General features: G+C 77.1%; 105 protein-coding genes and 1 pseudogene (1 of these 106 cut by a window edge). 57 read left to right on the forward strand and 49 right to left on the reverse strand.

Going from position 1 to position 113,050, the window contains the following annotated elements:
* Positions 1 to 132: 132 nt before the first annotated feature.
* Complete coding sequence (locus ACI8AA_RS02755) at positions 133 to 432, reverse strand: hypothetical protein (protein WP_457042987.1); 300 nt, start codon at positions 430 to 432, stop codon at positions 133 to 135.
* 211 nt (positions 433 to 643) lie between these two features.
* Entirely contained in the window at positions 644 to 1,624 is a 981-nt protein-coding gene (locus ACI8AA_RS02760) for a universal stress protein (RefSeq protein ID WP_457042988.1), read from the reverse strand.
* Positions 1,625 to 1,877: 253 nt separating this feature from the next.
* Between ACI8AA_RS02760 and ACI8AA_RS02765 the strand changes: the two genes are divergently transcribed.
* Positions 1,878 to 2,480, forward strand: a complete 603-nt coding sequence (locus ACI8AA_RS02765; RefSeq protein WP_457042989.1) for a hypothetical protein — start codon at positions 1,878 to 1,880, stop codon at positions 2,478 to 2,480.
* Between the two features lie 29 nt (positions 2,481 to 2,509).
* On the opposite strand, the gene ACI8AA_RS02770 is transcribed toward ACI8AA_RS02765, so the two are convergent.
* The 3 genes from ACI8AA_RS02770 to ACI8AA_RS02780 are packed head-to-tail and all read right to left on the reverse strand — an operon-like array spanning position 2,510 to position 4,891.
* The gene (locus tag ACI8AA_RS02770; protein WP_457042990.1) at positions 2,510 to 3,169 is read right to left on the reverse strand and encodes a hypothetical protein; all 660 of its coding nucleotides are present in this window, start codon (positions 3,167 to 3,169) and stop codon (positions 2,510 to 2,512) included.
* 5 nt (positions 3,170 to 3,174) lie between these two features.
* The gene (locus ACI8AA_RS02775) at positions 3,175 to 3,993 is read right to left on the reverse strand and encodes a DUF6544 family protein (protein ID WP_457042991.1); all 819 of its coding nucleotides are present in this window, start codon (positions 3,991 to 3,993) and stop codon (positions 3,175 to 3,177) included.
* Positions 3,974 to 4,891 (reverse strand): hypothetical protein, encoded by a 918-nt coding sequence (locus tag ACI8AA_RS02780; protein ID WP_457042992.1) that lies wholly within the window; start codon positions 4,889 to 4,891, stop codon positions 3,974 to 3,976. The genes ACI8AA_RS02775 and ACI8AA_RS02780 overlap by 20 nt, the downstream gene beginning before the upstream one ends.
* A gap of 171 nt (positions 4,892 to 5,062) precedes the next feature.
* On the opposite strand from ACI8AA_RS02780, the gene ACI8AA_RS02785 reads away from it, so the two are divergent.
* Both ACI8AA_RS02785 and ACI8AA_RS02790 read left to right on the forward strand, forming a co-directional pair.
* A complete protein-coding gene (locus tag ACI8AA_RS02785; RefSeq protein ID WP_457042993.1) occupies positions 5,063 to 7,474 on the forward strand; it encodes a phosphoketolase family protein in 2,412 nt (803 codons plus the stop codon).
* 114 nt (positions 7,475 to 7,588) lie between these two features.
* A complete protein-coding gene (locus tag ACI8AA_RS02790; RefSeq protein ID WP_457042994.1) occupies positions 7,589 to 8,557 on the forward strand; it encodes a universal stress protein in 969 nt (322 codons plus the stop codon).
* A gap of 11 nt (positions 8,558 to 8,568) precedes the next feature.
* Here the strand turns inward: ACI8AA_RS02790 and ACI8AA_RS02795 are convergent, their stop codons facing one another.
* The 7 genes from ACI8AA_RS02795 to ACI8AA_RS02825 all read right to left on the reverse strand — a co-directional run bounded on the left by ACI8AA_RS02795 (position 8,569) and on the right by ACI8AA_RS02825 (position 14,917).
* The gene (locus ACI8AA_RS02795; RefSeq protein WP_457042995.1) at positions 8,569 to 9,291 is read right to left on the reverse strand and encodes an ANTAR domain-containing protein; all 723 of its coding nucleotides are present in this window, start codon (positions 9,289 to 9,291) and stop codon (positions 8,569 to 8,571) included.
* Positions 9,292 to 9,455: 164 nt separating this feature from the next.
* Complete coding sequence (locus ACI8AA_RS02800) at positions 9,456 to 10,739, reverse strand: wax ester/triacylglycerol synthase domain-containing protein (RefSeq protein ID WP_457042996.1); 1,284 nt, start codon at positions 10,737 to 10,739, stop codon at positions 9,456 to 9,458.
* 38 nt (positions 10,740 to 10,777) lie between these two features.
* Positions 10,778 to 11,968 carry a hypothetical protein gene (locus tag ACI8AA_RS02805; protein WP_457042997.1) on the reverse strand — a complete coding sequence of 397 codons (1,191 nt, stop codon included), beginning with the start codon at positions 11,966 to 11,968 and terminating at the stop codon, positions 10,778 to 10,780.
* Positions 11,969 to 11,991: 23 nt separating this feature from the next.
* The gene (locus tag ACI8AA_RS02810; protein WP_457042998.1) at positions 11,992 to 12,426 is read right to left on the reverse strand and encodes a nitroreductase/quinone reductase family protein; all 435 of its coding nucleotides are present in this window, start codon (positions 12,424 to 12,426) and stop codon (positions 11,992 to 11,994) included.
* Between the two features lie 5 nt (positions 12,427 to 12,431).
* A complete protein-coding gene (locus tag ACI8AA_RS02815; protein WP_457042999.1) occupies positions 12,432 to 12,908 on the reverse strand; it encodes a hypothetical protein in 477 nt (158 codons plus the stop codon).
* A gap of 34 nt (positions 12,909 to 12,942) precedes the next feature.
* On the reverse strand, positions 12,943 to 14,451 hold the full coding sequence (locus ACI8AA_RS02820) for a pyridoxal phosphate-dependent decarboxylase family protein (RefSeq protein WP_457043000.1): 1,509 nt from the start codon (positions 14,449 to 14,451) through the stop codon (positions 12,943 to 12,945).
* Between the two features lie 37 nt (positions 14,452 to 14,488).
* Positions 14,489 to 14,917, reverse strand: coding sequence for a hypothetical protein (locus ACI8AA_RS02825; RefSeq protein WP_457043001.1), 429 nt, complete (start codon positions 14,915 to 14,917; stop codon positions 14,489 to 14,491).
* Between the two features lie 200 nt (positions 14,918 to 15,117).
* Between ACI8AA_RS02825 and ACI8AA_RS02830 the strand changes: the two genes are divergently transcribed.
* From ACI8AA_RS02830 to ACI8AA_RS02840, 3 genes are all read left to right on the forward strand, one after another.
* Positions 15,118 to 15,387, forward strand: coding sequence for a DUF1876 domain-containing protein (locus ACI8AA_RS02830; protein WP_457043002.1), 270 nt, complete (start codon positions 15,118 to 15,120; stop codon positions 15,385 to 15,387).
* A 180-nt stretch (positions 15,388 to 15,567) separates the two neighbouring features.
* Positions 15,568 to 15,762 (forward strand): hypothetical protein, encoded by a 195-nt coding sequence (locus ACI8AA_RS02835; RefSeq protein WP_457043003.1) that lies wholly within the window; start codon positions 15,568 to 15,570, stop codon positions 15,760 to 15,762.
* 126 nt (positions 15,763 to 15,888) lie between these two features.
* Positions 15,889 to 16,863, forward strand: coding sequence for a zinc-binding dehydrogenase (locus ACI8AA_RS02840; protein WP_457043004.1), 975 nt, complete (start codon positions 15,889 to 15,891; stop codon positions 16,861 to 16,863).
* A 2,771-nt stretch (positions 16,864 to 19,634) separates the two neighbouring features.
* On the opposite strand, the gene ACI8AA_RS02845 is transcribed toward ACI8AA_RS02840, so the two are convergent.
* Complete coding sequence (locus ACI8AA_RS02845) at positions 19,635 to 19,874, reverse strand: hypothetical protein (protein ID WP_457043005.1); 240 nt, start codon at positions 19,872 to 19,874, stop codon at positions 19,635 to 19,637.
* 221 nt (positions 19,875 to 20,095) lie between these two features.
* On the opposite strand from ACI8AA_RS02845, the gene ACI8AA_RS02850 reads away from it, so the two are divergent.
* From ACI8AA_RS02850 to ACI8AA_RS02875, 6 genes are all read left to right on the forward strand, one after another.
* Positions 20,096 to 21,040 carry a hypothetical protein gene (locus ACI8AA_RS02850; RefSeq protein WP_457043006.1) on the forward strand — a complete coding sequence of 315 codons (945 nt, stop codon included), beginning with the start codon at positions 20,096 to 20,098 and terminating at the stop codon, positions 21,038 to 21,040.
* A gap of 96 nt (positions 21,041 to 21,136) precedes the next feature.
* The gene (locus ACI8AA_RS02855) at positions 21,137 to 21,388 is read left to right on the forward strand and encodes a hypothetical protein (RefSeq protein ID WP_457043007.1); all 252 of its coding nucleotides are present in this window, start codon (positions 21,137 to 21,139) and stop codon (positions 21,386 to 21,388) included.
* Complete coding sequence (locus ACI8AA_RS02860) at positions 21,385 to 22,215, forward strand: hypothetical protein (protein WP_457043008.1); 831 nt, start codon at positions 21,385 to 21,387, stop codon at positions 22,213 to 22,215. The genes ACI8AA_RS02855 and ACI8AA_RS02860 overlap by 4 nt, the downstream gene beginning before the upstream one ends.
* Positions 22,215 to 24,011, forward strand: a complete 1,797-nt coding sequence (locus ACI8AA_RS02865; protein WP_457043009.1) for a fumarate reductase/succinate dehydrogenase flavoprotein subunit — start codon at positions 22,215 to 22,217, stop codon at positions 24,009 to 24,011. Before ACI8AA_RS02860 ends, ACI8AA_RS02865 begins: the two co-directional genes overlap by 1 nt.
* A complete protein-coding gene (locus tag ACI8AA_RS02870; RefSeq protein ID WP_457043010.1) occupies positions 24,008 to 24,820 on the forward strand; it encodes a succinate dehydrogenase/fumarate reductase iron-sulfur subunit in 813 nt (270 codons plus the stop codon). Before ACI8AA_RS02865 ends, ACI8AA_RS02870 begins: the two co-directional genes overlap by 4 nt.
* A gap of 108 nt (positions 24,821 to 24,928) precedes the next feature.
* Positions 24,929 to 25,549: a hypothetical protein gene (locus ACI8AA_RS02875; protein ID WP_457043011.1), complete on the forward strand. Its 621-nt coding sequence runs from the start codon at positions 24,929 to 24,931 to the stop codon at positions 25,547 to 25,549.
* A 6-nt stretch (positions 25,550 to 25,555) separates the two neighbouring features.
* On the opposite strand, the gene ACI8AA_RS02880 is transcribed toward ACI8AA_RS02875, so the two are convergent.
* The 5 genes from ACI8AA_RS02880 to ACI8AA_RS02900 form a co-directional block, all read right to left on the reverse strand.
* Complete coding sequence (locus ACI8AA_RS02880; RefSeq protein ID WP_457043012.1) at positions 25,556 to 27,025, reverse strand: peptide ligase PGM1-related protein; 1,470 nt, start codon at positions 27,023 to 27,025, stop codon at positions 25,556 to 25,558.
* Between the two features lie 86 nt (positions 27,026 to 27,111).
* Positions 27,112 to 27,579 carry a hypothetical protein gene (locus ACI8AA_RS02885; protein WP_457043013.1) on the reverse strand — a complete coding sequence of 156 codons (468 nt, stop codon included), beginning with the start codon at positions 27,577 to 27,579 and terminating at the stop codon, positions 27,112 to 27,114.
* A gap of 111 nt (positions 27,580 to 27,690) precedes the next feature.
* Complete coding sequence (locus ACI8AA_RS02890) at positions 27,691 to 28,959, reverse strand: epoxide hydrolase family protein (RefSeq protein WP_457043014.1); 1,269 nt, start codon at positions 28,957 to 28,959, stop codon at positions 27,691 to 27,693.
* Positions 28,960 to 28,988: 29 nt separating this feature from the next.
* A complete protein-coding gene (locus tag ACI8AA_RS02895; protein WP_457043015.1) occupies positions 28,989 to 29,975 on the reverse strand; it encodes a thioredoxin in 987 nt (328 codons plus the stop codon).
* Between the two features lie 38 nt (positions 29,976 to 30,013).
* The gene (locus ACI8AA_RS02900; protein WP_457043016.1) at positions 30,014 to 30,436 is read right to left on the reverse strand and encodes a DUF6510 family protein; all 423 of its coding nucleotides are present in this window, start codon (positions 30,434 to 30,436) and stop codon (positions 30,014 to 30,016) included.
* Positions 30,437 to 30,566: 130 nt separating this feature from the next.
* Here ACI8AA_RS02900 and ACI8AA_RS02905 point away from each other — a divergent pair.
* From ACI8AA_RS02905 to ACI8AA_RS02920, 4 genes and pseudogenes are all read left to right on the forward strand, one after another.
* A pseudogene (locus ACI8AA_RS02905) lies at positions 30,567 to 30,974 on the forward strand (AAA family ATPase); the annotation flags it as partial.
* A 181-nt stretch (positions 30,975 to 31,155) separates the two neighbouring features.
* Positions 31,156 to 33,477 (forward strand): LuxR C-terminal-related transcriptional regulator, encoded by a 2,322-nt coding sequence (locus ACI8AA_RS02910; RefSeq protein WP_457043017.1) that lies wholly within the window; start codon positions 31,156 to 31,158, stop codon positions 33,475 to 33,477.
* A 71-nt stretch (positions 33,478 to 33,548) separates the two neighbouring features.
* Positions 33,549 to 34,157, forward strand: coding sequence for a molybdopterin-dependent oxidoreductase (locus ACI8AA_RS02915; RefSeq protein WP_457043018.1), 609 nt, complete (start codon positions 33,549 to 33,551; stop codon positions 34,155 to 34,157).
* Positions 34,127 to 34,864, forward strand: coding sequence for a ferredoxin reductase (locus tag ACI8AA_RS02920; RefSeq protein ID WP_457043019.1), 738 nt, complete (start codon positions 34,127 to 34,129; stop codon positions 34,862 to 34,864). Before ACI8AA_RS02915 ends, ACI8AA_RS02920 begins: the two co-directional genes overlap by 31 nt.
* A gap of 162 nt (positions 34,865 to 35,026) precedes the next feature.
* Here the strand turns inward: ACI8AA_RS02920 and ACI8AA_RS02925 are convergent, their stop codons facing one another.
* From ACI8AA_RS02925 to ACI8AA_RS02935, 3 genes are read right to left on the reverse strand one after another with little or no spacing between them, the layout of a single operon-like run.
* Positions 35,027 to 36,055 (reverse strand): lysophospholipid acyltransferase family protein, encoded by a 1,029-nt coding sequence (locus tag ACI8AA_RS02925; protein ID WP_457043020.1) that lies wholly within the window; start codon positions 36,053 to 36,055, stop codon positions 35,027 to 35,029.
* 1 nt (position 36,056) lies between these two features.
* On the reverse strand, positions 36,057 to 36,908 hold the full coding sequence (locus tag ACI8AA_RS02930) for a patatin-like phospholipase family protein (RefSeq protein ID WP_457043021.1): 852 nt from the start codon (positions 36,906 to 36,908) through the stop codon (positions 36,057 to 36,059).
* 36 nt (positions 36,909 to 36,944) lie between these two features.
* Complete coding sequence (locus ACI8AA_RS02935; RefSeq protein ID WP_457043022.1) at positions 36,945 to 37,967, reverse strand: LLM class F420-dependent oxidoreductase; 1,023 nt, start codon at positions 37,965 to 37,967, stop codon at positions 36,945 to 36,947.
* A gap of 103 nt (positions 37,968 to 38,070) precedes the next feature.
* On the opposite strand from ACI8AA_RS02935, the gene ACI8AA_RS02940 reads away from it, so the two are divergent.
* From ACI8AA_RS02940 to ACI8AA_RS02970, 7 genes are read left to right on the forward strand one after another with little or no spacing between them, the layout of a single operon-like run.
* Complete coding sequence (locus ACI8AA_RS02940) at positions 38,071 to 39,216, forward strand: acyl-CoA dehydrogenase family protein (protein ID WP_457043023.1); 1,146 nt, start codon at positions 38,071 to 38,073, stop codon at positions 39,214 to 39,216.
* Positions 39,213 to 40,007 carry a TIGR03084 family metal-binding protein gene (locus tag ACI8AA_RS02945; RefSeq protein ID WP_457043024.1) on the forward strand — a complete coding sequence of 265 codons (795 nt, stop codon included), beginning with the start codon at positions 39,213 to 39,215 and terminating at the stop codon, positions 40,005 to 40,007. Before ACI8AA_RS02940 ends, ACI8AA_RS02945 begins: the two co-directional genes overlap by 4 nt.
* Complete coding sequence (locus ACI8AA_RS02950; RefSeq protein ID WP_457043025.1) at positions 40,004 to 41,788, forward strand: acyclic terpene utilization AtuA family protein; 1,785 nt, start codon at positions 40,004 to 40,006, stop codon at positions 41,786 to 41,788. Before ACI8AA_RS02945 ends, ACI8AA_RS02950 begins: the two co-directional genes overlap by 4 nt.
* Entirely contained in the window at positions 41,785 to 43,365 is a 1,581-nt protein-coding gene (locus ACI8AA_RS02955; RefSeq protein ID WP_457043026.1) for an acyl-CoA carboxylase subunit beta, read from the forward strand. The genes ACI8AA_RS02950 and ACI8AA_RS02955 overlap by 4 nt, the downstream gene beginning before the upstream one ends.
* Positions 43,366 to 43,415: 50 nt before the next feature.
* Positions 43,416 to 45,461, forward strand: a complete 2,046-nt coding sequence (locus ACI8AA_RS02960) for an acetyl/propionyl/methylcrotonyl-CoA carboxylase subunit alpha (protein ID WP_457043027.1) — start codon at positions 43,416 to 43,418, stop codon at positions 45,459 to 45,461.
* On the forward strand, positions 45,451 to 47,049 hold the full coding sequence (locus ACI8AA_RS02965; RefSeq protein ID WP_457043028.1) for a class I adenylate-forming enzyme family protein: 1,599 nt from the start codon (positions 45,451 to 45,453) through the stop codon (positions 47,047 to 47,049). The genes ACI8AA_RS02960 and ACI8AA_RS02965 overlap by 11 nt, the downstream gene beginning before the upstream one ends.
* Positions 47,042 to 47,812 (forward strand): enoyl-CoA hydratase-related protein, encoded by a 771-nt coding sequence (locus tag ACI8AA_RS02970; protein ID WP_457043029.1) that lies wholly within the window; start codon positions 47,042 to 47,044, stop codon positions 47,810 to 47,812. Before ACI8AA_RS02965 ends, ACI8AA_RS02970 begins: the two co-directional genes overlap by 8 nt.
* A gap of 3 nt (positions 47,813 to 47,815) precedes the next feature.
* Here the strand turns inward: ACI8AA_RS02970 and ACI8AA_RS02975 are convergent, their stop codons facing one another.
* Positions 47,816 to 48,463 carry a TetR/AcrR family transcriptional regulator gene (locus ACI8AA_RS02975; RefSeq protein WP_457043030.1) on the reverse strand — a complete coding sequence of 216 codons (648 nt, stop codon included), beginning with the start codon at positions 48,461 to 48,463 and terminating at the stop codon, positions 47,816 to 47,818.
* Positions 48,464 to 48,584: 121 nt separating this feature from the next.
* Between ACI8AA_RS02975 and ACI8AA_RS02980 the strand changes: the two genes are divergently transcribed.
* Both ACI8AA_RS02980 and ACI8AA_RS02985 read left to right on the forward strand, forming a co-directional pair.
* Positions 48,585 to 50,132 carry an acyl-CoA synthetase gene (locus tag ACI8AA_RS02980; RefSeq protein ID WP_457043031.1) on the forward strand — a complete coding sequence of 516 codons (1,548 nt, stop codon included), beginning with the start codon at positions 48,585 to 48,587 and terminating at the stop codon, positions 50,130 to 50,132.
* The gene (locus ACI8AA_RS02985) at positions 50,129 to 51,289 is read left to right on the forward strand and encodes an acyl-CoA dehydrogenase family protein (protein WP_457043032.1); all 1,161 of its coding nucleotides are present in this window, start codon (positions 50,129 to 50,131) and stop codon (positions 51,287 to 51,289) included. The genes ACI8AA_RS02980 and ACI8AA_RS02985 overlap by 4 nt, the downstream gene beginning before the upstream one ends.
* 57 nt (positions 51,290 to 51,346) lie before the next feature.
* On the opposite strand, the gene ACI8AA_RS02990 is transcribed toward ACI8AA_RS02985, so the two are convergent.
* The 6 genes from ACI8AA_RS02990 to ACI8AA_RS03015 all read right to left on the reverse strand — a co-directional run bounded on the left by ACI8AA_RS02990 (position 51,347) and on the right by ACI8AA_RS03015 (position 57,743).
* Positions 51,347 to 52,594: an ABC transporter substrate-binding protein gene (locus ACI8AA_RS02990; protein WP_457043033.1), complete on the reverse strand. Its 1,248-nt coding sequence runs from the start codon at positions 52,592 to 52,594 to the stop codon at positions 51,347 to 51,349.
* Complete coding sequence (locus ACI8AA_RS02995) at positions 52,591 to 53,829, reverse strand: branched-chain amino acid ABC transporter permease (protein ID WP_457043034.1); 1,239 nt, start codon at positions 53,827 to 53,829, stop codon at positions 52,591 to 52,593. Before ACI8AA_RS02995 ends, ACI8AA_RS02990 begins: the two co-directional genes overlap by 4 nt.
* Positions 53,822 to 54,712 carry a branched-chain amino acid ABC transporter permease gene (locus ACI8AA_RS03000; RefSeq protein WP_457043035.1) on the reverse strand — a complete coding sequence of 297 codons (891 nt, stop codon included), beginning with the start codon at positions 54,710 to 54,712 and terminating at the stop codon, positions 53,822 to 53,824. The genes ACI8AA_RS02995 and ACI8AA_RS03000 overlap by 8 nt, the downstream gene beginning before the upstream one ends.
* Complete coding sequence (locus tag ACI8AA_RS03005; RefSeq protein WP_457043036.1) at positions 54,709 to 55,647, reverse strand: ABC transporter ATP-binding protein; 939 nt, start codon at positions 55,645 to 55,647, stop codon at positions 54,709 to 54,711. The genes ACI8AA_RS03000 and ACI8AA_RS03005 overlap by 4 nt, the downstream gene beginning before the upstream one ends.
* On the reverse strand, positions 55,635 to 56,426 hold the full coding sequence (locus tag ACI8AA_RS03010) for an ABC transporter ATP-binding protein (protein ID WP_457043037.1): 792 nt from the start codon (positions 56,424 to 56,426) through the stop codon (positions 55,635 to 55,637). The genes ACI8AA_RS03005 and ACI8AA_RS03010 overlap by 13 nt, the downstream gene beginning before the upstream one ends.
* 159 nt (positions 56,427 to 56,585) lie before the next feature.
* Positions 56,586 to 57,743: a YVTN family beta-propeller repeat protein gene (locus ACI8AA_RS03015; protein WP_457043038.1), complete on the reverse strand. Its 1,158-nt coding sequence runs from the start codon at positions 57,741 to 57,743 to the stop codon at positions 56,586 to 56,588.
* A gap of 148 nt (positions 57,744 to 57,891) precedes the next feature.
* Here ACI8AA_RS03015 and ACI8AA_RS03020 point away from each other — a divergent pair, with 148 nt between their 5' ends.
* Positions 57,892 to 59,295: an MFS transporter gene (locus ACI8AA_RS03020; RefSeq protein ID WP_457043039.1), complete on the forward strand. Its 1,404-nt coding sequence runs from the start codon at positions 57,892 to 57,894 to the stop codon at positions 59,293 to 59,295.
* Between the two features lies 1 nt (position 59,296).
* Here ACI8AA_RS03020 and ACI8AA_RS03025 read toward each other — a convergent pair whose 3' ends face one another.
* Positions 59,297 to 60,241 (reverse strand): sugar phosphate isomerase/epimerase family protein, encoded by a 945-nt coding sequence (locus ACI8AA_RS03025; protein WP_457043040.1) that lies wholly within the window; start codon positions 60,239 to 60,241, stop codon positions 59,297 to 59,299.
* 356 nt (positions 60,242 to 60,597) lie between these two features.
* On the opposite strand from ACI8AA_RS03025, the gene ACI8AA_RS03030 reads away from it, so the two are divergent.
* Entirely contained in the window at positions 60,598 to 62,874 is a 2,277-nt protein-coding gene (locus ACI8AA_RS03030) for an immune inhibitor A domain-containing protein (protein ID WP_457043041.1), read from the forward strand.
* Positions 62,875 to 62,940: 66 nt separating this feature from the next.
* On the opposite strand, the gene serA is transcribed toward ACI8AA_RS03030, so the two are convergent.
* Both serA and ACI8AA_RS03040 read right to left on the reverse strand, forming a co-directional pair.
* Positions 62,941 to 64,149 carry a phosphoglycerate dehydrogenase gene (gene serA, locus ACI8AA_RS03035; protein WP_457043042.1) on the reverse strand — a complete coding sequence of 403 codons (1,209 nt, stop codon included), beginning with the start codon at positions 64,147 to 64,149 and terminating at the stop codon, positions 62,941 to 62,943.
* 78 nt (positions 64,150 to 64,227) lie between these two features.
* Positions 64,228 to 64,968, reverse strand: a complete 741-nt coding sequence (locus ACI8AA_RS03040; protein WP_457043043.1) for an HpcH/HpaI aldolase family protein — start codon at positions 64,966 to 64,968, stop codon at positions 64,228 to 64,230.
* A 253-nt stretch (positions 64,969 to 65,221) separates the two neighbouring features.
* Between ACI8AA_RS03040 and ACI8AA_RS03045 the strand changes: the two genes are divergently transcribed.
* Positions 65,222 to 66,601 carry a diacylglycerol/lipid kinase family protein gene (locus ACI8AA_RS03045; RefSeq protein ID WP_457043044.1) on the forward strand — a complete coding sequence of 460 codons (1,380 nt, stop codon included), beginning with the start codon at positions 65,222 to 65,224 and terminating at the stop codon, positions 66,599 to 66,601.
* Here the strand turns inward: ACI8AA_RS03045 and ACI8AA_RS03050 are convergent.
* The 4 genes from ACI8AA_RS03050 to ACI8AA_RS03065 all read right to left on the reverse strand — a co-directional run bounded on the left by ACI8AA_RS03050 (position 66,577) and on the right by ACI8AA_RS03065 (position 71,178).
* On the reverse strand, positions 66,577 to 68,442 hold the full coding sequence (locus tag ACI8AA_RS03050) for a SulP family inorganic anion transporter (RefSeq protein WP_457043045.1): 1,866 nt from the start codon (positions 68,440 to 68,442) through the stop codon (positions 66,577 to 66,579). The genes ACI8AA_RS03045 and ACI8AA_RS03050 overlap by 25 nt on opposite strands.
* Positions 68,408 to 68,647: a three-helix bundle dimerization domain-containing protein gene (locus ACI8AA_RS03055; RefSeq protein ID WP_457043046.1), complete on the reverse strand. Its 240-nt coding sequence runs from the start codon at positions 68,645 to 68,647 to the stop codon at positions 68,408 to 68,410. Before ACI8AA_RS03055 ends, ACI8AA_RS03050 begins: the two co-directional genes overlap by 35 nt.
* Before the next feature lie 72 nt (positions 68,648 to 68,719).
* Entirely contained in the window at positions 68,720 to 69,430 is a 711-nt protein-coding gene (locus ACI8AA_RS03060; protein WP_457043047.1) for a CPBP family intramembrane glutamic endopeptidase, read from the reverse strand.
* 17 nt (positions 69,431 to 69,447) lie between these two features.
* A complete protein-coding gene (locus ACI8AA_RS03065; protein WP_457043048.1) occupies positions 69,448 to 71,178 on the reverse strand; it encodes an alpha/beta hydrolase in 1,731 nt (576 codons plus the stop codon).
* Positions 71,179 to 71,289: 111 nt separating this feature from the next.
* Between ACI8AA_RS03065 and ACI8AA_RS03070 the strand changes: the two genes are divergently transcribed.
* Positions 71,290 to 71,781, forward strand: a complete 492-nt coding sequence (locus tag ACI8AA_RS03070; RefSeq protein ID WP_457043049.1) for a hypothetical protein — start codon at positions 71,290 to 71,292, stop codon at positions 71,779 to 71,781.
* A gap of 148 nt (positions 71,782 to 71,929) precedes the next feature.
* Here ACI8AA_RS03070 and ACI8AA_RS03075 read toward each other — a convergent pair whose 3' ends face one another.
* From ACI8AA_RS03075 to ACI8AA_RS03085, 3 genes are all read right to left on the reverse strand, one after another.
* On the reverse strand, positions 71,930 to 72,445 hold the full coding sequence (locus ACI8AA_RS03075; protein ID WP_457043050.1) for a DUF1269 domain-containing protein: 516 nt from the start codon (positions 72,443 to 72,445) through the stop codon (positions 71,930 to 71,932).
* Positions 72,446 to 72,491: 46 nt separating this feature from the next.
* Positions 72,492 to 72,764 carry an SHOCT domain-containing protein gene (locus ACI8AA_RS03080; RefSeq protein ID WP_457043051.1) on the reverse strand — a complete coding sequence of 91 codons (273 nt, stop codon included), beginning with the start codon at positions 72,762 to 72,764 and terminating at the stop codon, positions 72,492 to 72,494.
* An 82-nt stretch (positions 72,765 to 72,846) separates the two neighbouring features.
* Positions 72,847 to 73,419 carry an HdeD family acid-resistance protein gene (locus ACI8AA_RS03085; protein WP_457043052.1) on the reverse strand — a complete coding sequence of 191 codons (573 nt, stop codon included), beginning with the start codon at positions 73,417 to 73,419 and terminating at the stop codon, positions 72,847 to 72,849.
* Positions 73,420 to 73,531: 112 nt separating this feature from the next.
* On the opposite strand from ACI8AA_RS03085, the gene ACI8AA_RS03090 reads away from it, so the two are divergent.
* Together ACI8AA_RS03090 and ACI8AA_RS03095 are read left to right on the forward strand one after the other, a co-directional pair.
* Entirely contained in the window at positions 73,532 to 75,079 is a 1,548-nt protein-coding gene (locus ACI8AA_RS03090) for a DUF2252 domain-containing protein (protein WP_457043053.1), read from the forward strand.
* 58 nt (positions 75,080 to 75,137) lie between these two features.
* Positions 75,138 to 75,734: a potassium channel family protein gene (locus ACI8AA_RS03095; protein ID WP_457043054.1), complete on the forward strand. Its 597-nt coding sequence runs from the start codon at positions 75,138 to 75,140 to the stop codon at positions 75,732 to 75,734.
* A 10-nt stretch (positions 75,735 to 75,744) separates the two neighbouring features.
* Here the strand turns inward: ACI8AA_RS03095 and ACI8AA_RS03100 are convergent, their stop codons facing one another.
* Positions 75,745 to 77,346, reverse strand: coding sequence for a hypothetical protein (locus ACI8AA_RS03100; protein ID WP_457043055.1), 1,602 nt, complete (start codon positions 77,344 to 77,346; stop codon positions 75,745 to 75,747).
* Positions 77,347 to 77,478: 132 nt separating this feature from the next.
* Between ACI8AA_RS03100 and ACI8AA_RS03105 the strand changes: the two genes are divergently transcribed.
* The 4 genes from ACI8AA_RS03105 (at position 77,479) to ACI8AA_RS03120 (ending at position 81,907) form a co-directional block, all read left to right on the forward strand.
* Positions 77,479 to 79,356 carry a glycoside hydrolase family 15 protein gene (locus ACI8AA_RS03105; RefSeq protein ID WP_457043056.1) on the forward strand — a complete coding sequence of 626 codons (1,878 nt, stop codon included), beginning with the start codon at positions 77,479 to 77,481 and terminating at the stop codon, positions 79,354 to 79,356.
* Positions 79,357 to 79,473: 117 nt separating this feature from the next.
* The gene (locus ACI8AA_RS03110; protein WP_457043057.1) at positions 79,474 to 79,836 is read left to right on the forward strand and encodes a carboxymuconolactone decarboxylase family protein; all 363 of its coding nucleotides are present in this window, start codon (positions 79,474 to 79,476) and stop codon (positions 79,834 to 79,836) included.
* A 43-nt stretch (positions 79,837 to 79,879) separates the two neighbouring features.
* Positions 79,880 to 81,298 carry an MFS transporter gene (locus ACI8AA_RS03115; RefSeq protein WP_457043058.1) on the forward strand — a complete coding sequence of 473 codons (1,419 nt, stop codon included), beginning with the start codon at positions 79,880 to 79,882 and terminating at the stop codon, positions 81,296 to 81,298.
* Between the two features lie 15 nt (positions 81,299 to 81,313).
* Positions 81,314 to 81,907 carry an Rv1733c family protein gene (locus ACI8AA_RS03120; protein ID WP_457043059.1) on the forward strand — a complete coding sequence of 198 codons (594 nt, stop codon included), beginning with the start codon at positions 81,314 to 81,316 and terminating at the stop codon, positions 81,905 to 81,907.
* A 31-nt stretch (positions 81,908 to 81,938) separates the two neighbouring features.
* Here the strand turns inward: ACI8AA_RS03120 and ACI8AA_RS03125 are convergent, their stop codons facing one another.
* The 3 genes from ACI8AA_RS03125 to ACI8AA_RS03135 form a co-directional block, all read right to left on the reverse strand.
* Positions 81,939 to 82,427, reverse strand: a complete 489-nt coding sequence (locus ACI8AA_RS03125; RefSeq protein WP_457043060.1) for a DUF6325 family protein — start codon at positions 82,425 to 82,427, stop codon at positions 81,939 to 81,941.
* A 141-nt stretch (positions 82,428 to 82,568) separates the two neighbouring features.
* Positions 82,569 to 83,045, reverse strand: a complete 477-nt coding sequence (locus ACI8AA_RS03130) for a DUF7144 family membrane protein (protein WP_457043061.1) — start codon at positions 83,043 to 83,045, stop codon at positions 82,569 to 82,571.
* Positions 83,046 to 83,190: 145 nt separating this feature from the next.
* Positions 83,191 to 85,830 carry a LuxR C-terminal-related transcriptional regulator gene (locus ACI8AA_RS03135; protein ID WP_457043062.1) on the reverse strand — a complete coding sequence of 880 codons (2,640 nt, stop codon included), beginning with the start codon at positions 85,828 to 85,830 and terminating at the stop codon, positions 83,191 to 83,193.
* A gap of 392 nt (positions 85,831 to 86,222) precedes the next feature.
* Between ACI8AA_RS03135 and ACI8AA_RS03140 the strand changes: the two genes are divergently transcribed.
* The 7 genes from ACI8AA_RS03140 to ACI8AA_RS03170 all read left to right on the forward strand — a co-directional run bounded on the left by ACI8AA_RS03140 (position 86,223) and on the right by ACI8AA_RS03170 (position 92,447).
* On the forward strand, positions 86,223 to 87,296 hold the full coding sequence (locus ACI8AA_RS03140) for a hypothetical protein (protein WP_457043063.1): 1,074 nt from the start codon (positions 86,223 to 86,225) through the stop codon (positions 87,294 to 87,296).
* Positions 87,293 to 87,856, forward strand: coding sequence for an RDD family protein (locus ACI8AA_RS03145; protein WP_457043064.1), 564 nt, complete (start codon positions 87,293 to 87,295; stop codon positions 87,854 to 87,856). Before ACI8AA_RS03140 ends, ACI8AA_RS03145 begins: the two co-directional genes overlap by 4 nt.
* Before the next feature lie 103 nt (positions 87,857 to 87,959).
* Entirely contained in the window at positions 87,960 to 88,154 is a 195-nt protein-coding gene (locus tag ACI8AA_RS03150; RefSeq protein WP_457043065.1) for a hypothetical protein, read from the forward strand.
* Between the two features lie 83 nt (positions 88,155 to 88,237).
* The gene (locus ACI8AA_RS03155) at positions 88,238 to 88,957 is read left to right on the forward strand and encodes an HD domain-containing protein (RefSeq protein WP_457043066.1); all 720 of its coding nucleotides are present in this window, start codon (positions 88,238 to 88,240) and stop codon (positions 88,955 to 88,957) included.
* Positions 88,954 to 89,550, forward strand: coding sequence for a hypothetical protein (locus ACI8AA_RS03160; protein WP_457043067.1), 597 nt, complete (start codon positions 88,954 to 88,956; stop codon positions 89,548 to 89,550). Before ACI8AA_RS03155 ends, ACI8AA_RS03160 begins: the two co-directional genes overlap by 4 nt.
* Positions 89,551 to 89,635: 85 nt before the next feature.
* Positions 89,636 to 90,949 carry an alpha-amylase family glycosyl hydrolase gene (locus tag ACI8AA_RS03165; protein ID WP_457043068.1) on the forward strand — a complete coding sequence of 438 codons (1,314 nt, stop codon included), beginning with the start codon at positions 89,636 to 89,638 and terminating at the stop codon, positions 90,947 to 90,949.
* A gap of 91 nt (positions 90,950 to 91,040) precedes the next feature.
* On the forward strand, positions 91,041 to 92,447 hold the full coding sequence (locus tag ACI8AA_RS03170) for an ATP-binding protein (protein ID WP_457043069.1): 1,407 nt from the start codon (positions 91,041 to 91,043) through the stop codon (positions 92,445 to 92,447).
* A 23-nt stretch (positions 92,448 to 92,470) separates the two neighbouring features.
* Here ACI8AA_RS03170 and ACI8AA_RS03175 read toward each other — a convergent pair whose 3' ends face one another.
* A complete protein-coding gene (locus ACI8AA_RS03175) occupies positions 92,471 to 93,673 on the reverse strand; it encodes a cation:proton antiporter (protein ID WP_457043070.1) in 1,203 nt (400 codons plus the stop codon).
* 221 nt (positions 93,674 to 93,894) lie between these two features.
* Here ACI8AA_RS03175 and ACI8AA_RS03180 point away from each other — a divergent pair, with 221 nt between their 5' ends.
* The 5 genes from ACI8AA_RS03180 to ACI8AA_RS03200 all read left to right on the forward strand — a co-directional run bounded on the left by ACI8AA_RS03180 (position 93,895) and on the right by ACI8AA_RS03200 (position 98,288).
* Positions 93,895 to 94,404 (forward strand): sigma-70 family RNA polymerase sigma factor, encoded by a 510-nt coding sequence (locus tag ACI8AA_RS03180; protein ID WP_457043071.1) that lies wholly within the window; start codon positions 93,895 to 93,897, stop codon positions 94,402 to 94,404.
* Positions 94,388 to 95,470 carry a hypothetical protein gene (locus ACI8AA_RS03185; RefSeq protein ID WP_457043072.1) on the forward strand — a complete coding sequence of 361 codons (1,083 nt, stop codon included), beginning with the start codon at positions 94,388 to 94,390 and terminating at the stop codon, positions 95,468 to 95,470. Before ACI8AA_RS03180 ends, ACI8AA_RS03185 begins: the two co-directional genes overlap by 17 nt.
* Positions 95,467 to 96,429, forward strand: coding sequence for an ABC transporter ATP-binding protein (locus ACI8AA_RS03190; protein ID WP_457043073.1), 963 nt, complete (start codon positions 95,467 to 95,469; stop codon positions 96,427 to 96,429). Before ACI8AA_RS03185 ends, ACI8AA_RS03190 begins: the two co-directional genes overlap by 4 nt.
* Complete coding sequence (locus tag ACI8AA_RS03195; protein ID WP_457043074.1) at positions 96,426 to 97,274, forward strand: ABC transporter permease; 849 nt, start codon at positions 96,426 to 96,428, stop codon at positions 97,272 to 97,274. Before ACI8AA_RS03190 ends, ACI8AA_RS03195 begins: the two co-directional genes overlap by 4 nt.
* Positions 97,275 to 97,352: 78 nt before the next feature.
* On the forward strand, positions 97,353 to 98,288 hold the full coding sequence (locus ACI8AA_RS03200; protein ID WP_457043075.1) for an alpha/beta hydrolase: 936 nt from the start codon (positions 97,353 to 97,355) through the stop codon (positions 98,286 to 98,288).
* 36 nt (positions 98,289 to 98,324) lie between these two features.
* On the opposite strand, the gene ACI8AA_RS03205 is transcribed toward ACI8AA_RS03200, so the two are convergent.
* Complete coding sequence (locus ACI8AA_RS03205) at positions 98,325 to 98,810, reverse strand: cupin domain-containing protein (protein ID WP_457043076.1); 486 nt, start codon at positions 98,808 to 98,810, stop codon at positions 98,325 to 98,327.
* A 61-nt stretch (positions 98,811 to 98,871) separates the two neighbouring features.
* On the opposite strand from ACI8AA_RS03205, the gene ACI8AA_RS03210 reads away from it, so the two are divergent.
* Positions 98,872 to 100,044 (forward strand): MFS transporter, encoded by a 1,173-nt coding sequence (locus tag ACI8AA_RS03210; protein ID WP_457043077.1) that lies wholly within the window; start codon positions 98,872 to 98,874, stop codon positions 100,042 to 100,044.
* A gap of 4 nt (positions 100,045 to 100,048) precedes the next feature.
* Here the strand turns inward: ACI8AA_RS03210 and ACI8AA_RS03215 are convergent, their stop codons facing one another.
* Positions 100,049 to 100,336, reverse strand: a complete 288-nt coding sequence (locus tag ACI8AA_RS03215; RefSeq protein WP_457043078.1) for an SUMF1/EgtB/PvdO family nonheme iron enzyme — start codon at positions 100,334 to 100,336, stop codon at positions 100,049 to 100,051.
* 173 nt (positions 100,337 to 100,509) lie between these two features.
* On the opposite strand from ACI8AA_RS03215, the gene ACI8AA_RS03220 reads away from it, so the two are divergent.
* Entirely contained in the window at positions 100,510 to 101,685 is a 1,176-nt protein-coding gene (locus ACI8AA_RS03220) for a DUF222 domain-containing protein (RefSeq protein WP_457043079.1), read from the forward strand.
* 18 nt (positions 101,686 to 101,703) lie between these two features.
* Here ACI8AA_RS03220 and ACI8AA_RS03225 read toward each other — a convergent pair whose 3' ends face one another.
* Together ACI8AA_RS03225 and ACI8AA_RS03230 are read right to left on the reverse strand one after the other, a co-directional pair.
* Positions 101,704 to 102,729 (reverse strand): aldo/keto reductase, encoded by a 1,026-nt coding sequence (locus ACI8AA_RS03225; RefSeq protein WP_457043080.1) that lies wholly within the window; start codon positions 102,727 to 102,729, stop codon positions 101,704 to 101,706.
* 37 nt (positions 102,730 to 102,766) lie between these two features.
* Positions 102,767 to 103,156, reverse strand: a complete 390-nt coding sequence (locus ACI8AA_RS03230) for a DUF4326 domain-containing protein (protein ID WP_457043081.1) — start codon at positions 103,154 to 103,156, stop codon at positions 102,767 to 102,769.
* A gap of 205 nt (positions 103,157 to 103,361) precedes the next feature.
* Between ACI8AA_RS03230 and ACI8AA_RS03235 the strand changes: the two genes are divergently transcribed.
* Positions 103,362 to 104,690, forward strand: coding sequence for a cytochrome P450 (locus ACI8AA_RS03235; protein ID WP_457043082.1), 1,329 nt, complete (start codon positions 103,362 to 103,364; stop codon positions 104,688 to 104,690).
* 1 nt (position 104,691) lies between these two features.
* On the opposite strand, the gene ACI8AA_RS03240 is transcribed toward ACI8AA_RS03235, so the two are convergent.
* Entirely contained in the window at positions 104,692 to 105,303 is a 612-nt protein-coding gene (locus ACI8AA_RS03240) for a TetR/AcrR family transcriptional regulator (protein ID WP_457043083.1), read from the reverse strand.
* A gap of 64 nt (positions 105,304 to 105,367) precedes the next feature.
* Between ACI8AA_RS03240 and ACI8AA_RS03245 the strand changes: the two genes are divergently transcribed.
* A complete protein-coding gene (locus ACI8AA_RS03245) occupies positions 105,368 to 107,581 on the forward strand; it encodes an MFS transporter (protein WP_457043084.1) in 2,214 nt (737 codons plus the stop codon).
* A 78-nt stretch (positions 107,582 to 107,659) separates the two neighbouring features.
* Positions 107,660 to 107,863 (forward strand): hypothetical protein, encoded by a 204-nt coding sequence (locus ACI8AA_RS03250; protein WP_457043085.1) that lies wholly within the window; start codon positions 107,660 to 107,662, stop codon positions 107,861 to 107,863.
* A 1-nt stretch (position 107,864) separates the two neighbouring features.
* Here the strand turns inward: ACI8AA_RS03250 and ACI8AA_RS03255 are convergent, their stop codons facing one another.
* On the reverse strand, positions 107,865 to 108,689 hold the full coding sequence (locus ACI8AA_RS03255; protein WP_457043086.1) for an alpha/beta hydrolase: 825 nt from the start codon (positions 108,687 to 108,689) through the stop codon (positions 107,865 to 107,867).
* 544 nt (positions 108,690 to 109,233) lie between these two features.
* Between ACI8AA_RS03255 and ACI8AA_RS03260 the strand changes: the two genes are divergently transcribed.
* The 5 genes from ACI8AA_RS03260 to ACI8AA_RS03280 all read left to right on the forward strand — a co-directional run.
* The gene (locus ACI8AA_RS03260) at positions 109,234 to 109,437 is read left to right on the forward strand and encodes a cold-shock protein (RefSeq protein ID WP_012948522.1); all 204 of its coding nucleotides are present in this window, start codon (positions 109,234 to 109,236) and stop codon (positions 109,435 to 109,437) included.
* Positions 109,438 to 109,591: 154 nt separating this feature from the next.
* The gene (locus tag ACI8AA_RS03265) at positions 109,592 to 109,873 is read left to right on the forward strand and encodes a YciI-like protein (RefSeq protein WP_457043087.1); all 282 of its coding nucleotides are present in this window, start codon (positions 109,592 to 109,594) and stop codon (positions 109,871 to 109,873) included.
* A complete protein-coding gene (locus ACI8AA_RS03270; protein ID WP_457043088.1) occupies positions 109,870 to 110,337 on the forward strand; it encodes a heme-degrading domain-containing protein in 468 nt (155 codons plus the stop codon). The genes ACI8AA_RS03265 and ACI8AA_RS03270 overlap by 4 nt, the downstream gene beginning before the upstream one ends.
* Before the next feature lie 101 nt (positions 110,338 to 110,438).
* Complete coding sequence (locus ACI8AA_RS03275) at positions 110,439 to 111,779, forward strand: cytochrome P450 (protein ID WP_457043089.1); 1,341 nt, start codon at positions 110,439 to 110,441, stop codon at positions 111,777 to 111,779.
* Positions 111,780 to 111,802: 23 nt separating this feature from the next.
* Positions 111,803 to 113,050: the 5' portion of a D-arabinono-1,4-lactone oxidase gene (locus ACI8AA_RS03280; RefSeq protein ID WP_457043090.1), read on the forward strand. The gene runs 15 nt beyond the window's last position; the window shows 1,248 of its 1,263 coding nt (coding positions 1-1,248); its start codon is at positions 111,803 to 111,805; its stop codon lies off the right edge, out of view.

Genomic DNA, 113,050 nt, shown 5'->3' on the forward strand with positions numbered 1-113,050 from the left:
CCCCCCCCCCCCCCCCCCCCCCCCCCCCCCCGCCCCCCCCCCCCCCCGGCGCCCCCCCCCCCCCCCCCCCCCCCCCCCCCCCCCCCCCCCCCCCGGGACGGTCGTGCCCGCGCACCCTGACTGCGACCGAAGTCAGGTCGCGAGCCGTCCGGCGCCGTTGCCGGCCGCGTCCGCCTCGACCGGGCTCTCCTCGGCCGCGCCCGGCGTCGTCGGCAGTCCCGAGGTGCGACCGACCACGAACTCGTCGATCTCGAGCCGCGCCACCCGCACGGTGCGCAGGTCCGTGCGTGCCACGGCCACCCGTCCCGCGGCCAGGCGTCCCACGGTGAGCGAGCCGACCGCGAGGCCACCTACCGCCGCCGAGCCGAGGGCCACCGCGCCGACCGCCAGCGCGCGCACCGCCAACGCCCGCACCGCCACGGGGCCGATCACGCGCCCACGGGCCGCCCGCCTGCCGGCCCGGCGTCCTCGGGTTGCCTGCCCACCGACCCCGCCTCCGCGGCGCGCCCGCGTCACCTCTCGCGTCTGCATGGCTGCTCCCTCCGTCGGACGGATCCGTCCCGGACCCTGCACCCCCGGGCCCGGGAGGCGGAGGGGCGCAAGGCCCCGGGGACGGCGGGACCAAGGGCACGGACGACGACGGTCAGACCGACGGCTCCGGCACCGCGCTCGTGACGGCGGGCTCCGCGACGGCCGCCTGCTGCGGGACCGGCTCGGGGTGCACCACCATGACGGGGCACGGCGCGTGCACCGCGCAGTGCAGGGCCACCGAGCCGAGGACCATCCCGGCGACCCGGCTGCGGCTGCGGCTCCCGACGACGAGCAGCGCGGCGCCGTCCGCGTGCTGCACCAGCGCGTCCCCCGGCGACCCCTGGACCACCCGGACGTCGGTGTCCGCCACCGACCCGAGCACCTCGGCGGCGAACGCCGTCACGCGGGCGCGGGCGTGCTCCTCGGTCTCGGAGGCCGGCGGGGCGGTGATCGCGTAGAGGTCGCTCCAGTAGCTCACCGGCTGGTAGGCGGCGACCACCTCGAGCCGCGCGCCGAGGCGCCCGGCCTCCGCCGCGGCGCGGGCGAGGGCGGCCCGGGACGTCGCCGAGCCGTCCACGCCGACGACGACGCGCGGCGGGGGCTCGACCGCTCCCGGGTGCACGACGACGACCGGGCACGGCGCGTGCGCCGCGCAGTGCAGGGCGACCGAGCCGAGCAGCGTGCTGCGGACGCCGCCCCGGCCGCGGCTGCCGAGCACGAGGAGGTCCGCGCCCTCCGCCAGGGCGACCAGGTGCTCGGCCGGCGCGCCCCCGGCCACCACGACGTCGGCCTGCACCTCGGCGGTCCCGGGCACGGCGGCCACGGCCGGGTCGCGGCGGACCTCCTCCACCAGCGCGCGGGCCCGCTCCTCGACGTCGGCGCGGATGGCGTCCAGCCGCCGGGAGTCGAGCAGGAACGGGTCGGTCCAGTAGAAGTCGACCGGGTATGCGCTGGCGACCTCGAGGCGCGCCCCGGTGCGGGCGGCCACGGCCAGGCCCCAGCCGAGCGCGGTGCGCGCCCCCGGCGACCCGTCCACGCCGACGACCACGCGGCCCGGCCTCGTCGCGTCGCTGGTCCCCTGCTGTGTCGTCACCGGTCCGCCTCCGCTCCCTGCCCGGGCACCCGCCGGGCCCGTTCCGACCCTGCGCCGTCCGCGCGCGGGAGTCCGCGGGCCGACGTCCCCCGCGTCCGGGGACCTTCGTCCCGGCCGGGTCCACCGGCCCTGCCGCCCAGCGGCGACGGGCCCTGACCGCAGCGGCGGCCGCGGTCGACGCTGGCCGCGTGACCGCACTGCTGCCCCTCGGCCGCGTCCCAGCCGGCCGGCCGCCGCCGACCTGGCCCGGCAGGTGCGCGACGTCGTCGCCGACCTGCCCCGCTTCCTCACCGCTCCCCTGCTGCGCCCGTGGCACCGCCGGTGGGGCGCCACCGCGGCGGAGGTGGCCGCCCCGATGCCGGGCGACGACCTGGTGCCCGGGGCGCACTACCGCTGCACGCGGGCGGTCACCGTCGCGGCACCGCCCGAGGAGGTGTGGCCCTGGCTGGTGCAGGTCGGGTGCCTGCGCGCCGGCTGGTACGCCGACGACCTGCTCGACCACCTCGGCCGGCCGAGCGCGCGGGAGGTCGTGCCGGAGCTGCAGGACCTGCGCCGGGGACTGTGGCTGCCGATGGCGCCGCACCCGACGGAGACGACGGCGTTCGTCGTCGAGTCCTTCGCCGCGCCCCGCGAGATGCTCTGGCGGACCCCGGCGAGCACCTGGGCCTGGCGGCTGGTCCCCCTGGACGGCGGGCGCACCCGGCTGGTGACCCGGCTGCGGGCCCGCCACGACTGGCGCAGCCCCGCGGGCCTGGCCGGGGTGCTGCTGGTGGAGCTGGGCGACTTCCCGATGATGCGGCGGATGCTGCTCGGCGTCCGCGAGCGGGCCGAGGCAGGGCACCGCCGGCAGGGCTGAGCCGCACCCGGGTACCGGGATCCCGCGGGTCACGCCCCGGCGGTCAGCGCCGCGACGGGACGGCGGGCGCGGCGCTCGGCCCGGTCGCGGATGCCGTGCAGCACCCGCCGGGTCATCACCAGCGTCACCGGCTCCAGCACCCGGCCGGCGAGCCGCGCGCCCGCCCGGGGGTCGGCCACCGTGCGGGACCGGGCCAGCAGCCGGCAGCCGCCCGCCGCCTCCCGCACCACGTGGAAGGACCACACGCCGTCCCACGGGTGCTCCGGCGGCGCCTGGCGCAGCACCAGCGTCCGCGGCGGGTCGACCCGCGCGACCCGGAAGGCGTAGCCGTCCGGCAGCGGCCCCCAGCCCCCGGGCACGACGACGACCCGGTCGCCGACGGCGAGGTGCTGCCACTCCGCGCGCACCTCGTCGGCGCTGTGGATGTCCAGACGGACCAGGTTCTCGAGCCAGTCGTAGCTGTACATGCCGCCGCGGCCCTGCCCGATCTGGACCAGCCACGCCCAGACCTCCTCGACGGGCGCGGCGACGGACACCCCCAGGGTCGTCTGCTCGGCCGGCCCGGGGACGAGCTCGTCCCCCGGGAGGACGCCGGCCGCCTCGCCGGGCGTGGCGCCCCAGTCGCGGTGGCGGTGCAGGTGGTCCAGACCGGCGACCCCGGCGCCGGCGAGCAGCAGGCCGCGCAGCACGGTCCTCACCTCCCCGGCGGGACGTCGAGGTCGAGGTCGGCCAGCGTCATCTCGCCGTAGACGAACTCCCCCTCCGGCAGGTGCCACACCGCGGCGCCGCCGGTGGGGCAGGGCCGGCCGTGGCCGACCGTCCAGCCGCGCACGGGCGTGCTCCACGGCGTCCGCACCGGACCGCCGGGCAGGTCGGCCCAGCGGTCGCCGGTCCAGAAGTCCAGGGGCCGGCCGGAGCCGTCGAGGGCCACCACGGCGCTGACGGTGCGACCGGCGTCGGTCACCGAGACGGCGAACCGGTCCTCGCCGCGGTCCTCCCAGCGGGTCCGGGGGTGCAGCAGCATCGCCGGGGCCAGCAGGACGGCGTCGTTCAGCCAGGTGACCAGCTCCCCACAGTCGAACTCCGGTCCCGAGCCGTCGGCCACGGTGACCAGGCCGAGTGCCCTGCCGAGCATCCGCCCGGTGCCGTGCCGGTAGGTGTCCCAGCCCCACATCGGCACCACGCCGCCGCCCAGCAGCCGCATCCGGTACAGCCGGGCGACCTCCTCGGCGGTGTTGACCTGCCACGCGTCGCACGGCATCCACGGCCCGTCGGCCCGGCGGCGGAACCGGCCGGTCCAGTGGGCCCGCAGCGACCGGGTGCGCGGCCGGCCGACGACACCCATCGCCGCCAGGTACCGGACGGCGGCGGACGGCAGGCCGGCGAGGTCGTCCCCGGTGACCGGTGCGGGGGACGCCGGTCCGGCCGGCAGGCCGGCGGCGGCGATCCGGCGGGAGAAGGCGCGCGGCGGCCGGGCCGCCGTCCGCGGCCGGTCAGCGGTGGACGTGCTCATGCGGGACCTCGCTCGGGGGGACGGGACGGACGGCGGGCACGGCGCGCAGCAGCTTGGCGAGCAGCCACGCCCCGACGGCGCCGAGGACACCGAAACCGGCGATCGGGCCGACGACCTGCGGGACGGTGAAGGAGATCCCGGCCGCGGCCTGCAGGGCGGTGCCCAGCGCGATCGTGGGGAGCAGCAGCACGATCAGCACGAGCAGGGGGACGGCCAGCAGGTGCCCCCGCGGGTCGCGGCGGCGGACCAGCAGGCCGGCCAGCGCGGCGGCCGGCGCGACGACAGCCAGGTCGAGCGCGGAGGTCACCGGGGTCGTGTAGACGTCGAGGAGCTCCGGCGGCCCGCCGGTCAGCAGCGCGGTCACCAGCGGCGCGGTCCAGACGACGGCGGTCACCGCGGCCGCGGCCAGCAGGAAGCGCGCCAGGGCGCAGTGCGGCACGCCGGGGTCCGCGGCCAGCGCGCGCAGGGCCGCCCGGTCGGTGCCCGCGAGGGCGGCCAGGAAGCCGGCCAGCCCCGTCGCGACCAGCGTCACGTAGGCCAGGAACAGCGGGTTGTAGGCGACGCCCAGGGCGTAGTTGGCGTAGACGTAGAGCAGGTGGCCCAGGGCGCCGGTGAGCAGGAGGGACCCGCGCGGCGACCCGCTCCGGTGCCGGGACCAGGCGGTGAGCACCAGGGGCACGCCGAACGCCAGCACGACGGCGTCGACGGCGGTGTTGCCGGCCGCGGTGAAGACGGTGTCGTGGGCGTACAGCCCGCTGCCCGCCAGCTCGGCGGTCCGCCCGCGCGGGGTCACCACCGGCACCGGGTCCCCGGTGGGGCGCCGGACCAGCCCGGTCGCGGCGGTCACGGCGGCGAGGGCGGCGACCAACCCGGGCAGCCGGCGCAGTCTCGTCCTCACGGCGCGCTCCTCGTCGTCGCGGGGCCTGGTGCGGCAGAGGCCGACGCTAGGAGGCGCGGACCGGGGCGGGCCGGAGCGAAGGGCACCGGGAGTCGGGACCTAGGTCCCCCGCGCCGTCGGCCGGCGGTCCCGAGGATCGGGGGGACCCCGCGCCCACCGGAGAGGCTCCCCATGACCGCGCTCGACGTCCCGGCCCCCGCCTCCGCCGAGGACCTCGCCCTCGACCTGCGCTGGTGGGCCGCGGCCAACCACCTGACCGCCGCGCAGATCTACCTGCGGGCCAACCCGCTGCTGCGGGAGCCGCTGCGGCCGGAGCACGTCAAGCCGCGGTTGCTGGGCCACTGGGGCACCAGCCCGGCCCTGACCATGCTGCACGCGCTGCTCAACCGGCTGATCCGGCGGACCGGGCAGCAGGTCCTGGTGGTCACCGGCCCGGGGCACGGCGGGCCGGCCGTGCTGGCGGGCGCCTATCTCGACGGCACCTACAGCGAGGTGCACCCGGAGGTGTCGCAGGACCTCGCCGGGCTCACCCGGCTGGTGCGGCAGTTCTCCACGCCGGGCGGGGTCAGCAGCCACGCCGGGCCGCACGTCCCGGGCAGCATCCACGAGGGCGGGGAGCTGGGGTACGCGCTGCTGCACGCGGCCGGCGCCGCCTTCGACGACCCGGACCTGCTGGTGGCCTGCGTGGTCGGCGACGGCGAGGCCGAGACCGGGCCGCTGGCGGCGTCCTGGCGGCTGCCGGCCTTCCTCGACCCGCGCCGCGACGGCGCCGTGCTGCCGGTGCTGCACGTCAACGGCTACAAGATCTCCGGGCCGACCGTCCTCGGCCGCTCCTCCGACGAGGACGTCTGCGGCTACCTGCGCAGCCAGGGCTGGGACCCGGTCGTCGTCGCCGGGGACGACCCGGCCCGCGTCTTCGCCGGGCTCGACGCCGTCCTGGCCGACGCGCACGCCCGCATCCGCGCGGTCCAGGACGCCGCCCGCTCCGGGCAGGAGCAGGGGACGCCGCGCTGGCCGGCCGTCGTCCTGCGGACCCCCAAGGGCTGGACCGGGCCGCGCGTGGTCGACGGCGTGCCGGTCGAGGGCACGTGGCGCTCGCACCAGGTGCCGCTGGCCGGCGTGCGGGAGGACCCGGAGCACCTCGCCCAGCTGGAGGCCTGGCTGCGCTCCTACCGGGCCGACGAGGACTTCGACGCCGACGGCCGGCTGGTGCCCGAGCTCGCCGCGCTGACCCCGCCCGGCGACCTGCGGATCTCCGCCTCGCCGCGCGCCGGCGGGCCGCGGTTCCGGGTCCGGCCGCTGCCGCTGCCCGACCTCGCCGACCACGCGCTGCCCGTCCCCTCCCCCGGCGTGCTGCACCACGAGACGACCCGCCCGCTCGGCACGTACCTGCGGGACCTGCTCGTCCGCACCGCCCGGGCCGACGGCGGCGGCGACTTCCGGCTGTTCTCGCCCGACGAGACGGTGAGCAACCGGCTGGGCGCGGTCCTCGAGGTCACCGACCGCTGCACGCAGCTGCCGGTGCTGCCCGGCGACGAGGCGCTGGGCCCGCACGGGCGGGTCATGGAGGTGCTGAGCGAGCACCTGTGCGAGGGCTGGCTGGAGGGCTACACACTCACCGGCCGGCACGGGCTGTTCGCCACCTACGAGGCGTTCGCGATGGTCAGCGCCTCGATGGTCGTGCAGCACGCGAAGTGGCTGCAGCAGTCGGCGCTCGAGCCGGGCCGCCCGCCGGTGCCGTCGCTCACCGTGCTGCTGACCAGCACGACGTGGCGCAACGACCACAACGGCTTCTCCCACCAGGGGCCCGGCCTCATCGACACCGTCGCGCCGCTGGCCCCCGAGGTCACCCGCATCTGGTTCCCGCCGGACGCCAACAGCACCCTGGTCGTCGCCGAGGAGTGCCTGACCAGCCGGAACCGGGTGAACCTGGTCGTCGTAGACAAGCAGCGGCACCTGCAGTACCTCGACCTCGAGCAGGCGCGGACGCTGGTCTCCGCCGGCGGCGCCGTCTGGGAGTGGGCCGGCACCGAGGAGCCCGACCGGGCCCGCACCGACCTGCCCGACGTCGTCCTCTGCGCCATCGGCGACGTGCCGACGCAGGAGGTCCTGGCCGCCGCCCAGCTGCTGCGCGGGCACGTGCCGCACCTGCGGGTGCGCGTGGTCAGCGTGGTGGACCTGCTCGGCCTGCTCCCGCCCGGCGAGCACCCCGCGGCCCTCTCCCCCGAGCGGTTCGCCGACCTGTTCACCGACACCGTCGACGTCGTCGTCGCCTTCCACGGGCACCCGCGGGCGATCCACCCGCTGCTGCACGGCCGGCCCGACGTCGACCGGTTCCACGTCCGCGGGTTCACCGAGCACGGCACGACGACGACGCCGTTCGACATGGTCGTGCTCAACCGGACGAGCCGCTACGACCTGGTGCTGGAGGCGCTGCGCCGCTCGCGGCGGGTGCCCGAGGGCGGCGACGCGCTCGCCCGGCTGTGCCGGGAGCAGCTGCTCCGGCACCGGGCTCACGTCGTCGAGGCGCTCGAGGACCTGCCCGAGGTGCGCGACTGGACCTGGTCCCCCGGCCGGACCTGACCGGGCGGACCCGGTGCCGCAGGTCCCGCGCCCGGGGGACCTGCGGCACCGGTGCCCGCGGGGCCGCCCGGCCCATGGTGGGACCGACCGGACGACGGCCCGACGGGAGGACCGGTGACCTCGGTGCCCGAGCCGCCCACGGCGGCGACGCCGGACGCGACCCCGCGGGCCGCCGCGGGCGACCGTCCCGTGGTGGCCGGGGTCGACGGGTCGCGGGAGGCGTTCGCGGCGGCCCGGCTGGCCGCCCGGGAGGCGCGCGGCCGCGGGACGACGCTGGGGCTGGTGCTCGCCGTCCCCGCCCCCGCCGGCCGGACCCGCCCGCCGGACCGGGTGCTCGACGCGATCGAGGTGCTGCACACCGCGTGCGGCCTGGTGCTCGACGCGACCGCGGCGGAGCTGCGCCGCTCCTGCCCCGGGCTGACGGTCGCCCCCCGGCTCGTCGACGGCGACGCGGTCGAGGTCCTGGGCGACGCCGCGGCCGGTGCCCAGCTGCTGTGCCTGGGGACCTCCGGCGCGGGCAGCGCGCGCGGCCTGCTGCTGGGCTCCACCGCGGCCGCCGTCCTCCGCGCGGCGCCGTGCCCGGTCGCCGTCGTCCCGCTGCGCGCCCGCCGGTCCGGCGGCGGCCGCAGCGGGGTGGTCGCCGGGCTCGACGGCGGCCCCGCCTCCGGGGCGGTCCTCGCCGAGGCCCTGCGGGCGGCGGCGCTGCGCGGCACCGGCGTGCTGGCCGTGCACACGTGGGCGCGCGGGCCCGTGCGCCCGCTGTCCACCGCCGAGCGCCTGGCCCACGACGACGCCGCGCAGCGCCGGGCGGAGGCCCTGCTGGACGACCTCCTGGCCGGTGCGGCGGCGGTCCGCGCCCGGTGGCCGGACGTGCCCGTCTCCACGGTGGTCCGGCAGGGCCGCGCGGCCGACACCCTCGTGGCCGCCGCGCTCACCGCGGAGCTGCTGGTGGTCGGGCACCGCCGGCACGCGCTGCCGGGGCGGCCGCTGCGCTCGGTCACCTCCGCGGTGGTGCACGCCGCCGGCTGCCCGGTGCTGGTGGTGCCGGCGGCCCGGCCGCCGGGCGGGCAGGCCGCCGGCTGACCGGCCCGGCCTCAGCGGTCCCGCTGGACGGAGGCGACCAGCTCGGCGGCGACCTCGCGCAGCTTGCGGTCCCGGCGCTGCGACCGGCTCGCCAGGATCGCGAACGCCTCGTCCGCGGTGCAGCCGTGCCGGCCCATGAGCACGCCCTTCGCCTGCTCGATGACCGCCCGCGACCGCATCGCCCGGCGCAGCTGGCGGCTGAGCTCCTCGGCCCCGGCGTGGGCCGCGGCGTGGACGACGGCGCCCGCGGCGAACCGCGCGAACGTGCGCGCCGCCTCACGCCCCGCGGCGTCGAACGCCCCGCCGTCGGTGCGGTACAGGTTGAGGGAGCCGACCACCCGGTGGTCGATCGGCATGCCCACCGCCAGGACCCCCGTGACGCCGCGGCGCCGGGCCAGCGCCGCGAGGTCGCGGTAGCGCGCCTCGGTGGCGGTGTCCGGGACCGTGACCGTCGACCCGCTCGCGGCCGCGTCCGTGCAGGGACCGGAGCCCGCGTCGTACTGCCGCTCGTCCAGCTCGGCCGCCACGGGCCCGGTCACGCCGACGGTGACGGCGCCGGCCGGGTGCACCAGCGTCACCGACGCCTCCGCGGTCCCGGCGAGGCTCGCGACGGCCAGCTCCGCGACCCGCGTCAGCGGGACGGTCAGCGACCAGGGGTCCGGCTCGACCCGGCTGAGCTCCAGCAGGGCGTCCTGGAGCGCGAGCGGCCCGCGCGGGGCACCGTCGGGAGCCATCGGTCCCTCCGTCCGTCGGAGGGCCAGTCCACCCGCCCCGCCCTCCCGGCCGGAGTGCCGAAGGTCCCGCCCGCCAGGGCCGGTCAGCCGCCGCGCGCGGGGCGGCGGGGCGCACGCTCGGCCCGTGTCCCGGACCGTCGTCCACCAGCTCGTGCTGGTGTCCCTCAGCGTGCCCCTGCCGGCGCCGGGGTGACCAGCGCGGCGAGCTGCTCGCGCAGCGCCGCGGTGAGGACCGGCAGGTCGGGCACCCGGTCGGGGTCGGCGACCGCGGTCACCGTCAGGGTGCCGGCGTAGGACAGCGCGTCGAAGGAGACGGTGACGTCGCCGGCCTCGCCGGAGGCCACCGGCAGCACCTGCTCGACCGGCCGCCCGGCGAGGGCGAGCGGGGTGGGCGGTCCGGGCACGTTGCTGACCAGGGTGTGGAAGCGGTGCTGGCGGCGGAGCCACCAGCGGTAGGCGCCGGTCGCCGCGAGCAGCCCGAACAGCGACCCCAGGAGCGCGGTCAGCGGCGGGCCGGTGGCCGCGTCACGGGCTCGCCGAACCGTGCCCGCGAACCGGCGCAGCCGCTCCCGCGGGTCCCCGGCAGCGGGGACGGCGACCACGAGCGGGGTGGCGGCGTTGCCGAGCTCGGTGACCCCGGCCGCCCGCCGCCCGGTGACGACGACGGTGACCGCCACCGGGTCGACCGACTCGCCGCGGCTCGCCAGCAGCGCGCCGAGCGCCCCCGCGACGGCGACGAGCAGCGCGTCGTTCACCGTCCCGCCGGCCCGGTGCGCCGCCGCCCGCAGCGGCTCGAGCGGCACCCGCACCGCCGCCGTCCGCCGCCGGGGCCCGGTGCGCGCCAGCAGGCTGCACGGCGCCGCCCGGGCCGGGCGGAGGCCGCCCGCCGACCGGCCCGCGTCCCGCACCAGCCGGGCTGCCTCCCGCAGCCGGCCCAGCGCCCGGGCGCGGCGGCGCCAGGCGTCGGCCGCGAGGGACCGGTAGGGCGGCAGCGGCCGGGGCGGCGTGCGGTCGGGTGGCGCGCCGCCGTCGGCGAGGGAGGCCAGCAGCGCCAGCCCGCCGATCCCGTCGGCGACCACGTGGGAGAGCACGACGACCACCGCGCTCCGCCCGCCGGGCAGGTCCGGGACGACGACGGCCGCCCAGCCCGGCCGGCCCTCCGGGAGCGGGCCGGCCACCAGGTCGGTGGCGAGGTCGAGCAGGCCCTGGTCGTCCCCGGGACACCGCACGGTGCGGACGTGCGCCGCCGGGTCCGGGTGCGGCTCGTCCGCCCAGACCGGCCGGCCCGCGCCCGGGGGCACCCGGACCAGCCGCTGCCGCAGCCGCCGCACCCCGCCGAGCCGCTCCGCGAGGACGCGGGCGACCTCCCCGTCGTCCGCGTCCCCCGGGCCGAGGACGAGCACCGCGCCGAACTGCATCGGCACGCCGCCGCGGCCGAGCGCCCGCATCCCCAGGTCCTCCGCGCTCGCCCGGGGGACGGCGCCGGTCACCGCTGCGGGACGGCGAGGCCGCGCCCGCCCGGCACGGCGGCGACCACCTGCCGGGCGAGGCGGTCCATCACCGCCTCCTCGTCGACGGGGACGGCCAGCACGCGCAGGCCCGTGCCGACCAGCCGCTCGCTCGGCGCGCCGTCGGTCCCCGGGACGTGCCGCAGCGGCAGCAGCCGGGCGCACACCCGCTCGCGCAGCTCCGCCGAGTTCCGGCCGACTCCCCCGCTGAACACCAGGGCGTCCCAGGAGTCCAGCGTCGTCGCGGCGCCGGCCGCGGCCATCGCCACCGACCGGACGAGGACCCGGAGGGCGAGGTCGGCGGCCCGGTCGCCGGCGGCGAGCAGCTCCCGGACGTCGGTGCGCCCGCCGGAGACCCCGGCCACGCCGGACCTGCGGTGCAGCAGCTCGCGCACGGCGGGCAGCGACCCGTCGGCGAGCTCGACCAGCCGCAGCACGACCTCCGGGTCCAGGTCGCCGCTGCGGGTCAGCGACGGGATCCCGCCGGCCGGGCTCAGCGCCATGGTGGTCGAGCGCGGCCGCCCGTCCTGCACCGCGCTGACGCTGCAGCCGCTGCCCAGGTGGACGACGACGGCGCCGCCCGGGCCGGGGAGGAGGTCGACCACGCTCTGCACCGCCAGGCCGTGGAACCCCCAGCGCCGCAGCCCGGCGGCCCGCGCCCCCGCCGGCAGCGGCAGGGTGACCGCGTCGTCGGGCAGGCCCGCGAAGAACCCGCCGTCGGGGACGAGCACCACCTCCGCCGCCGGCCAGCAGGCCCGGGCCTCGTCGAGGACCGTCAGCTGGCGCGGCAGGTGGAGGGGGTCCAGGTGCGCCTCGGCCCGCAGGCGCGCGAGCAGCGGGGCGTCGGCGCGGCGGGGGCCGGTCAGCAGCGGGCTGCCGTGCACCACGCGGTGGGCGACGACGTGCGGGTGCAGGCCGCGGCGGGCCACCGCGTCGGCCACCGCGGCCGCCGCGCCGGCCCAGCCGCCGGGCAGCCGGGCGTGCTCGACGGAGGAGCCGGGGCCGGTGACGGTGACGTGCGCCGGCTCGCCGCCCGGCTCGTCCCGCAGGCCGGCGATCTCCACGCGCAGCCGCAGGCCGGGGTCGCGGACGGCGGCCTTGAGCGAGGACGAGCCGACGTCCAGGGACAGCACGACCGGCGGGCCGGTCGCAGCGGGTCGGTCGGGCACGGACCGAGGTTGCCGGGCTCCGGTCACCGCCCGGGAGGGTCCGACGGCCCGGCCGGGGCGCGGGAGGTCACGACCGGCTCCAGCAGCACCACGGGGTCGGCGGGCGGGACGACCGCGCGGGGGAAGGCGGCCCGGTAGGCGCGGACGGCGTCGTCGCGGCCGGGCGTGCCGGGCCGCAGCAGCCGCGCGCGGAAGGCCAGGACGCGCCCGTCCCGCCGGACGCTGACGTGCCGGGGCTCGCCGTCGAGGTTCTTCCACCACGTCTTGCCGGCCGCCCCGCCGACGAGGACGACGAGGTCGGCGCCGGCCGGCGCCACCATCACCGGCAGCTCGTACCGCCGGCCGGTGCGCCGGCCGGTGTAGCCGAGGACGACGAGGTGCCGGCCGAGCACGCGGTGCGCCGGGCCGCGCGCGAGCGCGCGCACGAGCGGGTCCACGACCCGGTTGCGGACCTCCACGGCGCTCAGCCGACCAGCCGCTCGAGCGCGGTGGCGGCCAGCAGCCGGGCCCACCACGGCCGCCGGACGTGCACCGGGGGGCGGGTGCGCCGCCACAGGCGCCGGGCCGGGCGGACGGCCATCGCGCCGCCCTTCATGCTCACCCAGCCGCCGGGGCCCATCGTCACCCGCGCCGCGGCCCCGCTGGGCCGCCGCGCGAGGCGGGACGCCACGGCGACGGCGCCGAGCACGACCTCGGCGGTGGTGACCACGCGGGTGACGTCGACGACGGGGTGCCAGCGCACCCGGCCGTCGCGGACCTCGAACGCGCCCAGCGGCCGGGCCCCGGCCATCTCGGCGGCGGGCCGTCGCCCGGTGCGGCCGTCGCCGGCGGTCGCGGTGTGGCTGGTCGACCGCGTCGCGGTGATCACCGTGGCGCCGTCGCGCTCCACGGGCGGGTCGAACGCCGTCCCCTCGTCGTGCCGGGTGGTGCTGTCGGTCATCGGTCCTCCCTGGTCGCCCCGTCGGGGACGACCGTCACACCTGCGGCCCGGTCACCCCCCGGGCCGGAGGTCCCGGCTGCGGCGTCCTTCGGTCCCTGCCGGGCTCCCCGCCGGCGTGCGACCGCGCCGCCCACACCCCGTCCCGGGCGGCGGCCACGGCGGCGACCGCGCGGTCGACGTCGGCCTCGGTCGTCGTCGCGTTGGACACCGACACCCGCACCAGCCGCCGGCCGTGCCAGGTCGTCGCGCCCATCCACGCCTCGCCCGACCGCTGCACCGCCGCGACCACCGCGTCGGTCGCCGCGTCGTCGCCGAAGCCGAGCAGCACCTGGTTGAGGACGACGTCGTTGGCGACCTCGACCCCGTCGAGCTCCGCCGCCCGCTCGGCGAACCGGCGGGCGAGCGCGCAGCACCGGTCGACCAGCCCGGCGACGCCGCTGCGCCCGAGCTCCCGCAGCGCCGCCCAGGTCGCGAAGCCGCGGGCGCGCCGGGAGGACTCCGGTACCAGGTCGCTGGGCGCCCGCACGCCGTCCTGCCCGTGCCCGGTGAGGTAGGCCGCGGTGAACGACATGGCCGCCCGGTGGGCCGCGGGGTCGGCGCAGAACACGTAGCCGCTGTCGTAGGGGACGTTGAGCCACTTGTGGCCGTCGGTCGCCCAGGAGTCGGCGGCCCCCAGCCCGGCGACGAGGTGCCGGGTGGCCGGCGAGGCCGCGGCCCACAGCCCGAACGCGCCGTCGACGTGCACCCAGGCGCCGGCGCGGTGGGCCACGTCGATCGCGCCGGCGAGGTCGTCGCAGGCCCCCGTGTTCACGTTGCCGGCCTGCAGGCACACCACCCGGGGTCCGGGAGGCAGCCCGTCCAGCACGCGGGTGAGCGCGGCGACGTCGATGCGGCCCTGCCCGTCGGCGGCCACCGGGACCACCGCGCCCGAGCCGAGGCCCAGCAGCCGCAGCGCCCGGTCGACGGTCGCGTGCCGCTCGACGGAGGCGACCACCCGCACGGCCGGGGCACCGGTCAGCCCGTCGCGCTCCACGTCCCACCCGGCGTCGGCCAGGACCCGGTGGCGGGCCGCGGCGAGCGCGACGGTGTTGGCGCCCTGCCCGCCGGTGACGAAGCCGACCGAGACGCCGGCCGGGAGTCCCAGCAGGTCCGCGAGCCAGGCGCCGGCCACCTCCTCCACCGCCGCGGCCGCCGGGGAGGTGACCGTGTTGAACGCCGGCTGGTCCCAGCCGACGGCGAGCACGTCCGCGGCCGTGGCGGCCGGGAGCGCACCGCCGACCACGAACCCGAAGTACCGCGGGCCGGTGGTGGCCACGAGGCCCGGCTCCACCGCCGCGACGAGCTCCTCGACCACCCGGGCGGGGTCGGTGGGCCCGTCGCGCAGCGACCCGAGGGCCGCCCGCACCGCGGGGACGACGTCGGGCGGCGGGGCCACCGGCGCGTCCGGCACCCGGGCCCGGTAGGCCGCCACCCGGGCGGCCGCGTCGGCGAGCAGCGCCGCGAGATCGGCCCTCCCACGATCGGCCCTCTCACGATCGGCCATCGCGCGATCGTGCCACCGGCGCGGCCCCGGTGGCGGGCTACCGCCGCGCCGGGCGCAGGCGGAGCAGCGCGCCCAGCGCGACCAGGATCCCGACGACGCCGCCGGCGATGCCGAGCCACAGGACGACGCGGACGACGACCTCCCAGCCCCCGGACAGGTCGAACGGGAAGACCTGCAGGACGCGCACCGTGGCCGCCAGGCCGAAGGCCGTCGTCACCAGCGTCCCCGCCGGCGCCGAGGCACCCCTGGGACGCGCCAGCTGCAGGAGCCCCACGACGATCCCGGCCACGAGCGCGGCGTCGACGTAGGGCAGCACCCGGGTCGTCCCGTCGGTCAGGAAGGGCACGACCTCCCACCCCGGCCACACGTGGATCAGCAGCAGGAGGACCCCGTCGGCCACCACGGCGGCCACGGCGTTCGCCCGCCGCCCGGCCGTCGAGGGGAGGCGGGCCCGGACCTCGGTCATGACCCGATGCTGGGGAGGCCGGGACCGCCTCCCCAGGGCCGGAGGTCGGCCCGGGGCGGGACGAACGGACGCCGCGTGGGTCCGCCGTGCCGGGACGGGTGCCCCCGGGCCACAGGTCCCGGGTACTCCGGCCTTCCGGCCGCGTCGGCCGCCCGCCCGGCCGGGCACCCTCGGGGTCCCACCACCGAGAGGAGGCCGACGTGGACACGGTGAAGACCTGGACGGTGCGCATCGACATCGGCGAGCACGACGGCCGGACCCGCGCCGTCGCCCACCTCCAGCCCCGCGAGACCGCGGCGGTCACCGGGATCGGGTTCGCCCGGCTGGACCCGGCCGACCGGGACGTCCCCGAGATCGGCGACGAGATCGCCGTCGCCCGGGCGCTGTCCGACCTGGCCCACCGGCTGCTGCGGACCGCGACGGAGGACGTCGAGCATTCCACCGGCGAGACCGCGCACCTGGTGATGTGAGGGCCGGCCGGCCCCCGGAGGTCCGGCCGCACCGGCGGGGACCCGGCCGGTGCGGTGAGTCCCGGCCGTGCCGGGAGTCCTCGTGACCGGTACCGCGGGCGCTCCGGAGGACGGGGAGCCGGTCGGCGACGAGGAACTCGACGCGGACCACCGGGTCCGGACACGCAGGAGGGGGTCGTCATGGACGTCCCGCACACCGGTCCCGAGGACGACCTGCGGATCGAGCTCGGCCTCGCGCGCCTGGAGCTCGACGCCGCACGGCGGGCGCGGCGGGGCAAGGACACGCCCGCGGCCCGGCAGCAGGTGGTGGACGCGATGGGCCGCATCGACCGGCTGCTCGACCGGTGGAACGACCTCGCGCGCACTCCCGTCTGACCGCCCGCCCACCGGGACGTCCGCCGCGCCGGGCGCCGGATCGTCGGGATGCGGGACCGCGGTGATCCTGCAGGCTGGGGGCCGCCGCCCCGGGCGCCGGGGCGCCCGGCTGGACGGAGGACACCCATGTGGGCACAGACGCTGCGCGGTCCCTTCCGGTTCGAGGAGGTGGAGGTCCCGGCCCCGGACGCCGGCGCGCTGGCGCCGGGGCACGTGCTGCTGGCCACCCGCGCCGGCGCGATCTGCGGCAGCGACCTGCCCAACTTCCGCGGCGGCGTGTGGCCGCACCCGGCCGCCGAGGACGGCTGGGGCGCCACCCGCGCGCCGGGCTTCCCGATGCACGAGATCGTCGGGGAGGTGGTCGCCAGCCGGCACCCCGACCACGCCCCGGGCGACCTCGTCGTCGGCTGGGCGTCGATGTTCGACGGCATCGCCGAGCTCGTCGTCACCGACGGCGAGGGCGTGGCCGGCTACGACACCGCGCTGCCGCCCACGACCGCGGTCATGCTGCAGCCGCTGGCCTGCGTGCTGTACGCCGCCGAGCAGCTCGGCGACGTGTCCGGGCAGTCGGTGGCCGTGATCGGCCAGGGCCCGATCGGGCTGCTGTTCAGCCACGTGCTCAAGGCGCGCGGCGCGGCGCGGGTGACCGGCGTCGACCCGGTGGACCGCCGCGACGTCGCGTCCGCCTTCGGCGTCGACGAGACGGTGACGGCGCGGGCCGAGCGGTGGGCGGGCACGCTGTCCGACGCCGACCGGCCCGCCGTCGTCGTCGAGGCCGTGGGCCACCAGGTGACGACGCTCAAGCCCGCGCTGGACGCCGTCGCGCCCGGCGGCCAGGTCTTCTACTTCGGCGTCCCGGACGACCCGATCTATCCCTTCGACATGATGACCTTCCTGCGGAAGAACCTGACCCTCCGCTCGGGCGTCACCCTGGAGCGCCGGCGGGTGCTGGCCGACGCCAGCGCCTACCTGGCCGCGCACCCGGAGCTGCGCGACTGCTACGTCACGCACGTCCACCCGGTCGCCGACGTGGAGGCGGCCTTCGGCGCCGCGGTCGCGCCCCGGCCGGGGCAGCTCAAGATCGCGGTCGACATGACCTGACGGGCGCCGTCCCGACCCCCCGTCGGAGGTCGGAGACGTGTTGCGCCTGCCGCGCGGGCCCCAGCATGCTGGCGCGGCACGGGGTTCCGGACGACCACGCACCGCCACCACCTGGAGGCTCCATGCGTGCACGACGTCGGCGTCCCGCCGGTGCCCGAGGCGGCGGCGCGCGGCCTGTCCTCGTCCGCCCACGCCGGCCCCGGCGTCGCCCCGTCGTCAGCCACGACCCCGACGCGTCCCGGGTGGCGTCCCGCCGCCTCTCCCGCCGGGCCGAGGACGCCGTCACCGTCGCGGGGGCGCTGGTGTTCTCCGCGGTCGTGGCCGGCACCGCGGACGTCGTGACGAACGAGGTCACCAGCTCGGACACCGCCGCGGACCCCTCGTCCTCCGCGACGGTGTGGCTGCTCCTCGGCATCGCCCTGCTGCTCCTGGGCGGGGTGCTCTCGGCGCTGGTCGCGCGGTGGGTCAGCGGGCGGCGTCCGGCGGCGGTCCGGCCGGCCGGGGTGCGGTCCCCCGAGCGGACGGTGTGGTGGTCCCGGCTGCCCGGCCGTGCCGCGCGCACCGCGACGGGCGCCGCGGTCCTGCTCGTCACGACCGGGGTCGCCTCGCTGGCGCAGGCCCTGCAGGGCACGCCCGCCACGGGCGGGATCGTGCGCGCGTTCAGCGCGATCTGGGAGAGCCCGCCCGCCCCGTCGAACCCGCCTCCGCCCGCCGCGGCGCCGTCGGGCGAGCCGGCGCCGGAGGACGCGGACGCCGGGACCCCGCCGGCTCCGGAGGTCCCGGCCGCCACCGGTGAGGCGCCGCCGCCCGCAGGTGGCGTCGGGGCCCCGCCGAGCGTGGTCGCTCCCACCCCCGAGGCCGCGCCGCCGCCGGCGCCCGCCCCGGCGCCCGAGACGGACGCGCCCGATGCCGGTGTCGAGCCGGCGCCCGCTCCGGACACCGCACCACCGACCGTCGACGAGTCCGCACCGCCGGCCGCGCCGCAACCGGACGCCGAGGCCGGGGCCGGGTTCGGGAGCGAGGACGCCGAGCCGCCGACCGGGGTCGACGAGGTGCCCGAGCCAGGTGCCGGGTCCGTCCCGTCGCTGCCGGAGCCCGAGACGGAGTCCGGGCCGTCGACCGACACCGGGTCCTCGGCCGACACCGGGTCCTCGGCCGACACCGGGTCCTCGGCCGACACCGGGTCCTCGGCCGACACCGGGTCCTCGGCCGACACCGGGTCGTCGAGCGGCGACGAGCCGGCGCCCCTGCCGGAGACGCCGCCCGAGCCCGAGACGCCGTCCGAGCCCGAGGCGCCGTCCGGGCCCGACACCTCGAGCGAGCCCGACACCGCGACCGAGCCCGAGACCCCATCCGCGCCGGAGACGTCGACCGAGTACGAGCCGGCCCCCGCGCCGGAGACGCCATCCGAGCCAGAGACGCCATCCGAGCCAGAGACGCCATCCGAGCCGGAGACGCCATCCGAGCCGGAGACGCCATCCGAGCCGGAGACGCCGTCCGTGCCGGCACCGGCCCCCGACGCGGCAACCGAGACGGAGCCGGGAGCGGACCCGGCGGGTGAGCCCGAGACGCCGCCCGAGCCGGCCCCGGCGCCCGAGCCGGCCCCGGCGCCCGAGCCGGAGCCCGCACCGGAGACCTCGGTCGCCCCGGAGCCGGAGCCCGAGCCGGAGCCCGCACCGGAGACCTCGGTCGCCCCGGAGCCGGAGCCCGAGCCGGAGCCGCAGCCGGCTCCTGGACCCGAGGCGGCGCCCCAGCCGGATACCGCGCCCGCGCCGGAGCCCGCACCCACTCCTGCGCCCGAGCCGGCACCGGCACCCCAGCCGGAGCCGGTGCCAGCGCCAGCGCCGGAGTCACCTCCCGCACCGCAATCGGAGGCGCCGCAAGCAGAGGCACCGCAACCGGAGGCACCGGTCGAGGCGGGCCCGGGACACCAGTCCGCTCCCCCGCCCGGAGCGGAACCCGCACCGGCACCCGCGCCTACGCCCGCACCCGTACCGGAGCCGGTGCCCCAGTCCGAGATGGCGCCTGCGCCGGCACCTGCCCCCGAACCGGCACCGCAGCCGGAGGCGACGCCGGCGCCGGGAGCCCCGTCTGAGCAGGCTCCCCAGCTCGAGCCGCAGCCGGTGCCCGCACCCGGGCCCGAGGCGCCGCCGGCACCGGCGGACGACCAGCCGCCGGTCCCGCAGCCCGAGGTCCCGCCTGCGCCGGCGCCCCTGCCGGACCCGGCACCCGACCTGGAAGCGCCTCCGGCGCCCGAGCCAGCGCCGCAGCCGGCTCCGGCACCCGCGCCCGAGCCAGCGCCGCAGCCGGCTCCGGCACCGGCCCCCGAGCCGGCGCCCGCGCCCGAGCCCGCCCCTCAGCCCGAGCCCGCGCCTCAGCCCGAGCCCGCCCCTCAGCCCGAGCCGGAGCCTGCGCCGGCACCGGAGCCCGGGCCGGCACCCGAGGCCCCGCCGGCGCCCGTACCAGCACCAGAGCCCGAACCGGCACCAGAGCCCGAACCGGCACCGGCACCCGAGCCAGAGCCGGCCGGTGAGCCGGCACCGGCACCCGAGCCAGAGCCGGCCGGTGAGCCGGCACCGGCACCCGAACCGGCACCCGCACCCGAACCGGCACCCGCACCCGAACCGGCGCCTCAGCCGGAGCCGGCCGTCGAACCAGCGCCGGCGCCCGAACCCGCACCAGAACCGGCTCCGGAGCCGGCACCAGCACCCGAGCCGGCTCCCGAGCCCGCAGAGGAGGCACCTCCGGCGCCGTGAGCGGCCGCGGCGCGGTCAGCCGCGCCGGGCGGCTCCCGGGGTGCCGTCGTGCGGGCCGGCGGACCGCGCCGACCGGGCATCGAGCCAGGCCTGGAACTCCGTCCGGCGACCGGCGCCCGCCCGGGCCGCGCCGACCACGGCCAGGAGCACGACGACGGCCACGAGCAGCAGCAGGCCGACGACGATGGACTCCCAGCCGAACAGCGGCGGGACGGTCATGCTCCCCGGGTCCGGCGGGGTCGGGACGTCTGCCACGGTCCGAGCGTGCCCGGTCGCGCGCTCCCGCGGCGCCCGGCGGCGGTCTTCCACCCGCGCGGGCGACGTCACGCAGAGAGACCCCCGGAGCCGGCAGCACCCGATCAGGCGCGGCGCCGTCGCCTCCCGGGTGATCCACCCCGGACGCCCGGACGGCGCCCCCGCCCGCCGCCCTACCGTCCCGGGAACCGGAACGGACCCGGACGGAGGGAGGCAGCGGGATGACCGTCGAGTTGCAGGTCGACGAGGAGCTCCGCCCGGCGGGCCCGGAGCGGCGCCGGCCCAACGTGTCGGGGGACCTGCCCACGGTCCTCGAGGCCGGGCCGATGTTCGGCCGCGCGGTGGCCGGCTACGACCGCTTCCAGGTCGACACCTACGTGCAGTGGGCCGAGGACCAGCTCGCCACCGCCGACCACGAGCGCGAGCACCTGGTCACCCGGCTGCTGAGCACCCGCGCCGCGCTCGACGAGGCCCGGGCGCTGCTCGGCCACTCGTCCGGGGGTGGGGAGTTCCTCCAGCTGTCCCGGCGGATCGGGTCGATGCTCGCCGCGGCGGCCGACGAGGCCGAGGGCATGCGCGCCGAGGCCGAGGCCGCCTGGGCCGCGGCCTCCGAGCAGGCGGACCGCGTCCTCGCCCGCGCGCAGCGGACCCTCGCCGACGCCGAGGCCGAGGCCGACCGGACGGCGGCCGCCGCGGCCGCGCACGCCGCGGAGACGACGGAGCGGGCCGCCCGGGTCCTCGACGACGCCGGGCGCGCGGCCGCCGCCACCCGCGCGGAGGCCGACGCGCGACTCGAGGAGGTGCTGACGGCCGAGCGCCGCGCCGCCGCCCACGCCGACCGGGTGCGGCAGCGGGCCGAGGAGGACGCGGCCGCCGCCCGGGTCCGGGCGCGGGCCGAGATCGTCGCGATGCTGGCCACCGGGCGCGAGGAGCGGCGGCGCGCCGACGCCGAGGCGACCACCACCCGGGAGCGCCTCGACCGGGAGGCGGTCACGCGGCGCGCCGCCCTCCTGGCCGAGCTGGCGGACCTCGGGCGGCAGCGGGCCGCGCTCCGGGCGGAGCTCGACCTGCCCGCCCGCCCGGCGCCCCCGCCGCCGCCCGGCCGGCTGCACGTCCTCCGGCAGTGGTCGGGCCTCCTGCGCGGGGTGCGCGACCGCGCGTCCTGACCCGGACGGCGCAGCGCCCCCTTCCCCGGCCCCGGCGTCGGTGGTCCACTTCCCCCCTCGGCTTCCCGGCGACGCCAGCAGGGTCTGGAGGCGGCGATGTCCCTGGAGCAGGACGTGGCGGCGGCCCGCCGCGCGGTGGACGCGCTGGAGGAGGCGTGCGCACCGCTGACGGGTCACTTCGGGGACACCGTGGACGCCCGCCGGCTCAGGGTCGACGTCGCCCGGCTGCGGGACGACCTGGCCCTCCTCTGCGGCACCCGGGTCCGCACGGCCTGGGAGCCGTTCGCGGCCGTCTACGGCGACGGCGACGACGAGGGCCTGGGCGGGTCCGGCCGCACCCACCGGTGACCACCACCGCGCCGCGCGGGACGGGGGCGACCTCGGCCGGACGCGGTGACGGCGGGCCGGCCCCCCGCCGCGCGACGATCGCGGCGCGCACGCTGCGCACCGACCGCTGGTGGCTGCAGCCGGCGCTCACCGTCGCGGCGCTGCTGGCGTTCGTCGTCTACGCGACGGTCCGGGCGTTCCAGGGCGCGTACTACTTCTCCGAGCCCTACATCTCGCCGTTCTACTCGCCGTGCCTGTCGACCCGGTGCGAGGGCGACACCTTCCCGGAGCTGTTCACCGGCCCGACGTGGATCTCCCCGGCGATCTACGTCCTGGTGTTCCCGCTGGGCATCCGGTTGACCTGCTACTACTACCGCAAGGCCTACTACCGGTCGTTCTGGCTGTCCCCGCCGGCCTGCGCGGTCGCCGAGCCGCACCGGCGCTACACCGGTGAGACGCGGTTCCCGCTGGTCGGGCAGAACGTGCACCGCTACTTCCTCTACGCGGCGCTGCTCATCAACGTCGTCCTCTTCTACGACGCCGTCCTCGCCTTTCGCGACGAGACCGGCGAGTGGGGCCACATGGGCCTGGGCACGCTCGTGCTGCTGGTCAACGCGACGCTGCTGGCCCTCTACTCGCTGTCCTGCCACTCGTGCCGGCACGTCGTCGGCGGGCGGCTGAACAACTTCTCCCGGCACCCGCTGCGCTACCGCGCCTGGACGCTGGTCTCCCGGCTCAACGCCCGCCACATGCAGTGGGCCTGGGCGTCGATGGCCAGCGTCGCGCTGGCCGACCTCTACGTCCTCCTGCTCGCCACCGACACGATCCGGGACGTGAGGTTCTTCTGATGGAGCTCGAGCGGCACGCCTACGACGTCGTGGTGGTCGGGGCCGGCGGCGCCGGCCTGCGCGCGGCGATCGCGGCGCACGAGGCCGGGGCGCGCACCGCCGTCGTCTGCAAGTCCCTGCTCGGCAAGGCGCACACGGTCATGGCCGAGGGCGGCATCGCCGCGGCGATGGGCAACGCCTGGCCGGAGGACGGCTGGCGGGTGCACTTCCGGGACACCATGCGCGGCGGGAAGATGCTCAACCACTGGCGGATGGCGCAGATCCACGCGCAGGAGGCGCCCGACCGGGTGCGCGAGCTGGAGGACTGGGGCGCGCTGTTCGACCGCACCCCCGACGGGCTGATCAGCCAGCGGGACTTCGGCGGCCACCGCTACGCGCGGCTCGCGCACGTCGGCGACCGCACCGGCCTGGAGCTCATCCGCACGCTGCAGCAGCGCACCGTCGCCCTCGGCGTCGACGTGTTCATGGAGTGCACGGTCACCCGGCTGCTCACCGACGACGAGGGCCTCACGGGGGCGTTCGGCTACTGGCGGGAGTCGGGCCGGTTCGTCGCCTGGGAGGCACCGTCGGTCGTGCTGGCCACCGGCGGCATCGGCAAGGCCTGGAAGGTCACCTCGAACTCGTGGGAGTACACCGGCGACGGGCACTCGCTGGCGCTGCAGGCCGGCGCCGGGCTGGTGAACATGGAGTTCGTCCAGTTCCACCCGACCGGGATGGTCTGGCCGCCGTCGGTCCGCGGGATCCTGGTCACCGAGAGCGTCCGCGGCGACGGCGGCGTGCTGCGCAACTCGGCCGGCAACCGGTTCATGTTCGACTACATCCCGGACTACTTCCGCAAGGAGACCGCGGAGACCGAGGACGAGGCCGACCGCTGGTACGAGGACAAGAAGAACAACCGGCGCCCGCCCGAGCTGCTGCCCCGCGACGAGGTCGCCCGCGCCATCAACAGCGAGGTCAAGGCCGGCCGCGGCTCCCCGCACGGCGGCGTCTTCCTCGACATCGCCACCCGCCGCCCGGCCGAGTACGTCCGCCGCCGGTTGCCGTCGATGTACCACCAGTTCAGGGAGCTGGCCGACGTCGACATCACCGCCGAGGCGATGGAGGTCGGGCCCACCTGCCACTACGTGATGGGCGGCGTCGAGGTGGACCCGGACACCGCCGCGGCGTCCGTGCCGGGGCTGTTCGCGGCGGGCGAGGTCGCCGGCGGGATGCACGGCTCCAACCGGCTGGGCGGCAACTCGCTGTCGGACCTGCTGGTGTTCGGCCGCCGCGCCGGCGCGGCCGCGGCCGAGCACGCGGCCAAGCGGGCCGGCGTGGTCGCGCTCGCCGACGAGGCGCTGGCCGACGCGGCCCGGGCGGCGCTGGCGCCGTTCGAGCGGGAGGGCGGCGAGAACCCCTACACCGTGCAGCAGGACCTGCAGCAGACGATGCACGACCTGGTCGGGATCATCCGCACCGCGCCGGAGGTGGAGCAGGCGCTGGACCGGATCGCCGCCCTGCGGGAGCGGGTCGCGGCGGTGTCGGTCGAGGGGCACCGGCAGTACAACCCCGGCTGGCACCTGGCCCTGGACCTGCCGCACCTGCTGCTGGTCAGCGAGTGCGTCGCCCGCGCCGCGCTCGCCCGCGAGGAGAGCCGCGGCGGGCACACCCGCGACGACTTCCCCGCGCCCGACCCGGAGTGGGGGCGCACCAACCTGGTCTGCACCCGGACGCCGGACGGCGGGGTGACCGTGGCCCGGCAGCCGCTGCCACAGATGCCGCCGGAGCTGGCGGAGGTCTTCGAGGAGGGCGCATGACCGAGCCTGCGGAGCCGAGCATCGGGGGGACCGACGGCGGCAGGGACCGGGACGGCGGGTACGACGCCACCTTCCGGGTCTGGCGGGGCGACGCCTCCGGCGGGGAGCTGCAGACCTTCACCGTGCCGGTGCACGAGGGCGAGGTGGTCCTCGACGTCATCCACCGGCTGCAGGCCACGCAGGCCGGCGACCTCGCCGTCCGGTGGAACTGCAAGGCCGGCAAGTGCGGCTCGTGCAGCGCGGAGGTCAACGGCCGGCCGCGGCTGATGTGCCTGACCCGGATGAGCACGTTCGCCGAGGACGAGCCGGTGACCGTCACCCCGCTGCGCACGTTCCCGGTGATCCGCGACCTGGTCACCGACGTCTCCTACAACTACGAGAAGGCCGCGCAGGTCCCGGCGTTCACCCCGCGCCCGCGCGACGCCGACGGCAACCACCGGATGCAGCAGGTCGACGTCGAGCGGCCGCAGGAGTTCCGCAAGTGCATCGAGTGCTGGCTGTGCCAGGACACCTGCCACGTCATCCGCGACCACGAGGACAACAAGGCCGCCTTCGCCGGGCCGCGCTTCCTCATCCGGCTGGCCGAGCTGGACATGCACCCGCTCGACGTCGTCGACCGCCGGGACGCCGCCCGGGAGGAGTTCGGCCTGGGCTACTGCAACATCACCAAGTGCTGCTCGGAGGTCTGCCCCGAGGGCATCCACCTCACCGACAACGGCATCATCCCGCTCAAGGAGCGGGTGGTGGACCGCCGGTACGACCCGCTGACCTGGCTGGGGTCGCGTATCGGGCGGCGCCCGCGGCGCTGACCCGGGGGACGCGCACGTGCCCGTTGCCACGGGCGGCGACCGCGGGAACGCTCGCCGGTGCGGCGGTGCCGCACCGGGCGTCGCCGCACGCACGAGAGGAGCGGTGACGTGTACGCACGGACGACCACCATCCACGGCACGGCGCAGGCGATCGACGACGCGGTCACCTACATGCGCGACGACGTGATGCCGGCGGTCCAGGAGATGGACGGCTTCGTCGGCCTGTCCTTCCTCGCCGACCGCGACACCGGCCGCTGCATCATCGCGACCGCCTGGCAGACCGAGGAGGCGATGGGCGCCACGGCCGACCGGGTGCGGCCGATGCGCGACCGGGTCGCGGAGCTCCTCGGCGGCGGGGCGGAGGTGCGGACCTGGGAGATCGCGGCGCTCCACCGGCTGCACGAGGCGCCGGCCGGGGCCTGCGCGCGGGTCACCTGGGTGCGTTCGGACCCCGCGCGGGTCGACGAGCTCCTGGACACCTTCCGGATGGGCGTGCTGCCGAGGGTCGAGGAGCTGGACGGCTTCTGCAGCGCGAGCCTGCTGGTCGACCGCCACGAGGGCGCGGCGGCCGCCACCGTGACCTACGCGGACCGCGCGTCCCTGGAGCGCAACCGGGAGGCCGGTGCGGGCATCCGGGAGCGGGCGAGCCGGGAGAGCGGGGCCGAGATCACCGAGGTCGCCGAGTTCGAGCTGGTGCTGGCCCACCTCCGGGTGCCCGAGACCGTCTGAGCGCCGTCACGGCCCGGCGGCCACCGGCTGCCGGGCCAGCCGGTCGACGCACGCGTGGGTGCGCTCGAGCAGCCCGTGCGCCGCGGCGGGGGTCGGCGCGATCGCGGTCAGGCCGAACCGGCCGTCGACCGCCAGCCCCGACAGCATGTGCAGGACGACGCCGGTGCGGGTGCGCCGGTCGAAGCGCAGCCCCTCCCGGTCCACCGCCTCGACGACCTCCCGCGGCGGCAGCCCGGTCCAGGCCGGGTCGACCAGGTTGTCGGTGGCGCAGTAGCAGTGGACGGTGCCGTCGTCGGCGGTCCACCGGCCGGCCTCCGGGTCGTAGCGGCCGGGCACGAGGTTGCGCAGCACCGTGTACGGGTGCGTCGTGCCGCCCTTGCGGAGGTTGATCTCCAGCCCCTGCAGCGTCCACCCGCCCGGGCCGGACGTGGCGACGAAGTCCACGCCGTACCGGCCGCGGGCGCCGCACCGGGCCAGCGCCTCCCCCGCCGCCCGCCCGTACCGCCCCAGCTCCGCGGCGTAGTGCGGCTCGGCCGGGAACCGGCAGCCGAGGTACACCTGGCCGCTGTCCCCGCCGAGCACCTGCTCGTGCGTGGAGAGCACCGTGACGCGCCCGTCCGGGGTGATCTCGCCCTGCACGCTGGGGCTGGCGAACCGGTCCCCGGTCACGAACTCCTCGACGACGCCGCCGAGGGTCAGCGCGGTGAGGTACCAGTCGGGCAGCCGGCGGACGGCGTCGCGCAGGTGGCCCGCGGAGCCGGGCAGGCCCTCCCGGCGCAGCACCACGTTGCCGTCGCCGGCGCCGCTGTCGTCGAGCTTGAGCACCACGCCCGCGGCGGTCGGCCGGCGGCGCAGCACGTCGTCGACGGCGCGGTCGACGTCGTCGACGGTGTGCACGTCCTCGCACCCGGCCGGCACCGGCACGCCGGCGTCGGCGAGCAGCCGCCGGCCGGCGCTCTTGAACCCCAGCGGCCACAGCTCGGGAGCGGTGCCGTCGACGGGGACGTCCAGCCGCCGGGCGATCTCCACCTCGTCGGCGGTGACGTTCCACGGCTCGAGGAACGCCGGCCGGCCGCCGATGTGCCGGCGCAGGTCCTCGACCAGGTCCGGCCGGTCGCGCAGCTTCGCGGCGACCGGGCGGTAGGACGCGTCCGGGACGACGAGCACCCGCAGCCGCCGGCGCACCGAGGCGCGGTCGGCGGGCGGCACCAGGGAGAGGTAGTGGTCGACCAGCGCCTGCGGCGGCGGGGCGCTGCTGACGAAGACCAGCTCGCAGCCGGGGACGCGGGGCAGCAGGAGGACGGTGACCAGGTACCGGTGCTCCAGGGCCGGCAGGCGGTCGGCGTAGTGGGACAGCAGCGACTCGCCGATGCTGAACGAGGGCAGCGTCACCAGCACGTGCGGCGTCGGGGAGCCCGGCGCGTTCGCCGCGCAGGCCGGTGCCAGGTCCCGCTGCAGCTCGGCGAACTCCCGCACGGCGGCCCCCCGGCGCACTCGGCCCCCGCGCGTCGACCATCCTCCCGCGGGACCGGCGGCCGGAGGAGGCCGTCGGGCGCGCGACCTCAGGAGCGGCCGGTCAGCCAGAGCAGGAGCCCGATGACCAGCCCGACCGTCGAGTGGCCGACCACGCCCCGGGCGTGGCTGACCAGCGGGTAGGCGGTCATCGTCGGCAGCGCGGTCCCCTCGTCGACCAGCACGAGGGCGGCGGCGCCGACGGCCGGCCCGGCGGCCAGCGGCGACCAGCCGCGGCGGACCAGCGTCGCGGCGAGCACCCCGTAGGTCACGCCGAGGGTGCGGTGCACGGCGAGCCCCACCCGGCCGGCCGCGGCGTCGTCGAGGTCGCGCCCCGCGACGGCGCCGAGCTGCTTGCCCAGCTGCACGAGCGCGCCGCCCGGCGCGATCTCCTCCTCCCGCCGTCGGGACTCCGCGCTCTGCCGGCCGTGGAACCAGCCGGTGGCGGCGTCCATGGTGCGGCTGGCCGCGTACCCGGCCAGTGCCCCGGTCCAGAGCGAGCTGCGGCTACCCGTCATGGCGCCACCGTGGCGGTCCGGCGCCGCGCCGGGCAGGGGGTGCGGGCCGCCGCGGGGCCGCCGCGGGACGGAGCGGGCGCGTCCGGACGGTCGGTGCCCGCGGACCCACGGTCAGGCGGGGGTGCGCGGCGCCGCGGCGTCGGCGACCGACCCGCGCGGGCCGGGCACCGGGGGCCGGCGCAGCGGCCGGAACGCGGTCCGCAGCTCGTCGACGAGCAGGTGCGGCTCCTCCCACGCGGCGAAGTGCCCGCCGCGGGGCAGCCGGTTGTAGTGGATGAGCCGGGGGTAGGCGCGCTCGGCCCAGCTCAGCGGCGCCTCGTACTGCTCGCCGGGGAAGACGCTGACCGCCACCGGGATCTGCACGCCCTTCGCGTCGAAGAAGCCGCCGCGGTACTCCCAGTACAGCCGGGAGGCGGAGACGCCGGTGCCGGTCAGCCAGTACAGCGTCACGTTGTCGAGGACCTCGTCGCGCGTGAGCTCGCCGGTGCCGCTCGCCGTCCGGTCGAGGGCGGCCAGGACGGCCGCGGCGGGCTGGCCGTCGGCGTCGTTGTGGTCGAGCAGCCAGGCGGCCAGGCCGACGGGTGAGTCCGCGATGCCGTAGAGGGTCTGCGGGCGGGCGGCCATGTAGCGGGCGTACTCGACCTGCCCGAACGTGCGCAGCAGCTGCCCGTAGGCGCGGCGCTCCTCGTCGGAGAGGCCGGGCGGCGGCGGCTCGCCGGCCAGGGCGGCCGCGTTGACGTCGGCCGGGACGGTGGCCGGCATGTTGGTGTGGACGGCGAGCAGCCCCGGCGGCGCCTGCAGGCCCATCTGGTCGACGACGAACGCGCCCCAGTCGCCGCCCTGCGCGACCCAGCGCTCGTAGCCCAGGCGCTCCATGAGCGTGGCCCAGGCGCGGGCCATGCGCTCCGGCCCCCAGCCGGTGGCCGCCGGCTTGCCGGAGAAGCCGTAGCCGGGCATCGAGGGGACGACGACGTCGAAGGCGTCGGACGCGTCGCCGCCGTGTGCCGGTGGGTCCACGAGCGGGCCGACGATCTTGAGCTGCTCGACCACCGAGCCGGGCCACCCGTGGTTGACGACCAGCGGCAGGGCGTCCGGGTGCGGGGAGCGGACGTGCAGGAAGTGGACGTCCAGCCCGTCGATCTCGGTGAGGAACTGGGGCAGGGCGTTGAGCCGCGCCTCGCAGGCGCGCCAGTCGTAGGCGGTGGCCCAGTGGTCCGCGAGGGCCCGCATGGTGGCGAGCGGGACGCCCTGGGAGGTGTCCGGGACCGTCTCCCGCTCCGGCCAGACCGTCGCCGCGACGCGCCGACGCAGCTCGGTGAGCGCCTCCTCGGGCACCTCCACGCGGAACGGGCGGACGGTCCCTGCTGCCGCGGTCGTCATGGCCGGGTCCCTCCTGGGGGTGCGTCGGTCTAGCCGAAGGTGAGGACGTACCCGGCGACGCCGGGGGCGGTGAACTCGACCTCGAACAGCCGGTCGTCGACCGGGCCCGGCTGCCGGACCAGCTGGTACAGCCGCCGGCCGGTGGCGATGCCGTGGCCCCGCGCGTCCACGTCGCCGCCGGCCGCCTCCCCCGGCGGCCGCCCGTCCAGCCGCACGCGGAAGGGCACGGAGACCCCCGGGGCGATCGGGCCCATGACCAGGTGCAGGTCGCGGGCGCGGAAGCGGCAGGCCAGCCGCCCGCCCGGCTCGTCGAGCACCACGGCCTCGGCGCCGACGGTCCAGCGCCCGGCCGCCGCCCAGGCGCCGGGCCGCAGGCGCGCCGGGACCTCGTACACGTGCGGCCGGTCGGGGGCCGTGCCCTGCGGGGAGCCGAAGGCGGAGGACCGGCCGTAGCCGAGGTACTCCTCCGGCGAGCCCAGGGCGTCCCAGTCGGCGGGGGCCTCGACGCCCTGGCCGACGACGGTGACCGGGTCGCGGCCGAGGACGTCGGCGCCGGCCTCGGCCAGCAGCTGCTGGAGCACCGTCTCCGACCGCGTCTCGCCGCCCTCCCCGAACCAGTGGTGGCGGATGCGCCCGGTGACGTCGACGAAGTACAGCGCCGGCCAGTACCGGTTGGCGAAGGCCCGCCAGATCGCGTACCCGCTGTCCAGCGCGACCGGGTGGGTGACGCGCAGGTCCTCGAGCGCCCGGCGCACGGCACCGGCGTCCCGCTCGAAGGAGAACTCCGGCGTGTGCACGCCGAGGACCACCAGCCCGTCCTCCCGGTACCGGTCGGCCCACGCCCGCACGTAGGGCAGGGTGCGCAGCCAGTTGATGCACGTGAAGGTGCAGAAGTCGACGAGGACGACGCGGCCGCGCAGCGCCTCGGTCGACAGCGGCTCGGTGTTCAGCCACCCGGTCGCCCCGTCGAGCGCCGGCATCCTGCCCTCCGTGGGCAGCAGTGCGGGGGTCGCCATCTCCCGGACCTCCTCGACGTGGCTCGGGTGGACGGGGCTCAGGTGCCGGCGCCGGGCCCGACGGCCGGTTCCGGGGACCACCACAGGAGCCGGATGCCGCTCATCTCCAGCCGGGTGCCGGAGGCGTCCGAGCCGCAGCGCAGGACGACCTGCATGCAGGTGGGACAGCGGAGCACGAGGGCGGGCGCGTCGGCGTAGACCAGGTGCGCCCCGAGCGGGGCGCGGCCGCCGCAGTACGTGCAGGTGGACACGGCCGCGGTCGCCTCGGCGGTGAGCACCTCGGCCAGGACGCCGGCCGCCGCGTTGCCGTCCAGCCGGCGCTCGTCGACCCCGGAGGGCGCCCCGCCGGTCCCCTCGTCGGGCAGGTGCTCGGACCGGTCCATCGCCGTCCCCTCCCCCCGGCCGCGGACGCTGCCGTGGCGGCCACTGTCGCGCCGGGCGCCGGGCCGCGCATCGGTCATCCGACCGTCCCCGGCGGCCGCGCACCCCTGCCGCCGCCGCGCCCGCTGCGGGAGACTCGCACCTCCACGGGGTGAGGCCACGACGCCGGCACGGAGCGACCGTCCGGGCGGCGAGTCGAGGGAGGCCCCCGTGGGCGACACCACGACCGGAGGCACCGGACTGGTCGGCCGGGACGCCGAGGGCGGCGTCGTCCGGGCGTTCCTCGACCGGGCCGCCTGCCGGGGCGACGCGCTGGTGGTGACCGGCGACCCCGGCGTCGGGAAGACCGCGGTGCTCGACGCGGCGGCGGGGACGGCGGCCGCGGCCGGGGCGCTGGTGCTGCGCGCCGCGGGGGTGCGGTCCGAGACGGAGGTCGGCTCCGCCGGCCTCTCCCAGCTGCTCCTGCCGCTGCTCGAGGGGCCCGACGGCCCGCCCCCCACCGCCCTCGCCACCGCCCTCGGCGCCCGGCCGGGAGCGCCGCCCGGTCCGCTGGCGACGGCGACCGCGGCCCTGGCGCTGGTCGACCACGCGGCGCGGGGGCGGCCGGTCCTCCTCGTCGTCGACGACCTGCCGGGGGGGGGGGGGGGGGGGGGGGGGGGGGGGGGGGGGGGGGGCGGGGGGGGGGGGGGGGGGGGGGACCGCGCCGGCGGGCGGCGCCGGGCCCCCCCCCCCGCCCCGGCCCCCCCCCCCCCCCCCCGCCCCCCCCCCCCCCCCCCCCCCCCCCCCCCCCCCCCCGCGGGTGCTCGGCCTCGTCGCCCGCCGGCTGCCCGGCCGCCGCTGCGGCTTCCTCGCCGCCGCCGGGACCGGCGGCGACTCGCTCCTGCTCGACGCCGGGCTGCCCCGCCTGGAGCTCGGCCCGCTCGACGACGCCGCGTCGGCGGACTTGCTCCGCACCCGCTCCCCCGGGCTGGCCGGGGACGTGCGCCGGCGCGTCCTCGACGCGGCGCGGGGCAACCCGCTGGCGCTGCTCGAGCTGCCCGCCGTCCTCCCCGGCTCCGACGGCGGGCCACTGCCCCTCCCGCCCGGGACGCGGCTGCACGCCGCCTTCGCCCGGCCGGTCGGCGCGCTGCCGGCCGCCACCCGCGCGCTGCTGCTGCTGGCCGCGCTGGAGGGCACCGGTGACCTCCGCGCGCTGCGCGCGGCCGCCCTGGCCGAGCGCCCCGAGCGGGACGACGGCTGGCTGGACGACCTCGCCCCGGCCGAGCGCGCGCGGCTGGTCCGCGTCGACCTGGCCGCCGGGCGCGTGGCGCTGCGGCACCCGCTCACCGGCGCGGCCGCCGTGGAGCTCGCCACCAGCGGCGACCGGCGGCGGGCGCACGCCGCGCTCGCCCGGGCGCTGGCCGGGGACCCGGAGCGCTGCGCGGGGCACCTGGCGCAGGCCGCGCTCGGGCCGGACGGGGAGGCGGCCGGCCTGCTCGAGCGGGCGGCCGGCCGGGCGCGGCAGCGCGGGGACGGGCCCGGCACCGTCGCCCTCCTGATCCGGGCCGCGGACCTCACCCCGCCCGGGCCCGCCCGGGCCCGCCGGCTGGCCGCGGCCGCCGCCGCGACGGTGGACACGACCGGCGACCTGCCGGCCGTGCCCGGGCTGCTCGCCCGGGCGCGGGCCGCCGACCCGCGCGCCGGCCGCTCCCCGGCGGTCGCCGCGGCCGCCGCCGCGCACCTGCTGCACGCCGAGGGCGACGTCGGCACCGCGCACCTCGTGCTGGCCCGCGCCGTCGGGACCGCGCTCGACGAGGGACCCGGCCCGGCCGCCGTCGCGGACGCCCTCCCGACCCTGCTGCTCGCCTGCCACCTCGCCGGCCGGGAGGACCTCTGGCGCCCCGTCGACGACGCCCTCGCCCGGCTCGGGACCGACGTCCCGCCCGTCCTGTCCGTGGCCGCCCGCACGGTCGCCGACCCCGCCCGGGCCACCCGCGCCGACCTCGACCGGCTCGAGGACCTGCTGACCGCGGTCCAGACCGACGCCGACCCGGCGTCCGTCGTCCGGGTCGCGGCCGCCGCCGCCCCCGCCGGCCGGCTCGCCGCCTGCCGCCCGGCCCTCGAGCGGGTCGTGTCCGCGGGAGGCCGGAACCGCGCCGCCGTCCTCGGTGCCCGGGTGCTGCTGGCGCAGGACGCGTACGCCGCCGGCCGCTGGGACGAGGCCGCCGGCGGCGCCGCGGAGGCGGTCCGCGAGGCCGGGGAGCTGGGGTACCGGCTGCTCGCCCTGCCCGCCGTCCACGTCCTGGCCCTGCTCGCGGCCGCGCGCGGCGACGAGGAGGCCGTCCGGTCCCGCACCGGCGACCTGGCCGCGGCGGCCGCGCACGGGGCCGGGCTCGCCGCGCACCTCGCCGCCCACGCGCGCGGCCTGGCCGCCCTCGGCCGCGGCGAGCACGACGACGCCGCCCGGCACCTCGCGGTGCTCGGGCCGGCCGGCCGGCCCGCGCCGCACGCGCCGGTCGCGCTGTCCGCCGCGCTGGACGTGGTCGAGGCGGCGGTGCGGACCGGCCGGCGGGCCGAGGCCGCCGCCTCCGTCGCCGCGCTGCGGCGCGCACCGGTCTGCGGCGCGGCGCCGGGGCCCGCGCTGGTGCTGGCCGGGGCGGCCGCGCTGGTCGCGCCGGAGGAGGCGCCGGGGTGCTTCGAGGCCGCTCTCACCGTCCCCGGGGCGCAGGAGCACCCGTTCACGCTCGCCCGGGTGCGGCTCGCCTACGGGGAGCACCTCCGCCGGGCGCGGGCGCCCGGCGCCGCCCGCGGGCAGCTGGCCGCGGCGCTGGAGGTCCTCGAGCGGCTCGGCGCGGCCCCGTGGGCCGCGCGCGCGTCGGCGGAGCTGCGGGCCACCGCGCCGTCCGCGCGCCGCACGGACGGCGGGCGCCCGGCCACGCTGACCGCGCAGGAGTACGAGATCGCGATGCTCGCCGCCTCCGGGCTGTCGAACAAGCAGATCGGCAACCGCCTGTTCCTCTCCCCCCGGACCGTGGGGGCACACCTCTACCGCGCGTTCCCCAAGCTCGGCGTCACCGCCCGCGCCGCGCTGCGCGACGCGCTGGCCGGGGTGCCGACCCCGCGCCCGCCGTCCGAGCGGTGACGGCGGTCGATCGACCGATGCCGCGGGGCGGCCGTCCCGGCACAGTCGGGACGTCGTCGGGAGGAGCCGCCATGTCCCTGATCTCCCGCGGGTTCGGCCACCGCGCCTCGGCCGCCACCCCGACCGACCGGCTGCCCCCAGGGCAGTACGACGTCGGCGACGCCTTCCCCGTGCTCTCCGCCGGCCCGACCCCGCGCACGCCGCTGGCCGACTGGGACCTCACCGTCCAGGGCGAGGTCGACGGCGTGCGCCGGTGGACGTGGGACGAGTTCCGGGCGCTGCCCCGCGAGGCGGTCTCGGTCGACATCCACTGCGTCACCAAGTGGTCGAAGTTCGGCACCCGGTGGGAGGGCGTCGCCGTCGACACGCTGCTGGCCGACCTCCCGCCGGCGGCCGCCTTCGTGCTGGCGTTCTGCGACGGCGGGTACACGACGAACCTGCCGCTCGCCGACGTCACCGGTGGCCGGGCCTGGGTGGTCGACACCTACGAGGGCGAGCCGCTGCCCCCGGAGCACGGCGGGCCGGCCCGGCTGCTGGTGCCCCACCTGTACTTCTGGAAGAGCGCCAAGTGGCTGCGCGGGTTCGCGCTGAGCCGGGCCGACGAGCCCGGCTTCTGGGAGACGTTCGGCTACCACGACCGCGGTGACCCGTGGCTGGAACAGCGGTACAGCGGCGACTGAGCTGGCTGCGGGCGACGCTGGCCGACGGCGTCCCCGAGTCGGCCCGGGTGCGACGGCTGTCCTTCGAGGTGCCCGGCTGGACCGGGCACCTCCCGGGCCAGCACGTCGACCTCCGCCTCACCGCGGAGGACGGCTACACGGTGCAGCGCAGCTACTCGATCGCCTCCGCGCCCGAGGAGCCGCTCGTCTCCCTCCTGGTGGAGCGGCTGCCCGACGGTGAGGTGTCGCCCTACCTGACCGACGAGCTGCGCGCCGGCGACGTGCTGGAGCTGCGCGGTCCCATCGGCGGGTACTTCGTGTGGTCGGCGGGCGCGGACTCCGAGCGCGGCGAGCGCCGGCCGGTGCAGCTGGTGGCCGGGGGCGCGGGCGTGGCGCCGTTCCTGTCGATGCTGGAGCACCGGCGCCGCACCGGCGGGACGGCGCCGGTCCGCCTGCTGTACTCCGCGCGCACCGCCGAGGACCTCCTCGGCCGCGCGGTGCTCGGGCCGGAGACCACGGTGACCCTCACCCGCGCCGCGCCGCCCGGCTGGACCGGCCCGACCGGCCGCGTCGACCGCGCGCAGCTGGAGGAGCGGGCGTTCGGCCCGGAGGTGCGGCCGCGGACCTTCGTCTGCGGCCCGACGTACTTCGTGGAGGACGTCGCCACGGCGCTGGTCGACCTCGGGCACGACCCGTCCGCGATCCGGCTGGAGCGCTTCGGCGGCTGACCGGCGGGGAGCCGCCGGCCGCGCTCAGACGCCGGCCGGGACCGGCGGGGTCACGCCGCGGGCGAGGGTGTCGATGGCGTTGGTGACCCGGTCATGGCGACCTCCTCGGGGGTGCGGGCTCCGCCTCCCACGCTCGTTGCCCCGCGGCCGGCGGGGCATCGGTCATCTGACCGTCGCCGAGGTCGTGCTGATCCAGTCGTCGATGGTCTCCCACCAGCGGTAGAGCCAGTCGGTCAGCTCCGCCTCGCCGCGCGGCACCTCCGCGGCCGGGACGAACCACCACCGCAGGTGCAGCGTCTTGTCGATGGGCAGCCCCCGCCACACGTCCCGGACCGTGCTCAGGTGCTCCAGCCCGGTGTGCGCGACGAGGACGACGTCGGCGTGCGGGGCGGCCTGCAGCGCCGCGACCACGCCGCCCGGGCGCGGGGGCAGCAGGTTGCGCATCGCCTCGGCCCGCCGCACCGCCGCGAGCAACCCGCGCTCGCGCAGCCGCTGGAGGGCCCGCACCTTGCGCCGCGGGGTGTAGTTCGCGCCCTCGGGGAAGATCAGCAGCGCGTCCTCCTCACCCAGATCGCGGGCGAGGACGGCGATCGCCTCCTCCGGGCTGCGCCCGGCCGCCGGGTCGGCGGGGACGAAGGAGTTGGGCAGCCGGTTGAGGTAGACGTCGACCAGCGGGTCCAGCTGCATCACGTCCTTGAGCACGATCCGCGGCTGGCGCAGGTGGTCGCGGTTCATCAGCGTGTGCACCAGCAGGAACGAGTCGCCGGGGCCGGCGTGCCGGGAGAGCACCACCATCGCGTTGGTCGAGCCGGGCACGCCGTCGTCCAGCGGCGACCACGAGTCGCCGTCGGTGACCAGCCGGAGCGCGAACAGCCGCTGCGCGGTCCGCATCAGCACGTCGAGCAGCACCCGCAGCACCGTGTAGTGCGCCGCCCGGGAGCGCGGGGAGTCCAGCCGGCGGCCGAGTCCGGCGGCCACCCACAGCACCGCCGCGGCGGCCAGCCCGGCCACCTCGAGGCCGAGGTAGACCAGCGCGAAGCAGAGCAGCCGCAGCGCGCGCAGCCGCCCGGGCAGGAAGAACGAGACGAGCACCGCGACGACGACGAGGACGGGCAGCAGGAGGACGGCGATCGCGAGCACGCCGACCAGCAGCGGGCCGGCGACCCGGCGGACGCGGCGCGGGGGCAGCACCTCAGACCACCCCACCCCGGCCGGCGGCGACCCGGTCCAGGTACTCCCCCGCCGCGGCGCGGGCCCGCTCGATGCGGGCCGGCACGCCGGAGAAGTCGCGGTAGCGCAGGTTGGCCGCCCCCGGCGGGTCCGGGTCCCCGGCCGGCAGCACGTGCACCGTGACCCCCTCCGGCAGCGTGGCGAGGTCGGCGGTGAACCGGTGCCGGCGGGCGATCTCGAAGGCGACGGTGGCGACCTCCCACGGCCGGGACGGCGGGGACAGCGGCCGGTCGATCCGCCCGACGTGCAGCACGTGGACGGTGGCGGCGCCCAGCGCCACCGCGCGGCCGACCGGGATGCTGTGCACCAGGCCGCCGTCGAGGTAGTGCTCGCCGTCGATCTCCACCGGCGGCAGCAGCCCGGGGACGGCGCAGGAGGCGAGCACCGCGTCGACCAGGTCACCGTCGGCGAACCAGTGCTCGGCCGCCCGCTCGATGCTCGCCGCCACGCACTGGAACGGGACGCGCAGCTCCCCGAACGTCCGGACCGGCAGGGCGTCCTCGAGCATCTCCCGCAGCGGCTCGCGCGGGTGCAGGTGCGTGCGGGTCCGGACCAGCGTGCCGACCCGGCCGAGCACCGACCCGGCGAACACCCGCCGGGAGGCCAGCTCCTCCCACACCCCGCGCAGCCGGTCCACCGCGGCCGGCGTCGGGTCGGCGGCGACGAGCGCCCCGTTGATCGCGCCCACCGAGGTGCCCACCACCAGGTCGGGCCGGACGCCGCGCTCGAGCAGCGCCTGCAGCATGCCGACCTCGGCCGCGCCGAGCACCCCGCCGCCGCCGAGGACGAACGCGGTGCCGCCGGTCTGTGCCACGCCCCGCATCGTGGCACCCGGGCGGCGGACCGCCACTCAGCCGGCCAGCTCGGCCATCGTCCGCAGCGTCTCCGGCGACCCGGAGACGAGCATCGTGGTGACCAGCGACGCCTCCCACGCCGCGAGGTCGTCGGCGATCTTGGCGCGGGGGCCGACGAGGGCCACCTTCTCGACCATCGCCAGCGGCACGGCCGCGACCGCCTCGGCCTTGGCGCCGGCCAGGTAGAGCTCCTGGATGCGGGCGCACTCGGCCTCGAACCCCATCCGGGCGAAGACCTCGTAGTGGAAGTTCACCCCGCGGGCGCCCATGCCGCCGACGTAGAGGGCGATCATCGGGCGCACCCGGTCGGCCGCGGCGTCGACGTCGTCGTCGACCTCCACCGGCACCGTGCAGGCCACCTCGAAGCCGTCCGCGGTGCGGCGGGCGCCGGGGCGGGCGAAGCCCTCGGCGAGTGCCGCGCGGTAGTGGGCGTCGTCGTGCGGTGAGTAGAACAGCGGGATCCAGCCGTCGGCGACCTCCGCGGCCAGCGCGACGTTCTTCGGGCCCTCGGCGGCGAGCAGCACCGGGACGTCGGCCCGCAGCGGGTGGACGGTCGGCCGCAGCGCCTTGCCCAGGCCGGTGCCGCCGGGGAACGGGATGCGGTACTGCTCGCCGTCGAGCCGGACCACCTCACGGGCGAAGGCCTGCCGGAGCACCGCCACGTACTCGCGGGTGCGGGCCAGCGGCCGCGGATAGGGCTGGCCGTACCAGCCCTCGACCACCTGGGGGCCGGAGACGCCGAGGCCGAGGACGAAGCGCCCGCCGGAGAGGTGGTCCAGCGTCAGCGCGGCCATCGCGGTGGCGGTCGGCGTCCGCGCCGAGATCTGGACGACGCCGGTGCCCAGCCGCAGCCGCGTCGTCCGGCTGCCCAGCCACGCCAGCGGGGTGAGCGCGTCGGACCCGTAGGCCTCCGCCGTCCACACCGAGTCGAAGCCGAGGTCCTCGGCCAGCGCGACCAGCCCCGCCTGACCCGGCGGCGGGCCGGCACCCCAGTAGCCCAGCGACAGCCCCAGCCTCACGGCACCCTCCGATCGTTGTGCAGGTCACACCATCCTGATAGACCTGACGCCAACGTCAAGTCCGGCCGCGGCCCGCGCCGCGCCGCCTCCGCCGGGGGTCCCCATGCGCTTCACCAGCGAGCACACCGCGTTCCGGAAGACGGTGCGCGACGTCGTCGAGCGGGAGATCGCCCCGCACGTCGACGAGTGGGAGCGGGCCGGCACCTTCCCGGCGCACGAGCTGTTCCCCACGCTCGGCGAGCTCGGCCTGCTGGGCCTGGAGTACGACCCCGAGTACGGCGGGCAGGGCGCCGACCACCTGTTCAGCGTCATCCTCTGCGAGGAGCTGCACCGGTCCGGCTGCGCCGGCGTCCCGATGGCGATCGGGGTGCAGACGATGATGGCCACGCCGTCGCTGCACGAGTTCGGCAGCGACGAGCTCAAGCGCCGCTACCTGGAGCCCGCGATCCGCGGCACCGCGGTCTGCTCGATCGCCGTCACCGAGCCCGGCGCCGGCTCCGACGTCGCCGGGCTGCGCACCCGCGCCGTGCAGGACGGCGACGAGTGGGTGATCAACGGCAGCAAGCTCTACATCACCAACGGCACCCAGGCCGACTGGCTGTGCCTGCTGGCCCGCACCTCCGACGAGGGCGGCCACCGCGGGATGAGCCAGATCGTCGTGCCCACCGACACCCCGGGGTTCTCGGTCTCCCGGAAGCTGGACAAGCTCGGCAACCGCTCCTCCGACACCGCCGAGCTGTTCTTCGACGACGTGCGGGTGCCGGTGTCGAACACCATCGGCACGGTCGGCCGCGGCTTCCAGCAGCAGATGGCGCAGTTCGTCGTCGAGCGGATGTTCGCCGCCTACGGCGCGGTGGGCAGCTGCCGGCACGCGCTGGAGCGCACCCGCGAGTACCTGCGGCAGCGGCAGGCGTTCGGCCGGCCGCTCGCGGCCAACCAGTACGTCGTCTTCCGGCTGACCGAGCTGTCGGCGCAGGTCGACCTGCTGCAGTCGCACAACTACGCGTGCGCGCAGGCGTACGTGGACGGCGAGGACACCACCCGGGCGGCCACGGTGGCCAAGCTGACCGCCGGCCGGCTGCTGCGCGAGGTGGCCGACGCCTGCCTGCAGTTCCACGGCGGCATGGGCTACATGGAGGAGACCTGGACCTCGCGGTTCTTCCGGGACAGCCGGCTGGCCTCGATCGGCGGCGGCGCCGACGAGGTCATGCTGCAGGTGCTCGCCCGGATGGACGGGTTCGACGCGTGAGCGGCGCCCCGCTGCTGCAGGCGCTGGTCGACGACCTCGACGCCGAGTCCGCCGACCTCGACGCGCGGGTCGCCCCGCTCGACGACGCCGCCTGGCTCACCCCCACCCCGGCGGCCGGCTGGGACGTCCGCGACACCGTCAACCACCTGCGGTTCTTCGACCGGGACGCGCTGCTCGCCGTCACCGACCCGGACGGCTTCCGCGCGCTGGTGGCCGGCCTCGGGGAGGGCGCGGGCGACTACGTGGAGCGGCTGACCCGCGAGGGCCGCGCCGATGCCCCGGCCGACGTGCTGGCCGCCTGGCGGGCCGGCCGGGCGGCGCTGGCCGCGGCCCTGCGCGCGGGCGACCCCGGCGTGCGGGTGCCGTGGTTCGGGCCGCCGATGAGCCCGGCGTCGTTCGTGACCGCCCGGCTGATGGAGACCTGGGCGCACGGGCAGGACGTCGTCGACGCGCTCGGCCAGACCCGGGAGCCGACCGCCCGGCTGCGGTCGGTCGCCGAGATCGGCGTGCGCGCCCGGCCGTTCGCCCACGCCGTCCGCGGCCTGCCGGTGCCCGACCGGCCGGTGCGGGTCGAGCTGACCGGCCCGGGCGGCGAGGCGTGGACCTGGGGGCCCGAGGACGCCGACGACGTCGTCCGCGGGACCGCGCTGGACTTCTGCCTGCTGGTCACCCAGCGCCGGCACCGCGACGACCTGGACCTCGAGGTCACCGGGGCCGCGGCGCAGGAGTGGGCGGGCATCGCGCAGGCCTTCGCCGGCCCGCCCGGCGCCGGGCGGGAGCCGCTGCGGTGACGGCGCCGCTGCGGGTGGCCAACGTGTCCGGGTTCTACGGCGACCGGCACGCGGCGATGCGCGAGATGCTCGACGGCGGCGAGGTCGACGTCCTCACCGGCGACTACCTGGCCGAGCTGACCATGCTCATCCTCGGCCGGCAGAAGGCCGAGGACCCGTCGGCGGGGTGGGCGCGCAGCTTCCTGTCCCAGTTGGAGGAGTGCCTGGGCACCGCGCTGGAGCGCGGCGTCCGCGTCGTGGCCAACGCCGGCGGCCTCAACCCGCAGGGCCTGGCTGCGGCGGTCACCGCGCTCGGGGAGCGGCTCGGGCTGCCGGTGCGGGTGGCGACCGTCGGCGGGGACGACCTGCTCCCCCGCCTCGGCGGGTTGCGCGGCCGGCTGCGCGCCGGCGACCGCCCGCCGGGTGACCGCGACGTCGGCGACGCGCTCACCGCCAACGCCTACCTGGGCTGCCGCGGCATCGTGCGGGCGCTGCAGGCCGGCGCGGACGTCGTCGTCACCGGCCGGGTGACCGACGCGAGCCTCGTCGTCGGGCCGGCCGCCTGGCACCACGGCTGGGGCGGCGACGACCGGGGCACGGCCGACCTCGACGCGCTGGCCGGCGCCACCGTGGCCGGGCACGTGCTCGAGTGCGGCGCGCAGGCGACCGGCGGCAACCACAGCTTCTTCACCGAGCTGCTCGACGCCGACCCCGCGGCGCTGGACCACGTCGGCTTCCCGCTCGCGGAGATCGCCGCCGACGGCACGGCGGTCATCACCAAGCACCCCGGCACCGGCGGCGCGGTGACGGTCGGGACGGTCACCGAGCAGCTGCTGTACGAGCTCACCGGCAGCCGCTACGGCGGGCCCGACGTGGTCACCCGCTTCGACACGCTGCGGCTGCGCCAGGCCGGCCCCGACCGGGTGGAGGTCTCCGGCGCGCGCGGGCTGCCGCCGGAGGGGCTGCTCAAGGTCGCGGTCAACCGGCTCGGCGGCTTCCGCAACGCGATGACCCTGCCGCTGACCGGCCTGGAGGTGGAGCGCAAGGCCGAGCTGCTGCGCCGCCAGCTGGCCCCGGCGCTCGAGGGCATCGAGGACGTCACCATCACCCTCGCCCGCACCGACTCCCCCGACGCCGCCGTGCAGGAGGAGGCCGCGGCGCTGCTGCACGTCACGGTCAAGGACCGCGACCGCCGGAAGGTCGGCAAGGCGTTCACGGTGCCGGTCATCGAGCTGGGCCTGGCCAGCATCCCCGGCTTCCACGCCACCTCGGCGCCGCCGAGCCCGTCCCCGTACGGCGTCTACTCCGCCGCCTGGGTGCCGGCCGTCGAGGTGCCGCAGGTGGTCGGGCTGCCCGACGGGACCACCGAGACGCTGCCGTCGGCCGTCCCCGCCGCGGCGGCCGACGGCGTCCCCGAGCCGGCGGGGCCGCCCCCGTGGGACGACGACGGGCCGACCCGGCGCGTCCCGCTCGGCCGGGTGGCCGGCGCACGCAGCGGCGACAAGGGCGGCGCGGCCACCCTCGGCGTCTGGGCCCGCGACGACGACGGCTTCGCCTGGCTGGCCGCCTTCCTCACCCCCGACCGGCTGCGCGCGCTGCTCCCCGAGGCCGCCGCGCTCCCGGTCACCCGCGAGCTGCTGCCCGGACTGCGGGCGCTGCTGTTCCAGCTGCCCGGGCTGCTCGGCGACGGCGTCGCCGCGGGGACCCGGTTCGACCCGCAGGCCAAGGCCGTGGGCGAGTGGCTGCGCTCCCGCGTGGTCGACGTCCCCGCGCGCCTGCTGCCCCCGGAGGGAGACGGATGACGGTCCTGGACGACCGCGCGGCGGGCAACCGCGCCGCGATGCTCGAGCGGCTGGCCGAGCTGGAGGAACAGCTCCGCCTGGCCACCGCCGGCGGCGGCGAGAAGGCGCTGGCCCGGCACCGCCAGCGCGGCAAGCTCACCGCGCGCGAGCGGATCGAGCTGCTGCTGGACCGCGACAGCCCGTTCCTGGAGCTGTCCCCCTACGCCGCGTGGGGCACCGACTTCCCGGTCGGGGCGAGCACGGTCACCGGCATCGGCGTCGTCGAGGGCGTCGAGGTGGTGGTCTCGGCCAACGACCCGACCGTCCGGGGCGGCACGTCCAACCCGTACACGCTGCGCAAGTCCGCCCGGGCGCACGACGTCGCGCGGGTCAACCGGCTGCCATTCATCAGCCTGGTGGAGTCCGGCGGCGCCGACCTGCCGACGCAGTCGGAGATCTTCATCCCCGGCGGCCGCGGCTTCCGCGACCTCACCCGGCTCTCGGCCGCCGGCATCCCGACCGTCGCGCTGGTCTTCGGCAACTCGACCGCCGGCGGCGCGTACGTGCCCGGGATGAGCGACCACGTCGTGATGATCGAGGACCGCAGCAAGGTGTTCCTCGCCGGACCGCCGCTGGTGAAGATGGCCACCGGCGAGGAGGCCGACGAGGAGTCCCTCGGCGGCGCGGCGATGCACGCGCGGGTCTCCGGCAGCGCCGACCACCTCGCCGTCGACGAGGTCGACGCCATCCGGATCGGCCGGCGGATCGTGCGGAACCTCAACTGGCGCAAGCAGGGCCCCGGCCCCTCCCGGCCGGCCGACCCGCCGCTGCACGACCCCGAGGAGCTGCTCGACCTCGCCCCGGCCGACCTCCGGCAGCCGCTGGACCCGCGCGACGTCCTGGCCCGCGTCGTCGACGGCAGCCGGTTCGACGAGCACAAGCCGCTCTACGGCACCTCGCTGGTCACCGGGTGGGCGAGCATCCACGGCTACCCGGTCGGCGTGCTGGCCAACGCCCGCGGCGTGCTGTTCCGGCAGGACGCCGAGAAGGCCGCCCAGTTCATCCAGCTGGCCAACCAGACCGACACCCCGCTGCTGTTCCTGCAGAACACCACCGGCTACATGGTGGGCACCGAGTACGAGCAGGACGGGATCATCAAGGCCGGCTCGCAGATGATCAACGCGGTGTCCAACAGCACCGTCCCGCACCTCACCGTGAACATCGGCGCCTCCTACGGCGCCGGCAACTACGGCATGTGCGGCCGGGCCTACGAGCCCCGCTTCCTGTTCACCTGGCCCAACGCCAAGAGCGCGGTCATGGGCCCGGCCCAGCTGGCCGGCGTCCTCGACATCGTCGGCCGGGCCAGCGCCCGGGCCCGCGGCCGCGACTACGACGAGGAGGCCGCGGCCGCGATGCGCGCGGCGGTGGAGCAGCAGATCGAGGCCGAGTCGCTGGCGCTGTTCCTCTCCGGCCGGCTCTACGACGACGGCATCATCGACCCCCGCGACACCCGCACCGTCCTCGGCCTCGCCCTCTCGGCCGTCCACAACGCCCCGGTCCGAGGACTGCACGACGGATGGGGGGTGTTCCGGCTGTGACCGAAGGTCTTTCCGGCCCGCTCCAGGGCACCGCCCCGAGCTTGCGAGGGGTGGGGAGGAGCGGGTCCTTCCACTGCGTCCTGGTCGCCAACCGGGGTGAGATCGCCCGGCGGGTGGTCGCCACCGCCCGCGCGACGGGCCTGCGCACCGTGGCCGTGTACTCCGACGCCGACGCCGGGGCGCCGTTCGTGGCCGAGGCCGACGTCGCGGTCCGGCTGCCCGGGAACACGCCCGCCGAGACCTACCTGCGCGCCGACCTGGTGGTGGCCGCGGCGCTGCGCGCCGGCGCGGACTGCGTGCACCCCGGCTACGGCTTCCTCTCCGAGAACGCCGACTTCGCGCGGGCCGTGCAGGACGCCGGGCTGGTGTTCGTCGGGCCGGACCCCGACGCCGTCGAGGCGATGGGCAGCAAGCTCGCCGCCAAGGAGCTCATGGGCCGGGCCGGGGTGCCGGTGCTGCCCAGCGTGGACGCCACCGGCCTGTCCGGCGACACGCTGGAGAAGGCCGCCGGGGAGGTCGGCTACCCGCTGCTGGTGAAGGCCTCCTTCGGCGGCGGCGGGCGCGGCATGCGGACCGTCCGCGGGCCCGCGGAGCTCGCCGAGGCCGTGGAGGGCGCCGGCCGGGAGGCGGCGTCGGCGTTCGGCGACGGCACGGTGTTCCTCGAGCGGCTGGTCGAGCGGCCGCGACACGTCGAGGTGCAGGTGTTCGGCGACCGGCAGGGCACCACCGTGGCGCTGTTCGAGCGGGAGTGCTCCATCCAGCGCCGGCACCAGAAGGTGGTCGAGGAGGCGCCCTCCCCCGCCGTCGGGCCGGGGCTCCGGCAGCGGCTGCAGGACGCCGCGGTGGCCGCCGCGCGGGCGATCGGCTACGTCGGCGCGGGCACCGTGGAGTTCCTGCTCGACGAGGGCGGGGACTTCTGGTTCCTCGAGATGAACACCCGGCTGCAGGTCGAGCACCCGGTCACCGAGGCGGTCACCGGCCTGGACCTGGTCCGGCTGCAGTTCGACGTCGCCGCCGGCCGCCCGCTGCCCCCGGAGGCGGTCTCGCCGACGCTGTCCGGCGCCGCCATCGAGGTGCGCCTGTACGCCGAGGACCCGGCGCGCGACTGGCTGCCGCAGTCGGGCCGGCTGGCCGAGTTCGCGCTCGCCGCCGACGCGGAGTTCCGCACGCCGCCCGGGCCGGGCATCCGGCTGGACAGCGGCTTCCGCACGGGCGACGAGGTCGGCGTGCACTACGACCCGATGCTCGCCAAGGTCGTCGCCTGGGCGCCGGACCGCTCGTCCGCGGCACTCGCGCTGGCCGGCGCGCTCGCCCGCGCCCGGCTGCACGGGCTGACCACCAACCGCGACCTGCTCGTGCGGGTGCTGCGCTCCGAGGCGTTCCTCGCCGGGGAGACCGACACCGGCTTCCTCGACCGGCACGGCCTCGACGTCCTCGCCGCCCCGCTGGTCGACGACGCCGGCCGCCGCGTGCACGCCGTCGCCGCCGCGCTGGCGGGGGCGGCGCTGCGGCGGGCGGCCGCGCTGGTGCTGGCCGGCCTCCCCTCGGGCTGGCGCAACAACCCCACGGTGCCGCAGACCACCGCCTTCGACGCCGGCACCGTGCACTACCGGCTGCACCGCGACGGCGTCACCGCCGACGTGGACGGCCAGCCGGTGGACCTCGCGGTCCTCGGCACCGCGGTCACCGGCCACGGACGGGTGCGGCTCGACGTCGAGACCGGCGGGCTGCGCGGCACCTACGAGGTGCACGTCGACGGCGACCGCAGCTTCGTCGACGGCCCCGACGGCGCGACGACGCTCACCGAGCTGCCGCGCTTCCCCGAGCCGTCCGCCGCGGTGGCCCCCGGCTCGCTCACCGCCGGCATGCCCGGCGCGGTCACGCGGGTGGCCGTGGCCGAGGGCGACGAGGTCCGCGCGGGGCAGCTGGTGCTGGTCCTCGAGGCCATGAAGATGGAGCACCCCGTCGTCGCACCTTCCGACGGGGTGGTCACCTCCCTGCACGCCGGCGTGGGCGCGCAGGTGGAGACGGGCGCGGTGCTCGCGGTCGTCACCCCGACAGCCCCCGAGAACGGAGGAGACCGCGGTGCGTCCTGACCTGTCCGGGATCGACCCCCTGGAGCTGAACCTCGCCACCCGGTTCTCGGTGGGCGACGTGCTGACCCGCTCCGCGCAGCTGTTCGCCGGCCGCACCGCGATCGTCGACGGCGAGGAGGAGGTCACCTACGCCCGCCTCGACGCGGCCGCCGAGGCGTTCGGCCGCGGCCTGCTCGACGCCGGCGTGCGGCACCAGGAGCCGGTGGCCTTCCTGCTCGGCAACTCGTGGCGCTTCGCCGCGAGCTTCTTCGGCTGCGCCAAGGCCGGGCTGGTCGCGCTGCCGGTCAACCTGGTGCTCGCGCCCGAGGACGTCGCCTGGATCCTCGCCGACTCGGGCACGGAGACCGTCGTCGCCGACCCGGTGTTCCTGCCGCTGCTCGAGGCCGTGCTGCCCGGGCTGCCGGCGGTCACGCGCGTGGTCGTCACCGGGGACGCCCCGGCGCAGGTCGCCGGCCGGGACGTGCTGCGCTGGGACGACGTCGCCGCCGACCCGACGCCGGTGCAGGTGCTCGTCGACGACCGCGACACCGTGCACTGCCTCTACACCTCGGGCACCACCGCCCGGCCCAAGGGCGTGCTGACCAGCCACCTGGCGGTGCACGTCGGCGTGCTGAGCAACGCGCTGCAGGTCGGCCACCGGCGCGGCGACGAGTTCTCGGTGCTGCCGATCGTGCTGCCGCTGTTCCACACCACCGCGCTGGACACCCTGCTGCTGCCGGTCCTGCTGACCGGCGGCACCGCGGTGCTGCCCGGCGGCTTCGACCCCGAGGGCTTCCTGGAGGTGGTCGAGCGCCGCCGGGCGACCCACCTGATGCTGCTGCCGATGATGTACGCCGCGCTGCTCGCCTCCCCGGGCATCCGGACGCGGGACCTGTCCTCGGTGCAGCTGTGCATCTACGCGATGGCCCCGATGCCGCAGGAGCGGATCACCGCGATCGCGGCCGCGTTCCCGAACGCCAGGGTGCTGCTGGGCTCCGGGCAGACCGAGTGCGTGCCGGCCACGGTCTTCCAGTGGCCCTCGCACCAGGAGACGAAGGCCGCGTCGTGGGGGCCGTCCACGGTCACCGTGGACACGCGGATCATGGACCCGGCGGGCCGCCTGCTGCCGCCCGGTGAGACCGGCGAGATCGTCTACCGGGGCCCGCACGTCATGAGCGGGTACTGGAACGACCCGGCGGCCAACACCGCCGCGTTCGCGCACGGCTGGTTCCACTCCGGCGACGTCGGCCACCTCGACGACGAGGGCGTCGTCTGGTTCACCGACCGGGTCAAGGACATGGTCAAGACCGGCGGGGAGAACGTCTCCTCCGTCGAGGTGGAGCGGGTGCTGCTGGCGTCCCCGGAGGTCGTCGAGGCCGCCGTGATCGGCGTCCCCGACGAGCGCTGGGGCGAGGCGGTCACTGGCGTCGTCGTGCCGACCGACCCGGACGCCGACCCCGGGGCACTCGCCGAGCGGCTGCTCGCCCACTGCCGGGCGCACCTGGCCGGCTTCCAGGTGCCCAAGCGCATCGAGGTCCGCACCGGGCTGCCGAAGACCGCCACCGGCAAGATCCAGAAGCACGAGCTGCGCGACGAGTTCCGTGGCTGACGCGCCCCTGGTCACCGTCGCCCGCCGCGGGCCGGCAGCGGTGGTGACGCTGGACTCCCCGCCCAACCGCAACGCGCTGTCCCGGGTGCTGCTCGAGCAGCTGCACGCCGCGCTGCGGGAGGCGCTGGCCGACGACGCGGTGCGGGTGCTGGTGCTCACCGGCGCCGGGCCGGTGTTCTGCTCCGGCGCCGACCTCAGGGAGCAGCGCGCCGGCGGCGGTCCCGGGCCGGTCGGCCTGCCGGAGGTCCTCACCCTGCTGATGGAGGGGCCGAAGCCCGTGGTGGCGCGGGTCAACGGTGCCGCCCGCGCCGGGGGGCTCGGGCTGATCGCGGCCTGCGACCTCGCCGTCGGCCTGGCCGGGGCGACGTTCGGCTTCAGCGAGGTCCGCATCGGGGTCGCGCCGGCGCTCATCGCCGTCCCCTGCCTGCGGCGGATGGACCCGCGGGCGGCGCGCGAGCTGTTCCTCACCGGCGAGCCCTTCCACGGCGCCCGCGCCCGCGAGGCCGGCCTGCTCGACCGCGCGGTGGCCGAGGGGGAGCTCGACGCCACGGTCGACGCCCTGGTGGCGCAGCTGGCGCTCGGCGCCCCGGAGGCGCTCGCCGTCACCAAGCGGCTGCTGCGCGAGCTGCCCGGCGCCGGCCTGCAGGAGGACCTCGACCGGATGGCCGCGCTGTCGGCGGAGCGGTTCGGCTCGGCCGAGGCGCGCGAGGGCATCACCGCGCTGCTGGAGAAGCGCCGCCCCTCCTGGGCGGCCGGCACGTAGCGGTCAGGCGGGCCAGGCCGAGCGGGGCAGGCCGATGGCGCCGGCCCACAGCCGGGTGAGCACCTCGACGGCGGCGTCCTCGTCGAGGTCCTCCACCGGGTCCTGCCACAGGTGCGCGAAGGACTCGACCATCGCGCCGAGCGCGCTGGCGGTGGCGCGCGGCGGCAGGGAGGCGTCGGCGAGCCCCACCTCCTGCAGCCGCTCCAGGCCCTCCATGCCGCGCCGCACGAAGGCCTCCCGGACGTCGACCCGCAGCCGCCGGAACTCCTCCCGGGTGTCGGCCAGCGAGTCCAGGACGCGCAGGATCCGGGCGTGCCGGGTGACCGCGGTCAGGTACAGCCGGTTGGCCGCCTCGATCCGCTCGTAGGGGGCGTCGGCCGGCAGCCGCGGGCCCACCGCGGTGGCGGTGAACAGGTCCTCCACGACGACCGCGACGATCGCCCGCAGCAGCGACTCCTTGGAGTCGAACCAGGTGTAGAAGGTGCCGTGCGAGACGCCGGCCCGCTCGGACACCGCGTCGATCCGGACGTCGGCGAAGCCGCGCTCCTCGAACAGCTCGCGGCCGGCCTGCAGCAGCGCAGCCCGGGTGCGCCGTCCCCGGTCGGTCACGGGGAGCTGGTCCTGCCCCGCGCCGGCCTGCGTGCCGGTCATCGCCCCACCTCCGCGTCCTCGGGCCCCGGCAGCCTGACACACGCCGCGGGCAGTTGACGACCGCGTCAGGTCCTCGACAGACTCCGTGACCCAGGCCACAGCAGCGCGGGAGAGGGCAGACATGGACAGGGGCATCGGCAGCTGGCCGACGCGGCGGGCGTTCCTCTCCGGGGACCGCACCGCCCTGGTGTCCGGGGAGCGGCGGCTCACCTACACCGACTTCGACCGGCGCACCGACTCCCTCGCCCGCGCGCTGCGCGACCTCGGCGTCCGGCAGGGCGACCGGGTGGCCGGGCTGCTGCTCAACAGCCCCGCGTTCCTCGAGACCATGTTCGCCACCGCCAAGCTCGGCGCGGTCTTCGTGCCGATGAACCTGCGCCTGGCGCCGCCGGAGGTCAGCTACCTGCTCGCCGACTCCGGCGCCGACGTCTTCGTCTGGTCCGGGCCTCTGGCGCCGGTCGCCCGCGCCGCGCTGGGCGCCGAGGGCGTCCGCGTGCGCCACCGGGTCGTCGCCGACGGCGAGGCGGGCGACGGCGAGCTCGCCTTCGAGCCGCTGCTGACCTCCGGCGAGCCGCGGGCGCTGGGCACCGACGTCGCCGGCAGCGACCTGTCCTGCCTGATGTACACCTCCGGCACGACCGGCCGCCCCAAGGGCGCGATGCTCACCCACGACAACCACTTCTGGAACGTCGTCAACGTCCTGTCCTTCGGCCGCGGGCTCGAGGAGAGCGACGTGACCGTGACGGTCGCGCCGATGTTCCACATCGGCGGGCTCGGCGTGCACACGCTGCCGCTGCTGTACCTGGGCGGCACCAACGTGGTCCTGCCGTCGTTCGACCCGCCGCAGACCCTCGAGGCGATGGCGCGGTCGCGGGCGACCGTGCAGTTCCTCGTCCCGGCGATGTGGGCAGCGCTGAGCGCGGTCCCCGACTTCGACCGGCACGACCTGTCGGCGCTGGAGCTGGCCGTCACCGGCGGCGCGCCGTGCCCGCTGCCGGTCATCGAGTTCTTCCAGGGCAAGGGCCTGCCCTTCCAGGAGGGCTTCGGCATGACCGAGACCGCGCCGGCGGTGTCGATCCTCGACGCCGACCACGTCAAGGAGAAGGCCGGCTCGATCGGCCGGGCGCTCATGCACGTGGAGGCGCGGATCGTCGACGAGGACGACCGGGACGTCGCCACCGACGTCGTCGGCGAGCTCGTAGTGCGCGGGCCCAACGTGTTCGCCGGCTACTGGGGGCTGCCCGAGGCGACGGCGCAGGCGTTCCGCAACGGCTGGTTCCACACCGGCGACCTCGGCCGGATGGACGCCGAGGGCTTCGTGACCCTGGTCGACCGCAAGAAGGACATGATCATCTCGGGCGGCGAGAACGTGTACCCGATCGAGGTCGAGCAGGTGCTCTACCGGCACCCGGCGGTGCGCGAGGTCGCCGTCGTCGGGGTGCCGGACCCGCGCTGGGGCGAGACGCCGGTCGCCGTCGTCGCCCTGGGCGAGGACGCCGAGGCCACGGCCGAGGAGCTGCTGGGCTACGCGCGGGAGCGGCTGGCGCACTTCAAGTGCCCGACCCGGGTGGAGTTCGTGCCGGAGCTGCCGCGCAACGCGACCGGCAAGGTGCTCAAGACGACGCTGCGCAAGGAGTACGGCGGCGCCGAGGAGGCCGTGCAGCGGTGACGACGGCCGCGCTCGCCGCCGACCCGTGGACCACGCCCGAGCGGGTCGCGCTGCGGCGGCTGGCCCGTGCCTTCGTGGCCCGCGAGATCGCCCCGCACGTCGAGGAGTGGGAGACCGCCGGCGAGCTGCCGCGGGAGCTGCACCGCCGGGCGGCCGCCGCCGGGCTGCTCGGCGTCGCGTTCCCGGAGGAGGTCGGCGGCGCGGGCGGCGACGCGATCGACTCGGCGATCGTCACCGAGGAGCTGCTGCTCGGCGGCGGCTCGACCGGGGTGGCGGCGAGCCTGTTCACGCACGGCATCGCGCTGCCGCACGTCGTGGCGAACGGCTCCCCGGAGCTGGTCGACCGCTACGTCCGCCCGACGCTGGCCGGCGAGCTCATCGGCTCGCTCGGGGTGACCGAGCCCGACGCCGGATCCGACGTCGCGTCGCTGCGCACCCGGGCGGTGCGCGACGGCGACGAGTACGTGGTCGACGGCGCCAAGACCTACATCACCAGCGGCGTGCGGGCCGACTTCGTCACCACCGCCGTCCGCACCGGCGGCCCGGGTCACGCCGGCATCTCGCTGCTGGTGGTCGACAAGGGCACGCCGGGGTTCACCGTCGGCCGGCGGCTGGACAAGATGGGCTGGCGCTGCTCGGACACCGCCGAGCTGTCCTTCACCGGCGTCCGGGTGCCGGCGGCGAACCTGGTCGGGCCGGAGAACAGCGGCTTCGTGCAGATCATGCGGCAGTTCCAGTCCGAGCGGCTGAGCCTGGCGGTGCAGGCCTACGCCACCGCGGCCCGCTGCCTGGACCTGGCGCTGGACTGGGTGCGGCAGCGGGAGACGTTCGGCCGGCCGCTGGCCTCCCGCCAGGTCATCCGGCACAAGCTCGCCGAGATGGCCCGGGAGGTCGACGTCGCCCGCACCTACACCCGCGCGGTGGTGCAGCGCCGGCTCGCCGGCGAGGACGTCGTCACCGAGGTGTCGATGGCCAAGAACACCGCCGTGGCCGCCTGCGACTCCGTCGTCGACCAGGCGGTGCAGGTGTTCGGCGGCCTGGGCTACATGCGGGAGTCGGAGGTGGAGCGGCACTACCGCGACGCCCGCATCCTCGGCATCGGCGGCGGGACCACCGAGATCATGAACGAGGTCATCGCCAAGCGGCTGGGCCTGTAGACGGCACCGGCGCCCGCCCCTCCAGGGGACGGGCGCCGGTGGCCGTGCGGGAGGTACCTAGCCGGCGAGCTGGGTGGCGAGCTCGCCCTCGAACGCCTCCTGGACGACCTCGGCGCCGCCGGGGACGTCGGCCGGCCGCAGGATGATGCTCTGCGTGCTGGGCGACACCCCGGTCTCGAACCCGTTGATCGGCACCAGCAGCCCGCCGGTGTCGACGTCCTCGAGCTCACCGAACGCGGCGAGAACGCCCTCGCGGGTCAGGTCGCCCGCGTCGCAGGCCGCGTCGAGGACCTGGTTCATCACATTGCCCATCGCGTAGCCGAAGATCGCGCCGGGGCTGGGGTTGGTCGCCTCGGGGTAGGCGGCCTGGTACTCCTCGAGCAGCTCGGGCTGCGAGGCCCACGAGGTGACCGGCGAGGCCACGTAGAGGTGGTCCTTCAGCCACTGCGCCGACGCCCCCTGCAGCAGGCCCGGCGCGAACACCGGGTTGCTGCCGAGGATCGGGACGTCGAGGCCCGCCGCCTGCGCCACCGCGGCCACCGAGGCGGTCTGCGTCGGCGCGACGGTCAGCACGATCGCGTCGACGCCGGCCGAGGCGAACTGGGTGACCTGCGCGGACATGTCCTGGTCGGTGGACTTGATCTGCGCCGGGATCACCTCCAGGCCGCGGGCCTCGGCGACGGCCTCACTGCCGGCCAGGCCGTTCTCCCCGTACTCGCCCTCGAAGTAGATGTGCCCGACGGTCGCACCGTCCTGCAGCAGCCCCTGGTCGAACAGGTACTGGTAGCCGTTGGCGATCTCGACGTCGTAGGTGGCGCCGAGGACGCCGGTGCCCGGGATCTCGGTGAGCGTGCGGGCCCAGGCCGACGGGAAGTTGACGATCGTGTCGGCCTCGTAGTCCGCCGCCAGCGCGGTGTTGATCGGCGAGCCGATCGTCTGCTGCATCGCCAGGATGCTGTCCTTCATGCCGCTGTAGAGCTGCACGCCGGTCTGCGGCACGTAGCCGGTGTCCTGGACGTCGAGCTCGACGTCGTAGGTGTCGCAGACCTGGTTGTCCTGCCAGTACAGGGTGTTGGCGTTGGTGATGTCCTGGCCGAGCGCGGCGAAGACGCCGGTCAGGTCGGTGAGCACGCCGAGCCGGATGGTGGTGCCCTCGATGCCGACGTCGGTGGTGACGTCCTCACCGCCGCCCCCTCCCCCGCCACCGCCCCCGCTGTCCGGTGCCTTGGTGCTGCAGCCGCTCGCTGCGACGACGGCGACGGCGGCCAGGACCGTGGCCCCCCGGAGACGCGTGCCTGCTCTCATCTGCTGCTGCTCCCTTGCGCTGGTGGTTCTGACCGGTCGGGGACGGTGGTGCTCGCACCCGAGCCCGGTGTGGCGCTCGGGGATCCGCGGCCGGGTCTGCGTCCCCGGCGGCGGAAGCGGTGGGCGATCCCGACCAGGCCGCCGGGCTCGAAGAGGACGACGAGGACGATCGCGAGGCCGAACAGGTAGCGGGCGGCGATGCCGGCGTTGATCCCGCCCTCGCCGGGGGCGCTGACGATCGGCAGCACGTCGGCGTACTGCTGGAACACCAGCGGCAGGGCCGTGACGAACAGGGCGCCCAGCGCCGCGCCGCCCACCGAGCCGAGCCCGCCGAGCACGATCATCGCCAGGTACAGCACCGAGACGGTCAGGCCGAAGGACTCCGGCGCGATGCTGCCGATCGACAGCGCGTACATCACCCCGGACAGCCCCGCGTACATGGAGCTGACCATGAACACCCGCGCCTTGTAGGCCTGCACGTTGACGCCCATGACCGAGGCGGCGACCTCGCTGTCGCGCAGCGTCTCCAGCGCCCGGCCGGGCCGGCTGCGCAGCAGGTTGCGGGCGAACACGTAGGCGGCCAGCGCGAGGACCAGGCCGAGGTACCACAGCCGCTCGGCCTCCCGGAACGGGACGCCGAGGACGAACAGCAGCGGGTCGTCGTTGCCGAAGGAGAACCCGAACAGCGAGAACTCCGGCACGTTGCGGCCGTTGAACCCGCCGGTCACCGGTGTCCAGGTGTTGAGCACGTGGACGCCGATGAACACCAGCCCGAGCGAGGCGACGCCGAGGTAGATGCCGCGCAGCCGCGCCGCGATCGGGCTGAACAACAGCCCGGCCAGGCCGGCCAGCAGCACCCCGAGGACCATGCCGACGATCGGCGGCAGCTCCAGGCCGCGCAGCGCCGCCCGGGTGCCCAGGCCGCCGGACTCGCCGGAGACGTAGGTGTAGGTGGTCGCGCCGACGGCGAGGAAGAACGCGTGCGCCAGCGACAGCTGGCCGCTGGTGCCGACCAGCAGGTTCAGCCCGATCGCGCCGACGATGGCGCCGGCGACGGCGAAGCCGGTGCGCAGCCAGAACTCCTCGACGTACAGCGGCAGCACCAGCAGCACGACCAGGGCCGCCACGAGCAGCACCGGCCGGAGCCACCGCTGCAGCGGGGAGCGGCCGGCCCCGGCCGTGTCCGCGGCCGCGGTCCGCCGGGCCCCGGCGGGGGCGGAGAGGGTGTCAGACACGTGTCAGCTCCTTGGTCCCGAACAGGCCGGAGGGGCGGACCAGCAGCACGATGATCATCACGACGTAGGGCGCGACCTCGCCGAACCCGCGACCGAGGAAGGACAGCTCCTCCTGGTAGCCGGCCACCAGCGCCTCGGTGATGCCGATGAGCAGCCCGCCGACCAGCGCGCCGCCGGTGGAGTCCAGGCCGCCGAGGATCGCCGCGGGGAAGGCGCGCAGCGCGACCGTGTAGGCCGCCGCGCTCACGCCCGGGGTCGGGGCGCCGACGAGGAACAGCGCCGCCACCGCGGCGAGGACCCCGGCGACGATCCAGGCCAGCGCCGACACCCGGCCCTGCCGGATGCCCATGAGCGCGGCCGCCTCGCCGTCCTCGGCCGAGGCGCGCATCGCCACGCCCCAGCTGGAGTACTTGAAGGCGACGAAGAACGCGGCGATGAGGACGCCGGCCACGCCCATGGCGATCAGCCGGTTCTCGCTGATGCCGACGCTGCCGATGCGGATCGAGTCGCCGCCCCACGGGTGCGGGACGTTGAGGATGTCCGGGCCGATCTGCCGGATCAGCTCGGTCAGGATGATGATGTCCACGCCGATGGTGACGATCGCCAGGCTGATCACCGCGGTGCCGCGGAGCTGGTTGATGACCAGCCGCTCGACGAGGAACGCCGCCAGCGCCGTGAACCCGACGCCGACGAGCACCGCGGGCAGGAAGCCGATCGGGTCCGACAGCCGCGCGATGGTGTAGGCGCCGAGCAGCAGCAGCGACCCGTGGGTGAAGCTGACCACCTCGCTGGCCTTGAAGATGATCACGAACCCGAGCGCGATGAGCGCGTAGATGGCGCCCAGCGAGATGCCGTTGAGCAGCAGGGACAGGAACTGGGTCACGGCCGGCTCCCCGGGGCGTCGGTGGCGGTGGCGCCGTGGGCGGTGGACTGCTCGGCGGTGGACTGCTCGGCGGGGTGCTGGGCGGCGGTGTGGTGTCCGGCGGTGTGGTGGCCGGCGGCCTCGACCGGCCCGACCTCGGTGCCCGACCCCAGGTAGGCGCGGATGACCTCGGGGTCGGACTGGACCTCCGCCGGGGTGCCGTCGGCGATGCGGCGGCCGAAGTCGAGGACGGTCACCCGGTCGGCCAGCGACATGACCATCCCCATGTCGTGCTCGACGAGGATGACCGAGATCCCCAGCGCCGAGCGGATCTCCCGGATCGCGTCGGCCATCCGGTCGGTCTCCTGGGCGTTCATCCCGGCGACCGGCTCGTCGAGCAGCAGCAGCCGGGGCTCGATGCACAGCGCCCGGGCCACCTCGACCCGCTTCTGGTCGCCGTAGGACAGCACCCCGACCGGGGTGTGCAGCTTGGCGCCGAGGTCGAGGAACTCCGCGATCTCCCGGATGCGCTCGCCGTGCACCCGCCCCTCCCGGGTGGCCCGCGGCAGACGCAGCCCGGAGGACAGGAAGCCCGCCCTGGTGAGGTGGTGGCGGCCGAGCATGAGGTTCTCGGCCACCGTCTGCGTGCCCGACAGCGCGATGTTCTGGAACGCGCGGGCCACGCCGACGTCGGCGATCTGGAACGGCCGCATCGCGCTCAGGCGGGCCTCGCCGAACCGGACCTCCCCGGCGCTGGCCCGGTAGACGCCGGACAGGACGTTGAACAGCGTCGACTTGCCGGCGCCGTTGGGACCGATGACGGCGTGGATGGCACCCGGGGCGACGGTGAACGAGACGTCGTTGAGCGCCTTGATCGCGCCGAAGGCGACGCTGACGCCGTCGACCTCGACCGGCGGGACGTCGTCCCGGGTGGTCGCCGCGGTCACGCCGTCCACCGCGAGAGGGTGCGGCGGGGCGCCCGCTCGACACGCTCGGCGGCGGGCTCGGCGCCGGTGTGGCCGAGGTAGAGCCGCTGCACCTCGTCGGTGGCGGCGAGCTCGCGGGCGTCGCCGGACAGGGACACCTCGCCGACGTCGAGGACGTAGGCGCGGTCGGCGACGCCGAGGGCCATCGTCGCGTTCTGCTCGACCAGCAGCACCGACGTCCCCTGCCGGTTGATCTCGGCGATCACCTCGCCCATCTGGCCGATGACGCGGGGCGCCAGGCCCAGGGACGGCTCGTCGAGCAGCAGCAGCCGCGGGCTGGCCATGAGCGCGCGGCCGATGGCGAGCATCTGCTGCTCCCCGCCGGACAGCAGCCCGGCGCGCTGCCCGGCGCGCTCGCGCAGCACCGGGAACAGGTCGTGCACGCGGGTGACGGCCCGGGCCTTGGCGGCGCGATCGCGGTTGCCCATGCCGCCGGCGCGCAGGTTCTCCTCGACGGTGAGCCGGCCGAAGATCCGCCGTCCCTCCGGCACCTGGACGACGCCCCGGCGCACGATCTGGCCGGGATCGCGGCGGGTGAGGTCGGTGTCCTCGAAGCGCACCGTGCCAGCGTCGACCCGGCCGCGGTGCAGCCGCAGCGTCCCGGAGACGGTGCGCAGCAGTGTGGTCTTGCCGGCGCCGTTGCTCCCGAGCACGGCCACGACCGAGCCGTCGGGGACCTCCATCGACACGCCCCGGACGGCCTGCACCACGCCGCCGTAGCTCACCTGCAGCCGGTCGACGGTCAGCACGGCCCCACCGGCTCCCCGAGCGCGCCGTGTGATGTGTGCCACATGCGCACGGACGATAGGGGGAACGTCAAGATCGCGGCCCCGGCCGGGCCGGGACCGTGACCTGGCGGTGATACGGCACTGTCCGGTGCCGTACGCCGCCGCCGGCGCCGGGCGCGGTCAGGTGCCGGCGACGTCGAGGACGCGGACCGTGCCGTCGCCGGAGTTGGTGACCAGCAGCCGGCGCCCGTCCGGGGTCACCGTGACGCTCGTCGGGTCGACCCCGGTGGGGATCCGCGCGGTGACGGCGCCGGTGCCGGCGTCGACCACCGCCACGGTGCCGTCCTCGACGTTGGCGGTGTAGAGGTGGCGGCCGTCGGGGGCCCAGGTGACGTCCTGCGGCCCGGCGCCGACGCCGGGCACGGTGGCGACCACGGTGTCCGTCGCCGGGTCCAGGAGCGTGACGTCGTCGCTGATGTAGCCGACCACCGCGACCCGCGTCCCGTCCGGCGAGGTCTCCAGGGCGTGCGGCCCGTCGCCGACGGGGACGGTCGCCAGCACCCGGTGGTCCTCCAGGGACAGGACGGTCACGACGTCGGAGAAGTGGTTGGTGACGTAGACCGCCTCGCGGCCGGGCACGAAGGCGACCCAGTGCGGGGACGGCGCGACGTCGACCCGGTCGACCAGCGCCCCGGTGGCGGCGTCGAGGACGTCGAGGTGGTCCTCGTCGTAGTAGGGCACGTACAGCAGCCGGCCGCCGGGGTCGGTCGCCATGGCGTAGGGGCCGCGGCCCACCGGCACGGTGCCGGTCACCGTGTCGGTGGCGGTGTCGATGGTGACGACGACGTCGGTGGCGAACTCCTCGTCGTAGGCGGAGACGAAGACGCGGCTCCCGTCCGGGGAGGTGGTGACCATCTGCGGTGGCGCCTGCGGCACCGGGACGGTCGCCACCACCTCCGCCGTGGCGGGGTCGATGCGGAGGACGGCGCCGAGGACGGGGTCGGCGACGTAGGCGGAGCGGCCGTCGGGGGTGACCGCGAGGTGGTGCGGCGACGAGCCGACCGGGACCGCGGGGCCGACCCCCGGGGTGGCGGACGAGGCGGCCGGACCGGACGACGTCGCGCCGGCCTCCCCGCCGTGCGCGTGCTCCCCGGCGCCCGCCGAGGTCGCGGCCGCACCCGCCCGCGGCTCGGGGGTCGCGCCACCCCGGGGCCACAGGAGCGCGCCCACGACCACCGCTGCCGCGAGGAGCACCAGGCCGAGGGCCAGCGCCGCTCCGTGGCGGCGCGTCCGGCGCCGGTAGTGCTTCCCGTGCGTGACCGTGTGGTGCAGGTCCATGGCTCATCGCCCCGTCGGCCGTCCGGGTGTGCGTGTCGCAGGGGATGGATGGTCGGGGCCCGGCCGGCCCGGGACAAGGGGGGACGGCGCCGGCAGCGCGACCGGCATCACCCGTTGCGGAAGGCAACCACCTGGGACCCTGGTGGTCATGACGCCGCCCCGTTCGCCACGCGCCCTCGTGCCCGTGCTGGTCTTCGTGGGGACGGTCGTCGCCGTCATCAGCAGCCTGGGCGCGCCGCTGGTCCCCGCGATCGCCGTGAGCACGGACGCCCCGCTGCCCGACGCCCAGTGGTCGCTGACCGCCACGCTGCTGGTCGGTGCGGTGGCCACGCCCGTGGTGGGCCGGCTCGGCGACGGGCCGCACCGGCGCCGCGTCGTCCTCGCCGTGCTGGGCGTGGTGACCGCCGGCGGGGTGCTGGCGGCCCTCCCCCTGGGCCTGGGGTGGCTGGTCGCCGGCCGCGCGCTGCAGGGCCTCGGGCTCGGGCTGACGCCGCTGGCCATCGCCACCGCCCGCGAGGCGCTGACCGGCGAGCGCTCCCGCTCGACGATCGCCGCGCTGTCGCTCACCGTCGTCGCCGGCGTCGGCCTCGGCTACCCGCTGGCCGGGCTGGTGGCCGGGCTCGGCGGGGTGCACGCGGCGTTCTGGGCCGGCGCCGCGGTCAGCCTCGCCGCGCTGCTGGCCGCGGCCGCGGTCCTGCCGCCGGCCGCGACCACGACGCGCCGGCCGCTCGACGTCGTCGGCGCGCTCCTGCTGGGCGCCGGGCTGGCCGGGCTGCTCGTCGCGCTCGGCGAGGCCGAGGCGGAGGGCTGGTCCTCCCCGGCGCCGTGGCTGCTCGCCGGCGCCGCGGTCGCGGCGCTGGCCTGCTGGGTGCCCTGGGAGGCGCGGACGCCGGCGCCGCTGGTCGACCTGCGGCTGGCCCGCGGGCGGCTCGCGCTCACCGCCCACGTGGCGGCGCTGCTGGTCGGCCTGTCCAACTACCTGCTGCTGTCCTCGGTGCCCGTCCTCGCCCAGACGCCGGCCTCCACCGGCCCGGGCTTCGGCGCCTCGCTGCTCGTGGCCGGGCTGGTGCTGCTGCCGTTCTCGGCGGCCAGCGTGCTCGGGGGCCGGCTCGCCCGGGCGCTGGCCGACCGCGGGCGGCAGCACCTCGTGCTGCCGGTCGCCGCACTCGTGCAGGCCGGCGCGTTCGTGCTGTTCGGGCTGACCCGCACCGACCTGTGGCAGCTGTTCGCCGTCATGGCCGTCGCCGGGCTCGGGGTGGGCGCGTCCTTCGCGGCGTTCCCCGCGCTCGTGGTCGCCGCGGTGCCGCCGTCGGAGACCGGCAGCGCCACGAGCCTCAACCAGGTCCTGCGCTACGTCGGGTTCGCGCTCGGCAGCGCGCTGACCGCCACCCTGCTCGGTGCCGCGCCGGACACCGGCGGGTACGCGGCGATCGCGGTCCTCGGGCTGGCGGTGTGTGCCACGACCGCCGTCGTCTCCTGGCTGGCACCGGGACGCGCGGAGGGGCGGCCCCGGGAGTCCGGGACCGCCCCTCGTCGAGCGCCTGCGGCGTAGCTCAGCCGTTCGTGCAGGTGAGGTAGGCGAGACCCGCCTGCGCGACCTCGAACGGCTTGAACGTCGGGTCGCCGAAGCGCGGGTCGTGCTCGACGACGTAGTACTTCGTGCTGCCGCCGGCGGCCGCGAAGATCGACGGGAAGTCGATGACGCCCTGGCCCACGATCTCGATCCGGCGGTCAGACGCCCGCAGGTCCTTGACGTGGAACAGCTGGATCCGGTTGCCGTACTCCTCGATGACGTCGACCGGGTCGAGGCCGGCGTAGGTCACCCAGTACAGGTCGAGCTGGGAGACGACGTTCTTGGCCCGGGTGTGCTGCATCAGGATGTCGAAGGCGGTGCGGTCGCCGAAGACGGTCGTGAACTCGAAGTCGTGGTTGTGGATCATCAGCGTCTGACCGGCCTTGCGCGCCTGCTCGCCGACGGCGTCCAGGTACTCGGCGTAGGCGACCCAGTCGGCCTCGGTCGCGAGCCGGACGTCCTCCGGGATCCACGGGGCCCCGGCGCTGCTGCCGGAGCCGAAGTACTTGATGCCGAGGACGCGGTTGTCCTCGAGGATCTCCTCGATGTCCGCGGGGCTCTTCTGCGAGCCGACGTCGACGTGGCGGGCCGACGCCTTGAGGCCGTACTGGTCCAGCAGGGCCCGGTACTCCTCGGCGGTCCAGCCGCTGAGGGTGTACGGCTCGACGTTGCGGTAGCCCATCTCGGCCAGCCGGCGCAGGACCTCCTCGTGGCGAGCCTGCTCGCCGGGGGCGCCGCTGTCGATGTAGTCGGCGAAGGTGTACAGCTGGATCGAGATCTTGCTCAGCGGCACCCGGGCGCAGTCGTCGGTGCTCGTGGACTGGGTGGAGGGGGCGGCGTTCGCGGGGCCGACGAGGCCCACGAACACGAGTGCGGACAGGGCGGCCAGCAGCACGGCTCGCGTCAGGTAGCGCAGGTCTCTCACGGGGTCGATCGGTCCTCTCGGGAGTGACGGCGCACGTCCCACCCCGGAGCGCCCGGTGCAGCCCGGCGATCCGCGGTGATCTGTGCCGTGCACCACAACCTAGCGAGACTTACGCACTCCGCAAAGCAGAAGTCTGCGCAACGCCGCGCGAAACGCCGCGACACGCCGAGGCGGGCTCGTCACCGCAGGTCACGGCAGCGTGGAGCGGACTGCGTCGTCTCGTTGGTCACCGTTCGGTCACGGATTGTCGACTTATTTACTCTTGCTACCTAACGTCTCCCCGGGCTGCCAGAGAGTGATCACCGGTGGTTCCCCACCGGCGGTCGGCGGTCCTCGTCCGACATGGGAGACGGTCCTTGAAGAAGAGAGCTCTTCCCCTGGTCGTGGGCGCCGCGCTGGTCGCGGTCGCCCTGCCCACGACCGCGAACGCGGCACCACCTCAGGAGGACCCCGGCGCGGCCCCCGCCCGGGCGCACGACCTGCCCAACCCCCTCGGTGACAAGCAGCGCGAGCTGCGCCAGGAGGCCCTCGAGCAGGTCGTCTCCGGCCAGGCCACGCCGACCGGCGACAACAAGGTCGTCGAGGTCGCGAAGGGCCAGTACGTCGAGCTGGCCCAGACCGACAGCGACGCGATCTGGACCGTGCTCGGCGAGTTCAGCGACCTGCCGCACAACCAGATCCCCCGGCCCGACCGGAACGTGGACAACACCACGATCTGGGCCGAGGACTTCTCTCAGCCCTACTTCGACCAGCTGCTCTACAGCTCCGCGGACGGGGTCAACTCGGTCGCGAACTTCTACGAGGAGCTGTCCTCGGGCCGCTACACCGTCACCGGTGAGGTCGAGAACTGGGTCCAGGTCCCCGGCACCGGCGCGTCCTACGGCGACAACGACCTCGGTGACCGCGTCACCTGGAACTTCGTCAACGACACGGTCAACACCTGGTACGCGAAGCAGCTGGCCTCGGGCCGGACCGAAGCGGAGATCGATGCGTACCTCTCCCAGTTCGACGTCTGGGACCGCTACGACCAGGACGGCGACGGCAAGTTCGACGAGGCCGACGGCTACATCGACCACTTCCAGGCCGTGCACTCGGGCATGGGCGAGGAGGTCGGCGGCGGCGTCCTCGGGGACGACGCCATCTGGTCGCACCGCTGGTACAACCAGACCAACCGCGTCGGCGCCGCCGGCCCGACGCTGGCCGACGGCACGCAGGTCAAGCTCGGTGGCACGCGGGTCGGCGGATCGAAGTACTGGATCGGCGACTACACGGTCGAGCCGGAGAACGGCGGCGTGGGCGTCTTCGCGCACGAGTTCGGTCACGACCTCGGCCTGCCGGACCTCTACGACACCTCCGGCAACAGCGGCGGCGCCGAGAACAGCACCGCCTTCTGGACGCTGATGTCGTCGGGCTCCTACGGCAACAGCGGCCGGCCGGCCGACGGCATCGGCACCAAGCCGATCCACATGGGCGCGTGGGAGAAGCTGCAGCTGGGCTGGCTGGACTACGAGGTCGTGGCGCCGGGTGCCCGGGCCGACACGCGCCTCGGCCCGTCGACGGCCACCACCAAGCAGGCGCAGGCGCTGATCGTGCTGCTGCCGGACCGCGAGGTCGCCACGACCGTCGGCACCCCGTTCGAGGGCCCCGACTTCTGGTACTCGGGCCAGGGTGACGACCTGGACCACTCGATGCTGACCGTGCTGCCCGCCGGCGCGACCACGCTCACCGCCAAGGTGAACTACCAGATCGAGCAGGACTGGGACTACGCCTACGCCGTCTACACCATCGACGGCGGCCGCACCTTCACCCCGCTGCCGACCAACCGGTCGGTCACGACCGACCCCAACGGCCAGAACTTCGGTCACGGCATCACCGGCAGCACCGGTGGCCAGTGGGTCGACCTGTCGGCGAGCCTGGCCGGCGTCCCCGCGGGCGCCCAGGTGGGCTTCCGCTACTGGACCGACGGCGCCGCCGTCGAGCCCGGCTTCCTGGTCGACGCCGTGGCGATCGACGGCACCCCGGTGACGGCCTGGACCCTCGAGGGGTTCACCAGCACCACGGGCTCGGCGACGCAGTCGTTCTTCAACGCCTACATCGCCGAGAACCGCGCCTACACCGGCTACGACGCCGGCCTGCAGACCGGCCCGTACAACTTCGGGAACCCGTCCCGTCCGGACTGGGCCGAGCGCCTGCCGTACCAGGACGGCCTGCTGATCAGCTACTGGAACACCCAGTACGCGGACAACAACGTCGGCGCCCACCCCGGTGGCGGGCTGATCCTGCCGGTCGACGCCCACCCGGGCCTGCTCTACGAGCCGACCGACGACGAGGGCACCAACCGGGCCGACGGCGAGTCCTGGCGGCCGCGGATCCAGTCCTACGACTCCACCTTCGGGCGGCAGACGACGGACCGGATCACCCTGCACGACCCGGACACCGGCGTGGCCGGCAGCTACGGCGGGCTGCCCGCCGTGCCGACCTTCGACGACACGCAGGACTGGTACGTGGCGCCGGGTGAGCAGCCCGACGCCAACGGCTGGACCGGCGTGGACGTGCCGGAGACCGGCACCCGCATCACCGTGGTGAGCACCAGCGCCCACGACGGGTTCATGCAGGTCCGCGTCAACGGCTGACCTGCTCCGCGAGGACGGCCCCCCGGCGTCAGCCGGGGGGCCGTTCCGCGTTCGGGGAGCGGGAGGTCAGCGGGGCCGGCGCCCCACGGTGGTGAGCCGGACGGTCTCCGGCAGGGCGCGCAGGGCGGCCAGCAGGTCGGCCGGCAGCTCGGCGCTCACGTCGGTGACCGCGTACCCGAGCTCGCCGCGGGTGGCCAGGACCTGGCCGTCGACGTTGAGGCCGTGCTCGCCGACCAGCGCGTCCACGCGGGCGAGGACGCCGGGCACGTTGCGGTGCAGCAGCGCGAACCGGGCCGCCGACGACCCGTGCAGGGCCACGGTCGGCAGGTTGACGCTCAGCGTCGTCGTCCCGGTGGTCGTGTAGTCGACGAGCTTGCCGGCGACGAACCGCCCGATGTCGTGCTGCGCCTCCTGCGTCGACCCGCCGACGTGCGGGGTGAGGATCACGTTCGGCAGGCCGCGCAGCACCGAGTCGAACGGGTCGCCCTGCTCGCGCGGCTCCTCGGGGAACACGTCGACCGCGGCCCCGGCGATGTGGCCGGACAGGACGTGCTCGCGCAGCGCCTCGTGGTCGACGACGAACCCGCGGGAGAGGTTGAGGAACAGGCTGCGCCGGCGCATCCGGGCGAACTGCTCGGCACCGAACAGCCCGGCGTTGCCGGCCCGCCCGTCGACGTGCAGCGTCACCGTCTCCGCCCGCTCGAGCAGCTCCTCCAGGCTGTCGCAGCGCTCCGCGTTGCCCAGTGCCAGCTTGTCCTCGAGGTCGTAGAACAGCACCCGCATGCCCAGCGCCTCGGCGAGCACCGACAGCTGGCTGCCGATGTTGCCGTAGCCGACGATGCCCAGCGTGCGGCCGCGGATCTCGTGGCTGCCGGCCGCGGACTTGTCCCAGGTGCCGGCGTGCAGCGCGCGGTCCCGGTCGACCAGCCGCCGCGCCAGGATGACGATCTCCGCGATCGCCATCTCCACCACGCTGCGGGTGTTGGAGTACGGCGCGTTGAACACCGCGACGCCCGCCGCCGCGGCCGCCGCGAGGTCGATCTGGTTGGTGCCGATGCAGAAGGCGCCGACCGCCGCGAGGCCCGGCCGGGCGCGCACGACCTCGGCGGTCACCTGGGTCTTGGACCGGATCCCGAGCAGGTCGACGCCGTCCAGCGCGTCGACCAGGTCGGCCTCGTCCAGCGCTCCCCGGAGGGACTCGACCTGGTAGCCGGCCTCCCCGAGCAGGTCGGCCGCCACCGGGTCGATGTTCTCCAGCAGCAGGGCTCTGGGCACTCCGGGGACCTCCTCGACCGGGGACCGCCCGCCGGACCCCGTCGGGACGAGTATCCCGTCGCGGCGGGGGCGCCCCGGTCAGCGGGGGTCGGACCCCAGGCGGGCGGCCGCGAGGTGGCCCGCCGTCGCCTCGCCGAGCACGGCGGCGTCGACGGCGACCGTGACGATCGTGGCGCCCTCGGCGGCGAACCCCGCGGCCTCCTGTCCGCTGTAGGCGTGCACGCCCACGGGCACGCCGGCGGCGACCGCCCGCGCGACGATCGAGGACAGCACGGCGCGCAGCTCACCGCGGTGCTCCTCCCCCGTCAGCCCGAGGGACAGGGACAGGTCGCCGGGGCCGACGTACACGCCGTCCAGCCCCTCGACGGCGAGCAGGGCGTCGAGGTCCTCGAGCGCGGTGGCGGCCTCCACCATGAGCACGACCAGGGGATCGTCGGCGCCGCCGGACAGCCGCCCGATCGACCGGGTCCCGGCCGGCGCGTACCGGGTGGCGGCCACCACCTCACGGGCGTGCGCGGCGTCGCGCACGTTCGGCACGACCACGCCGCGGGCGCCCAGGTCGAGCGGGCGGCCGACGTCGGCGAAGGCGGGGCTGCGGGTCCGGACCAGCGGCACCGCGCCGGCCGCGCCGATCGCCGCCGCGGTCCCCGGCAGGTCGGCCTCGGCGGTGGCGCCGTGCTGCAGGTCCACGACGACGTAGTCGGCGCCGGTGCGTGCCAGCAGCTCGCCGGTGACCGCGCCGGGCAGCAGGCTCCACAGCCCGTGCGCGGGCTCCCCCGCCGCCCACCGCCGCCGCAGGTCCGCCGCGCTCGCCGCCATGCCGCCCCGTCCCCCGTCGTCCGCCCGTCCGCCCGTCGTCCGCCCGTCGTCGTCCCGGCTCGGGCACCCGCCAGGCCGGCGCGCCACGGGCCGGGCCCTCCGTCGCGGCCTGGCGGGGCAGATCCAGTTTCGGTAATCCCGGCCCCCACCGCGACCCGGCGCCGCGGAACCGTCCCCGGAGGGTGAGCCCGCACCGCCCCGCACCGGGCAGCATCCCCTCCGCCGGCCGGGGGCCGGCCGGAGGAGGTGCGCCGTGGAGACCTCGCGGACCCGACGGTGGGAGGCCCGCGGCGCGCTGGCGCTGGCCGCCGCCGCCCTGCTCGTGCTGCTGGAGTCCGCCAACGGGCGCGGCCTGTGGCTGGTGGCCCTCGTGGTGGCGACCGCCGTCGCGGTCGTCGCCGGGGTCTTCTGGTTCCTGCGCCACGGCCGCGCCAAGCGCTGGTTCGCCCTCGCCCTCGTGGTGGTGGCCCCGCTCGCGCTCGTCGTCGTGTTCCTGGCCGAGGACCTGGTGCTGTCCGCCGTCGTGGCCGCGCTGCTCTGGGGCGCGGCGCTGGGCACCGCGCGCGCCGCGCTGCGGCCGGACCCGGCGGAGTGGACCCTGCCGGTCGCCGAGGTGCCGCCGCCCCGGCACCCGTTCCTCGTGATGAACCCGCGGTCCGGCGGCGGCAAGGTCGGCCGGTTCGCGCTGCGGGAGCGGGCGGAGGCGCTCGGCGCGGAGGTGGCCCTGCTGGACCGGCCCGGGACCGACGTGCAGCAGCTCGCCCGCGACGCGCTCGCCCGCGGTGCGGACCTGCTGGGCGTGGCCGGCGGCGACGGCACGCAGGCGCTGGTGGCCGACGTGGCCGCCGAGCACGGCGTGCCGTTCCTGGTGATCAGCGCCGGCACCCGCAACCACTTCGCGCTCGACCTCGGCCTGGACCGGGAGGACCCGTCCCGCTGCCTCGACGCCCTGACCGACGGGGTGGAGGCGCGGATCGACCTAGGTTCGGTCAACGGGCGGCCGTTCGTGAACAACGCGTCCTTCGGCGCGTACGCCGAGATCGTGGAGGACCCCGGGTACCGGGAGGACAAGGCCGGCACCACCCTCGCGGCGCTGCCCGACCTGCTCAGCCGGCGGCGCGGGGCGCACCTGCGGGCCGAGGCGGGGTCGCTGGTGGTCGACGGGCCGCAGGCGGTGCTGGTCAGCAACGGCTCCTACGACGAGTCCGACCTCGCCGGGATCGGCCGGCGGTCCCGCCTGGACCGCGGCGTGCTCGGCGTCATCGCGATCCGGGTCGACAGCGCGCGGCAGGCCGTCGACCTGCTGCGCGGCGCCCACCAGCGGGGCATCCGGACGACGGAGGCGCGGGAGGTGCTGGTGACCGCCGACGTGCCCGAGGTCCCCGTCGGCATCGACGGCGAGACGGTGCGGCTGGCCACGCCGGTGCGGTGCACGGTCCGCCCGGGGGCGCTGCGGGTCCGGCTGCCGCGGGAGCGCCCCGGCGTCCGCGCGCCGCGGGCCCGGGTGCAGTGGTCGTCGCTGTGGTCCCTGGCCCGGGGCCGGCCGCCCCGGACCGAGGCGGCCCCGCCCGCGGGCCGGCCGGCGCCGGTCGGCGCGGACCGGGCCGCTCAGGCGCCCGGCACGGACGGCTGAGCGCCGCTGCCCCGCCCCGCGTCCGGTGGTGCGTCCCGCGGGCCGGGTAGCCGCGACGGCGGGGCGGCGGCGGGCGGGCCGGCGTCCGGCCAGTCGGCTCCGGTCTCCTGGCGGAACGCCCGGACCGCGGCCCCGATCGTGGGGAAGAAGTCCCGCGCGCCGATCTCGCCGGCGAGGCCGTAGCGCTCGATCTTGCGGCGGACCGGGTCCTTGAGCTCGGCGAAGACCAGGCTCTGCCCGCGGCCGGCGAGCGCCCGGTCCAGCTCGAACAGCACGTCGGCGGCGGTGGTGTCGACGTCGGTGATCGGCTCGGCCGCGACGACGATCCACCGGGGCGCGGGCTCGGAGCGGGCCAGCGCGGTGACCTCGTCCCGGAAGGTCTTGGCGTTGGCGAAGAACAGCGGCGCGTCGAACCGGTAGATGACCAGCCCGGGCAGCCGGCCGGCCTCCGGGTAGGAGTGCACGTCGTGGTAGCCGGGGAGGCCGTCGACCCGGCCCAGCTCGGTCTCGTAGGGGTGCCAGGCCCGGCGGAACACGTTGAGGATGGACAGGCCGACGGCGACCGCGATGCCCGGCAGCACCCCGAGCAGCGCGACGCCGGCGAAGGCGACCAGCGAGAGCGTGAACTCGACGCGCCGCTGGCGCCACAGCCGCACGGTGCCCGGCAGGTCGGCCAGCGACAGGGACGCGGTGATGACGACCGCCGCCAGCGCCGCCTGCGGCAGGTCGCGGAAGAGGCCGGGCAGGAAGACGATCATCAGGAGCACCAGCGCGGCGCCGGTGACCCCGGTCAGCTGGGTGCGGGCGCCGGCCCGCTCGGCGACCGCGGTGCGCGAGGCGCTGGTGCTGACGGGGAAGCCCTGGAACAGCCCGGCGGCGAGGTTCGCCGTCCCGATGCCCACCATCTCCTGGCCGCCGTGCACCTCCTGGCCCGTGCGCTGGGCGAACGACGACGCCGTCGAGATGGTGTCGGCCAGGGACACCAGCGCGATCGCCAGCGCGCCGGCGACCAGCACCCCGAGGTCGGACCAGCCGACCGAGGGGATCGTCAGCGGCGGGAAGCCCTGCGGCAGCTCCCCCACCAGGTCCGCCCCGCGCTCCCCCAGGTCGAACGCCGCGCTGGCGGCGATGGCCAGCACGACCATGACCAGCACCGCCGGCACCTTCGGCCACCACCGCTGCAGCACGAGGACCAGCGCGACGCCGCCCAGCCCGACTGCCGCGGCGGCCGGCACCGCCTGCCCCTGGGCCACGCCCTCCACGAAGCCGGCGGCCTCGCCGACGACGCCGTCGGCGTCCACCGAGAACCCGAGCAGCTTGGGCAGCTGGCCGACCAGGATGGTCAGGGCCAGCCCGTTCATGTAGCCGATCATGGTCGGCTTGGAGAGCAGGTCGGCGACGAAGCCGAGCCCGGTCCAGCCGGCCACGACCATCACCACCCCGGTCACCAGGGCGAGCACCGACGCCAGCGCGACCGCCCGCTCCGGGTCGCCGCCCGCGGCCGCCAGCGGGAGGACCGTCGCCGCGATCATCGGGCCGAGGGAGGAGTCGGGGCCGAGGACCAGGATGCGGGACGGGCCGAACACCGCGTACGCCAGCAGGCAGGTGATGGTCGTGTACAGACCGGTGATCGCCGGCAGCCCCGCCAGCTCGGCGTAGGCCATGCCCTGCGGCACGAGCAGCGTGGTGAGCACCACCCCGGCGGTGACGTCGCGGGGCAGCCAGGCGCGTCGGTAGCCGCGCAGCGCCCGGAGACCGGGCGGGACGGGCCTCCGGGTCCCCCGCGCCCGGCGGGAGCCGCCCGGGTCAGCCGGCCGTCCGCCGGACGCGGTAGCGCTCACGGAGCCGCTTCTCCACCAGGATCGGGACGAACACCTGCACGGGGGCGTCGGCGAACGCCGCGAACGCCGCCACCGCCCGCGCCCGGACCTCCACCGGGTCCGCGCCGTACTCCTGCGACAGCCGGGCCACGAGCGGCCCGAGGACCGCGTCCGCGCCGGGGACGGCGTCGCCGTCCGCCGGGACCGGCTCGACGGCCACGCTCATCTCCGCCTCCTCGCCCCGGGGACGGACGTGCCGGGACCGTTCCACCGTCCCGGCACGGAGCGGTCCCGGGCCTCACCCGCCGAGGACGAGGCCCGGGCCCCCGCCCGCCCCGGCGTCCAGCCGCCGCGCGAGGGGCCCGGTGAGGACGCCCAGCGCGTTGGTCGCCCAGTGCGCGCCGGCCGCGGCGAGGACGCTGCCGCTGCGCCGGCGCAGCTCGCCGAACACGAGGCCGCCGACGGTGGTCAGCGCCACGGTGCCCGCGAGCGTCGCGGTGGGGACGCCGGGGTCGCCCTCCTCGGCGGCCAGCACGGTGGGGACGTGCCACAGGCCGAACAGCACCGCGGTGCCGACCAGCACCTGCCACGGCCGGCAGTGCCGGGCCAGCGCTCCCCAGAGCACCGAGCGGAACGCGGCCTCCTCGAGGACCACGGTGCCGAGCGGGATGCTGAGGAACGCCTTCGCCAGCAGGCCGGGCAGCGGGAGGTCGTAGCGCTCGTCCAGGAAGGCCGGCCGGACCGGTGGGGCCAGGACGCCCACGGCGTAGACGGCCGCGACCACGCCCACCGACCCGAGCGCCCACCGGCAGCCCGCCGCCAGCCGGTCGCGGCCCAGGCCGAGCTCCGGCCAGCCGAGCCCGGACAGCCGCGCCCCCGCGAGCAGGGCGGCGCCGGTGAGGCCGCGCACCCACCACGGCGGGCGCACCAGCGGCCCGGCCACGGCCAGCACGGCGACCACCGCGACGACGGTCCCGCTGCGCAGCCGGTCGCGGGCGGACGCCGTCACGGACCCGCGCCGGCCGGTCAGTACCGGCCGAGCAGCGGCCGCAGCCGCGCGGTGTCGGCGTCGGTCCACCCGGGCGGCTGCGCGACGGCGGCCCAGGCGTCGGCGTAGTCGGCCGTGTACCGGTGGCCGTGCCCGTCCGGGGCGCCGGTCGAGAAGGCCATGTCGGCGGTCACCTGCCAGAAGGTCACGAAGGGCAGCCACACCACGGCGTCCGACACGTCCGGCGCCCGCGGCCCCTCGAGCCAGCTCGGCCGGGTCAGCAGCAGCTCGGGGGACCACCAGACGATCGGGTCCGAGGCGTTCTGCAGGTACACGACCCGCGACTCCCCCCACGGGGCGGGCGGCGCGGCGAGGTCGGCGGCCTCGTCGGCGAACCGCGCGGTCCGCCCGCCGTCGAGCACCGGCAGCCACTCCGGCGACCCCTCGTCCCGGTCGGCGACCAGGTCCCGCCACAGCGCGTTGAAGTTCGGCGGGCCGGCCCAGACCACCCCGGTCGCGCGGTTCTGGATGTCGGCCAGGCCGCTGAAGGCGGCCTCCCCGCCGAAGCTGCCGAGGCTCTCGCCGAGCACCAGCAGGTCCGGCCGCTCGCCCACCGGCAGCCGGGCCCAGGTGCCGTACACCGCGTCGAACAGCGCCCGCCCGGCGTCCCGCGCCTTGGCCTGGTCGACGAGGAAGGACAGCCAGCTGGGCAGGTAGGAGTACTGCATGGACACCATCGCGGTGTCCCCGTTGAACTCGTGCTCCAGCGCGGCGCCGGCCGCCGGGTCGATCCAGCCGGTCCCGGTCGTGGTGACCACGGCGAGCACCGCCCGGTCGAAGCCGCCGGCCCGCACGAGGTCCCGGACGGCGAGGTCCGCGCGCTCCTCGACGTCCTCGGCCGACGCCAGCCCGGCGTAGACGCGGACCGGCGGGAGGGCCGGCCGCCCCGAGAACGCGGCGAGGTCCTCCGGCGTCGGGCCGGAGCCCACGAAGATCCGGCCCTGCCGGCCGAGCTCCTCCCACGGCAGCAGCGAGCCCGGCCCCCCGGAGCGCTCGGCGCCGGTGGGCCGGACGGCGCCCTCCCCCGTCTCGTCGTCCTGCACGCTGAACGCGGAGTTCGCGGCCTCGATCAGCCCCTGGAACAGCACGCCGTTGACCAGGAACACCACCAGCGCCCCGACCGCCACGACACCGAGCGGCCGGGCCAGGCGCCGCGGCAGGACGCGGGCCAGCAGCCGCACCAGCCCGCGGCCCAGCCACCGGACGCCCCGGCCCAGGGCGACCAGGACCACGAAGAGCAGCACCGCCACGACGACGATGCCGGCGGAGGAGTACCCGCGCGGCGGGTCGAGCCCCATGAGCAGGTGGACCTCGCGCTGCCAGCGCGCGCCGAGCCACAGCGAGACCACGACCAGCACCGTCCCGGCCACGGCCAGCACCTGCCAGGCGCGGCGTCGGAACCGCGCGGACATCCGGCGGTCGGTGGCCTCCGCGACGAACCAGGCGAGGCCGGTCCCCAGCCCGTAGCCGATCGCCGCGGTGATGCCCGCGACCAGGCCCTGGATCAGCCAGCCGCGGGGCAGCAGCGACGGCGTCAGGGACAGGCAGCCGAGCAGCACGGCCCCGGCCAGCCCGCTCCACCGGTACCGCGGCAGCCAGCGCAGCCACCGACGGCCGGGCCGGCGCGGGGGCCCCTCCTCGGGAGCCTGGCGCGGCGCGGGGACGGCAGGCGTCACGGAGGCGTCTCGGACAGCCGGTTCGGTCGTCATGTCGGGCTCCGCGCGGACCTGGGGGCGCCGACGCTAGGGGCCTCCCGCGCGGCCGGGATCGCACCGGGCGGACGATGTGCGGCCCGGCGGGCGGCCCCCAGGCTGCGGCGCATGCGAGCCGGACTCGAGGCGCACCTGGGCTCCCGGCAGGTCGGCCGGGTCGTGTACGGCTCGATCATCGGCCTGGCGCTGGTCGTCGCGGTCGAGCAGCACCCGCCCTCGCCCGGCGTCATGGCCGTGTGGCTGCTGGGGACCGCCGTGGCCGTGGGCCTCGCCGAGGTCTACAGCGACGTGGTGGGCACCGAGACCCGCGCGCGGCGGCGGGTCACCCGCCCCGAGGTCGTGCACATGACCGAGGACGCCGCGGCGGTCGGGTTCGGCGTGGTGTTCCCCGCCGTCTTCTTCCTGCTCGCCGCGCTCGGCGTGCTCGCGACCGGCACCGCGTTCACCGTCGCCAAGTGGTCCGGGGTGGGCCTGATCGGGTGCTACGGCTACTGGGGTGTGCGGCTGGCCGGCGGGTCCACCTTCCAGGCGCTGGTCAGGGGCGCGCTCGTGGCCCTCGTCGGCGCGGGTCTCGTCGCGCTGAAGGCGCTCGTGCACTGACCGCGGACGCGACGGGGCCCGGCCGCCGCGGCGCCCGCGCGGCCCCGCGCCGCCCCCCCCCCCCCCCCCCCCCCCCCCCCCCCCCCCCCCCCCCCCCCCCCCCCCCCCCCCCCCCCCCCCCCCCCCCCCCCCCCGTCCCGGGGAGCGCTCAGCCCGTCGTCGCGGGCGCGGGCGCCTCGGTGTCGGCGAAGACCTCGCGCAGCTTGGTCTCCTGGTCGTTGCTGAGGTTGCTCTCCACCAGGGTCATCTCCTGGCCCGCGAACGCCTCCCGGACCCGGTCCACGACCGCGTCCGAGGAGAGGACGAACAGCGCCGAGGTCCCGGGCCGGATCTCCTCGCGCATCCGGCGGATGAAGGCGTCGTCGATGCCGACGTCGGTCATGCTGCCGGTGAGGGCACCCATCGCCGCGCCGACCGCCATGCCGAGCAGCGGGACGAGGAAGATCAGGCCGAACAGCATCCCCCAGAACGCGCCGCCCAGGGCGCCGGCACCGGCCAGGTTGTGCAGCTGACGGGTCTTCGGCTTCCGCGCCCCCTCGGGGTAGGTGACGATCGCGGCGTCGTGGATCCGGATCAGCTCCCGGCGCTGCAGGTCGGCGAGCGTGGCCTGGGCCCGCTCGGCGCCGCCGGCGGTGGGGAACGTCCAGACGGTCATGGTGGCCATGTACTTCCTCCTCGGGGATGGGTGCACCGGACCGGCGGCCCGGGGGTCAGGAGTCGAGGATCCGGCTCTTCTGGAGGGCGAACTCGGCGTCGTCCAGGACGCCCGAGTCGTGCAGCTGACCCAGCTCGCGCAGCTGGGCGAGCTTGGTGTCGGTGTCGGTCCGCGGCGGGGGCACCGGCGCGGCTGCCGGCTGCGGCGCGGCGGCCGCGTCCTGCTGCGCCCACCGGTTGGCCTGACGCCGCCGGACGCGGCCGGACACGGCACTGGCCGTGCCTGCGACGACGGCCGTGCGGGCGACGCCGCGGAGCAGTCCTGGCATGTCGGCTCCTGTTCTCTCGGTCCTGTCCCTCTCGTTCCCGTCCCCCGTGTGCGGGGCGGGCGGGGCTGGGTCGTCCTGCGGGTCACCGGCCGACGGCCGCTCCGCCGGCGGGGCGCAGGAAGGCGACGGCCACCAGCGCCAGGCCGAGGAACAGCACCTGGACGCCGAACAGGACGCACAGCACCAGGACCGTGGCCTCCGGCCAGGTGAGGGCCAGCACGCCGACGACGACGTCGACGACGCCGAGCGCGGCCAGCCAGCCCCGCCCGTCGACCCGGTCCCGCCCGACGACGGCCAGGGCGATGCGGCCGGCGCCGTGGACGAGCAGCGACAGCGCGGTGACCAGCACCAGCGTCCAGAGCGTCACGCCGGGCCAGACCGCGGCCAGGACGCCGCCGATCACGAGGACGGCGCCCAGCAGCACCGAGGCCCCGCGGGAGCGCCCCGAGTCCCACCCGACGGCGATCTCCAGCAGCCCCCCGACGACGAACGAGAGCCCGACGAGCAGGGCGAGGCTGCGCGCGGCGGCGACCGGGTTGGCCAGCAGGACGACCCCGAGGACCACGACGGCCAGGCCGAGCAGCCCGACCACCACGCGCGCGCCACTGCGCCGGGGCGGGACGGTCACGGAGGGACGGGACAGGTCGGTGCTCATCGCGGTTTCCTCCCGGCTGCGTTCCGGCGCCGAGGGTCGCCGTCCGGGGCCGGGACGTCCTCATCCCCGCCGGATGAGGCCACCGCGCGGTCCGGCCCGGCACCGTCGGGCCATGAGCACAGGCGCAGCCGCACGCCGGACGGCCCGGACCACGATCCCGACCCGGGAGGCGCGCCGCGGAGGCGGCGGCACCGTGCTCGACGGGAACGAGGTGCTGACCGGGACGGCGGTCGCCGTCGAGGACCGGCCCCCGCACGGGGCCGGCCGGCCGCCGCGGCCCACGCCGCAGCAGCGGCGGGCCGCGGGGAAGGCACTGCGCGCCACCGCCCCGCTCGACGCGCTCGCCGAGTCCCCGCGGGCGACGCGCACCCGCGACCCGCTCACCCTGCTCGTGGAGCAGGCGGCGGACCGGGTGCCCGAGCTGGTGCCGATCCGCTACGGGCGGATGCTCGCGTCCCCGTTCGCCTACTACCGCGGCGCCGCCCGCGTCATGGCGGCCGACCAGGCCGGCGCGTCCCGCTCGGGCCTGACCGTGCAGATGTGCGGGGACGCGCACGCCGCCAACTTCGGGCTGTTCGGCTCGCCCGAGCGGCGGCTGCTGTTCGACACCAACGACTTCGACGAGACCCTGCCGGGCCCCTTCGAGCACGACGTCCGGCGGCTGGTCGCCAGCCTGGAGCTCGCCGGCCGGGAGAACGGCCTGTCGCGCAAGCAGCGCCGGGCGGTCACCGTCGCCGCCGGCGCGCGCTACCGGACGGCGATGGCGGAGTTCGCGGGGCAGCGGGACATCGAGGTCTGGTACGCGGGGCTCGACGCCGAGGTGCTGCAGCACGACCTGGCCGCGCAGCTCGGAGCCGGTGCGCGCAAGCGGCTGGCCCGCGCGCTCGAGCGGGCGCGGACCCGCGACAGCCTCCAGGCGTTCGGCAAGCTCACCGAGGTGGCCGACGGCCGGCTGCGGATCAAGGCCGAGCCCCCGCTGCTGACGCCGCTGCGCGACCTCGTGCCCGGGGCGGAGGGCCCGGACCCGGCCGGCGCCTTCCACGGCCTGATCCGGCTGTACCGGAGCTCGCTGCAGGTCGACCGCCGCACGCTCCTGGAGCGGTACGCGTTCGTCGACATGGCCCGCAAGGTCGTCGGGGTGGGCAGCGTGGGCACCCGCTGCTGGGTGGTCCTGCTCGTCGGGCGCGACGACGACGACCCGCTGCTGCTCCAAGTCAAGGAGGCCGGCCCCTCGGTGCACGCCGAGTTCGTCGGGCCCAGCCGCTACACCCACCAGGGCGAGCGGGTGGTGGCCGGCCAGCGCCTCATGCAGCAGGCCAGCGACGTCTTCCTCGGCTGGGAGCGGACCGCCGGCGTCGACGGCGTGGAGCGGGACTTCTACGTCCGGCAGCTGCGGGACTGGAAGGGGTCGGTCGAGCTCGGCGACCTGCGCCCCGAGGGACTGCAGACCCTCGGCGCGGTGTGCGCCTGGTGCCTGGCCCGGGCGCACGCCCGCACCGGTGACCGCATCGCGATCGCCGGCTACCTGGGCTCCTCGCCGGCGTTCGAGCAGGCGCTCGCCGACTACGCGGAGGCGTGCGCCGACGTCACCGAGGGCGACCACCGCCAGCTGGCCGACGCGGCCGCCGCGGGCCGGGTGCCCGTGGAGCGCGACGTCTGACCCGGGTCACCCGGGCCGGGTGATCCGCGTCGCGGACGGGCACCGGGACGCTGCGCGCGTGGGAGGCCCGGCGAGCACCGACCGGCCACCCGGCGCCACCGCCGGGCCGGCGGCGTCGCCGCACGGCCTGCCCGGGCGCGGCCCGCTGCTGCGGGGTGCCGCGCGGACGCTGCTCACGACGGCGGGGCTGCTCGTCGTCTACGCCCTGCTTCCCCTCGACCGGGCGTTCACCGTGGGCACGGTCCTCGCGCTCGGCGCCGGGGTCCTCGCCGTCGGGGTGCTGGTCGTCGTGCAGGTGCGGGCGATCCTGCGTTCCCGGCACCCGGGGCTGCAGGCGGTCGAGGGCATCGCGCTGTCGCTGCCGCTGTTCCTGCTGCTGTTCGCGACCGTCTTCGTGCAGCTGTCGGGCAGCGACCCGCGGGCGTTCAGCGAGCCGCTGGACCGCGTCGACGGCGTCTACTTCGTGGTCACCGTGTTCGCCACGGTGGGCTTCGGGGACATCAGCGCGGTCAGCACCGTCGCCCGGGTCCTCACCACCGTGCTGATGGTCGGCGACCTGGTGCTCATCGGGCTCGTGCTCAAGCTGTTCCTCGGCGCGGTGGACCGCCGCCGGGCGACCCAGTCGGGCGGCCCGGCCCCCGGCGGGGACGGCTGACCCGGCCCGCTCACGAGGCCAGCAGCCGGTTCTTCACCCGGAGGAACTCCTCCTCGGACAGGACGCCGGCGTCCCGGGCGGCGCCCAGGCGCAGGAGAAGGTCGAGCCGGTCCTCGAGGGTGGAGATCGCCTCGGCGGGCAGGGCCGGGACCAGCCGCTCGGCGTCGGGGACGGGCGCGGGCGCGGGCGGGGACCCGGCGGCCGCCGGCGCCCCGGCCGCCGCCGTCCCCGCGGCCGTCCCCGAGGCCGTCGTCGCGGCGGCACCGACCAGCACGCCGCCCGTCTCCGGGCCCGGGCGCGGGGCCGGCACCCCGGCCGGCACCCCGTCCGCGGCGGGGACGCCCGGTCCCGGCGCGGCAGGGGCCGCGGCCGGCGCGCGGCTGCTCAGCCACTCCAGGGCGCCGATCCACAGCGCGACCAGGGCGGCGACCCAGATCAGCACCGACAGGGTCGGCGACGGCCACAGCAGCAGCACGACGGCACCGAGCACGATGCCGGCCCACCGTGCCGGGCCGAGGTGGTCGCGCACCGCCGCACCCCACCGGGCGGTCCGCCCGGGCAGGTCCAGGCCGTCCGCGAACGCGCGCGCCCAGGCGGCGGTGCGCCGCGTCCAGGGCTCCCCGGCGGTGGGCACGGCGGCGGGGGTGCCGGCGTCGGCCGCGCCCTCGGCGGTGGCCACGCGGGCCGTCCGCGCCCGCTCCCGGCGGCGCTGCAGCTCGTCCCGGGCCGACGCCGCGCCCCGCCGCACGCCGGCGACGAGGCCGAGCCGGCCCCACACGACGGTCAGCACGCCGAGGAGCACGGCGGCGACGAGCAGCCACAGCGTCCAGGTCCGCAGGTCACCGGCGAAGACGTCGTACACCGCGCCCACGGCGTCCCGGTTGTCGGGCCGGGCCGCCTGGACCACCATGCCGCGGCCGATCCGCAGGGCGAGCAGGACGAGCAGGACGAACACGGCCGTCGTCACCGCCCACGCCCGCACGGTGCCGCGCCGGTGCCGGGAGACGGCGAGCGCGCCCGCGAGCGTGCCCAGCGACACCAGGCCCAGCCACCACCAGACCGACCGGAGCAGGTCGACCGCGTTGTAGACCTCCGGGCTCTGCGCCGGGGTCAGGAGGGTGACGCCGACGTCGTCGGGCACGAGGTCGAGGACCTGGCCGGCGAGGCCGTCCTGCACCGAGGCGGGGATGCGCTCCTTCGCCTGCCCGAGCGTGAACTGCACCGGTTCCCCGGCGACCAGCTGGTCGTGCGCGGAGGTCAGCGCGGACTCCGTCAGCGGGCGGAACGGGTCGGAGGCGAGCAACCGGCTCACCCCGGCCGACACGAGCGAGCTGACGCCGCCCTCCACGGTCGACCGGTACTGCTGCAGCCGGTCGGGCAGTGCCACGACGACGTCGTCGATCGCGGTCTGCACCTCGGGGTTGGCCATCACCGTCGCCGTGACCTGTTCGGTGACGCGGGCCTCCACCGCCGGCAGGTCGACGACCGTCTCGACGTTCGACACGAACGCCTGCGTGTCCACCACGTTCTGGCGGACCCACAGCGACGTGCTCGCCAGGACGAGGGCGAGGGCGCTGACGAGCAGCAGCAGCCCGGTGGCGAAGCGGCGCACGGGACCCACCTCCCTGCCCGGCAGGAGCGGGGTGCCCGCCGGCGGCGACCCAGCGTGAGGGGCTCGCGGCCGGCCGCTCATCACCCGTCGGGGATGAGGCGACCCGGGGGCCCCGGCACCACGGTCGCCGCCATGACCGACACCCTCCCGCCCGCGACCGCCCGGCCCGAGACGGCCATCGCCGACCACGGGATCATCGGCGACCTGCAGACCGCCGCGCTGGTCACCACCGACGGGTCGATCGACTGGTTCTGCTCCCCTCGGTTCGACTCGCCCAGCGTCTTCGGCGCGATCCTCGACGACGAGCGCGGCGGGCACTTCCGGATCCGCCCGACCGGCACCGACTGGACGTCGTCGCAGATGTACCTGCCCGACACCGCCGTCCTCGTGACCCGGTTCTTCACCCCGGGGGGCATGGGGCAGGTCCTCGACTTCATGCCCACCGCCGGGACCGCCGCCACCGACGACCACCGCATCGTGCGCATGCTGCAGTGCGTCCGCGGGCGGGTGACCTTCGAGGTCGACGTCGCCCCCCGCTTCGACTACGGCCGGCAGCCGCACCGGGTCGACGTCGCCTCCGGCGGCGCCGTCTTCACGTCGGCCGGCGCACAGCTGACGCTGCACCTCGTCCGCGAGGCCGACGACGAGCGGCTCGCGGAGGCGCGGCTGGACGGCACCGACGTGCACGCCACGATCACGCTGGAGGCCGGGCAGACGCGCGGCGTCGTGCTGCAGACCGGCGCGGACGTCCGGCCGCGGGAGATCCGCCCGTCCGAGGTCCGGGCGCTGCTCGCCGAGACCGTCGCCGGCTGGCGGTCGTGGGTGGACCGGTCCACCTACCGCGGCCGCTGGCGCGAGGTCGTGCAGCGGTCGGCGATCACGCTGAAGCTCATGACCTACGCACCCAGCGGCGGCATCGTGGCGGCCCCGACCGCGGCGCTGCCGGAGCAGGTCGGCGGCGAGCGCAACTGGGACTACCGGTTCACGTGGGTGCGCGACGCGTCGTTCTCCGTGCACGCGCTGCTGCGGCTGGGGATGCGCGAGGAGGCGGCGTACTTCGGCCGCTGGCTGGGCGACCGGATCCGCGAGCGGGCCGGCAGCGACAGCGGACCGCTCAACATCATGTACCGGATCGACGGCTCCTCCGACCTCAAGGAGGACGTGCTCGAGCACTGGCGGGGCTACCGCGGCTCGGCACCGGTGCGCATCGGCAACGGCGCGGCCGAGCAGCTGCAGCTCGACATCTACGGCGAGGCGCTCGACAGCCTCTACAGCGGCATCCGGGCCGGCCTGCCGCTGCCCGCGCAGGGCTGGACGGCAGTCACCCGGGTGCTCGACTGGCTGACCGACAACTGGGACCAGCCGGAGGAGGGCATCTGGGAGACCCGCGGCGGGCGCGAGCCGTTCACCTACGGGCGGGTCATGAGCTGGGTGGCCTTCGACCGCGGCATCCGGCTGGCGACCGAGCACGGCCGTCCTGCCTCGCTCGAGCGCTGGACCGCCGAGCGGGACGCCGTCTACCGCCAGGTCCTCGACCGCGGCTTCCACACCGGCCGCAACGCGTTCGTCCAGCACTACGACACCGACGTCCTGGACTCCGCGCTGCTGCGGATGCCCACCGTCGGGTTCATCGACGGCCGCGACCCGATGTGGGAGTCGACCCTGCGGGCGATGGACCGCGAGCTGGTGACCGACAGCCTGGTCTACCGCTACGACCCCGAGGCCTCCCCGGACGGGCTGCGCGGGTCGGAGGGGACGTTCTCGCTGTGCACGTTCGCCTACGTCGACGCGCTCACCCGCGCCGGCCGGCTCGACGACGCCCGCACCGCCTTCGAGAAGATGCTGACCTACGGCAACCACGTGGGCCTGTACTCCGAGGAGATCGCCCTCACCGGCGAGCAGATCGGGAACTTCCCGCAGGCGTTCACGCACCTGGCCCTCATCGACGCGGCCCTCACCCTCGACGCGGCGCTCGACGGGCGTGCGCCGCACGTCGCCGGCGCCCGCTGAGCCGGCCGTCTCGTCCGCGCAGGGGGAGGTCCGGCGGCGCCCGCCGTGCCGAGGCTGGGCACCGCCGGACCACCCCAGACGTCGGCCCGCCCCAGGCGGCCCACCCCAGGAGGAGCCATGACCCAGACCGTCCCCGACGACACCCTCGACGGCCTCGCCCGGGGGGACGCCCCGGTGATCGAGACAGTCCTCGCCATGAACCTCGACGCGCTCGAGCGTTCCGGCCTGGACCCCGACACGTACCTGCTCGTCCGCCTGGCCGTGCTCGTGGCCGTCGGCGCACCGCCGGCGTCGTACGCGGTCACCCTCGGCATGGCCCAGGACTCGGGCGTCACGGTCGAGCAGGCGCAGTCCGTGCTCGTCGCCATCGCCCCGCTGGTGGGCACCCCGCGGATCACCGCGGCCGCCGGCAACATCCTGCGCGCCGTGCTGGGCGCGGAGGCCCTGGCCGACGTCATCCCCGAGCAGCGCACGTCCTGACCCCGTCCGCCTGCGGCGCCGATCCCATCCCGGAGGACCTCCCGTGACCAGGACCGGCGCCGCAGGCGCGGCGGCCACCGCGACGGCCGGGGCCGTCGTCCTGCCGCTCGCCCTCGCGCAGTTCATCGCCAGCTACGCGGCGTCGAACATGAACGTCGCGATCAGCACGATCGCCGACGACCTCGACACCGACGTCGCGGGGATCCAGACCACCATCACGCTGTTCACGCTGACGATGGCGGCGCTGATGATCCCCGGCAGCAAGCTCACCGACATCTGGGGCCGCAAGCGCTGCTTCGTCCTCGGCCTGCTGGTCTACGGCGCCGGCGCCCTGCTGGCCGCGTTCGCGCCGGGGCTGGCCGTGCTGACCGTCGGCTACTCGCTCCTCGAGGGCATCGGGTCGGCGCTGCTCATCCCGCCCATCTACATCCTCATCACCGTCGTGTTCGAGGACGTGCGGACCCGCGCCAAGTGGTTCGGCGTCGTCAGCGGCGCCGCGGGGCTGGGCGCGGCCGCCGGACCGCTGATCGGCGGCCTGATCACCAGCTACGTGAGCTGGCGGGCCTCGTTCGTGCTGCAGGCCGTGGTCGTCGCCGCGATCGTGCTGCTCGCCCGCCGGATCGACGACCCGCCGCTCCCCGCGCAGCGCCCGCGCTTCGACCTGCTGGGTGCCGTCCTGTCGGCCGCCGGTCTCTTCCTCGTCGTCTTCGGAATCCTGCAGACCGGCACCCAGGGCTGGACCTCGTCCCGGGTGTGGGTGCTGGTCGCCCTGGGCGGCGTGTTCCTGGCCGTCTTCCTCCTGCACGCGCAGAACCGCGAGCGGCACGGCCGCACGCCCCTGGTCTCGCCCTCGCTGTTCCGCAACCGCACGTCGAACCTCGGGCTGACCACCCAGACCGTGCAGTGGCTGGTCATGCAGGGCTCGTTCTTCGTGATCTCGGTCTTCCTGCAGCAGGAGCGGGGCTACTCGGCCGTGCAGACCGGCCTGATGCTGCTGCCGGCGACCGTGGGCATCCTGCTGTCCTCCGCCGCGGCGCAGCGGATGGCCAGCCGGCACCCGCAGCGCCTGCTGATCCGCGCCGGCTTCACCCTCACCGTCGCGGGGCTGGCGCTGCTGGTGGCGCTGGCCCGCCAGGACTCCGCGGTCTGGACGTTCTGGCCCGGGCTGTTCCTCGTGGGCTTCGGCGTCGGCGCGATGCTGACCGCGTCGGTCAACGTGGTGCAGTCGGCGTGGCCGGAGCACGTCCAGGGCGACATCTCCGGTGTCTCGCGCAGCGTCTCCAACCTCGGGTCCTCGCTCGGCGTGGCGATCGCCGGGTCGGTGCTCGTGGGCGCGGCCGCGGCGGGCAACCCCCCCTTCCTCACCGCGATCGTGGTGGTCGGGGGGTTCGCCGTCGTGGGGTGGCTGGCCGCCTTCCTGCTCCCCCACCCGTCCCGCCGGGCGCACACGCCGTCCGCGTGACCCGGGGAGCCCGCCGTGGACGGCCCGCTGCACCCCCTCCGGCGGTTCACCCTGGGCTCGGGGCCGCTCAAGCGGGGCACCGACCGGCTGCAGCTGCTGGGCCGGCTCGCCGTCGTCCTGTCCCTGCTGCTGGCCGCGCCGCTGGCGGTCGCCGCCACGACGGCCACGCGGCACTCCCTCGAGGCGCAGGCCGCGACGCAGGCCGCCGAGCGGCACCAGGTGCGCGCCGTGCTGCGCGAGGACGCGCCCGCCGTGCTCGACCCGGACGGGATCGGCGACCGCGCGGCCGGGATGGTGCCGGCGCGCGCCACCTGGTCGGCACCGGGCGGCCTGCCGCGCGAGGGGGTGCTGCACGTGCGCCCGCACACCCCGGCGGGGACCGCGGTGTCCGTGTGGGTCGACGACGCCGGCCGGGTCACCCGCGAGCCGATGGACCCCGGCACGATCCCGGCGGCGGCGACGGCGGTGGGGGCCCTGACCCTCCTGGGCGTGCCGCTGGCGGCGTGGACGCTGCACGTCGTCCTGTGCTGCGCCCTGGACGCCCGCCGGGACCGTCAGTGGACGGAGGGCTGGGCCGCCGTCGAGCGGGAGTGGCGCACCCGGCTCTGAGCGGCCGGGCGCGCGCTCGGGTCCGCCGCGCTCAGGTCTGCTCGGTGGGGGCCGGCTCCTCCGCCTCCAGGGCGTCGAGCGCCGCGAGGATCGCCTGGACCGGGACGTGTCCCGAGGCGACCAGCTGGCCGCCGGAGCGCCGCAGCGCGCGGGCGAACGGCGCCGCCCAGACGTTCTCGTAGACGAGGACGCCGGCCGCGGTGCCCGGGTCCAGCGCCGCGGCGGCCTCGGCGAGGTCGTCGTCGCCGAGGAGGCCGGAGCGGGCGCCGTCGAACAGCGCCGCCTCGAGGACCTGCATCCGCCGGAGGTCGGTCTGCTCGAGGGCCGTGACGGTGCCGTCGGCGTCCTTGCGCAGGAAGACCAGGTCCAGGACGCGGATGACGCCGCGGTCGACGAGGTCGACCAGCAGCGGGAGGGCCTCGCCGGTCATGCGGTCGGCCGGGAAGGCGACGACGAGGTAGTCGACCGGTCCCATCTGGTCGAGGTCGGCGTCGGTCGGCTGCTGGAGGTCCGTGGTCATCTCTGCCCCAGGGGGTGCGGGTGGACGGCGGTCGCCCCAGCGTCGGCGCGGGCGCCGCCGGTCCACGTCCTCCCGCGCGGACGATCCGCACGACCGCGGGGGTGTCCGTCCGGGGACGGGCACCCCCGCGGGGGACGGCGGTCAGCGGTAGTCGGACTTCAGCTCCCGCCCGTGGACGATGATCGCGTAGATCACGATGACGTCGATCGTGATCATGAGGATCGACCACACCGGGTACGCGGCGATGAACGCGAGGTTCACCAGCGCGCTCAGGAACGCGATGCAGACGCCGACCACCCGGGCGGCCATGTTGCCCGCCAGCAGGCCGAGCCCCGCCGCGATCCCGATGGCGCCGAGGATCATGTGCGTCCAGCCCCACACGTCGTAGTCGACGTTCACCGCGAGGCCGGACTCGGCGACCAGGTAGAAGCCGTCGTCGAAGACGGCGATGAGGCCCTCGATGATCTGGAACGTGCCGAGCATGACGAGCATGACGCCGGCGAAGACGACCCAGCCCGCCCAGCCGCTCGGCCGCTCCTCGAGGGGTTGCTGCTCGTAGCGCGGCCGCGGCACCGACGTGCTCGTCGACGTCGAGTCCGCGCGCGAGGTGTCTGTCACGTGCCTCTCCTCCTCGGTCCGGCCCCGGGACCCGGTGGCCCGTGCGGGCGGGACCGGGGCGTGTGCGGCAGCAGCGTGGGGCCGCGGCGAGCGGGTGGGCATCGTCCGCTCCGCATGACCCGGCCCCGCCGGCGGCGCCCGTCGGTCAGACCAGGCCGAGCTCGCGGGCCCGCCGCACCGCCTGGTTGCGCCGGCTGACGGCGAGCTTGCGCAGGATGCTGCGGATGTGCGTGCGGACGGTGTTCACCGAGATGAACATGGTCGCCGCGATCTCCGCCGTGGACAGCATCCCCGCCAGGTGCCGCAGCACCTCGGTCTCCCGCTCGCTGAGCTCCTGGACCACGTCCGGCACCGCCCGGGGCGCCGCCGGACGGGTCCCGTGCGGGCGCGGCGGGGTGGTCGCCGACGGGTTCAGCCAGGCGGCGGGCCCCTGCAGCCGGGTCTGGGTGCGCAGCAGCCGCCGGGCCTGGGGTGGGGTGTCGATGAAGGGCCAGCGCAGCAGCTCGGGCCGGGCGAGCTCGAGGGCCTCGGCGAGCTCGTCCACCGCGGCGGGCGCGTGGCCGGCCTCCAGCAGCTGGCAGGCGCGGATGACCCGGGCCTCGACGACGGCGGCGGGCGCCCTGGTGCCCGTCGGCTCGGTCGGCGTGACCGCGGCCGGGTCCCCGGACAGGAGGTCCACCGTCGCGCGCAGCCGCCGGCTCCACGGCTCGTCGGCACGGGTCTCCCGGAGCATCGACAGCCCCTCGGTGACGTGCCCGCGGGCGACCGCGAGCCGGACCACCTCGCTGATGACCGGCTCGGCCACCCACCGGGGCAGGCATGCCCCCCGCAGGTGCGGCCCCAGGCACCGCTCGGCCGCGTCGTACTCGTGCCGCAGCCGCAGCAGCTGGCTCTGCAGCACCGCGAGGAGCGGCTCCGTCAGGGCGGCGCCGGCCGCGCCGTCGCCCCGGGACCGCGTGCGGGCGTGCGCCCGGCCCAGCCACTCGCGGGCGGCGGGGAGGTCGTAGCGGCGCAGGTGCGTCCACGCGAGGGCGGTCGCCGACGCCGGCTCGCGCGTGGCGTCGTCCCGGCCCTCCTGGGCCGCGAGCCGCTCCGACTCGCCGGCCAGCTCGACGGCGTGGTTGAGCCGGCCCTCCAGGGCCTCGAGCAGCCCGAGGGAGGCGACGGTGCCGCTGCGCAGGGGCCGCGAGCCCGCCGCCTGGGCCGCGGCGGCCGCGGTGCGCAGCCCGGCGGCCAGCTGCCCGGTCGGCTCGTCGGTGCCGAGGGCCGCCGACGCGCGCAGGGCGCCCAGCACCGCCGCGCCGTCCCGCCGGTCCTCGTCCGGGAGCGCGGCCAGCAGCGAGGCCGTGGCGTCGGCCTCGGCGAGCCGGGCGCCGGCGGGGACCCCGGAGGCGGCGGCGGTCGCCAGGGAGACGAGCGCGGCCGAGGCGCGCAGCGTCGGCCGGGAGCCCTCCCCGCGGGCCGCCGCGACGTCGGCGAGGTCGGGGGCGGCGGGCGCGGCCTCGTCGGTGAGGGCGACGGCGGTCCGCAGCACGGCGGCGTCGGGGCCGCGGAACCGCTCGGGCAGCGCGTGCACCCCGTGCAGGGCGGGGTCGGTGCCGTGCGCGAGCAGGCGCGGGACCAGCAGGTCGTCGACCAGCAGCCGCGCGACCACCGGCCAGTCCTCCGCGGCGGCGGCGTGCCGGACCGCCTCGGGCACCCGGCCGGCCGCGGCGTACCAGGCGGCGCAGGTCCGGTGCAGGGTGGCGACGTCGCCGGGGTGGTCGAAGGCCAGCTGGGCCTGGAGCATCTCCCGGAACAGCGGGTGGACGCGGTACCCGCCCGGCGCGCCAGGAGCGGCCTCGACGAAGGCGTTGGCCCGCGCCAGCCCCGCGAGGACGCGCCGGCCGATCGGCCGCCCGCACAGCCGGTCCACCAGGTCCGGCCACAGCTCCGCGGTGACGCTGACCCGCAGCAGGAACCTCCGCACCGGCGCCGGCTGCCGCTGCAGCACCTCCGCGAACAGGTACTGCGCCACGCTGCCGTCGTCCTGCGCGAGCGAGGTCACCAGGTGCTCGGGTGCCGCCCCCTGCGCGAGCGCGGCGCCCGCCAGCCGCAGGCCGACCGCCCACCCCCGCGCCTCCGCGTGGAGCGTCCGGGCGACCTCCGCCGGCACCGGCACCCCCATCGCGGCGAACAGCTCCCGGGTCTCGTCGGGGGTGAAGGCCAGCTCCTCCGCGCGGATCTCCGACACGGACCCGGCCAGCCGGTACTGGTGCAGCGGCAGCGGCGGGTCGGCGCGGGCGCACAGCACCAGCCGCAGCCCGCTGCCGGAGTGCCGGACGAGCAGGTCCAGCCCCGCGCCGACCGAGCGGTCCCGCACGTGGTCGGCGTCGTCGACCACCAGCGTCACCGGCCGGGGCAGCGCGGCCACCCGGCCGGCGAGCGACGGGACGAACCCCGTCGGCTCCGGCTCCCCGGGCTCGAGGGGCGGCAGGCCGTCGCGCCTGAGCCCCACCGACTCCAGCGCACCGACGACGTAGTCCCAGAACGTCGCGGCGTCGTCGTAGTCGTCGACGGCGAGCCAGGCGACCGGGCCGTCGTCCGGCCGGGTGCGCGCCCACGAGGCGGCCAGCACCGTCTTGCCGGACCCCGCCGGCCCGCTGACCAGGGTCAGGGGCGACCGCTGCACCGCCCGGGAGAGCGCGGTGGTCAGCCGCGGGCGGGGGACGGTCGCGTCCCCCGGCTCGGGCGGGGTGAGCTTGGACGCCAGCAGGGCGGGGCCGGAGCGTGCAGCAGCGGGCACCGCCCTCCCCGACGCGGTCGCGTGGATCGGCGACAGACTCGCCATGGCGCGTCCTCCCGCATGCGGTGCAGGCCGTCCCCCGTCCCGGCGCCTCCCGTCTGAGCACCCACGGGCCGGACGTGTGACCGGTCCTGCACCCAGCCTGGTCATGTCCACAGGGGGACCTCAGAGGAGAAGGTCCCCGGCTCTGCCTCCCGACGTCATCCATGGTGGAGGAGCGGGGAGCGACCGGAGCCTCCCTCGCCCTCGCGGCGGACGGGTTCATCCATTCCGGATGAGGGACGCCCCCGGCCGCTGCCGGACGCTGGCGGCTCCGAGGGCTGGGGAGGGCGCATGGTCCTGACAGCGGGCGGCGTCCCCCGGTGGCCGTGAACCCCGGCGGTCCACCGGTCGTGGGGCCACGGCCGGCCGGTGCACCGCCGGTCCCGCCGCCGTCGGAGCGGTTCGACGCCGACGGCGCGGTCCGCGACGTGGTGCGGGCGGCGGTCGCCGTCCTCGAGGTGACGGCGGCGCTGACCCGGCTCCTCGCGGAGCACGCCGACGCCCGCCGCCGCGCCGTCGCCGCGCGCCTGCCCCGGCCCGGGCGCGCACCGGAGGCGCTGGCCCACCCGGTGGTGGCGACGGCGCGCGCGCTGGCCGGGGCGGCCGACCGCGTGGTCCCGGCGGTGGCCCGGGGACTGCTCGCCCGCCTCGACGTCCCGGCGCTGGTCCGCGAGTTCGTGGACCTCGACCGGCTGGCGGCCCTGCTCGACGTCGACGCGGTGGCCGACCGGCTCGACGTGGCCCGGGTGCTCGACCGGGTCGACCTCGACGGCGTGGTGGCACGGGTGGACCTCGACCGCGCCGTGGCCCGCGTGGACCTCGACGCCGTGGTCGGCCGGGTCGACGTCGACGCCGTGGCCGACCGGCTCGACGTGGCCCGGGTGCTCGACCGGGTCGACCTCGACGCCGTCGTGGCGCGGGTCGACCTCGACCGCGCCGTGGCCCGCGTGGACCTCGACGCCGTCGTGGACCGGGTGGACGTCGGCCGGGTGCTGGACCGGGTGGACCTCGACGGCGTGGTCGACCGGGTGGACCTCGACCGCGCCGTCGGGCGCGTCGACCTCGACGCCGTCGTGGACCGGGTGGACCTCGACCGCGCCGTGGCGCGCGTCGACCTCGACGCCGCGGTGGACCGGGTCGACCTCGACCGCGCGGCCGCCCGCGTCGACCTCGACGCCGCGGCCCTGCGCATGGACCTCGCCGGGCTGGCGCGGTACGTGGTCGAGGTCATCGACCTGCCCGGCCTGCTGCGCGCCTCGACCGGCTCGGTGACCTCGGAGGTGGTGCGCTCCGTCCGCGACCAGGGCGCCGACGCCGACCGGGCGGTGGAGCGGGTCGTCGACCGGCTGCTGCGCCGGCACGTCCGGCGGACCGCCGCGGGCGACGGCGTCCGCGGCCCCGCCGGTCCGGAGCCGTCGTCGTGACCCGGGCCGAGGAGCGGCGCGGCACGCGGGCCGGCATCCCGGCACCGCGACCGGCACCCCGGCCGGCCCCGACGCCGGTGCCGCCGCCGGCGCCCGGGGAGCACGGGGAGCCGCGGGGCGGACGCGCCGGCCTGGTCACCCGCGCGCTGGCCAACGTGGTGGACCTGCTGCTGGTCGCGCTGCTCGTGGTCGGGGGCTACGCGGCGGTCGCGGCCGCCCGCTTCCTCGTGAACCCGGCCGGCTTCACCTTCCCCGCGCCGTCGTCCTCGACGCTGCTGGCCTGGGCGCTCGGGGTGCTGGCGGTCTACCTCGCCGTCACCTGGGTCGACGCGGGGCGGACCTACGGCGACCGGCTGCTCGGGCTGCGCGTGGGCGACGACCGCGGGGACCGGCTGGGCTGGGCCCGGTCCGCGGTGCGGGCGGTGCTGTGCGTGGCGTTCCCCGTCGGCCTGCTGTGGGTGCTCTTCAGCCGGGGCAACCGGTCGGTGCAGGACCTGGTGCTGCGGACCTCGGTCGTCTACGACCGGCCGCCGCCCGTGGTCGTCCCTGGCGGACGATGACCCCTGCCGGCCCTCGGGGCAGGCTGGGGACGTCCGGGACGCCGTGCCCTGCGCGGCCCGGACCCGGCAGCACCGGGCCGCGACGACCGGCGGGAGGTCCGCCATGTCCACCCTGGCGCCGACCCCGGACCGCTTCACCGTCCTCGACTCCCTCATCGTGCGGGCACTGGCCGAGCTCCGGACCGCGCGGCGCGCCTGCGGGCGGCCGGGCGACACGAGGGCGCTCGAGCTGCGGACGCAGGCGGAGGCCAACCTCAACGCCCTCCTCGAGTACCGGCACGCCGCGCAGCGGCGGTGACCCGGCCATCCCCCGCGGACGACGCGCCGGCGCGCGCCGCCGTGGGAGGGTCGTCCCGCGCGACACCCGACCGAGGAGGACCCGTGCCACCGCGTGAGGAGACGTCCGGGACGGCGCGCGCCGGGACCGCCCCGGCGCGACTCCCGTCCTGGCTGCTCGTCGAGGCCGCGCACCGGCTGGCCGCCCGGCTGCTGGGCGGCTCGGGGGTGCGCTGGCGGCACGAGCAGGGGGTGGCGCGGCGCGCGGAGGAGGCGTCGGCCGCGATCGCCCCCGCCGACCGGCCGCTGCTGCTGGCCGCCGCCTGGCTGCACGACATCGGCTACGCCCCGGAGGTGCGGCGCACCGGCTTCCACCCGCTCGACGGCGCGCTCTACCTGCGCGACCGGGGCTGGCACCCGGTGGTGGTCGGTCTGGTGGCCCACCACTCCGGCGCCCGGTTCGTCGCCGACGAGCGCGGGCTCGGGGAGCTGGTGCGGGACTTCGACACCGGCCGGTACGCCTCCGGGCCGCTGGCCGACGCGCTGACCTTCGCCGACCAGACCACGGCCGCCGACGGCCGCACCGTCGACGTCGAGGACCGCTTCGCCGACGTGCTGGGCCGGCACGGCCCCGACAGCCCCACCGCCCGCGCCCACCCCCGGCGCGCGCCGGTCGTCCGGGCCGCCGTCGCGCGCACCGAGCGGCGCCTGGGGCGCCTGCGCGTCCTGCAGCCGGGCCGGCGTCCGGTCCCCTCCCACGACGGGGGGACGGGCGGCGCCGGGGGCTCCAGCTCCCCCACCCGGGAGGCCGATGGGAGGGCGTGACGCCGCACCGCCCCTCCTCCCGCTGGCACCCCGCCGAGGACCCCTGGGAGTGGGCCGGCCGGCACGGGCTCTGGCGCGGGGACGACGTCGCCGCCACCGCGCTGGTGCTCGCCGTCGCCGAGCACGCCGAGGACGCCTCCCCGTGGGCGGGCAGCCAGGTGGTGCGGCTGGTGCGGTCCGTCCTCGACGACGCCTCCCCCGCCGCGGGCCGGCTGGCCGCCGCGCTCGCCGGCCCCGCCGCCGGGCTCGGGGAGGTCGCGGCGACGCCGCTGGTGCACGTGCGGGCGGCGGTCGCCGCGCGGCCCGACCTGCCCGGCGACGTCGCGGCCGCGCTCGACCGGGATGCGGCGCTGCGGCGGGCCCGGGAGCGGGTCGCGGCCGCGCCCGCGGAGGGCGCGCGCGGCCTGGTCGGGGAGTTCCGCGCCTGGTCGCTGGGCCGGGCGCTGCTGCGGCAGCGCGGCACGTGGACCGGCCGCGCCCGGCTGGCGGTGCGCCTCGACGAGGGGGCCGGGGACCTGCTCGCCGAGCTCGGCCGGACGCCGGCCGCCGACCTGCTCGTCCGCGCCACCGGCGGGCGCGCGGCCCGCGGCTGAGCCGCCGCCCGCACTGCGGGACCGCGGCCGCTCGGGGAGGGTGGCGGGGGCCCCGCCCGGGGCCCCCGACCGCGGGAGGAGCGACGTGCCGGACTGGGTGACCGACGCGATCTGGTGGCAGGTGCACCCCCTGTCCTTCACCGGCGCGGAGCCGGCCGCCCTCCCGCCCGGGCAGCTGCGGCACCGGCTGCCCCACCTGCAGCGCTGGCTGGACCACCTGCTGGCGCTGGGCTGCAACGGCCTGGCGCTCGGGCCGGTGTTCGCCAGCGGCACCCACGGCTACGACACCGTCGACCACTTCCGCGTCGACCCGCGCCTGGGCGACGACGCCGACCTCGACGCCCTGCTCGCCGCGGCGCACGAGCGCGGCGTCCGGGTGCTGCTCGACGGCGTGTTCAACCACGTCGGTCGGGACCACCCCGCGTTCCGGGCCGTCGTCGAGCAGGGGCGCGACGCCCCGACGGCAGGCTGGTTCCGGCTGCACTGGCCGCCGGACTGGACGCCGGGCACCGCGCCGGGCGCCGACGTCTTCGAGGGCCACGACCTGCTCGTCGAGCTCGACCACTCCTCCCCCGCCGTCGCGGACCTGGTGACCCGCGTGATGACGCACTGGCTCGACCGCGGCGCCGACGGCTGGCGCCTGGACGCCGCCTACGCCGTCCCGCCGTCGTTCTGGGCGCGGGTCCTGCCCGCCGTGCGGGCCCGCCACCCCCGGGCCTACGTCGTCGGGGAGGTCATCCACGGCGACTACCCGCGCCTGGTGGCCGAGGGCGGGCTGGACGCGGTCACCCAGTACGAGCTGTGGCAGGCGGTCTGGCACGGCGTCGCCGAGCGCAACCTGTTCGAGCTGGCCTGGTCGCTGCAGCGGCACGCCGGCTTCCTGCGCTCCTTCGTGCCCTGGACGTTCGTGGGCAACCACGACGTCACCCGCATCGCCAGCCAGCTCCCCGACGTCCGGCACCTCCCGCACGCGCTCGCGGTGCTGTTCACCGTGGGCGGGACGCCGGCGGTCTGGTCCGGCGACGAGCACGCCTTCCGCGGGGTGAAGGAGCACCGCGCCGGGGGCGACGACGCCGTCCGGCCGCCGTTCCCCGCCGACCCGTCCGGGCTCTCCCCGCTCGGCGCGCCGACGTTCGCGCTGCACCGGGAGCTGATCGGCCTGCGCCGCCGGCACCGCTGGCTGCACACCGCGGCCCCCGAGCAGGTGCACGTGGCCGACGAGCAGCTGGTGTACGCCGTCGCCGGGGACGGGCAGCGGCTGCTGGTCGCGCTCAACCTCGCCGACGCCGCGGTGCGCGTGCCCGCCCCGGGCGCGGGGACCGTGCTGGCGGGGAGCGCGACGGTGGGCCGCGGGGACGTCGCGCTGCCCGCGCACGGCTGGGCCGTGCTCACCGGCTGAGGCCGGCGCGCCCGGGGACCTGTCGGGGCCCCGGCGGCCCCGGCATGCTCCGGGCACGCCCGGGCGGACCGGGCGTCAGGAGGTCGCCCGGATGACCGAGACCACCGACCCCGCCGTCCCGGCCCTGCGCGGGATCGGGCTGTTCGCCGGCACCGACGACGACCAGCTGCGCACGCTGGCCGCCGTCGGCACCGAGGTGCGCTTCGCGTCCGGCGACGTCCTGTTCGTGGAGAACGCCCCCGCGGAGTCCTGGTGGGTGCTGCTGGAGGGCAGCATCGACCTGGTCCGCCACCTGGGGTCGGAGGAGACCCGGCTCGGGGTCATGGACGTGCCCGGCCGCTGGGCCGGCGGCTTCCGGGCCTGGGACGAGCACGGTGCCTACCTGGCCACCGGCCGGGCGGCGACGGGCGGGCGGGTGCTGCGGGTGCCGGCCGGCGCGCTGCGGGAGCTGTGGACCAGCCGGTTCCCGCTCGGGCTGTACCTCACCGAGGGCGTGTCCCGGTCGGCGCGCAACTACGAGACGATGGCCCGGCAGCGGGAGGCCCTGGCCGCGCTCGGGACGCTGGCCGCCGGGCTCGCGCACGAGCTCAACAACCCGGCCGCGGCCGCGACCCGGGCGGTCGACGCGCTCGCCGAGGCCCACGACGCGATGCTGTCGTCGCTGCGCCGGCTGGCCGCCGCCGCCGTGACCGCCGACGGGTTCACCCGGCTGGACACCCTCCGCCAGGAGCTGGCGAGCCGGCCCGGCGGGGACCCGCTGGAGGTCGCCGACCGGGAGGACGCCCTCGCCGACTGGCTGGCCCGGCAGGGGGTGGCGCGGGAGTGGGCGCTGGCCCCGGCGCTCAGCGGGGCGGGCGCCGACGTCGCCTGGGGAGAGCGGGTGGCCGGCGTCGTCGGGGCCGACCGGCTCGAGCCCGCGCTGGAGTGGGTGGCGAGCACCCTGGAGGCGGGCGGGCTGCTGGCGGAGGTCAAGGAGTCCACCCGGCGCATCTCCGACCTGGTGGCGGCGGTGCGGTCCTACTCCCAGCTCGACCGGGCCGCCGTGCGGGAGACCGACGTGGCCGAGGGCCTGGAGAGCACCCTCGCGATGCTCGCGCCGCGGGTGCCGCCGGGCGTGACCGTGGTCCGGGACCACGCGCCCGGCGTGCCGCGCATCGAGGCGCGCGCCGCGGAGCTCAACCAGGTGTGGACCCACCTGGTCGACAACGCCCTGCGCGCGATGGGCGACCGCGGGACGCTGCGGGTGTCCACCCGGGTGGACCGGGACGCGGTGGTCGTGGAGGTCGGCGACACCGGCGCCGGGATGACCCCCGAGGTCCGGGCGCACGCCTTCGACCCCTTCTTCACGACGCGGGGCGTCGGCGAGGGCACCGGGCTCGGCCTGGACATCTCCCGGCGGATCGTCGACCGGCACGGCGGCGACATCGACGTCGACCCGCGGCCCGGCGAGACGGTGCTCCGGGTGCGCCTGCCCGTCCGGCGTCCCGGACGGCACTGACGGGGCGCCACCGGCCGGGGCCCTCACGCGGGGCCGGCCGGGCCTCCCGCGGCCGGGACGGGCGCCGGGGCGGCCGCCCGCCGGTCCAGGACGACGGCCAGGGCCGGGAACAGCAGCACGGTGACCACCCCGGCGCCGACCAGCGCCGCGGCGTTCTCCGGCAGCATGTGGCCGCTGCGCAGGCCGATCTCGGTGAGCGCGACCAGCACCGGCAGCGCGGTGGCGCTGACGAGGGCGGTCTGCGCGCGCTGCCGCAGCGGCAGCACCCGGCGGTAGACCAGCAGCGCCGGGCCGCCCCGGACGGCGAGCATCAGGGCGAGGAACAGCACCAGCCGCAGCGGCGCCTCGGCGATCGAGCCGAGGTCCAGCGCCATGCCCGAGGCCACGAAGAACACCGGCACGAAGAAGCCGTAGCCGACCGCGTCGAGCTTGGCCTCCAGCTGGGGCGCCGCCCCGCCGACCCACCGCCGCAGCACCATCCCGGCGAGGAAGGCCCCGAGCACCGCGTCCAGGTGGAACTGCTCGGTGACCGCGATCAGCGTGATGAGCAGCAGCACGGTCGCGCGCAGGGTGATCTGCGCGGTCGAGTCCTGGCCCGCGGCGATCACCCGGGCGAGCCGGCTGCCGTCCCGGATGCCGCGGCGCAGCAGGGCGAGGGCGACGGCGAGCGCGGCGACCGCGCCCAGCGACACGAGCGCGGCGACCCGGCCCTGGCTGCCCAGGAACACCGCGATCGCGAGGACGGGCAGCAGCTCCCCGACGCCGCCCGCGGCCAGCAGGTACCGCCCGAGCCGGCCGCCGAGCAGCCCCTTCTCCCGCAGCACCGGCAGGAGCGTCCCCAGGGCCGTGGTGGTCAGCCCGAGCGCCACCGGGAGGAACGCCTCGACGACGTCCCCGGCGGACAGCAGGCCCACCACGCCGAGCGCCAGCAGCAGCGACGCCGTCCAGCCGAGCAGCGCGCGGCGGCCGGCGTCCTCCCGGAACAGCCGCGGGTCGAGCTCGTAGCCGGCGAGCAGGAAGACGAAGCCGAGCCCGACGTCGGCGAGCACCCGCACGTCCTGCGCCGTGCCGACGTCGAGCACGTGCGGGCCCAGCAGCATCCCGCCGGCGAGCAGCAGCACCACCTGGGGCACCGGCAGCCGCGGGAGCAGCCCGACGAGGACGGCGGCGAGCAGGGAGACGGCCGTGACCGCGGCCAGGGTGTCGATCACCACGACGTCGTCCACCCGGTACTCCCCTCGCCCGGGGTGCCGGCCGATCCTCCCGCGCACCCCCCGCCGGGGGAACCGCGCCCGCGCTGTCACATCCGCGGGCGCGGCGGTGCTACCTGGACGTGAGCGCGATGAGGCACGGTGTCCCCGCACCGGCGGCCGCCGTGCCGGCCGTCCTGTCCCGGGCCGGCCGGAGCCGGCGTGCGGGCCGGGCGGATCGGGAGGACGGCGGGGCCGTGTCGGGACGGGGAGCGGTCCGCGCCGACCTCGAGCAGGTCTTCCGCGCCTCGTACCCGCGCGTCGTCGGCGTCGCCGCCCGGGTGCTCGGCTCCCGGGACGGCGCCGAGGACGTCGCCCAGGAGGTGTTCCTCTCCTTCGCCCGCACCTCGGTGCCGGCGGGCGAGGCGCCGGGCTGGCTCTCGGTCGCCGCCGCCCACACCGCCCTGAACCACCTGCGCTCCGGCCGCCGCCGCACCACCCGCGAGGAGGCGGCCGGCGGCCCCGGCCCCGAGGTGCCCGACGTCGCCGACGACGTCGTCACCCTCGACGAGCGCCGCCGCGTGCGGGCGGCCCTGGCCCGGCTCCCCCGCCGCCAGGCCGTCGCGCTCGTCCTGCGGCACAGCGGCCTCAGCTACGCCGAGGTCGCCGCCGCCCTCGACCTGTCCCCCGGCAGCGTCGGCACGACCGTGCGACGCGCCGAGTCCGCCCTGCGCGAGGAGTTGACCCGCCATGCGTCATCCGACTGAGGGCACGCTGCGCCGGCTCGTGGACGAGCCGGCCGGTGTCCCCGACGCCGACCGCGAGCACGTCGCCGGCTGCGCGACGTGCCTGACCGGCCTGGCCGCCGCCCAGCGCGACGCCACCGCCGTCGCGGCGGCCCTGTCCCCGGGTGCCGCCCCCGACACCGGCGCCGCGTGGCACCGGCTGTCGTCCGCGGTCGCCGTCGACGAGCGCCGCCGGACGGCCGCCCCCGCCCCGGCCCGCCGCCGGCGCGCCCGGCTGCGCAGCCCGCTCGTGGCCGCCGCCGGCGTCGTCGCGCTGCTGGCCGGCGGCGGCGTCGCCGCCGCGACGGACTGGCTGCAGGTCTTCCGCACCGAGGAGATCGCGCCGGTCACCGTCACCCAGGCCGACCTGGTCGCGCTGCCCGACCTGTCCGCCTACGGCACCGTGCAGGTGCTGGAGGAGCCCGACGTGCGCCCGGTCGCCGACGCGGCCGCCGCGGAGGACGTCACCGGGCTCGCCGTCCCGACGGTCGGGGAGCTCCCCGGCGGGGTGGGCGGCGACCCGTCCTACCAGGTCGGGGACCGGGCGGCCGTGGAGTTCACCTTCTCCGCCGAGCGCGCGGCGCAGGCGGCCGCGGCGTCCGGCGAGACGCTGCCGCCCCCGCCGGCCGGCCTCGACGGCGGCCGGTTCCGGCTGACCGCCGGCCCCGGCGTCGCCGCGGTCTGGTCCAGCGGCAGCGGCGCGCCCGGCCTGGTCGTCGCCCGGGTCGTGGCCCCGACCGCCGAGTCCTCGGGCGTCCCGTTCGCGACCGCCCGCGACTACCTGCTGTCCCTGCCCGGCCTGCCCGAGGACCTCGCCGCCCAGCTGCGGTCCTTCTCCGGCGACGGCACGACGCTGCCGCTGCCGGTGCCGGCCGGGCTGGCGACCAGCTCGACCGCCGACGTCGACGGCGAACGGGCCACGGTGCTCACCTCGCGGGACGGCTCGGTGGCCGGCGTGGTGTGGGTGACCGACGGCGTCGTCACCGCGGTGGCCGGGTCGCTGGGGGCCGACGAGGTGCTCGCCGTCGCCCGGGGTCTGGCGGAGTGACCTCCCCGACCGCCGCCGCGGAGCGGCTGCTGGCCGACCTGCCGCCGTCGCCGGCGGTGTGGTGCCAGGGGTTGCGCAAGCGGTACGGACGGCGGACCGCGGTCGACGGTGTCTCCCTCACCGTCGGCCGCGGCGAGGTGCTCGGCCTGCTCGGGCCCAACGGCGCGGGCAAGACCAGCGTGATCAAGATGCTGCTCGGCCTCGTCCGGCCCGACGCCGGGGAGGTGCTGCTGCTCGGGCGGCCGGCGCGCGACCCGCGGGCCCGGGCCCGCGTCGGCTACCTGCCCGAGCTGTTCCGCTACCAGCCGTGGCTGAGCGCGGCGGAGGTGCTGGCCCTGCACGTGCGGCTGTCCGGCGCGGCGGTGCCCGAGGCCGGGCAGCGCGACTGCCTGGCGCTGGTCGGCCTGGCCGACCGTGCCGGCGACCGGGTGGGCGGCTTCTCCAAGGGCATGCAGCAGCGGCTGGGGCTGGCGGTGGCGCTGGTGGCCCGCCCGGAGCTGGTGGTGCTCGACGAGCCGACCAGCGCGCTGGACCCGATCGGCCGCGTCGACGTGCGCGACGTCGTGCTGTCGCTGCGCGAGCGCGGCGTCGCGGTGCTGCTCAACTCGCACCTGATCGGCGAGGTGGAGCGGGTCTGCGACCGGGTGGTCATCCTCGACAGGGGACGGGTCGCGGCGGCCGGGACGCTGGCCGAGCTGCTCGGGCAGCGGGAGGTGCGGCTGCGGCTCGACGGCGTCGACGCCCGCGCCGAGGCGCGGCTGGCCGCCACCGGCCGGCTGACCCGCAGCGGCGACCGGTTCACCGTCACGCTGCCCGAGGACGCGGACGCCGCGGTGCCGGCGCTGGTCGCCGACCTGGTCGCGCTCGGCGTCCGGGTGCACGCGGTGGAGCCGGGGCGGATCAGCCTGGAGGAGCGGCTGCTCGACGTCCTCCGCTCCGGATCGGCGGCGCAGCGGTGAGCACCGCCCGCGTCGTGCTGACGATCGCCGGCCTGACCCTGCGCGAGGCCGCGCGGCGGAAGGTGCTGCGCTCGCTCGCCGTGCTCACGCTGGCGCTGCTCGGGCTGTCCGCGTGGGGCTTCGCCCGGCTCGACGCCGAGTTCGGCGGGCTGACCAGCGGCGAGGCGCGGATCGCCGCGTCCACCGTGCTCAACCTGGTGATGTTCGGGTTCAGCCTCATCGCCGCGCTGGGGACGGCGTTCCTCGCCGGGCCCACCGTCTCCGGCGAGGTGGAGTCCGGCGCGGCGCTGGCGGTGCTGGCGCGGCCGGTCCGCCGCTCGGCGGTGCTCGGCGGCAAGTGGCTGGGGCTGGTGGCCTTCGGCGGCGCGTTCGTCGCGCTGGCGGGGCTGGCGCAGTTCGTCGTCGTCCAGGTGACGGTCGGCTACTGGCCGCCGCGGCCGCTGGTGGGGCTCGCGCTGCTCGCCGCGCAGACCGCGGTGCTGCTCACCCTGGCGCTGCTGCTGTCCACGGTCATCTCACCGATGGCCTCGGGCGTCGTCGCGGTCGGCCTGTTCGGCGCCACCTGGATCGCCGGCGTCGTCGGCGGGATCGGCGACGCGCTGGGCAACGAGGGCGTCGCGCGGGTGGGCGCGGTCTCGCGGATGCTGCTGCCCACCGACGGGCTGTGGCGCGGGGCGATGAACGCCTTCCAGGACCCGACGCTGGTCGGGCAGTTCACCGAGCTCGGCGGGTCGCCGTTCTTCGGCGAGGCCCCGCTCACCGCCGCCTACCTGGCGTGGGCGGCGCTGTGGGTCACCGTCGTCCTGGGGCTCGCGGCGATGGCGTTCTCCCGCCGGGACCTGTAGCCGTCCCGGCTCGGTACCGTCCGTGGCCGGGGTTCCACGCCCCCGCCCCCGCCCGACGACGCCGTCTGGAGTTGCCCCGTGCCGGTCGACCCGCACATCGCCGCCCTGCTGTCCCTGCTCGCGCAGTCCGGCGCCCCGCCCATGTGGGAGGGCACGCCCGAGGCCGGGCGCGCCCAGTACCTGGCGCTCACGCACGGCGCGCGCTCGCCCGAGCACGTGGTGCCGGTGGCCGGCGCCGAGGACCGCGCGGTCCCCGGCGCCGACGGCGACCTGCGGGCGCGGGTGTACCGGCCCGAGGGCGAGGGGCCGTTCCCCACGGTCGTGTTCTTCCACGGCGGCGGCTGGGTGATCGGCGACCTCGACACCCACGACAACATGGCCCGCAGCGTCTGCCGCGGCGCGGCGGCCGTGGTGGTCGCCGTCGACTACCGGCTCGCCCCCGAGCACCCGTTCCCCGCCGCCGCCGAGGACGCCGTCGCCGCGGCGCGGTGGGTGGCGCAGCACCTGGACGAGCTCGGCGGCGACTCGCGGCTCGGGCTCGCCGGCGACAGCGCCGGCGGCAACCTGGCCGCCGTCGCCGCCCAGGTCCTCCGCGACGAGGGCACGAAGGTGGCCGCGCAGTTCCTCGTCTACCCGTCGGTCGACGTCGCCGGCGAGTACGCGTCCCGGGTGGAGAACGCCAAGGGCTACTTCCTCGAGCAGGACACGATGGACTGGTTCCACGGCCACTACGCCGGGACGTGGGAGGACGCCCGCGACCCGCGGCTGTCCCCGCTGCACGCAGCCGACCTGGCCGGCCTGCCGCCGGCGCTCGTGGTCACCGCCGAGTACGACCCGCTGCGCGACGAGGGCGAGGCCTACGGGGCGGCGCTCGAGGCCGCGGGCGTGGCCGCCGACGTGCGCCGCTACGACGGGATGATCCACGGCTTCTTCGACATGGGCGCCTGGTCCCCGGCCGCGCAGGCCGCGATCGACGAGAGCTGCGCGCGCTTCGGCGAGCTGCTCCGCGGCTGAGACGGCGGGCCGGCCGCCCCGGCGGCGGCCGGCCCGTCAGACCCAGTACGTGTCGTGGCGGAGCATGAACTCCGCCCGCTCCTCCGGCGTCATCTGCGCCCCCCGCGCGAGCGTCCGGAAGTACTCCTCGCGCGGCCCGCCCGGCGCGAACATCAGCAGCATCGAGGCGTGGTCGCCGCCGCGGAACCCGTGGATGCCGCCCTCGGGGACGTAGAGGAAGTCGCCCGCGCCCGCGGTCACCCAGCTGCGCCCGTCGTAGAGCTCCACCTCGCCGCGCAGGACGTAGAACTGCTCGGAGATGGAGCGGTGGAAGTGCGGGCCGGGGCCGGACGCGTCGGCGCCGAAGGTCCACCGGTAGAGGCCGAACCGGCCGGTCGTCCGGTCCCCGGTGGCGAGGAACTCGCAGGTGACGCCGGCGGCCGAGACGGTGTCCGGCGGCGTGTCGGTGCGGCGCAGCCAGGCGGTGGCCTCGCCGGTGGTCCCGCGGTAGAGGTCGGGCGGGTAGTGGCGGTGCAGGGACACGGCTCCTGCTCCTCTCGTCGCCGGACGCCCATCGTGGCAGCGGGGCGGTAGCGTCCGCCGGGTGCCGGACGCTGCGACGGGGCAGGTCGGGCGGCGGCTGGACGCCCTCACCTTCGGGCTGTTCACCGTCGCCCTGGGCACCAACGTCCCGACGCCGCTGCTGCTGGTCTACCGCCGCACCCTCGGGCTGTCCGACGCCGACCTGACCGCCGTGTTCGGCTGCTACGCGATCGGCCTGATCGCCGCGCTGACGGTGTCCGGCGCCGCCTCCGACCGGTTCGGCCGGCGCACCGTCGTCCTCCCGTTCGCGGTGCTGGCCGGGCTGGTCTCGCTGCTGTTCGTGCCCGCGGCCGAGCACCTGCCGCTGCTGTACGCGGGGCGGCTGCTGCAGGGCGCGGTGTCCGGCGTCGTGTTCTCGGTGGCCAACGCGTGGCTGCAGGACCTGGCCGGGCCCGCCGGCCAGCAGGCGGCGGCCACCCGCGGCGCGGTGTCGACGTCGCTGGGCTTCGCGATCGCGCCCGCGATGAGCGGGGTGCTCGCGGAGTACGGGCCGGCACCGACGACGCTGCCCTACCTCGTGCACGTCGCCGTCCTGCTGGTGGGGCTGGCCGCGCTGCTGACCGTGCCGGAGACCGTGCGGGAGCGCGGGCCGGGCCGGCTGATGACCCTCGGCCTGCCGCCGGAGGCGCGGCGGCCGTTCCGCGCGGTGCTCGCGCCGACCGCCACGGGCGTGTTCGCCTTCCCCGCGGTGGCGGCGACCGTGCTGCCGCTGCTGGTGGTGCCCGACGGCGTCGGCGTCGCCTACGCCGGGCTGGTGGGCGGGCTGGCACTGGCGGCGAGCGCGGTCGCGGCCCGGCTCGGGCGGCGGGCCGGGGGCGGCGGCGGTCCGCTCGGGATGACGCTCGGCGCCGTCGGCCTCGCTCTCGGGGTGGTGGCGGTGGCGACCACCGTCGAGCCGCTGCTGCTGCCGGCCGCGGCGCTGATGGGCGCCGGCGGCGGGCTGTGCCTGACCGCGGGCCTGACGCTGACCGCCCAGCTCGCGCCGCCGCACACCCGCGGGGCGATGAACAGCGCCTTCTACGCCTTCGCCTACGTCGGCTTCGGCACGCCGCTGCTGCTCGCCTGGCTGGGCTCGGTGTTCGGCACCGTGCCGGCGCTGGCGGGGTTCGTCGCGGTGCCGCTCGCGCTCGCGGCATGGCTGTGGTGGGAGCTCCGGTCCGCCGCCCGCGGGTGAGCCGTCACCCGCCGGTCACGGACCGCGCGATCCGGAAGCCGACGTCGTCGATCCGGAGGCGGGGATGGCTCCGGCGTCGCACCGAGGCACGGCAGCTCCACTGCCCGTCGGACCACCCGCCGCCGCGGAGCACCCGGTAGGGGCCGTGGACCTCGGCGTCGTAGACGTCCCGGTCTCGACCGGCAGCCCGTCGCCCCGTGCCGCGCTGGGCCGGCGTCCGGTGACCTCGGCGTAGCGCTCCTGGGTCACCGGGACGGCGGCCGGCTCGAAGGCGCCGACGGCGACCGTCCACCGGCGCTGCGTACGCCGGTCCGAGAGGGTCACCCGCCCGCGGGGACGGGCAACTCGTGTCGCCGGACGGCCTGCGCTTCGGGCCCGTGTCGAGGTCCGCGCCGGAACTGTGGACAGACGTCTGAGCTGGGGATTCATGCTGCGCGAGGTCGCCGAACCCAGTAGACTTCGATCATGCGTTCGGGTGAACTGGTTGGCGGGGACGTCCTCGACGACGTCGCCGGGCTGGTCGCCGAGCGCAACCGGATCGACGCCCGGCTGGCCCGCGCGGTGCGGTCCGCGGAGCTGTCCCAGGCGCCGGAGCGGGACGGGCTGAGGTCGATGGCCTCGTGGCTGCGCGGGCACTGCCGGCTGTCGGCGGCGGAGGCCTCCCGGCTGGTGCGCAACGGCCGGGCGCTGGAGCACCTGCCGGCACTCGCCGAGGCGCACGCCGCCGGTCTGGTGTCGGCCGAGCAGGTCGCGGTCGCCGCCCGCGCCGTGACCCCCGAGCGGCTGGCCTCGGCGCTCGAGCAGCGCGTGGACCTGGCCGTGATCGATGCGGTGGTCACCGGCGTGGCGGTCGAGCGCGCGCACGCCGACCTGGTGCAGGTGGTGCAGCACTACTGCACCGACCTGGATCCCGACGGGCCCGAGCCGGACCCCACCGAGGGCCGGTCGCTGGCGCTGGCCAGGCACGCCGACGGCTCGCTGTCCGGCCGGTTCCACCTCGACGCCGTGGGCGGGGAGAAGGTCCAGGCCGCCCTGGAGGCGCACGTGCAGGCCGACCGGCCCGCCGGGGACGACCGCAGCCGCGCCCAGCGGCTGGGGGATGCGCTGGTGCAAGTGGCCGACAACGTGCTGGCGTCCGGGTCGCTGCCGATCCTGCGCGGGCACAAGCCGCAGATCGCCGTGCGGATCGACCTGGACGACCTGGTCGACCCGTACGGCAGCCCGAACGCCGGGCGGCTGGGGTCCGGCGCCACCATCTCCGCCGCCCGCGCCCGCTGGCTGGCCTGCGACGGCGCGGTGTCCCGGGTGGTGTTCGGCCCGGACGGCGCCCCGCTGGACCTGGGCCGGGAGCAGCGACTGATGAGCCGCCACATCCGCAAGGCGGCGGAGCTCCGCGACGGCGGCTGCGTGTTCACCGGCTGCGGCGCCCCGACCTGGTGGTGCGACGTCCACCACCTCATCCACTGGATCGACGGCGGCGACACCAGCCTCGACAACTCCGCGCTGCTGTGCGAACGCCACCACACCAAGGTCCACCACGGCTTCCGCGTCGAACGACAACCCAGCGGAACCTGGCGTACCTACCGCCCGGACGGCACCGAGATCACCACCCCAGCACCGCTGCTGGCGCCCGCCGCCTGACGGAGGCGCGCGCCCGCGTCAGCCCAGGGAGCGGCTGCGCTGCTCCGCGCCGATCTCGCCGTAGGGGTAGTCGGCCCAGCCCGGCTCGCTGACGGCGTCGAGCCGCTCGGTCTCCTCCCCGGTGAGCACGAGGCCGGCGGCGCCGAGGTTGCCGCGGAGCTGGTCGGTGGTGCGCGCCCCGAGGATCACCGAGCTGACGCCCGGGCGGGCCAGCAGCCAGGCCAGCGCCACCTGGGGCATCGTCACGCCGCGGGCCTCCGCGACGTCCTGCACCGCGGACAGCACGTCCCACGTCCGCTCCCGCGCCGCGACCCGGTCGTAGGCCTCCATCCCGCGCGCCGGGTCCTCGCCGAGCCGCGTCGCCCCGGCGGGCCGCTGGTCCCGCGTGTACTTCCCGGACAGCCACCCGCCGCCCAGCGGGCCCCAGGGCAGCAGCCCCAGGCCGTTGGCCAGGCAGGCGGGCACGATCTCGGCCTCGACGTCGCGCACGAGCAGGCTGTACGACGGCTGCAGGGTCACCGGGACGGCGAGGTGCGCGCGCTCGGCGACGTCCACGGCCCGCTGGACCTGCCAGCCGGTGAAGTTGGACAGCCCCGGGTAGCCGATCTCGCCCGCGGACACGGCGTCGTCGAGGAAGCGCAGCGTCTCCTCCAGCGGCGTGAGTGGGTCCCACGCGTGCAGCTGGTACAGGTCGACGGAGTCCACGCCGAGGCGGCGCAGCGAGTCGTGCAGCGCCCGGCGCAGGTGCCGGCGCGAGGTGCCCAGCGCGTTGGCGTCCTCGCCCATCGGGAAGCGGCCCTTGGTGGCGAGGACGACGCGGTCGCGGACGTCGGCCGGGCGCGAGGCCAGCCAGCGCCCCACGATCTCCTCGGACGCGCCGGCGGAGTAGACGTCGGCGGTGTCGACGAGCGTGCCGCCTGCCTCGACGAACACGTCGAGCTGCTCGTGCGCCCCCGCCTCGTCGGTCTCCGCGCCGAAGGTCATCGTGCCGAGCGCGAGGGAGGAGACGGCACAGCCGCTGCGGCCGAGGGTGCGCAGGTCCATGCGCCCAGCAAGCCACAGGACGCGGGGCCGCGCGCGGTCAGCGCAGGGCTGGCGCCCGGTTGGCCAGCTCCAGCAGCACGTCGGCGTGGCAGGGCTCGCCGACTGGGCACCAGCAGGCGAGGTCGCGCCCGCGCAGCTGCCGGCGGGCCTGGGCGGCGAGGTCGCCGGAGGCGGCCCAGCGGCGGAACCACTCGATCGCGGTGGCGCGGTCCGCGCAGCGGACGACGCGGCTGCCGTCCTCCTGCTCCCCCGGCTCCCGCGCGGTCGGCAGCGGCCACGCGCTCTCGTCGTCGCCGGGCAGCCACAGGTAGGACTCCCCCACCCGGAACGGGTTGCCCCAGCGCGAGGGGCGGGCGACGACGACGGTGTTCGGCGGCTTCCGCCAGCCGCGCGCCCGGGAGAGCTGCACACGCACCGGACCGGTCATGGGCCGATGCTGCCGCGCGGGTGTGACAGGACCGCGCCACGGCTCCCGGGGCTCCCCCGTCCGGGGACACCCCCAGCGCGACCAGCGCTTCCAGGGGCGTCACCCGATGGTCCGCGCGCGGCACCGTCGCGAGGCTCGAGCTGCCCGGCGGGGCCGAGGTCACGTCCCGCCGGGCTCCACCCCCGTGGCCCGACGACGAGGCGCCGTGTCCGCTCCCGAGTGCACCCTCGACCTCCCCCAGCCCTCCGCTCCGGCCCCTCCCCGCCGCGGTCCGGCGGCGCGCGTCCGGAGCTGGCTCGGCCGCCTGGCGCTGCGCCGCGTCCGCCGCCGCGGGCTGGACCTCTCCCGCCTGACGTTCCTCCCGGCCGCCGCGACGGTCCCGCTCCGGCGGGTCGACGTCGACCCGGTGCCCGAGCTCCGCGAGGGCGGGCCGGTGCGGCGCCTGGACCTGCCGTTCGACCTCTCCGTGCTCCTGGTGACCGGCGCCGCGGAGGCCCGCGCGGTGCTCGCCGACCGCGACGGCTTCAGCACCGACGTCCGCCACCTGTTCAGCGGCACCGGCCCGGCCACCGCCGACGACGTCGGCGGCCTGGGGTTCACCGACCCGCCCGACCACACCCGGCTGCGCGGCCTGGTCGCCCCGGAGTTCACGCGGGCCCGCCTGCAGCGCCTGGAACCGGCGATCGAGGCGACCGTGGCCCGGCAGCTCGACCAGCTCGCCGCGGCCGGACCACCGGCCGACCTCGCAAGGCACGTCTCCGGCCCGGTCCCGATGCGGACGGTCTGCGACCTCCTCGGCCTCGACCGCCCCGACGAGCAGCTGGTCACCCGGCTGGCCGCCCGGCGCTTCGACGCCGCCCGCGGCACCGCCGGCGCGTTCGGCGCGGTGTCCGCGCAGCGCCGCCTGCTGTTCGACGCGGTCGCGCGGCAGCGCCGCGACCCCGGGGACGGGCTGCTCGGGCGGATCGTCCGCGAGCACGGCGACGCGGTCTCCGACGCCGACCTGGCCGGGCTGGCGGACGGGATCGTCACCGGCGGGTTCGAGACGACGGCCTCGACGATCTCGCTCGGCACGCTGGTCCTGCTGCGCGACCCGGCCGCCGCGGCGCTGGTGCGCGAGGGCTCGCGCCGGGACGTCGAGACGGTGGTGGACGAGCTGCTGCGGCTGCTCTCGGTGGTGCAGGTGGCCTTCCCTCGCTTCGCCCGGCGGGACACCGAGGTCGCCGGACACCGGCTGCGGGCCGGCGACGCCGTCCTGGTCTCGCTGAGCGCCGCGAACCGCGACCCGGCCTGGGCCGGCGCGCACCCCGGCGCGCTCGCCCCCGGACGGCCGACCCGCGGCGGGCACCTGGCCTTCGGCCACGGGATCCACCGCTGCGTCGGCGCCGAGCTGGCCCGGCTGGAGCTGCGGATCGTGCTGCCCGCGCTGCTCCGGCGGTTCCCGGACCTCGCCCTCGCCGTCCCGCCCGAGCGGCTCGCCTTCCGCCGGCTGTCGTTCGTGTACGGCGTGGACGCGCTGCCGGTGACGTTCTGACTCAGCCGGCCGGGTCGGCCCGCAGCAGCGCGGCGCCCGGGACGACGAGGCGGCGCACGTGCGCGTCGACGTCGTCCGGGCCGGGGGCCGGCTCGCCGAAGTCGAGGGCGCCGATGGCGTAGAAGTCCGTCGTCGCGGTGACGCACTGCCAGCGCCAGGTGAGCTCGCGGGCGTCCAGGTGCGGGAGCAGCGGCGCGAGGGCGGCGCAGTACCGCCCGGCCGTCGCGCGCACGGCCGCCGCGCCGTTGGCCTCCCACCGGTCCGGGGGCTGGTCGAAGATCCGGGTGAACACCCGGGCGGCGTACCGGCCGCGGCCCGCGCAGCGCAGGGCCACGATCGGCCGCACCCAGCCGTCGACGAGCGCCTCGACGCCGGCGTCCCCACCCAGGCCCGCCAGGACCCGCTCCCGGTCGGCGACCACGCCGTCCACCACCCGGCGCTCCACCGCGGCGACCAGCCCGTCCTTGCCGCCGAAGTAGTAACCGACCGCGGCGGCGTTGGCGACGCCGGCCCGCCGCAGCACGTCACGCACCGAGGTGCCCGCGGCACCGGCGGTCGCGAGCAGCTCCTCGGCCGCGTCCAGCAGCCGCGCGGGGGTTGCGGTCCCGGTCACGGCCCCTCCATCCTGGGTCACCGCCCTGAGACGGGCGTATCAGGCGATCGTCTGGAGCCATAGCATGCCCGACGCTCGAGGAGTCCGGGGCGGGCTCGGCGCGCTACTCGCCGTCATGTGCGCGGCCCTGGCCCTGGTCATCGGCGCCGGCTCGTCGCTGGCCCTGGCCCTGCCGGAGCTCGCCCGCGCCACCGGCGCCACCCAGACCGAGCTGACCTGGGCGGTGAACGTCTACGCGCTGACCTTCGCCGCGCTGCTGCTGCCGCTGGGCATCGCCGCCGACCGCTTCGGCCGGCGCGGCGCGCTGCTCCTCGGCCTGGCGGTGTTCGCCGCCTGCAGCGCGGCGTCGGGCCTGGTCACCGACCCGGTCCAGCTGGTCGTGCTGCGCGGCCTGGCCGGCGTCGGGGCGGCGGCGGTCATGCCGGCGACGCTGTCGGTGCTCGTCGACGCCTACCCCGCCGAGCGCCGCGCCGCAGCGATCGGCGTGTGGGCCGCGGTCTCCGGCGCGGGCGCGCTGCTCGGGCTGGTGCTCGCCGGCGTGCTGCTCGAGTTCGCCTGGTGGGGCAGCGTGCAGGTCGCGTTCGGCGCGCTGTCGGGGCTGGTGCTGCTGCTGTGCCTGGTCGTCGTCCCCAGGTCGCGGAACCCGGACCTGCCGCTGGACCCGCTCGGCGGGCTGCTCGCCCTCGCCGGCCTCGGCGGCGTCGTCTGGGGCGTCATCGAGGGTCCCGAGCGCGGGTGGACCGACCGGACGACGCTCACCGCCCTCGCCGCCGGCGGGCTGAGCCTGCTCCTGTTCACCGTGCACGAGCTGCGCAGCCGGCACCCCATGCTCGACGTCCGGCTGTTCCGCCACCGCGGCCTGTCCGCCGGCAGCATCGCCGTCTTCCTGCAGTTCTTCGCCGCGTTCGGGCTGTTCTTCCTCGCGCCGCAGTGGCTGCAGTACGTGCACGACCTCTCGCCCCTGCAGGCGGCGCTGTGGCTGGCGCCGATGGCGCTGGGCATCGGCCCCACCGCGCAGCTCGCGCCGGTGCTGCTGCGCCGGCTCGGCGCCCGCACGGTCGCGGCGTGGGGGCTGGGCCAGATGGGCGCCGGGCTGTTCCTGCTCGCCCGCCAGGCCGACGGCGACGCGCCGCTGTGGCACTTCGCCGCGTCGCTGTTCGTGTTCGGGGTCGGCTTCGGCCTGGCCCTCACCCCGGGCACGGCGCTGATCATCGAGGGCCTGCCCGCCGACCGGCGCACGCTCGCCGCGGCGGTCAACGACGTGACGCGCGAGGTGGGCGGCGCCCTCGGCGGCGCGGTGGCGGCCAGCGTGCTGCTCGCCGTCTACCGGGACGAGCTCGTCCCCGTGGTCTCCGACCTGCCCGCGCAGGCGCGCGAGTGGGCCGGGACGGGGGTGGCGCAGGCGGTCGAGGTGGCCGGCCGGTGGGGTCCCGACGGCGCCGCGGTGGCGGGCGGGGCCCGGGACGCGTTCGGCGCGGGCTACGCCACCGCGCTGCTGATCGGCGCCGCGGTGCTGCTCGGCGGCGCGCTGCTGTGCGGCGTGCTCGCGCCCTCCCGGCACGCGGCCCAGCACCGTGGCGGGCGGGCGGGCGGCCCGGTCGCGCCGCCGCGCCGGCCGGTCGTGAGCGTGGCGCGGGTGTCCGCGGCGGTGCCGACCCGGCGCCTGCCCCGCGGGGTGGAGGCGCTGCTGGCCGGCGGGGTGGTGCTGGGCGTGTTCGGCGGGGTCGTCCTGCTGACCCACACGCTCTCGCGGGCCACCGACGCCCCCATGGCGGGCACCGCTCCCGCGGCGCTCACCGGGGCGCCGCAGACCGCCCGGCCCCAGCAGTCCCGCGTCCCGGCCGCGGTCGTGCCCCCGGCCCTGACCGAGATCCCCGAACCGGCCCCGGAGACGACGGCCGCCGCACCCACCACGACGACGCCGACGACGCCCCCGCCGACGACGACCCCGGCGCCCACCGCGCCCCCGACCGCCGCCACGACGACGCCGACGGCCGAGGCCACCACCGCACCGGCGGGGACGACCACCCCGCCGGCGGAGACCACGACGCCGACGGCCGAGACCACCACCCCGCCCGCCGAGACCACCACCCCGCCCGCCGAGACCACCACCCCGCCGGCGGAGACCACCACCCCGCCGGCCCCGACCACGACACCCGCGCCCACCACGACGCCCGCCCCCACCACGACGCCGGCCGAGCCCACGACCTCGGGGACCACGACCTCCGGCGGCACGACCACCGCGGAGACGACCACCTCCGCGCCGGCGAGCCCCTGAGCCGGATCCGGCAGGACCGCTGCGGTCCCCGGCAGGGACACCCCTGTCGCGGCACGGCGCGGCGACCGATCCTGGGGCATGGACATCCTGACCCCGAGCACGGCGGGCCGGGTCCGGCGGGCGGTGACCCGCTACTGGCAGGCCCAGGTGCACCTGTGGGAGACGTACCTCTCCGCGGACGGCTGGGACCCGGATCCCGGGACCCCCGCGCTCGAGGACGAGCCCCTGCACTGGGTGGGGCGGCGGCTGGTGGGCAGCGTCCTGCCGGACGAGCCGCGCTGACTCACTCCCCCACGGTCAGCGCGGCCAGCTCGACGACGGCGCCGACCAGCGCCGCGCCGTCGAGCAGGACGAGGTCGTTGTGGCCCGCGCCGTTGACCTCCACCAGCCGGTGCAGACCGGCGGCCGCGCCGGCCACCCGCCGGCTCTGCGCCGGCGGCACGATCGTGTCCGCGGTGCCCAGGACGACCGTCGTCGGCACCCGCACCCGGGCCACCCGTTCCGCCACCGGGTAGCGGTCGCGCAGCAGCAGCCGGACCGGCAGGAACGGGTAGTGCTCGGCGCCGACGGCGGCCAGGTCGGTGAACGGCGACCGCAGCACCAGCCCGGCCGGCGGGTGCTCCACGGCCAGCTCCGTCACCACCGCCGCACCCAGGCTCTCGCCGTAGTAGAGGAGCCGGGAGGCGGGCACGCCGGCCTCCTCGAGCAGCCAGGTCCGCGCCGCCCGGACGTCGAGCGCCAGACCCTCCTCGCTCGGGCTGCCCGGGTTGCCGCCGTAGCCGCGGTAGTCGAACAGCAGCACCGCCAGCCCGGCGTCCGCCAGCGCCCGGGCCAGCGGCGCGCGCAGCCCCCGGTGCCCGCCGTTGCCGTTCGCCACCAGGACGGCGGGCGCGCCGGCGTCCGGGCCGGGGACGAACCAGGCGCCCAGGGTCAGGCCGTCGGCGGTGGTCAGCCCGACGTCCCGGGCGCCGGGGACCGCGACGGCCGCGGCCGGCAGGGGGCCGTCGTCGGGGAGGTAGACGAGGCGCCGCTGGAACGTCCACAGCAGGCCCACGACCACAGCCAACAGGACGACGACGACCAGCGCCGCCCGCGGTCCGGAGCGCACGACCCGATGGTCGCGGACGACCCGCACCGCCACCCTCCCGGACCGGGCGGCGGCCGCGGCACGCACCCGGGAGGGCCCGCGACCGGTAGCGTCGGTGCGGACCGGAGGAGGTCCCGTTCCCACACACCGCGGACGCTGCGCCGAAGCCCACCTCGGATGCCCCTGCCGGGGTGACGAGACCGTCCACGAGCGACGCGCGAGTGAGATGCGCGACGCCCGGGCCCGGTCCGGCGAACCGGTGGACTGCCCGGAGTGCGGCTCCCCGACCACACCGCTGTCCCTGCTCACCTGGGGGAACTGCCGGGTCTGCCGCACGGCGCAGTCCCGGCGGACCGACCCGCTCCGCTGGTGACGCCGGCGGGACGGCCGCCGTCCCCCCGCCGCGAGCCGGTACAGTCCCCTCCGGTCGCTGTCGTGCCTCTGCTTCGTTCTCGGACGTCCGCAGTCGTCTCTGCCTGACGTTCCTCTCGGTCCTGCCGGTCGGTGCGGCGACCCGGCGCCGGCGCCTGCCGGACCGACACCCCAGCACGGAAGAGAGAACGACATGACCCAGGGCACCGTGAAGTGGTTCAACGCGGAGAAGGGCTTCGGCTTCATCGAGCAGGACGGCGGCGGCCCCGACGTCTTCTGCCACTTCTCGGCGATCAGCGGCTCCGGCTACCGGTCGCTGGACGAGGCGCAGCGCGTCGAGTTCGACGTCACCCAGGGCCAGAAGGGCCCCCAGGCGGAGAACGTCCGCGCGATCTGAGCACCACCGGGGGCACGCGGCGCGACCGCGCCGCGTCCTCCCGCCGCACCACCGGACCCCCACGGCCCCCGGCCGCGGGGGTCCCGTCGTCCCCGGGTCCGGAACCGGACCGCGGGACGCCCGGCGGGCACGCCCCCGTGTGAGAGTGGCGGCCATGTACCTGCTGCTCGAGTACTCCCTCGCCGACGACTACCTGGAGCGGCGGGCGGCGCTGCGGGAGGACCACCTCGCGCTCGCCCGCGCGGCGCACGAGCGCGGTGAGCTGCTGCTCGCCGGCGCGCTGCCCGACCCCTTCGACCGCGCCGTGCTGGTCTGGACGGCCGGCCGCGAGGTCGTGGAGCGCTTCGCCGAGTCCGACCCCTACGTCGTCCACGGCCTGGTCGAGAGCTGGACGGTCCGGCCGTGGAACGTCGTCGTCGGGGGGCAGGACTCGTGAGCGGCTTCCCGACCGTCGCCGAGCTCGCCGCCGAGGAGGCCGAGCTGCGGTTCACGACCTTCACCAACGACGACGCCTGGGACCTCGGCGCCGCCCTCGTGGCCACCGCCCGCCGCGCCGACGCGCCGGTCGCGGTCGAGATCCGGCGCAACGGGCACCGGCTGTTCTCCGCCGCCCTGACCGGCGCCACCCCGGACAACGCGGACTGGATCGCGCGCAAGGCCCGGACCGTGCACCGCTTCGGCCACAGCTCCCTCCACGTCCGGCAGTCGTGGATCGAGCGGGGCACCACCTTCGAGGAGTCCTCCGGGCTCGACCCCCGGCGGTACGCCGCGCACGGCGGCGCCGTGCCGGTGCTCGTGCGCGACGTCGGCCCGGTCGGCGTCGTCGTGGTCTCCGGGCTGCCGCAGCTGGAGGACCACCGGATGGTCGTCGCGGCGATGCGGGCACACCTCGGCCGCTGATACGGGTCGGTACTGGTACCTGTGGGCTCCGTGTCACAGGATGTGCACCGTCGACGGCGACGGGGCCGGCGACGGCACCCCGGAGGGCTGAGGACGTGACGGTGCGCAGTGCGGTCCGCTGGGCCGCGACCCACGGCGCGATGCGGCTGGCGATCCGGGCGCGGGCCCGGGCGGGCAACCCCGACGCCGAGGTCCTCCGCGACCCGGTGGTGCGCGAGGACCCCTACGCCCACTACGAGCGGCTGCGCACGCCCGCGCCGTTCGCCGGCGGCGCGTTCGCGCGGGTCAGCGTGCACCACGACGTCTGCACCGACGTCCTGCGCAGCGACGACTTCGGCCAGATCGGCGGCAACCGCACCGAGGGCCTGCCGCCGGTGCTGCGGCTGGCGCTGCGCCTGGCCGGCCCGCGGCCCAGCGTCGGGCCGATCGACCCGCCGTCGATGCTCGCCGTCGACCCGCCCGACCACACCCGCTACCGCCGGCTGGTCAGCCGCGCCTTCACCGCCCGGGCGGTCGCCCGGCTGCGCGAGCGCACCGGCGAGATCGCGCACGACCTGCTCGACGACCTCGAGCGCGAGGCCGCGGCCACCGGCGGGCGGGCCGACCTCGTCGCCCGCTACGCCAGCCTGCTGCCGGTCACGGTCATCTCCGAGATGCTCGGCGTCCCGGTGACCATGCGCGAGCAGTTCCTCGCCTGGGCCGACGGCGCCACCCCGAGCCTGGACGTGGGCCTGTCCTGGCGCACCCACCGCGAGGTGGAGCGCAACCTCGGCGAGCTCGACGCCTGGTTCCGCGGCCACCTGCGCCGGCTGCGCCGCGACCCCGGCGACGACCTGCTGTCCGGCCTGGTCACCGCGGCCGACGACGACGGCGCCGCGCTCACCGAGCAGGAGCTCATGGCCACCGCTGCGCTGGTGTTCGGCGCCGGCTTCGAGACCACGGTCAACCTCGTCAGCAACGGCGCCGCGCTGCTGTTCGCCCACCCCGACCAGCGCCGGCTGCTCGCCGCCGACCCGTCGCTGTGGCCGAACGCCGTCGACGAGGTGCTGCGCCTGGAGTCGCCGGTGCAGCGGACCGGCCGGCGGGCCGAGCGCGCCACCGAGGTGCACGGCGTGCCGATCGCCGAGGGCGACCTGGTGCTGCTCGTCCTCGCCGCGGCCAACCGCGACCCGCGGGTGTTCGACGACCCGCACGTCTTCGACGTCACCCGCCGCAACGCGCGCGACCACGTCGCCTTCTCCAGCGGCATCCACTTCTGCCTGGGCGCCGCCCTGGCGCGGATGGAGGGCGAGGTGGCGCTGCAGGCCCTGTTCGAGCGGTTCCCCGACCTCGCCGCCGCCGGCGCCGGGCACCGCCGGAGCACGGTCATCCTGCGCGGCTGGGAGTCGCTGCCGGTCGCGCTGACCCCGGCGCTGTCCCCCGCCGCCGACCTCGCCCGCTGAGGACGGCGCGTAGCGTGCCGCCGGTGGAGACCCCGCTGCGCACCTGGGCCGGCAACCTCACCTACCGAGCGGCGCGCGTGCACCGGCCGCGGACGGTGGCCGAGGTGCAGGAGGTCGTCGCCGGCAGCGAGCGGGTCAAGGCGCTGGGCTCGCGGCACTGCTTCAACGACATCGCCGACACGACCGCCGACCTCGTGGTCCTCGACGACCTGGACACCGGGGTCGAGGTCGCCCGGGCCGACGACGACGGCGGTGGCGTGCTGTGGGTGCCGGCCGGGATGCGCTACAGCGAGCTGGTGCGCGCGCTGGCCGGGACCGGGCGGGCGCTGCACAACCTGGCGTCGCTGCCGCACATCACCGTCGCCGGCGCCACCGCCACCGGCACCCACGGCTCGGGGAACCGCAACGGCTCGCTCGCGACGTCCGTCGCGGGGCTGGAGCTGGTGCGCTCCGACGGCGGGGTCGTCGTCCTCGGCGAGGGCGACGCCGACCTGCCCGGCGCGGTGGTCCACCTCGGCGCGCTCGGCGTCGTCACCCGGGTGGCGCTGCGGTTCCAGCCGACCTTCGACGTCGCCAACACCGTCTACGTGGACATGACCTGGGACCGGCTGTTCGCCGACCTCGACGCCGTCGCCGACGCCGCCTACAGCGTCAGCGTCTTCACCGACTGGCACCGGGTCACCTCGGTGTGGGTCAAGTCCCGGCCGGAGGACCCCGCCGCACCCGAGGACTTCTTCGGCGCCCGCGCGGCCACCGAGCCCACGCACATGCTCCCGGACACCCCGGTCGAGAACCTCACCCAGCAGCTCGGCGTCCCCGGCGAGTGGCACGAGCGGCTGCCGCACTTCCGCGCGGAGTTCACCCCGAGCAAGGGCGACGAGCTGCAGAGCGAGTGGTTCGTCCCCCGCCGGCACGGCCGCGCCGCCGTCGAGGCGTTGCGCGGCCTGGCCGACCGGGTCGCGCCGCTGCTCCAGGTCAGCGAGATCCGCACCGTCGCCGCCGACGAGCTGTGGCTGAGCCCGGCGTCCGGCGGCGACGTCATGGCGCTGCACTTCACCTGGCTGCCCGACCAGCCCGCCGTCACCGCGGTCCTGCCGGAGGTCGAGGCCGCGCTGCGCCCGCTCGGCGCCCGGCCGCACTGGGGCAAACTGTTCACCACCGGTGCGGAGGAGCTGGCCGGGCTCTACCCGCGGATGGCCGACTTCCGGGCGCTGGTGCGCCGGTACGACCCGCGCGGCGCGTTCCGCAACGACTACCTGGACCGGACGGTC

It is taken from the genome of Geodermatophilus sp. SYSU D01180, assembly GCF_054050415.1.

Excerpts from the sequence above, each read along its gene's own strand:
- ACI8AA_RS03250 (WP_457043085.1), top strand. The coding sequence starts at position 107,660 with ATGGACATCCTGACCCCGAGCACGGCGGGCCGGGTCCGGCGGGCGGTG.
- ACI8AA_RS02865 (WP_457043009.1), top strand. The coding sequence starts at position 22,215 with ATGGAGCTCGAGCGGCACGCCTACGACGTCGTGGTGGTCGGGGCCGGC.
- ACI8AA_RS02890 (WP_457043014.1), bottom strand. The coding sequence starts at position 28,959 with ATGACGACCGCGGCAGCAGGGACCGTCCGCCCGTTCCGCGTGGAGGTG.
- ACI8AA_RS03090 (WP_457043053.1), top strand. The coding sequence starts at position 73,532 with ATGAGCACAGGCGCAGCCGCACGCCGGACGGCCCGGACCACGATCCCG.
- ACI8AA_RS03245 (WP_457043084.1), top strand. The coding sequence starts at position 105,368 with ATGCCCGACGCTCGAGGAGTCCGGGGCGGGCTCGGCGCGCTACTCGCC.
- ACI8AA_RS03055 (WP_457043046.1), bottom strand. The coding sequence starts at position 68,647 with ATGAGCGTGGCCGTCGAGCCGGTCCCGGCGGACGGCGACGCCGTCCCC.
- ACI8AA_RS03015 (WP_457043038.1), bottom strand. The coding sequence starts at position 57,743 with ATGGACCTGCACCACACGGTCACGCACGGGAAGCACTACCGGCGCCGG.
- ACI8AA_RS02940 (WP_457043023.1), top strand. The coding sequence starts at position 38,071 with ATGCGCTTCACCAGCGAGCACACCGCGTTCCGGAAGACGGTGCGCGAC.
- ACI8AA_RS02900 (WP_457043016.1), bottom strand. The coding sequence starts at position 30,436 with ATGACCGATGCGCGGCCCGGCGCCCGGCGCGACAGTGGCCGCCACGGC.
- ACI8AA_RS02800 (WP_457042996.1), bottom strand. The coding sequence starts at position 10,739 with ATGCGGGCGCTCGGCCGCGGCGGCGTGCCGATGCAGTTCGGCGCGGTG.
- ACI8AA_RS03075 (WP_457043050.1), bottom strand. The coding sequence starts at position 72,445 with ATGGCCACCATGACCGTCTGGACGTTCCCCACCGCCGGCGGCGCCGAG.
- ACI8AA_RS02835 (WP_457043003.1), top strand. The coding sequence starts at position 15,568 with ATGGACGTCCCGCACACCGGTCCCGAGGACGACCTGCGGATCGAGCTC.
- ACI8AA_RS03070 (WP_457043049.1), top strand. The coding sequence starts at position 71,290 with ATGCGAGCCGGACTCGAGGCGCACCTGGGCTCCCGGCAGGTCGGCCGG.
- ACI8AA_RS02870 (WP_457043010.1), top strand. The coding sequence starts at position 24,008 with ATGACCGAGCCTGCGGAGCCGAGCATCGGGGGGACCGACGGCGGCAGG.
- ACI8AA_RS02955 (WP_457043026.1), top strand. The coding sequence starts at position 41,785 with ATGACGGTCCTGGACGACCGCGCGGCGGGCAACCGCGCCGCGATGCTC.
- ACI8AA_RS03085 (WP_457043052.1), bottom strand. The coding sequence starts at position 73,419 with ATGAGCACCGACCTGTCCCGTCCCTCCGTGACCGTCCCGCCCCGGCGC.
- ACI8AA_RS02795 (WP_457042995.1), bottom strand. The coding sequence starts at position 9,291 with ATGGCTCCCGACGGTGCCCCGCGCGGGCCGCTCGCGCTCCAGGACGCC.
- ACI8AA_RS03150 (WP_457043065.1), top strand. The coding sequence starts at position 87,960 with ATGTCCACCCTGGCGCCGACCCCGGACCGCTTCACCGTCCTCGACTCC.
- ACI8AA_RS02980 (WP_457043031.1), top strand. The coding sequence starts at position 48,585 with ATGGACAGGGGCATCGGCAGCTGGCCGACGCGGCGGGCGTTCCTCTCC.
- ACI8AA_RS02825 (WP_457043001.1), bottom strand. The coding sequence starts at position 14,917 with ATGACCGAGGTCCGGGCCCGCCTCCCCTCGACGGCCGGGCGGCGGGCG.
- ACI8AA_RS02785 (WP_457042993.1), top strand. The coding sequence starts at position 5,063 with ATGACCGCGCTCGACGTCCCGGCCCCCGCCTCCGCCGAGGACCTCGCC.
- ACI8AA_RS03065 (WP_457043048.1), bottom strand. The coding sequence starts at position 71,178 with ATGACGACCGAACCGGCTGTCCGAGACGCCTCCGTGACGCCTGCCGTC.
- ACI8AA_RS03170 (WP_457043069.1), top strand. The coding sequence starts at position 91,041 with ATGACCGAGACCACCGACCCCGCCGTCCCGGCCCTGCGCGGGATCGGG.
- ACI8AA_RS02850 (WP_457043006.1), top strand. The coding sequence starts at position 20,096 with ATGACCGTCGAGTTGCAGGTCGACGAGGAGCTCCGCCCGGCGGGCCCG.
- ACI8AA_RS02855 (WP_457043007.1), top strand. The coding sequence starts at position 21,137 with ATGTCCCTGGAGCAGGACGTGGCGGCGGCCCGCCGCGCGGTGGACGCG.
- ACI8AA_RS02815 (WP_457042999.1), bottom strand. The coding sequence starts at position 12,908 with ATGACCGACAGCACCACCCGGCACGACGAGGGGACGGCGTTCGACCCG.
- ACI8AA_RS03225 (WP_457043080.1), bottom strand. The coding sequence starts at position 102,729 with ATGGACCTGCGCACCCTCGGCCGCAGCGGCTGTGCCGTCTCCTCCCTC.
- ACI8AA_RS03220 (WP_457043079.1), top strand. The coding sequence starts at position 100,510 with ATGCGTTCGGGTGAACTGGTTGGCGGGGACGTCCTCGACGACGTCGCC.
- ACI8AA_RS02895 (WP_457043015.1), bottom strand. The coding sequence starts at position 29,975 with ATGGCGACCCCCGCACTGCTGCCCACGGAGGGCAGGATGCCGGCGCTC.
- ACI8AA_RS03105 (WP_457043056.1), top strand. The coding sequence starts at position 77,479 with ATGACCGACACCCTCCCGCCCGCGACCGCCCGGCCCGAGACGGCCATC.
- ACI8AA_RS03260 (WP_012948522.1), top strand. The coding sequence starts at position 109,234 with ATGACCCAGGGCACCGTGAAGTGGTTCAACGCGGAGAAGGGCTTCGGC.
- ACI8AA_RS03265 (WP_457043087.1), top strand. The coding sequence starts at position 109,592 with ATGTACCTGCTGCTCGAGTACTCCCTCGCCGACGACTACCTGGAGCGG.
- ACI8AA_RS03110 (WP_457043057.1), top strand. The coding sequence starts at position 79,474 with ATGACCCAGACCGTCCCCGACGACACCCTCGACGGCCTCGCCCGGGGG.
- ACI8AA_RS03020 (WP_457043039.1), top strand. The coding sequence starts at position 57,892 with ATGACGCCGCCCCGTTCGCCACGCGCCCTCGTGCCCGTGCTGGTCTTC.
- ACI8AA_RS03230 (WP_457043081.1), bottom strand. The coding sequence starts at position 103,156 with ATGACCGGTCCGGTGCGTGTGCAGCTCTCCCGGGCGCGCGGCTGGCGG.
- ACI8AA_RS02775 (WP_457042991.1), bottom strand. The coding sequence starts at position 3,993 with ATGAGCACGTCCACCGCTGACCGGCCGCGGACGGCGGCCCGGCCGCCG.
- ACI8AA_RS02975 (WP_457043030.1), bottom strand. The coding sequence starts at position 48,463 with ATGACCGGCACGCAGGCCGGCGCGGGGCAGGACCAGCTCCCCGTGACC.
- ACI8AA_RS03040 (WP_457043043.1), bottom strand. The coding sequence starts at position 64,968 with ATGGCGGCGAGCGCGGCGGACCTGCGGCGGCGGTGGGCGGCGGGGGAG.
- ACI8AA_RS02885 (WP_457043013.1), bottom strand. The coding sequence starts at position 27,579 with ATGACGGGTAGCCGCAGCTCGCTCTGGACCGGGGCACTGGCCGGGTAC.
- ACI8AA_RS02840 (WP_457043004.1), top strand. The coding sequence starts at position 15,889 with ATGTGGGCACAGACGCTGCGCGGTCCCTTCCGGTTCGAGGAGGTGGAG.
- ACI8AA_RS02915 (WP_457043018.1), top strand. The coding sequence starts at position 33,549 with ATGTCCCTGATCTCCCGCGGGTTCGGCCACCGCGCCTCGGCCGCCACC.
- ACI8AA_RS03125 (WP_457043060.1), bottom strand. The coding sequence starts at position 82,427 with ATGACCACGGACCTCCAGCAGCCGACCGACGCCGACCTCGACCAGATG.
- ACI8AA_RS02990 (WP_457043033.1), bottom strand. The coding sequence starts at position 52,594 with ATGAGAGCAGGCACGCGTCTCCGGGGGGCCACGGTCCTGGCCGCCGTC.
- ACI8AA_RS02820 (WP_457043000.1), bottom strand. The coding sequence starts at position 14,451 with ATGGCCGATCGTGAGAGGGCCGATCGTGGGAGGGCCGATCTCGCGGCG.
- ACI8AA_RS03185 (WP_457043072.1), top strand. The coding sequence starts at position 94,388 with ATGCGTCATCCGACTGAGGGCACGCTGCGCCGGCTCGTGGACGAGCCG.
- ACI8AA_RS03080 (WP_457043051.1), bottom strand. The coding sequence starts at position 72,764 with ATGCCAGGACTGCTCCGCGGCGTCGCCCGCACGGCCGTCGTCGCAGGC.